Source organism: Sphingobacterium sp. IITKGP-BTPF85 (assembly GCF_001006065.1).
In the GTDB taxonomy this organism is placed as follows: domain Bacteria; phylum Bacteroidota; class Bacteroidia; order Sphingobacteriales; family Sphingobacteriaceae; genus Sphingobacterium; species Sphingobacterium anhuiense.
The window spans coordinates 1-83,746 of sequence record NZ_ASZT02000004.1 but is presented as its reverse complement, the minus strand read 5'-3'; the positions used below and the strand labels follow the sequence as shown (position 1 = coordinate 83,746).

Annotated in this window: 80 protein-coding genes and 7 pseudogenes; 53 read left to right on the top strand and 34 right to left on the bottom strand. The window is 35.0% G+C overall.

Going from position 1 to position 83,746, the window contains the following annotated elements; translation table 11 throughout:
- The 9 genes and pseudogenes from L950_RS01485 to L950_RS01450 all read left to right on the top strand — a co-directional run.
- Positions 1–653 (top strand): annotated as a pseudogene (locus L950_RS01485) (sigma 54-interacting transcriptional regulator); the annotation flags it as partial.
- A 945-nt stretch (positions 654–1,598) separates the two neighbouring features.
- Positions 1,599–1,958, top strand: a complete 360-nt coding sequence (locus L950_RS01480; protein WP_021191539.1) for a hypothetical protein — start codon at positions 1,599–1,601, stop codon at positions 1,956–1,958.
- A gap of 14 nt (positions 1,959–1,972) precedes the next feature.
- Positions 1,973–2,050, top strand: coding sequence for a K(+)-transporting ATPase subunit F (kdpF, locus tag L950_RS36990; protein WP_084825336.1), 78 nt, complete (start codon positions 1,973–1,975; stop codon positions 2,048–2,050).
- A 39-nt stretch (positions 2,051–2,089) separates the two neighbouring features.
- Positions 2,090–3,778 carry a potassium-transporting ATPase subunit KdpA gene (gene kdpA / locus L950_RS01475; protein ID WP_031289229.1) on the top strand — a complete coding sequence of 563 codons (1,689 nt, stop codon included), beginning with the start codon at positions 2,090–2,092 and terminating at the stop codon, positions 3,776–3,778.
- 78 nt (positions 3,779–3,856) lie between these two features.
- Positions 3,857–5,864, top strand: a pseudogene (kdpB, locus tag L950_RS01470) (potassium-transporting ATPase subunit KdpB).
- Positions 5,865–5,877: 13 nt separating this feature from the next.
- Positions 5,878–6,444: a K(+)-transporting ATPase subunit C gene (locus L950_RS01465; protein WP_031289228.1), complete on the top strand. Its 567-nt coding sequence runs from the start codon at positions 5,878–5,880 to the stop codon at positions 6,442–6,444.
- A gap of 196 nt (positions 6,445–6,640) precedes the next feature.
- Positions 6,641–7,696 carry a porin gene (locus L950_RS01460; RefSeq protein WP_156169480.1) on the top strand — a complete coding sequence of 352 codons (1,056 nt, stop codon included), beginning with the start codon at positions 6,641–6,643 and terminating at the stop codon, positions 7,694–7,696.
- 109 nt (positions 7,697–7,805) lie between these two features.
- Positions 7,806–8,925, top strand: a pseudogene (locus L950_RS01455) (sensor protein KdpD).
- Entirely contained in the window at positions 8,925–10,673 is a 1,749-nt protein-coding gene (locus L950_RS01450) for an ATP-binding protein (RefSeq protein WP_021191532.1), read from the top strand. Before L950_RS01455 ends, L950_RS01450 begins: the two are co-directional and overlap by 1 nt.
- 802 nt (positions 10,674–11,475) lie before the next feature.
- Here L950_RS01450 and L950_RS01445 read toward each other — a convergent pair.
- A pseudogene (locus L950_RS01445) lies at positions 11,476–12,617 on the bottom strand (pyridoxal phosphate-dependent aminotransferase).
- Positions 12,618–13,073: 456 nt separating this feature from the next.
- Here L950_RS01445 and L950_RS01440 point away from each other — a divergent pair.
- From L950_RS01440 to L950_RS01425, 4 genes and pseudogenes are all read left to right on the top strand, one after another.
- Positions 13,074–13,997 carry a cation diffusion facilitator family transporter gene (locus tag L950_RS01440; RefSeq protein ID WP_021191531.1) on the top strand — a complete coding sequence of 308 codons (924 nt, stop codon included), beginning with the start codon at positions 13,074–13,076 and terminating at the stop codon, positions 13,995–13,997.
- Between the two features lie 104 nt (positions 13,998–14,101).
- Entirely contained in the window at positions 14,102–15,892 is a 1,791-nt protein-coding gene (lepA, locus tag L950_RS01435; RefSeq protein ID WP_021191530.1) for a translation elongation factor 4, read from the top strand.
- Positions 15,893–15,920: 28 nt separating this feature from the next.
- A pseudogene (locus L950_RS01430) lies at positions 15,921–16,806 on the top strand (bifunctional 5,10-methylenetetrahydrofolate dehydrogenase/5,10-methenyltetrahydrofolate cyclohydrolase).
- Between the two features lie 49 nt (positions 16,807–16,855).
- Positions 16,856–17,344 (top strand): hypothetical protein, encoded by a 489-nt coding sequence (locus L950_RS01425; RefSeq protein ID WP_021191528.1) that lies wholly within the window; start codon positions 16,856–16,858, stop codon positions 17,342–17,344.
- Between the two features lie 69 nt (positions 17,345–17,413).
- Here L950_RS01425 and hisD read toward each other — a convergent pair whose 3' ends face one another.
- The gene (hisD, locus tag L950_RS01420) at positions 17,414–18,703 is read right to left on the bottom strand and encodes a histidinol dehydrogenase (protein WP_021191527.1); all 1,290 of its coding nucleotides are present in this window, start codon (positions 18,701–18,703) and stop codon (positions 17,414–17,416) included.
- 35 nt (positions 18,704–18,738) lie between these two features.
- Entirely contained in the window at positions 18,739–19,590 is an 852-nt protein-coding gene (gene hisG, locus L950_RS01415) for an ATP phosphoribosyltransferase (protein ID WP_021191526.1), read from the bottom strand.
- 477 nt (positions 19,591–20,067) lie between these two features.
- Between hisG and L950_RS01410 the strand changes: the two genes are divergently transcribed.
- From L950_RS01410 to L950_RS01395, 4 genes are all read left to right on the top strand, one after another.
- Entirely contained in the window at positions 20,068–21,357 is a 1,290-nt protein-coding gene (locus L950_RS01410) for a Gfo/Idh/MocA family protein (protein ID WP_021191525.1), read from the top strand.
- Positions 21,358–21,359: 2 nt separating this feature from the next.
- Positions 21,360–22,433 carry a Gfo/Idh/MocA family oxidoreductase gene (locus L950_RS01405; RefSeq protein WP_021191524.1) on the top strand — a complete coding sequence of 358 codons (1,074 nt, stop codon included), beginning with the start codon at positions 21,360–21,362 and terminating at the stop codon, positions 22,431–22,433.
- Positions 22,434–22,632: 199 nt separating this feature from the next.
- Positions 22,633–23,556: a hypothetical protein gene (locus tag L950_RS01400; protein ID WP_021191523.1), complete on the top strand. Its 924-nt coding sequence runs from the start codon at positions 22,633–22,635 to the stop codon at positions 23,554–23,556.
- 44 nt (positions 23,557–23,600) lie between these two features.
- On the top strand, positions 23,601–23,882 hold the full coding sequence (locus L950_RS01395; protein WP_031289227.1) for a hypothetical protein: 282 nt from the start codon (positions 23,601–23,603) through the stop codon (positions 23,880–23,882).
- Between the two features lie 77 nt (positions 23,883–23,959).
- On the opposite strand, the gene L950_RS01390 is transcribed toward L950_RS01395, so the two are convergent.
- A complete protein-coding gene (locus tag L950_RS01390) occupies positions 23,960–24,583 on the bottom strand; it encodes a 7-carboxy-7-deazaguanine synthase QueE (protein ID WP_021191521.1) in 624 nt (207 codons plus the stop codon).
- Positions 24,584–25,031: 448 nt separating this feature from the next.
- Here L950_RS01390 and thrS point away from each other — a divergent pair.
- The 11 genes and pseudogenes from thrS to L950_RS31500 all read left to right on the top strand — a co-directional run bounded on the left by thrS (position 25,032) and on the right by L950_RS31500 (position 38,302).
- Positions 25,032–26,954: pseudogene (gene thrS / locus L950_RS01385) on the top strand (threonine--tRNA ligase).
- Positions 26,955–26,966: 12 nt separating this feature from the next.
- Complete coding sequence (infC, locus tag L950_RS01380) at positions 26,967–27,530, top strand: translation initiation factor IF-3 (RefSeq protein ID WP_021191520.1); 564 nt, start codon at positions 26,967–26,969, stop codon at positions 27,528–27,530.
- Positions 27,531–27,570: 40 nt separating this feature from the next.
- Positions 27,571–27,771, top strand: coding sequence for a 50S ribosomal protein L35 (rpmI, locus tag L950_RS01375; RefSeq protein ID WP_021191519.1), 201 nt, complete (start codon positions 27,571–27,573; stop codon positions 27,769–27,771).
- A 97-nt stretch (positions 27,772–27,868) separates the two neighbouring features.
- Positions 27,869–28,213, top strand: a complete 345-nt coding sequence (gene rplT, locus L950_RS01370) for a 50S ribosomal protein L20 (RefSeq protein ID WP_021191518.1) — start codon at positions 27,869–27,871, stop codon at positions 28,211–28,213.
- 180 nt (positions 28,214–28,393) lie between these two features.
- Positions 28,394–29,812 (top strand): hypothetical protein, encoded by a 1,419-nt coding sequence (locus tag L950_RS01365; RefSeq protein ID WP_021191517.1) that lies wholly within the window; start codon positions 28,394–28,396, stop codon positions 29,810–29,812.
- A gap of 17 nt (positions 29,813–29,829) precedes the next feature.
- A complete protein-coding gene (locus L950_RS01360) occupies positions 29,830–30,678 on the top strand; it encodes a tetratricopeptide repeat protein (protein ID WP_021191516.1) in 849 nt (282 codons plus the stop codon).
- Between the two features lie 245 nt (positions 30,679–30,923).
- Entirely contained in the window at positions 30,924–31,082 is a 159-nt protein-coding gene (locus tag L950_RS36985) for a DUF3060 domain-containing protein (RefSeq protein ID WP_084825334.1), read from the top strand.
- A gap of 560 nt (positions 31,083–31,642) precedes the next feature.
- Positions 31,643–32,818 carry a Na+/H+ antiporter NhaA gene (nhaA, locus tag L950_RS01355; RefSeq protein WP_021191514.1) on the top strand — a complete coding sequence of 392 codons (1,176 nt, stop codon included), beginning with the start codon at positions 31,643–31,645 and terminating at the stop codon, positions 32,816–32,818.
- A 456-nt stretch (positions 32,819–33,274) separates the two neighbouring features.
- Complete coding sequence (locus L950_RS01350; protein WP_021191513.1) at positions 33,275–36,550, top strand: SusC/RagA family TonB-linked outer membrane protein; 3,276 nt, start codon at positions 33,275–33,277, stop codon at positions 36,548–36,550.
- Between the two features lie 22 nt (positions 36,551–36,572).
- Positions 36,573–37,259, top strand: coding sequence for a RagB/SusD family nutrient uptake outer membrane protein (locus tag L950_RS31505; RefSeq protein ID WP_231576758.1), 687 nt, complete (start codon positions 36,573–36,575; stop codon positions 37,257–37,259).
- 59 nt (positions 37,260–37,318) lie between these two features.
- A complete protein-coding gene (locus tag L950_RS31500; RefSeq protein WP_231576757.1) occupies positions 37,319–38,302 on the top strand; it encodes a RagB/SusD family nutrient uptake outer membrane protein in 984 nt (327 codons plus the stop codon).
- Between the two features lie 146 nt (positions 38,303–38,448).
- Here L950_RS31500 and L950_RS01340 read toward each other — a convergent pair whose 3' ends face one another.
- The 15 genes and pseudogenes from L950_RS01340 to mobA form a co-directional block, all read right to left on the bottom strand.
- Positions 38,449–39,474, bottom strand: a complete 1,026-nt coding sequence (locus tag L950_RS01340; RefSeq protein ID WP_021191512.1) for a threonine aldolase family protein — start codon at positions 39,472–39,474, stop codon at positions 38,449–38,451.
- Between the two features lie 188 nt (positions 39,475–39,662).
- Positions 39,663–40,160: a helix-turn-helix transcriptional regulator gene (locus L950_RS29190; protein WP_197086165.1), complete on the bottom strand. Its 498-nt coding sequence runs from the start codon at positions 40,158–40,160 to the stop codon at positions 39,663–39,665.
- A 5-nt stretch (positions 40,161–40,165) separates the two neighbouring features.
- Positions 40,166–40,564 carry a hypothetical protein gene (locus L950_RS29185; protein ID WP_197086164.1) on the bottom strand — a complete coding sequence of 133 codons (399 nt, stop codon included), beginning with the start codon at positions 40,562–40,564 and terminating at the stop codon, positions 40,166–40,168.
- Positions 40,543–40,902, bottom strand: a complete 360-nt coding sequence (locus tag L950_RS01330) for a metallophosphoesterase (RefSeq protein WP_031289225.1) — start codon at positions 40,900–40,902, stop codon at positions 40,543–40,545. Before L950_RS01330 ends, L950_RS29185 begins: the two co-directional genes overlap by 22 nt.
- Before the next feature lie 38 nt (positions 40,903–40,940).
- A complete protein-coding gene (locus L950_RS01325) occupies positions 40,941–41,114 on the bottom strand; it encodes a hypothetical protein (RefSeq protein ID WP_156169479.1) in 174 nt (57 codons plus the stop codon).
- Positions 41,101–42,150 carry an ATP-binding protein gene (locus L950_RS29180; RefSeq protein ID WP_197086163.1) on the bottom strand — a complete coding sequence of 350 codons (1,050 nt, stop codon included), beginning with the start codon at positions 42,148–42,150 and terminating at the stop codon, positions 41,101–41,103. Before L950_RS29180 ends, L950_RS01325 begins: the two co-directional genes overlap by 14 nt.
- Positions 42,151–42,161: 11 nt before the next feature.
- Complete coding sequence (locus L950_RS29175; protein WP_021191510.1) at positions 42,162–42,773, bottom strand: hypothetical protein; 612 nt, start codon at positions 42,771–42,773, stop codon at positions 42,162–42,164.
- A gap of 60 nt (positions 42,774–42,833) precedes the next feature.
- Positions 42,834–43,127 carry a cyclic-phosphate processing receiver domain-containing protein gene (locus tag L950_RS01310; RefSeq protein ID WP_021191509.1) on the bottom strand — a complete coding sequence of 98 codons (294 nt, stop codon included), beginning with the start codon at positions 43,125–43,127 and terminating at the stop codon, positions 42,834–42,836.
- Positions 43,108–44,196: a hypothetical protein gene (locus L950_RS01305; RefSeq protein WP_031289224.1), complete on the bottom strand. Its 1,089-nt coding sequence runs from the start codon at positions 44,194–44,196 to the stop codon at positions 43,108–43,110. The genes L950_RS01310 and L950_RS01305 overlap by 20 nt, the downstream gene beginning before the upstream one ends.
- On the bottom strand, positions 44,130–45,341 hold the full coding sequence (locus L950_RS25640; protein WP_052764280.1) for a DUF262 domain-containing protein: 1,212 nt from the start codon (positions 45,339–45,341) through the stop codon (positions 44,130–44,132). The genes L950_RS01305 and L950_RS25640 overlap by 67 nt, the downstream gene beginning before the upstream one ends.
- Complete coding sequence (locus tag L950_RS28325; protein ID WP_156169478.1) at positions 45,331–46,464, bottom strand: DUF1524 domain-containing protein; 1,134 nt, start codon at positions 46,462–46,464, stop codon at positions 45,331–45,333. The genes L950_RS25640 and L950_RS28325 overlap by 11 nt, the downstream gene beginning before the upstream one ends.
- 190 nt (positions 46,465–46,654) lie before the next feature.
- Positions 46,655–47,116 (bottom strand): DUF262 domain-containing protein, encoded by a 462-nt coding sequence (locus L950_RS28320; RefSeq protein ID WP_037527127.1) that lies wholly within the window; start codon positions 47,114–47,116, stop codon positions 46,655–46,657.
- Positions 47,113–47,604 (bottom strand): 3'-5' exonuclease, encoded by a 492-nt coding sequence (locus tag L950_RS01285; RefSeq protein WP_021191507.1) that lies wholly within the window; start codon positions 47,602–47,604, stop codon positions 47,113–47,115. The genes L950_RS28320 and L950_RS01285 overlap by 4 nt, the downstream gene beginning before the upstream one ends.
- A 388-nt stretch (positions 47,605–47,992) precedes the next feature.
- Positions 47,993–49,227: pseudogene (gene mobB / locus L950_RS01280) on the bottom strand (conjugal transfer protein MobB).
- A 34-nt stretch (positions 49,228–49,261) separates the two neighbouring features.
- Positions 49,262–49,696, bottom strand: a complete 435-nt coding sequence (mobA, locus tag L950_RS01275) for a conjugal transfer protein MobA (RefSeq protein ID WP_021191506.1) — start codon at positions 49,694–49,696, stop codon at positions 49,262–49,264.
- A gap of 539 nt (positions 49,697–50,235) precedes the next feature.
- Between mobA and L950_RS01270 the strand changes: the two genes are divergently transcribed.
- The 4 genes from L950_RS01270 (at position 50,236) to L950_RS34815 (ending at position 52,297) form a co-directional block, all read left to right on the top strand.
- Positions 50,236–50,730 carry a DUF3408 domain-containing protein gene (locus L950_RS01270; protein WP_031289222.1) on the top strand — a complete coding sequence of 165 codons (495 nt, stop codon included), beginning with the start codon at positions 50,236–50,238 and terminating at the stop codon, positions 50,728–50,730.
- 580 nt (positions 50,731–51,310) lie between these two features.
- Complete coding sequence (locus tag L950_RS01265; RefSeq protein WP_021191503.1) at positions 51,311–51,622, top strand: hypothetical protein; 312 nt, start codon at positions 51,311–51,313, stop codon at positions 51,620–51,622.
- The gene (locus L950_RS36160) at positions 51,564–52,019 is read left to right on the top strand and encodes a helix-turn-helix domain-containing protein (RefSeq protein ID WP_316930495.1); all 456 of its coding nucleotides are present in this window, start codon (positions 51,564–51,566) and stop codon (positions 52,017–52,019) included. Before L950_RS01265 ends, L950_RS36160 begins: the two co-directional genes overlap by 59 nt.
- Positions 52,016–52,297, top strand: coding sequence for a helix-turn-helix domain-containing protein (locus L950_RS34815; RefSeq protein ID WP_021191501.1), 282 nt, complete (start codon positions 52,016–52,018; stop codon positions 52,295–52,297). Before L950_RS36160 ends, L950_RS34815 begins: the two co-directional genes overlap by 4 nt.
- A gap of 107 nt (positions 52,298–52,404) precedes the next feature.
- Here L950_RS34815 and L950_RS01250 read toward each other — a convergent pair whose 3' ends face one another.
- Together L950_RS01250 and L950_RS01245 are read right to left on the bottom strand one after the other, a co-directional pair.
- The gene (locus L950_RS01250; protein ID WP_021191500.1) at positions 52,405–53,655 is read right to left on the bottom strand and encodes a site-specific integrase; all 1,251 of its coding nucleotides are present in this window, start codon (positions 53,653–53,655) and stop codon (positions 52,405–52,407) included.
- Positions 53,656–54,182: 527 nt separating this feature from the next.
- Positions 54,183–55,421 carry a DEAD/DEAH box helicase gene (locus tag L950_RS01245; RefSeq protein ID WP_046791957.1) on the bottom strand — a complete coding sequence of 413 codons (1,239 nt, stop codon included), beginning with the start codon at positions 55,419–55,421 and terminating at the stop codon, positions 54,183–54,185.
- Positions 55,422–55,663: 242 nt separating this feature from the next.
- Here L950_RS01245 and L950_RS01240 point away from each other — a divergent pair, with 242 nt between their 5' ends.
- The 6 genes from L950_RS01240 (at position 55,664) to L950_RS25625 (ending at position 64,181) form a co-directional block, all read left to right on the top strand.
- A complete protein-coding gene (locus tag L950_RS01240; protein WP_021191498.1) occupies positions 55,664–56,320 on the top strand; it encodes a 2'-5' RNA ligase family protein in 657 nt (218 codons plus the stop codon).
- A 296-nt stretch (positions 56,321–56,616) separates the two neighbouring features.
- The gene (locus L950_RS01235; RefSeq protein ID WP_316930494.1) at positions 56,617–58,287 is read left to right on the top strand and encodes an Nramp family divalent metal transporter; all 1,671 of its coding nucleotides are present in this window, start codon (positions 56,617–56,619) and stop codon (positions 58,285–58,287) included.
- 81 nt (positions 58,288–58,368) lie between these two features.
- On the top strand, positions 58,369–59,079 hold the full coding sequence (locus tag L950_RS01230; protein WP_031289219.1) for a hypothetical protein: 711 nt from the start codon (positions 58,369–58,371) through the stop codon (positions 59,077–59,079).
- Complete coding sequence (locus L950_RS25635) at positions 59,061–59,528, top strand: hypothetical protein (RefSeq protein ID WP_052764278.1); 468 nt, start codon at positions 59,061–59,063, stop codon at positions 59,526–59,528. Before L950_RS01230 ends, L950_RS25635 begins: the two co-directional genes overlap by 19 nt.
- 47 nt (positions 59,529–59,575) lie before the next feature.
- Positions 59,576–62,386, top strand: coding sequence for a DUF4011 domain-containing protein (locus L950_RS25630; RefSeq protein WP_231576756.1), 2,811 nt, complete (start codon positions 59,576–59,578; stop codon positions 62,384–62,386).
- 40 nt (positions 62,387–62,426) lie between these two features.
- Entirely contained in the window at positions 62,427–64,181 is a 1,755-nt protein-coding gene (locus L950_RS25625; protein WP_052764275.1) for an AAA domain-containing protein, read from the top strand.
- A 95-nt stretch (positions 64,182–64,276) separates the two neighbouring features.
- Here L950_RS25625 and L950_RS01220 read toward each other — a convergent pair whose 3' ends face one another.
- Positions 64,277–64,840, bottom strand: coding sequence for a porin family protein (locus L950_RS01220; protein ID WP_021191496.1), 564 nt, complete (start codon positions 64,838–64,840; stop codon positions 64,277–64,279).
- Positions 64,841–65,056: 216 nt separating this feature from the next.
- Between L950_RS01220 and L950_RS01215 the strand changes: the two genes are divergently transcribed.
- Genes L950_RS01215 through L950_RS01200 form a run of 5 tightly spaced genes read left to right on the top strand, consistent with a single transcriptional unit; the run spans position 65,057 to position 68,279 of the window.
- Positions 65,057–65,590 carry an RNA polymerase sigma-70 factor gene (locus tag L950_RS01215; protein ID WP_021191495.1) on the top strand — a complete coding sequence of 178 codons (534 nt, stop codon included), beginning with the start codon at positions 65,057–65,059 and terminating at the stop codon, positions 65,588–65,590.
- A complete protein-coding gene (locus tag L950_RS25620) occupies positions 65,587–66,447 on the top strand; it encodes a FecR family protein (RefSeq protein WP_021191494.1) in 861 nt (286 codons plus the stop codon). The genes L950_RS01215 and L950_RS25620 overlap by 4 nt, the downstream gene beginning before the upstream one ends.
- A complete protein-coding gene (locus L950_RS36980; protein ID WP_410528075.1) occupies positions 66,441–66,554 on the top strand; it encodes a hypothetical protein in 114 nt (37 codons plus the stop codon). The genes L950_RS25620 and L950_RS36980 overlap by 7 nt, the downstream gene beginning before the upstream one ends.
- A 2-nt stretch (positions 66,555–66,556) precedes the next feature.
- A complete protein-coding gene (locus tag L950_RS01205; RefSeq protein WP_021191493.1) occupies positions 66,557–67,315 on the top strand; it encodes a hypothetical protein in 759 nt (252 codons plus the stop codon).
- Entirely contained in the window at positions 67,287–68,279 is a 993-nt protein-coding gene (locus L950_RS01200; protein WP_156169476.1) for a hypothetical protein, read from the top strand. Before L950_RS01205 ends, L950_RS01200 begins: the two co-directional genes overlap by 29 nt.
- Before the next feature lie 318 nt (positions 68,280–68,597).
- On the opposite strand, the gene rplI is transcribed toward L950_RS01200, so the two are convergent.
- From rplI to L950_RS01165, 8 genes are all read right to left on the bottom strand, one after another.
- Positions 68,598–69,041, bottom strand: coding sequence for a 50S ribosomal protein L9 (rplI, locus tag L950_RS01195; protein WP_021191491.1), 444 nt, complete (start codon positions 69,039–69,041; stop codon positions 68,598–68,600).
- Positions 69,042–69,056: 15 nt separating this feature from the next.
- Positions 69,057–69,320 (bottom strand): 30S ribosomal protein S18, encoded by a 264-nt coding sequence (gene rpsR, locus L950_RS01190; protein ID WP_021191490.1) that lies wholly within the window; start codon positions 69,318–69,320, stop codon positions 69,057–69,059.
- The gene (rpsF, locus tag L950_RS01185) at positions 69,320–69,688 is read right to left on the bottom strand and encodes a 30S ribosomal protein S6 (protein WP_021191489.1); all 369 of its coding nucleotides are present in this window, start codon (positions 69,686–69,688) and stop codon (positions 69,320–69,322) included. Before rpsF ends, rpsR begins: the two co-directional genes overlap by 1 nt.
- 98 nt (positions 69,689–69,786) lie before the next feature.
- Positions 69,787–70,665, bottom strand: coding sequence for a 4-hydroxy-tetrahydrodipicolinate synthase (dapA, locus tag L950_RS01180; protein ID WP_021191488.1), 879 nt, complete (start codon positions 70,663–70,665; stop codon positions 69,787–69,789).
- Positions 70,666–70,694: 29 nt separating this feature from the next.
- On the bottom strand, positions 70,695–72,728 hold the full coding sequence (gene ligA / locus L950_RS01175; protein WP_031289217.1) for an NAD-dependent DNA ligase LigA: 2,034 nt from the start codon (positions 72,726–72,728) through the stop codon (positions 70,695–70,697).
- A 97-nt stretch (positions 72,729–72,825) separates the two neighbouring features.
- Complete coding sequence (locus L950_RS36155; RefSeq protein WP_316930493.1) at positions 72,826–73,254, bottom strand: hypothetical protein; 429 nt, start codon at positions 73,252–73,254, stop codon at positions 72,826–72,828.
- A complete protein-coding gene (locus L950_RS36150; protein WP_316930492.1) occupies positions 73,206–73,877 on the bottom strand; it encodes a glycosyltransferase family 2 protein in 672 nt (223 codons plus the stop codon). Before L950_RS36150 ends, L950_RS36155 begins: the two co-directional genes overlap by 49 nt.
- The gene (locus L950_RS01165) at positions 73,874–74,740 is read right to left on the bottom strand and encodes a lysophospholipid acyltransferase family protein (protein WP_021191486.1); all 867 of its coding nucleotides are present in this window, start codon (positions 74,738–74,740) and stop codon (positions 73,874–73,876) included. The genes L950_RS36150 and L950_RS01165 overlap by 4 nt, the downstream gene beginning before the upstream one ends.
- Positions 74,741–74,831: 91 nt before the next feature.
- Here L950_RS01165 and L950_RS01160 point away from each other — a divergent pair, with 91 nt between their 5' ends.
- Positions 74,832–75,443 carry a WbqC family protein gene (locus tag L950_RS01160; RefSeq protein WP_021191485.1) on the top strand — a complete coding sequence of 204 codons (612 nt, stop codon included), beginning with the start codon at positions 74,832–74,834 and terminating at the stop codon, positions 75,441–75,443.
- A 65-nt stretch (positions 75,444–75,508) separates the two neighbouring features.
- Positions 75,509–76,189: an outer membrane beta-barrel protein gene (locus L950_RS01155; RefSeq protein WP_031289216.1), complete on the top strand. Its 681-nt coding sequence runs from the start codon at positions 75,509–75,511 to the stop codon at positions 76,187–76,189.
- Positions 76,190–76,212: 23 nt separating this feature from the next.
- Here the strand turns inward: L950_RS01155 and ppk2 are convergent, their stop codons facing one another.
- Positions 76,213–77,022 (bottom strand): polyphosphate kinase 2, encoded by an 810-nt coding sequence (ppk2, locus tag L950_RS01150; RefSeq protein ID WP_021191483.1) that lies wholly within the window; start codon positions 77,020–77,022, stop codon positions 76,213–76,215.
- A 439-nt stretch (positions 77,023–77,461) separates the two neighbouring features.
- Here ppk2 and L950_RS01145 point away from each other — a divergent pair, with 439 nt between their 5' ends.
- From L950_RS01145 to L950_RS34805, 6 genes are all read left to right on the top strand, one after another.
- Positions 77,462–78,226, top strand: a complete 765-nt coding sequence (locus L950_RS01145) for a DUF3050 domain-containing protein (protein WP_021191482.1) — start codon at positions 77,462–77,464, stop codon at positions 78,224–78,226.
- Positions 78,227–78,322: 96 nt separating this feature from the next.
- Positions 78,323–79,258 (top strand): hypothetical protein, encoded by a 936-nt coding sequence (locus L950_RS01140; protein ID WP_021191481.1) that lies wholly within the window; start codon positions 78,323–78,325, stop codon positions 79,256–79,258.
- Between the two features lie 101 nt (positions 79,259–79,359).
- On the top strand, positions 79,360–79,794 hold the full coding sequence (locus L950_RS01135) for an FKBP-type peptidyl-prolyl cis-trans isomerase (RefSeq protein ID WP_021191480.1): 435 nt from the start codon (positions 79,360–79,362) through the stop codon (positions 79,792–79,794).
- A 233-nt stretch (positions 79,795–80,027) separates the two neighbouring features.
- Positions 80,028–80,393 (top strand): dihydroneopterin aldolase, encoded by a 366-nt coding sequence (gene folB, locus L950_RS01130; RefSeq protein WP_021191479.1) that lies wholly within the window; start codon positions 80,028–80,030, stop codon positions 80,391–80,393.
- 493 nt (positions 80,394–80,886) lie between these two features.
- Positions 80,887–81,291, top strand: coding sequence for a peptidylprolyl isomerase (locus L950_RS34810; RefSeq protein WP_021191477.1), 405 nt, complete (start codon positions 80,887–80,889; stop codon positions 81,289–81,291).
- A gap of 26 nt (positions 81,292–81,317) precedes the next feature.
- The gene (locus L950_RS34805; RefSeq protein ID WP_021191476.1) at positions 81,318–81,524 is read left to right on the top strand and encodes a peptidylprolyl isomerase; all 207 of its coding nucleotides are present in this window, start codon (positions 81,318–81,320) and stop codon (positions 81,522–81,524) included.
- A gap of 53 nt (positions 81,525–81,577) precedes the next feature.
- Here the strand turns inward: L950_RS34805 and L950_RS31490 are convergent, their stop codons facing one another.
- Both L950_RS31490 and L950_RS01115 read right to left on the bottom strand, forming a co-directional pair.
- A complete protein-coding gene (locus L950_RS31490) occupies positions 81,578–81,733 on the bottom strand; it encodes a hypothetical protein (protein WP_021191475.1) in 156 nt (51 codons plus the stop codon).
- A 14-nt stretch (positions 81,734–81,747) separates the two neighbouring features.
- Entirely contained in the window at positions 81,748–82,305 is a 558-nt protein-coding gene (locus L950_RS01115; RefSeq protein ID WP_231576755.1) for a metallophosphoesterase family protein, read from the bottom strand.
- Between the two features lie 207 nt (positions 82,306–82,512).
- Between L950_RS01115 and L950_RS31485 the strand changes: the two genes are divergently transcribed.
- Both L950_RS31485 and L950_RS31480 read left to right on the top strand, forming a co-directional pair.
- Entirely contained in the window at positions 82,513–82,917 is a 405-nt protein-coding gene (locus tag L950_RS31485) for a pirin family protein (RefSeq protein WP_231576754.1), read from the top strand.
- The gene (locus L950_RS31480; RefSeq protein WP_021191474.1) at positions 82,914–83,372 is read left to right on the top strand and encodes a pirin family protein; all 459 of its coding nucleotides are present in this window, start codon (positions 82,914–82,916) and stop codon (positions 83,370–83,372) included. Before L950_RS31485 ends, L950_RS31480 begins: the two co-directional genes overlap by 4 nt.
- Before the next feature lie 123 nt (positions 83,373–83,495).
- Here L950_RS31480 and L950_RS01105 read toward each other — a convergent pair.
- On the bottom strand, positions 83,496–83,746 hold a 251-nt coding region (locus tag L950_RS01105), incomplete at its 5' end, for an aminoglycoside 6-adenylyltransferase (RefSeq protein ID WP_031289213.1).

Below are 83,746 nucleotides of genomic sequence, written 5' to 3'. Positions count from 1 at the left end.
TTTTGAAGAGGCAAATAAAGGCACTATTTTTCTTGATGAAATCGGCGAAATGCCAGTGGAATTGCAAGCCAAAATTTTAAGGGTATTAGAAACTGGCGAATTTTAAAATTGGAGAAACAAAAGTAACACGTGTAGATGTTCGTATTATTGCAGCTACGAATCGTAATTTGGAAGAAGAAATAGCAAATGAACATTTCAGAAGTGACTTATTTTATCGTCTTTCGGTATTCAGTATTTATTTGCCAGCACTGCGTGAACGTAAGCAAGATATTCATTTATTGGCAAATCATTTTACACAAATCTTTTCTTTGCGTGCTAAGAGAAAAGAATTACAAATCTCGCCTGAATATATTACTGCATTGGAAAACCATCAATGGAAAGGAAATATTCGTGAACTTAAAAATTGCATAGAACGTAGTGTGATTTTATCAGATAATGATGTATTGTGTGTTGACACGCTTCCTTTTGCTAGTATAGCCGTTGATTCAGGTGTAAAAATGTTATCTGCCTTCTCCATGGCAAGTGTAGAAAAAGTGCATATTCAAAAAGTACTACACCATACTCAGGGAAACAAAGCAGAGGCTGCTCGTCTTTTGGAAATTGGTATTGCAACACTCTATCGTAAGATTGAAGAGTATAAATTAATACCATGAGCTAGAGGTTTCTGGTCTTACGGAGACTTCATGCTCTTTATTGTTATTTTCCCACCTGGAAGACTGTTTAGTTATTACTTTCATAATTATATTTCAAACTTTTGTTAACGAATTCCATACAGAGATGACTGTTTCCCCCGTAATCTCTTAATTGTTATTTAAACTGAACAAAACTATTATTCCTGCTCTTGCAATAAACAAACTGAAGATCCAATAGCATGTAATAGGGACTTTATTGATAAAAAGGTCGTACCAAATAGGTATTGTATCCACGGTGAGTCCACTATAAGTCCACAGTAAGTTCACCTTATATAGCACTCTCACCCTGCTAATACTAAGCTAGAACGCTGCTTACAGGTATACCCTATGTCAAGGTTGGTCCCTAGCAATACCCTAGAGCAGTGCAATACTTACGTATAAGAATCCCTTATAACCTTACAGCAGTTTACACGATATCTTTTGAAGAAAATCTTTCTATTATGATAAAGAGCCTATCAAAATGATAGGCTTTTTTGTTGGTAAATATCTCTGTTTTTAATATAATGAGTTGTTTTGTAGTGGTTTGCATGACTATTGGCAAAGTTGGACTAAAATTGGTATCCTCCATTTCCAAAAAGAATACTCATGTTAAATTCAAAATGGAAAAAAATCAGGCAGTACGACAGATACTGGAAATCCGGCATTACGCACGGATTATTGAAAATTGCTTTTGTCGCGATTGTGACTTTTGCACTTGTAAAATTTGTAGATCTTCTCAGCGCATAAATTATTAGATATGATAACAATAGTATTGACACTTGTCGGTATAATCTGTTTTGCATTATTTTTTAAATCAATTGACTTCTTTGATCAGATTTAATATGAGATCGAGATGCAAATAATTATACGATACACATGCAAATAGTATTGCTCGAGAGCTCATCAACAAATGAAAAAAGTAATAGAATGAAATCAAAAATGATAAGTACCCTAGAAGAATGGATACCAGAATCCAGTAACTGGATTTCGGCTAAAGAATTAGGCGATCATACAGTAGCTGATTATATCGTATTAGGGAAATTAGCAGAACAGTGTTTGAAAAAAATGAATTCGGGAAATGAATATGAGTATGCAGACGCCGAAGAAATTGCAAAAGTGGTGAATTTGATATATCAGGGAGGAAACCAATATACACGTAATGCGATCGAAAATGAATTTCTGACTAAGCTGTCCATAGAAGAAAGTCCAGCAAGTTTAAAAAAGCATCTGGCCATATTGCCAAAAGAATTGAGGAAGGAATACCTCAAAACGATAATGGAAAATTAAAATTATAGCAAACGATGATAGCATTACTCATAGTAGCAGTAGGCGTGTTTGCATACATCGTGTATGTATTACTAAAGCCCGAGCAGTTTTAACAATCAAACTGTGAATGAAATAATATTTAAAATTTAATTATGAATACAGAAATAATAGCCATAATCGTCATGTTTCTTGGTACGATCGCTTTAGCAATTCCTTTAGGGAAATATATTGCGAAAGTATTTGCTGGAAATAAGACAATCTTTGATCCCGTTTTCAATCCGATTCAAAGATTATTTTATAAACTAACAGGTATAAACCCAAAAGTTGAAATGAGTTGGAAGCAGCATATGGTTGCGATGCTCACGATCAATATGATTTGGTTTCTGGTGGGAATGCTGGTACTGATGATGCAAGGAAGATTACCTTTAAATCCAGATCAAAATCCAAGCATGACAGCAGATTTGGCATTCAACACGGTAATCTCTTTTGTTGTGAACTGTAATTTACAACATTACTCTGGTGAAACTGGGGTGAGTTATTTGGGACAATATTGGTTGATGTTTTTACAGTTTGTCAGTGCAGGTACAGGTATGGCTGCAGTAGTAACTCTTTTTAGAGCTTTTAGAGATAAAACAGCTACAGATTTAGGTAATTTTTATGAATATTTTATAAAATCCTGTACACGAATTCTGCTTCCATTATCCTTTATTGTAGCTATTATACTTGCTTTTCAAGGAACACCCATGACGTTTGAGGGTAAGGATACGATTGTAAGTCTGCAAGGTGATACCGTTGAAGTATCGCGAGGACCTGCCGCAGCGTTTGTTGCAATCAAACATATTGGAACAAATGGTGGTGGTTTTTTTGGAACCAATTCAGCTCACCCTTTTGAAAATCCGACCTATTTAAGCAATATGATCGAAATGGCCGCGCAGATGATCGTACCATTTGCCATGATATTTGCTTTCGGCTATTTTATTAAGAGGAGAAAATTGTCCTGGATGATGTTTGCCGTGATGACTGTAGGATTTTTGATGTTGGCAATTCCCAATATCAAGATGGAAATGGATGGTAACCCTGCTTTAACGAGTTTGGGAATTGATCAGTCATTAGGTGCAATGGAAGGAAAAGAAATCCGAATTGGAGCAGCAACATCTGGGTTCTGGAGTATTGTGACAACAGTGATTTCAACTGGATCTGTCAATTCCATGCACGATAGTTCAATGCCACTTTCCGGAATGAATGAATTATTAGCAATGATGATAAATAGTTTTTATGGAGGTGCAGGAGTTGGTATCCTTAACTTTTTCATCTTCATTATTCTTGCTGTATTTATCAGTGGCCTGATGGTGGGGCGCACACCCGAGTTTTTAGGAAAAAAAATAGAAGCTAGAGAAATGAAGATTGCGATGATTATTGCATTGATTCACCCATTTCTAATCTTAATCAGTGCAGGTTTAGCAACCGCATTTCCCGGACAAGGTGCATCAACACTAAACAATCCTGGTTTTCATGGTTTCAGTGAGATCTTATATGAATATACATCTTCATCGGCAAATAATGGAAGTGGATTCGAAGGTTTAGGTGATAATACACCTTGGTGGAATATCAGCACTGGTATCGTTTTGATCTTATCACGCTTCTTGCCGATTATCGGACCAGTAGCAATTGCAGGTTTGTTGGCTAAGAAAAAATTCATTCCTGAGGGCGAGGGAACTTTACAGACAGATACAGCAACTTTTGGGATTTTGGTATTTACAGTAATCATTATTGTAGCTGCATTATCATTTTTCCCAGCATTAGCGTTAGGTCCTATTGCTGAATATTTTTCTATGCGTTAATCTCATTTGAATAGTAACGGATCGCTGGGTAATGTATACAGACACGATCATTTACTTCATCAATATAAATAATTAAAAATGAATAAGAATCAATCATTATTTCAGAGTGATATGTTATTGCAGGCTTGCAAACAGTCTTTCGTGAAATTGAACCCCAAACTGATGTTTCGTAATCCCGTAATGTTTACGGTAGAGATCGGAACTTTTGTGATGCTAGTAGTCAGTTTATGGATATTGTCAGGAGAATCATCACAAGGTAGTTTTGGTTATAACTTCACCATATTTTTGATTTTATTGCTTACTCTGTTGTTTGCCAATTTTGCGGAAGCGATTGCTGAAGCTAGAGGAAAAGCACAAGCAGACAGTTTACGTAAAACAAGAGAGGAAACCCCTGCAAAATTAGCAAATGGAAGTATGATTTCTTCTTCACAACTTGTGAAAGGTGATATCTTTATATGTGAAGCAGGTGATATCATTCCTTCTGATGGAGAGATTGTTGCGGGCTTGGCAACGATAGACGAAAGCGCGATCACTGGAGAGTCGGCTCCTGTCATACGTGAAGCTGGAGGGGATAAAAGTAGTGTAACAGGCGGAACAAAAGTATTGTCCGATAAGATACATGTAAAGGTAACGACCGAACCAGGTGAAAGTTTTTTAGATAAAATGATCGCTTTGGTAGAAGGAGCAAGTCGTCAAAAAACACCAAATGAAATTGCATTGACCATTCTTTTAGCAGGTTTTACCTTGGTATTCATTATTGTTACTGTGACTTTAAAACCTTTTGCAGATTATGCCAATGCGCCCATCACAATTGTAGCTTTTATTTCACTATTTATCTGCTTAATACCCACTACGATTGGCGGATTATTATCCGCAATTGGTATCGCAGGAATGGATAGAGCGTTGCGGGCAAATGTCATTACTAAAAGCGGAAAAGCAGTAGAGACGGCTGGAGATATTGATGTCCTATTATTGGATAAAACTGGTACCATTACCATTGGTAACCGTAAAGCAACACATTTTTACCCAACGAAGGGCATAGCCGAAGAGCAACTGATTAAAGCTGCTGTATTAAGTTCAATGAGTGATGAAACTCCTGAAGGAAAATCAATCATTGAGTTGGCTGGTGTTAATCCGTTGGCATATCCAATCAATGCACCCGTTTTTATCAAATTCACGGCAGAGACAAGAAGTTCAGGGATCGATTTTGATCAGACTCGTATTCGTAAAGGTGCGACTGATGCGATCCGTAATATCGTTACGCAGGCCGGAAATGTATTTCCAGTAGATATAACCGATCAGGTTACTGAAATTTCTCAAAATGGAGGTACACCCTTAGTTGTTTGTGAAAACGAAATTGCTTTAGGCGTCATTGAATTGCAGGACGTTATTAAACCAGGGATTCAAGAGCGGTTCGAACGTTTACGGAAAATGGGTATCAAAACAGTTATGGTAACCGGCGATAATCCATTGACGGCAAAATATATTGCCGAAAAGGCCGGAGTCGATGATTTTATTGCTGAGCTAAGCCAGAGGATAAGATGAACTACATCAAAATGGAACAAGCTAATGGCCGTCTGGTTGCCATGATGGGAGATGGTACAAATGATGCTCCAGCACTGGCTCAGGCAGATGTTGGTGTTGCAATGAATAGTGGGACGCAAGCTGCTAAGGAAGCAGGCAACATGGTTGATTTGGATAATGATCCGACGAAATTGATCGAAGTTGTGGAGATCGGTAAACAATTATTGATGACTCGTGGCACACTTACTACTTTTAGTATTGCAAACGATGTGGCGAAATATTTTGCGATTATTCCTGCTTTATTCATTACGGCTATTCCAGCTTTGCAAGGATTAAATATTATGCAATTACATAGTCCAGAGAGTGCCATCTTATCTGCCGTGATATTCAATGCCCTAATTATTCCATTTTTAATTCCATTGGCTTTGAAAGGGGTGGCCTATAAACCCATAGGTGCAAGTGCACTGTTACGGCGTAATCTGCTCATTTTTGGAGTAGGGGGTATTTTGGTGCCATTTGTAGGCATCAATTGATTGATCTTATTGTATCCTTATTTATTTAAAAAAAACGAAATCATGAAAAAGCATATTTTACCAGCTATAAAGCTGACTTTTATCCTAATTGTTTTTTTTGCAGTCATCTATCCTTTTGCTGTATGGGCCATTGCTCAAGCAGCTCCAAATGAAGGTAAAGGTGAAATCATTACTTTTAAAGGTAGGACTTATTACAGCAATATTGGTCAGGCCTTTACAAATGATCACTATTTCTGGTCCCGTCCTTCTGCGGCTGGCTATAATGCAGCAGGATCTGCGGGAAGTAACAAAGGCCCTTCAAACCCGTCATATCTGGCAGAGGTAAAAGGTAGGATAGATACATTTTTGGTGCATAATCCCGCTATTACAAAAGCACAAATACCTGCTGATCTTATTACTGCAAGTGCGAGTGGCTTAGATCCTCACTTTTCAGTACAGGCAGCTCAGGTTCAGGTGAAACGTATTGCTAAGATCCGAAATATTGCAGAAGCAGACTTAATGACATTAATTCATGAGCATACCGAAAAACCATTAATCGGACTATTTGGTCCTGCGAAAATAAATGTATTAAAGTTGAATATTGCATTAGACCAATTATCTGCAAAATAATTTAATATGAAATATCCATGTCATACACATTCGAATAAATGTAATTCTGTCAAGAGTGATGTGTACGCAGTCTGGATATTTCATAGCATCCTTATACAATCAATTAACAAATGTGAAATCAAGCTGTAAAATCATCTGCTATGGATGTTAAGCATGATATACACGAATGCTCTATCAACAAAATGATAAAATTAAGATGAAAAAATATATCATCAGTTCCCTATTGTTATTAGGAACTATCCATATTTTGCAAGCACAAGAAAACGTTGAGATCAAAAATCCGTTAACGATTAGTGGCTATGTTGAAGTATACAGTCAGTACGATTTTTCTAACCCTAAAAATAATTCCCGACCAGGATATGTATACAGTCATCATCGTAATAATGAGGTTAATTTAAATCTTGGAATGATTAAATTAAATTATGAATCTGATAGAATCAGGACTAACCTGGCATTGGCGGCTGGTACTTATATGAATGCAAATTATGCTGCTGAACCAGTAACGTTGAAAAATATCTACGAAGCAAATGTCGGTATCAAGATTTCAGAAAAGCATAATTTATGGATTGATGCTGGTGTTTTGCCATCTCATATTGGATTTGAAAGCGCCATTAGTAAGGATTGCTATACCCTGACACGTAGTATAGGAGCGGATAACTCTCCTTATTTTGAAACAGGAGCTAAGATATCGTATACGACCGATGACGGTAAATGGATGATGAGCGGATTAGTTTTAAATGGCTGGCAAAGAATTCAGCGGATTGACGGAAACAGTACCCCCGCTTTTGGGCATCAGTTAACGTATAGGCCCACGGATAAAATAACTTTAAACAGCAGTTCGTTTATTGGTAATGATAAAGCCGATTCTGTTCGTCAGATGCGGTATTTTCATAATTTTTATGGACAGTTCCAACTGCATGATAAATTTACGGTTATAACAGGGTTTGATATTGGTGCTGAACAAAAAGAAAAAGGAAGCAGTCATTATAACACATGGTTTACTCCAGTTTTGATCGCTTCCTATAAACCTCATGATGATTTTGCTATAGCTTTACGAGGTGAATATTATCAAGATAAGAAAGGGATAATTATTAATACCGGAACTACAAATGGTTTTCAAACATTTGGTTATTCCTTTTCAGTAGATTATGTGGTTTTCTCAAATTTAGTATGGCGAACAGAGTTAAAGAGACTACAGAGTAAAGATGCTATTTTTGCTGATCGAATGATTCTTTGGAAAAAGATAATATGATTGGAATTACTTCTTTGGCATTACGTTTTTAATCAAATTATTATTTCTCTTGTTGTTTTATACTGGTTTATAAAATAACAAGAGAGCTAATAACATGATCTACACTTATATGGAAGAAAGAAAAGATGCGGAACATTTCTTAGGGCTGATAAAAAAATCTAGGAAAGGAAAATTTAAACTGTATATCGGTATGAGCGCTGGTGTAGGGAAGACTTATCGTATGCTACAAGAGGCACATATGCTTCTACATAGTGGGTAGATATTAAAATAGGTTATATTGAAACTCATAATAGAAAAGAAACACATGCATTATTGGATGGTATTCCGTTGATAACCAGACGTAAACTTTTTTATAAGGGAAAAGAGCTTGAAGAATTGGATGTTCAGGCGGTTATTAACATACATCCTGAAATTGTCATAATTGATGAACTTGCTCATAGTAATATTGAAGGAAGTGTCAATGCTAAGCGTTGGCAGGATGTTGTCGATATATTGGATGCAGGTATCAGTGTGATCAGCGCAGTCAATATTCAGCACATTGAAAGTCTGCATGATGAGATTAAGAATATAACAGGTGTTGATGTACAGGAACGTATACCCGATAGTGTGCTGGGATTGGCCGATGAGGTCGTTAATATTGATTTAACAGCTGAAGAGTTGATAAATAGATTGAAAGATGGTAAAATTTATGATGCTGCTAAGATAGAAATGGCATTAGCAAATTTTTTAATAGTGATCATATTTTGCAATTACGTGAACTGGCTTTAAAAGAAGTTGCTTCACAGGTGCAAAGGAAAGTTGAGACGGAGGTTATTCATCATAAATATATGAAGAAGGAGCAATTTCTAGCTTGTGTAAGTTCAAATGAGAAGACTGCTACGATCGTAATTCGTAAGACTGCAAGGTTAGCAAACTATTATAATAGTAAATGGTTTGTTCTCTATGTACAAACGCCTAAAGAAAGTGTTTCTAAAATAGCGCTGGATAAACAGCGACATTTGATTAATAATTTTAAATTAGCAACAGAATTGGGCGCCGAGATTATAAAGGTTAATCATAGCAAGATCGCTACAGCCATTATTGAGCAATGTGAAGCAAAACAGATAACGACAGTTTGTATAGGTAAGCCACATTTGGGATTAATCAAAATCATTTGGGCAACAAATACTTTTAATAAACTTCTGACGAAGCTTTCAAACGAAAAAATTGATCTTATAATTCTTTCATAATGCGTATAAAGACAAAATTAACTTTTGGTGTTGGGTCACTTTTTCTGATGATTGTACTATTGGTTGTGGTAAGTGGCTGGTATATCAATCAGTTGAAAAGGGATACCAATAATATTCTCGTTGCCAATTATAATACTTTGCAATATGCCCGCAATATGCTGTTGGCATTGGAAGAATATGATGTTGATCCAGTAGCGTTACATGATTTTAAGGAAAATCTAGAGAAACAAAAGCATAATGTTACTGAAATCGGAGAGGTGCAGGCTACAAAGATGGTCGAAAAACATTTCTATCAGTTTACTGAAAATAAAGCGGATGTTACGCTGCTTTCCAAAATAAGAAAAGACATTACTGAATTGATGCGTCTCAATATGGAAGCCATAGAACGTAAAAGTGATATTGCTTCTGTAACTGCAGAAAAAGCCATTGCTGTCATTTCCATTACCGGAACATTGTGTTTTCTGATTGCTTTTGTTCTGATCGTTAACCTGCCATCAAATATTGCAAATCCTATTAAAGAATTGACAGAAAGCATTAAGCAGATTGCAAATGAAAACTATAAAAAACGAATACATTATGATAAACGTAATGAATTTGGAGAGCTTGCAAATTCTTTTAATACAATGGCTGAAAAACTAGAAGAATATGCCGAAAGTAAATTGGATAAAATATTAAAAGGGAAAAAACGAATAGATACTCTTATTAATAACATGCATGATCCTGTAATTGGGATTGATGAACAGAAGGTGGTATTATTCGCGAATGAAGAAGCTTTGAAAATTTCTGGTTTACAAAATGAACAGCTAATTGGAAAGCAAATACAGGATGTAGCGGTGACAAATGATCTGATACGTGATTTTATCAAAGATATTTTTCAGGATCAGAAACAACGAGAAGCTACTCTTCTTAAGATTTATGCAAATGGTAAAGAAAGTTATTTTGAGAAGGAAATTGTCGATATCAATATTGTACCGACGGGAGAATTAGATTCTCAATTTATAGGACAGGTCATCATGTTGCGTAATATTACCCAGTTTAAAGAAATGGATTTCGCTAAAACGAATTTTATAGCAACCATATCGCATGAACTTAAAACACCGATTGCCTCCATAAAGATGGGGTTACAACTTTTAGAAAATAAACAAATTGGTGTACTCAATGAAGATCAAAATAATCTTGTTCAAAGTATCCGCGAGGATACCGGGAGGTTGTTGAAAATTACAGGTGAGCTTTTGAATATGACGCAGGTTGAAAGTGGGACCATTCAGTTAAATGTAGCACCGACCAATGTGAGCGAACTCATAGAATATGCTATACGGGCAACAAAAGCGATGGCAGAACAAAAACATATAGAATTGCAATTGCAAATGGAAAATAACCTACCAGATGTGCTCGCTGATAATGAAAAAACAGCCTGGGTATTGACCAACTTACTTTCAAATGCAGTACGTTATTCCTATGAAAATGCTATCATTGGGATCTCTATTGGATCTAGTGAGGATAAAGTGAAATTTGCAATTAAAGATGCTGGACAAGGTATAGAAGATCGGTATAAGGATAAAATATTTGAACGGTATTTTCGAATTCCGGGAACAAAAAAAGAAGGTACAGGTTTGGGTTTAAGTATCAGTAAAGAGTTTATCGAAGCACAGGGGGGGACTATAACTGTTGATAGTGAATATGGTTCAGGAAGTACTTTTTCTTTTACATTGAATCGTATTGATACCAATAATTTTAAAAAAAACTAGTGTCTGTAGCAAGACTTGAGATTGAGAAAATCTAATATATTTTTCATTCCATAATTTTCGCTTTGAGATTTGGAGTGGCCACAATAGGGTAAAGGTTCCTGTGTGCTTGGTAGTTGTAACAAGTGGTGTTGCGCATTCATTTTGCTTAAAGGTATGATAGCAATGCGCGATGGCGCATTGATTTATCACTCTGGTCAATGTATATACCAACTTAGCCGTTTGTCTTCGCGTTTTTGGTAAACCATTTTGCGTTGCAGCGGTGTAGTAATTCGCCATGTCCAATTGATTCATCACGCTGGCCAATGTATATTGAAATTTGGCCGTCTGTTTTTATTCTTACGGTAGTTCATTTTACGCTATTGCTTATTATTAACTCTGCATGGCTTATAGGTATTGCTACGTAACATGCTTTTAGAGAAATATTATTTTACTATTAAGTTAATTTAGTTTACTGGCGAGTAAAATTCTGATATTATTTAGCCTCTTGTTTAAATTAAAAAAGCTTCTCGTACAGAATAGATGCACTTAGGGAAAGTCTGATTTTTAGTTGAATTTATTGAACATCATATTGGGGAGCTTATTTTGTATTCGGAATTGACGTAAAACCCATACGACAGCTTTGATATGCCGTATGCCGAAATAAAATTAGCAGAAGGATTTATGAATACGGCATACCGCGACAAGATAAATCATATCCGTTCCCTTGCCATGTTACGTAGAAAATTGGGCTAATCTGAGTATATAACAAAAGAAGAGACTATCTTTAAAGAGAGCCTCTTCTTTTATTATGGGTTATAAAAGTTTATGCTAATTTGCCTAATGCTTCTTTGATACGTCTTAAAGCTTCTACTAAGCTTTCATCAGATGCAGCATATGACAGACGGATGTATTTGTCATTTCCAAATGAATCACCACCAACTGTTGCGACATGACCTACATTCAGTAGGTATAGAGCTAAGTCAGATGAATTGTTGATTACATTTCCATTCTCATCTTTTTTTCCAAAGAAAGAACTGATTTCTGGGAAGAAATAGAAAGCGCCTTCAGGTAAGTTTGTTTTAACTCCTGGAATTGCGGATAATAGATCATAAACCAGTTGACGACGACGAGCAAATGCCTCTTTCATTTTATTCACTGATGCTAATCCTTGCTCATAAGCAACGATTCCTGCACGTTGTGATATCGAACATGTTCCCGATGTCGTTTGTCCTTGTAATTTATCATTTGCAGCAGCGATCTCTTTATTACAAGCAATATAACCTAATCTCCAGCCGGTCATTGCAAATGCTTTGGAGAAACCGTTAATGATAATCACACGGTCTTTAATGCTATCAAATTGAGCGATAGATTCATGTTTGTCTACAAAATTGATATGTTCATAGATTTCATCTGATAAGATAAATACCTGTGGATGTTTTTCAAATACTTTTGCCAAAGCAGCTAACTCATCTTTACTATACACCGTACCTGTAGGGTTATTTGGTGATGAGAACATGAACAATTTAGTTTTAGGCGTGATAGCGGCCTCAAGTTGTTCAGGTGTAATTTTAAAGTTATTATCGATTTCAGTATTGATGAAAACCGATTTTCCTTCAGCTAAAACAACCATTTCTGAATAAGAAACCAGTATGGGGTGGGTATTACAACTTCATCACCAGGATTAACAAGTGTTAAAATAACATTTGATAAAGACTGTTTTGCACCTGTAGAAACTACGATTTGAGAGATGTCATAATCAAGATTATTTTCAATCTTCAATTTATTCACAATAGCCTGACGTAATTCTGGGTATCCCGGAACTGGCGAGTAACGTGTCCAATTTTCGTCTAAAGCTACCTTAGCAGCTTCTTTAACGTGTTCAGGAGTATTGAAATCTGGTTCGCCAACACTTAAGCTGATAACATTAACGCCTTTTGAGGCTAATTCGCGACCAAGCTTAGTCATTTTAAGCGTAGCCGACTCGGATAAGTTGTTTATCCTATCTGATAAATATGATTGTGTGCTCATGGTAAGACAAAGATATTATTTAGAATGCAAATAATACTTTAATTTCTTGAAAAAAGACAAACGATTGCTTCTTTTTTACTGAAAATATGTAAAATTATTAAGATTTTGATTGCTTTAGAATAACATCTATTCTAATCTTTCATCTCCTATATTACCGATGTTACTATGTTAGAAATATACGATAAATTTTATAATGATATTTCTGCTTAGCATTGATCACCATTTCATTTTATCAGATTGCATTGATGTAAAAGAGTATGCTAAAAGATTAGTAGTTTCAAACTAAAAAGGAAATCGTAGCGTTATATGACTACCTTTGTCGCGAAAATAAAGTAATATTATGTCTAAGCAAAAAAGATTAGTTCTGCTATCCTTTTGACAGGGCTGGGATTGATGATCATCAAATTTGTCGCGTATTTCCTTACTGCTTCCAATGCTATTTTCACCGATGCTGCGGAAAGTATTGTCAATGTCATTGCCTCAAGTTTTGCTTTCTATAGTATTTATTTAGCCGCTCAACCTAAAGATAACAATCATCCGTATGGCCATGGAAAAGTTGAATTCTTTTCTGTTTTCTTGGAAGGGGGACTTATTTTTATAGCCGGATCAATCATATTAGTAAAAGGATTTTATAATATCTTTTTCCCATCTACATTATCAAATTTGGAAGAAGGGATCGGTTTAGTTTCTGTTACGGCCCTGATTAATTTTATAATTGGATTCTACATCATGAAAAGAGGGCGAGCATTGGGTTCTCTTACATTGGAAGCCGACGGTAAACATCTACAAGTTGATGCCTATAGTACAATAGGCCTAGTAGTCGGTCTTATTCTTATGAAATTAACAGGCTTAAAGTGGATCGATATTGCTATTTCTTTTGTCTTGGGCACTTTTATTTTATATAATGGGTATAAATTGTTACGTCAGTCAGTGGGTGGACTTATGGATGAGTCAGATGTAGATCTTGTAAAAGAAGTCGTTCAAGTTTTGCAGGAAAACCGTCATACAGATTGGATTGATATACACAATCTGCGTGTCCAACGATATGGCAATGAATTGCATGTAGATTGTCACTTGACACTTCCGAATTATTATTCTTTAATTAAAGTACACGATGAAATCTCGATTTTAGATAAAATAGTTAATACCAAAATGTCTGTTGAAACCGAGTTTTTTATTCACGCAGATCCATGCCTCCCTGAATGTTGCAGCTACTGTCAGGTAAAAGACTGTCCGATAAGATCGCAAGAGTTTACAGTTGAGATTGAATGGCAAGTCGAAAACGTCACAGCAAATCGAAAACATTTTTTATCTTAATCGATAAATCATGAAATTATGTGCATAAATAGGGGAGAGCTTAGCCTAAATGTCTGTCAAAAAAAGTATCTTTGCTTTTTAGAAACGATTTTTAAAAATCCTATATGAAGCACATACGTAATTTCTGTATCATCGCACACATTGATCACGGTAAAAGTACATTAGCCGATCGATTATTGGAGTACACTAACACCATTACACAACGTGAAGCGCAGGCACAATTACTAGATAATATGGATTTGGAACGTGAACGTGGTATTACCATAAAGAGTCACGCGATCCAGATGAACTATATACAAGACGGTCAAGAGTATATTTTAAATTTAATTGATACTCCTGGACACGTCGATTTTTCTTATGAAGTATCACGTTCCATTGCTGCCTGTGAAGGAGCCTTGTTAATTGTAGATGCTTCTCAAGGTATACAAGCACAAACAATCTCGAATCTTTATTTAGCATTAGAACATGATTTAGAGATTATTCCAATTTTAAATAAGATGGATCTTCCTGGTGCTATGCCAGAGGAAGTGAAAGACCAGATCATTGATTTAATTGGTGGTAACCGTGAAGATATTATTCCAGCATCTGGTAAAACAGGTCTTGGTATCCCTGATATCTTAAGAGCCATTGTAGCGCGGGTTCCTGCACCACTAGGTGATCCAACAGCTCCTTTACAGGCTTTGATTTTCGATTCAGTTTATAACTCTTTCCGTGGTATCATGGCCTATTTCAAAGTTGAAAATGGTGAGATCCGTAAAGGTGATAAAGTGAAATTTGTTGCTACAGGAAAGGAATATTCTGCGGATGAGATCGGAACTTTGAAATTAAATCAAGTTGCTAAAGATGTCGTTAGAACAGGTGATGTTGGATACATCATCTCCGGGATTAAGGAAGCACGTGAAGTAAAAGTTGGCGATACGATCACTCATAAGGAAAGACCTTGTGATGGTGCTATTCAAGGATTTGAAGAAGTAAAACCAATGGTTTTTGCCGGAATATATCCTGTTGATACAGAAGATTACGAAGAGTTACGTGAATCTATGCACCGTTTGCAATTGAATGACGCATCTTTAGTGTTTGAACCAGAGTCTTCAGCAGCGCTAGGTTTTGGATTCCGTTGTGGATTCTTAGGAATGCTTCATATGGAGATTATCCAAGAGCGTCTTGAGCGTGAGTTTGATATGACTGTTATCACCACTGTTCCCAACGTATCTTACAAAGCGTATTTAACAAAAGATAATGAAGAAGTTCAGGTTCATAACCCATCCGATTTACCAGATCCGAGTAAATTAGATGCTATTGAGGAACCTTATATTAAAGCAAATATCATTACTAAATCTGATTTCGTAGGACCGATTATGTCTTTATGTATCCAAAAACGTGGTGCAATCATTAATCAGTCATATTTAACTTCAGACCGTGTTGAATTGGTATTTGAGATGCCAATGGGTGAAATTGTATTTGATTTTTATGATAAGTTAAAAACGATTTCCAAGGGCTATGCTTCTTTTGATTATACACAGATAGGTTACCGTCAATCGGATTTGGTCCGTTTGGATATCCGTTTAAATGATGAACCTGTAGATGCATTGTCATCTCTGATTCACAGAAGTAATGCATATGACTTTGGTAAGAAAATTTGTGAAAAATTAAAAGAATTACTACCTCGCCAACAGTTTGAAATTCGTATCCAAGCATCTATTGGAATGAAAATTATTGCCCGTGAGACAATTTCTGCTTTACGTAAAGATGTAACAGCAAAATGTTATGGCGGTGATATTTCTCGTAAGCGTAAGCTTTTGGAAAAGCAGAAAAAAGGTAAAAAACGAATGCGTCAAGTAGGTAACGTTGAAATACCGCAATCGGCATTTATGGCTGTACTGAAATTAGATTAGAAACTTAAAAAATCCTATTCCTATAAAAATGAATTTATTAGACGGTAAACTCGTATCAGCTAAAATCAAAGAAGATATCAAAAAAGATACAGCTGATTTACAGCGCAAGCTGGACGTAAACCTCATTTAGTGGCTATCCTAGTTGGAAACGACGGAGGTAGTGAAACTTATGTGGCGAGTAAAATGCGTAATTGTGAATTGGTAGGTTTTGAATCTACTAATATTCGTTACGATGTTGATGTGACTGAAGAACAATTGATCGCGAAAATTCAAGAAATAAATGCGGATGCAAATATTGACGGTTTGATCGTGCAGTTACCACTTCCAAAGCATATCGATCCCGATAAAATAACTGAAGCAATAGATTACCGAAAAGATGTAGATGGTTTTCATCCCATCAATTGGGCAGAATGCAACGAAATCTTCCTTGCTTTATCCCAGCAACACCTTATGGTATTATGTTGATGCTGGATCATTATAAAATTGAAACTGCAGGTAAACATGCAGTGGTGGTAGGTAGAAGTAATATCGTTGGTTCACCAATGAGTATTCTTTTAGCACGAAACTCTAATCCAGGTAACTGCACAGTTACCTTAACACATAGTCGTACAAAAGACCTTAAAACAGAAGTTTTACGTGCGGATATTATTGTTGCTGCAATTGGGAAGAAAAACTTTGTTACTGCAGATATGGTGAAGGATGGCGCAGTTGTAATTGATGTAGGTATTAATAGAGAAGACTCAACAGAAACAAAATCTGGCTTTAAATTATATGGAGATGTAGATTTTGAGCAAGTCGCTCCTAAAGCTTCATGGATAACTCCTGTACCTGGAGGAGTGGGCTTGATGACGATTGTAGGATTACTTAAGAATACACTAGAAGCGGCAAAAGGCACAATTTATCCTAAAGCATAATTGGCATAAATATTGTTTGGTTAAATCTGTTAACCAAAAAATATACGAAATGAAAAAAGTTGCATTTTTAGCATTATTCGCAGGAGTTTCATTAACTTTTGCGGCTTGTAATAACACGCCAAAAGAAGATAAAAATAGTGATGGAGAAGTCACAGTCGGAGAAAAGTTAGATAATTCTCTTGATAGTTTAGATAAACATGCAGACGTTGCTGCAGCTGATGCGAAAGCTAAATATGAGCAAGCTCAAAAAGATCTAGATGCTGCAATAGCAAAAGGAGATAAGAAAGCTGAAGAAGCTGCACGTAAAACGGTAGATGAGACAAAAACTGCTTGGGAAAAAATTACTGCAGGTACTGCTAAAGTAGCGGGAGATGTTGAAGAAGGCGTTAAGGATGCCGCCCATGCAACTGGTCATGCTATCGATAAAGCTGCTGACGCAACAGCTAAAGCTGGAAAATCTGCAGTTGAAGGTACTAAAGATGCAGCTAAAGCTGTAGGTGACAAAGCCAAAAAAGTTGGTGAAGCATTGAAAAACTAAATCGAAATAAGATTTTAATAAAAAAGCCTTTCAGAAATTCTGAAAGGCTTTTCTTTTGATTTGAAATTTTTAATTTTCCTTTCGAATGGTAACAGCATTCTTATGTGCATGAAGTCCCTCTAATTCTGCTAAGATCTCCACAGTAGAACCAATATTAAGTAGTCCTTCCGGACTTATATGTTGGAAAGTAATCTTTTTTACAAATGAATCTACAGATACACCTGAATAGGATCTTGCATATCCTGATGTGGGTAAAGTATGGTTTGTTCCAGAAGCATAATCTCCCGCACTTTCAGGCGTTAAGTGTCCTAAAAAGACAGAACCTGCATTTAAAATAAGACGAACAAGACGTTCCCATTGATCGGTTTCTAGGATCAGATGTTCTGGTGCATAATAATTACTAAACGCCAGTGCCTCATTTAAATCAGTTGCTAACACCGCATAGGAGTTCTCGATTGCTTTGCTTGCTAATTCAAAACGGGGTAAAATAGCAAGTTGCTTTTCTAATTCAAGATTTACAGCTTCAATAATATCTTTGGAAGTTGCTACCAGTACAGCCTGACTGTCCGCACCATGTTCAGCTTGAGCTAATAGATCTGCAGCTACATAAGCAGGTGTGGCAGTTTCATCAGCAATTACTAAAACTTCAGATGGACCAGCAGGCATGTCGATACTTACATTGGCCATACCTTGAACAATGCTTTTTGCTTTTGTCACAAATTGATTGCCAGGTCCAAATATTTTATCAACTTTAGGGATCGTTTCCGATCCAAAAGCCATTGCCGCTATAGCTTGAGCACCACCGACAAGGTAAATGCGTTCGATTTTTAATAATTTGAGACAATAGGCTACGAAACCGTTTATTTTTCCACTTTTTTGGGGAGGAGAACAAACGATGATTTCTTTACATCCCGCAATTCGCGCCGGTACACCTAACATTAATAGTGTACTTGGTAGAACAGCGGAGCCTCCCGGTATATAAAGACCGACTTTTTCAATAGGACGGTTCTCCCGCCAGCATTTTACACCTATCGTGGTCTCTACAACTCGCTCACGCTTTACTTGTGAAGAGTGGAATTTATGAATATTCTGGAACGCAATTTCTAAAGCCCTTTGTTGTTCGCGATTAATCGTTGATGCCAGTGCGTCAATATCGTTAGCATCAAGGTAAAGTTTTTCTAATTCAACTTTGTCAAATTGTTGTGCATAGCTAATCAAAGCTTTATCACCATTTTGACGAACTTCTTGTATAATATCTAAGACAGTATCTTGGATAGCATGCGAAGGATCAGTATTACGCGTTGTTAATTCCTGTAATTCAATGGGATTTAACTGAGCATATTCAAAAGTTTTAAGCATGATGAATTTTATTTTAAGCGCAGTGCGCTTATTAACTACATAATAATTTTTTCGATCGGCATGACCACAATTCCTTGGGCACCTGCAGACTTTAGCTTGTTGATCTTACCCCAGAAATCATCTTCTGAAATAACGGTATGAACGGCAACCCAACCTTCTTCTGCTAAAGGAACAACAGTCGGTGATTTTACACCATGTAAAAGACCTGTTATAGTAGGTAAATTAACTTTCTCAACATTCAGAACAACGTACTTAGTTTCTTTTGCCATTAACACCGACTGGATTCGCTGTAAAAGTTCTGCTAAGATTTCGTTATCCTCCAATCCTGGACGACCGATAAGAATTGCTTCAGACTTACGGACATCGGCAAACTGTTTTAATCCATTATTTTTAAGGGTTCCGCCCGTAGAGACAATATCACATATAGCGTCACTCAACCCTAAGCCAGGTGCAATTTCAACAGATCCTGATATCATCTGAATATCTGCCTCGATGCGGTATTCATCTAAAAATTTCTTTAAAATAACAGGATAAGAAGTTGCAATAGATTTTCCATTAAGATCTCTTAAATCTTTAATATCACTATCTTTTTGAACAGCTAGTTTTAAAGTACATTTTCCAAAACCGAGACGTTGTAGATAATTAACTTCAGATTCAGTTTCATCAATGACATTTTCACCAACTATTCCGAGATCAGCAATTCCTTGCTCTACATATCCTGGAATATCATCATCACGAAGGAAAAGAATTTCAAGAGGGAAATTGGAAACGGTTGTTATTAAAGAACTTTTATAATTTTCGAAGTCGAGACCACAGTTTTTAAGTAATTGAACTGATTTTTCGTTTAATCTACCCGATTTTTGGATAGCAATTTTAAGATTTTTCAAAGCTTTATAATGTTAGCTGTAAATTATTAATAAATAGAAATCAAACACAAGGGAAAAAATGCTTCACGTAGAAACACACTTATTACATATCGCCGCAATGGCGATGATGCATATGAAAGTGATGTCCGTGAGCAAAAATCATGTTTGTATTAATAATGTGTCAAAAATAGTATTTTGTTAATAGAAATCAAATTTAAATAGCTATTAATTGATAAAAATAAAATAGAGATAGCGTAAATATGACATTTCTGCATTGAAATTAAACATTTTTTACCTTACTAAAATATTTAATATGCGATAGAAATTACGTTAGAGTATGCTTCAAGCTTCTTTTTGCGTGATGTTGTTATGATGCACAACATTATTACATTTGGAAGCTATTTATACTTTTTTAGTATAAATTTAATATTAATTTTAAATTCTCGATGTCTGTAAGAAGAATAGGGACTTGTACAATCGAAAATAATAAGCTAAAATATGAATTTAGAAAATCTAAATCGCCGTTCTTTTCTAAAGAAAACAAATACCGTAGTTCTGGGGACTGCTCTGGCTGCATCAAGCCTTAATTTGTATGCAAACAGTGCTCCAAAGAAAATTAAGATCGGACTTGTAGGCTGTGGCGGTAGGGGGACAGGGGCCGCTTCTCAAGCTTTGCGCGCAGATCCAAATGTCGTCATTACCGCTGTTGCAGATATCTTCCAAGATCAAGTAGACCTATGTTTAGATTCATTAAGACAGATATCAAATGATCAAGTAAAGGTCGATAGCAAAAACATCTTTTTAGGATTTTTAGGATTTCAAAAATTGATGAATACCGATGTGGATGTGGTTTTACTTTGTTCTCCACCAAACTTTAGACCAGATCATTTGGAAGAGGCCGTCAAAAAAGGAAAGCACATCTTTTGCGAAAAACCTGTTGCAGTAGATATTCCAAACTTGAAAAGAGTTTTTGAAAGCGTAAAGATTGCTAAAGAAAAGAATCTCTGTTTGGTAAGTGGTTTCTGTTTTCGGTATGCAACACCAAACCGTGAAATCTTTCAAAGGATAAAACAAGGTGATATTGGTGATATACAATCTGTTTCTACTTTTAGATTTGGAGGAGAGTTAAGTCATAAGGAAAGACAGGCCGGTTGGTCAGATTTAGAGTATCAGTTACGTAATTGGTTCTATTTCCAAAGATATTCTGGCGATCTAATTGTCGAGCAAGCTATACATAGTGTTGATATGATGTCTTGGGCATTAGGAGATATTGTTCCTAAGACTATTATTGCAACTGGAGGAAGACAGTCCCGAGAGTTGGATAAATTCGGCAACGTTTATGATCATATGTCTATTGAATTTGATTATGGAAATGGATTAAAGGCCTTTCATTCTTGTCGTCAACAAAATGGAACTGATTCCCGAAATTCAGTGGACGTCATAGGAAAGAACGGTCGTGCAAACTTAAATATTCCTTCAAACTTCGAGATTTATGGTGACAAAGCGTGGAAGTTTACTGGACGGAACAATAATATGTATCAAACCCAGCATGATGAACTTTTCGCAGCCATCCGTGATAAAAAAGTGATTAACGATGGACCACACCTTGCGAATAGTACCCTACTTGCAATTTGGTCTCGAACGGCCGCTTATACGGGGAAAGCGATTACGTATGATCAGATTATGCAATCGACAGAAGTTTTAGGCCCTACTTCATTAGAATATGATTGGAAAATGCAAGCTGATAATCGCGGGATTCCTCAGCCGGGAAAAACACCATTTGTTTAGGTATGGACGTAGGAATTAAGATATTAGTAGTCGGGTGTGGTAACATGGGAGCCTCTCATGCCCGCGCCTATCATGACTTACCGGGTTTTGAAATTGTTGGGCTGGTATCCAGGGGAGAAAGTAAAAGTAGATTGAATAAATCGCTTCAGGCAGCTTATCCTGAATTTGATGATTTTGAAGAGGCGTTACTGCAAACAAAACCAAATGCAGTCTGTATTTCAACCTATCCCGATACGCATGAAAATTATGCAATCAGATCTTTTGAGGCAGGAGCACATGTTTTTCTTGAAAAACCTTTAGCAGATACAGTACTAGGCGCTCAAAATGTTATCGATGCAGCAATAAAGTATAATAAAAAATTGGTGGTAGGATATATTTTACGATATCACCCTTCATGGAAAAAGTTTATCGCAATTAGCCGTAAGATGGGAACACCTTTGGTCATGCGTATGAATCTCAATCAGCAGAGTCATGGTTATATGTGGGATGTACACCGCAATTTAATGAATAGTTTAAGTCCAATAGTAGATTGTGGTGTTCATTATATTGATGTGATGTGTCAAATGACAGACGCTAAGCCTGTTCGAGTTTCCGCTATCGGAGCTCGATTGACAAATGATATACCCGAAACGAATTATAATTATGGACAGCTTCAGTTACATTTTGATGATGGTTCTGTAGGATGGTATGAAGCAGGATGGGGACCTATGGTCAGTCAAACTGCTTTTTTTGTTAAAGATGTGTTTGGCCCTAAAGGGGCGGTATCTATTGTGCCAAATCATGCTGTCAGAGAAGGAGTGTCGGATTCGGTGGAAGCACATACCAAAACAGAATCAATTCGTGTACATCATGCTGATATTGATGTAAATAATGAATTTTTAAAAGCGGATGAATGGATTCATTTAGAAGACGAACCTACACATCAAGATCTTTGTAACAGAGAACAGTTGTTTTTTCAAAAAGCAATTGTAGAGGATTTGGATTTAAAGAAGCAATCGGAAGATGCTTTGAATAGTTTACGTATTGCTTTTGCATGTGACCAAGCTGTGAAAACCAAAAGTATAATAACGTTGTAAAGAACTTTTAATAGAGAAATAATGGTTTTAGGTATGTTATTTTGTAATAAGGCAATTAGCAGAACAGCATATGTAAACCATCGTTCACTATTTTATTTAAAACAATAAAATGTGGAGAAATAAAGTAAATTAATTTTAATTGTGAAAGATAGATCGTTTTGGTCTATCTTTTGTTGTTTAGGAGCTATATTTGTAATGTATGAAAAAATTGGTTCATGTTGTATTTCTTACTATACTGTTATCCCATTCTGCTACAGCTCAGGATAACCTATGGCAGATGAAATTGAGTTTTAAAGGACAGATCGCTGTGGAAGAATTAGAAAAGTCTGTGCCTGAATTTGCGTTAGATTTCTATGAGCCATTTTTAAAAGGAGGAACCACTGCTCAAGAGGTTACGATTTTTACCTCACCTACGAAGATTAAATCAGTTGATAATCTAGGGCACGTTCTGATTGCAGATCGAACTAAAAAACAGGAATATTCATTTACAAAAGGTGATGATCTACTTTCACAGGATGTGCTGTCTTCAGATTATCCCTTATTGAAGAATCCGACTGATCCAAAAGATGCTTATCTTATCTTGGAAAACGGGTCCGAAAAAGAAACCATCAACGGTGTTTCCTGTATAAAAGCATTGTTGAAAGTTGTGGACCCTTATTTAGGTGAAGTTGCAATGACAATTTGGTATGCTCCGGATCTACCGAGTTATTATCTAAGTAGTTTGCCCTTTTTGATTAATGTACCAGGAGCAGTTCTGAAATTAAATGATCAGGTGCATAATTCTTTAGGTTTTGAAGTCTCAGCTTTGACTAAGCTAAGTGACTTAAAGGAATTTGAATTACCTCATGAGGTTAAAATTGTTAAGCTTTCAGAAAATGAAGGTAGTAACTTGGATGATGCAAGTGTTTTTCAAGATGCATTTGAACTTAAAGCACCTTTAAAATGGTTTTCACAGCAGAATGCCGCATATGGTGATGAACATTTGTTTGGGGTTAAAAAAGCGGATGGAACAATTGTGGAGCCTGCAAATTTTTATTCAATCGATGTATTGAATAAACAAAGAGCAATAGTTTCTGATAGTAGTAGTTTGTTTTGGATTATTGATGATGAAGCAAAAAAATAAATCATGTAGGTTTTGAAGTGCTTTATGCTGTTAATGATGAGAACATGGTGTATGCAATAGAAGATCGATATGGTATCATTAATGCTTCAGGAGTGTCACTTATTGGAGGTTTAAGCAATATCAGCAACTTTGTAGGATCATATTTGCTATTTTCTGAAAACAATAAGCAAGGTTTATTGGATTTTAATGGGAAGATTGTTCTGAAACCTACTTTAGATTTTATTGATACTGATGAGCAAGGTAATATTCTGGTTAAGGATTTGAAGATTAGTTCCGAAGTACAACAATATTCACTTCCAGATTTTCATGAGAAGTACTTGAAATAGAGTCGAAAAAATATTCATTCAAAAATAAAGGCGATCATTGATCGCCTTTATGCTTTATTATTAATCCCAAATTTAGATTAAGGGATGTTCAAATATTTATGTGTCTGAAGTGAGATATTCCATTTAGGATTATCTTTGACATGATCAATGATCAGTGGGGTCATTTCAGGATATTTGGACCATTCAGGTTGCAAATATAATTTACAGTCGTTGTTTACTAATTTAGAATGTTCTTCAGCCCATTCAAAATCACTTTTATTAAAAACAATGACTTTTAATTCACCGGCAGCTTCTAAAACATCTTTTCTTGGAGCTTTAAATTTCTTTGGAGAAAGACAGATCCAATCCCATTCGCCACTTAGTGGATAGGCACCAGATGTCTCTATAAAAGTTTGAATTCCAGCTGCGTGAAGACCTCTTGTTAAGTAATCCAAATTGTAGATTAAAGGTTCTCCTCCAGTGATGACAACTGTCTTTGCAGGATATTTTTTTGCATTTTCAATAATCTGATCAGCAGAAGTAAGCGGGTGTAAAGTGGCATCCCAGCTTTCTTTAACATCACACCAGTGACACCCCACATCACATCCTCCCAATCGAATAAAATATGCAGCTTTTCCTGTGTGAAATCCCTCTCCCTGAATTGTATAGAACTCTTCCATCAACGGAAGTAAAGTGCCGTCTTCTGGAACTTGATGTGACATAGTAATGAATTTAAGATTGCAAAAATAATAAAAAAGATTGTGATATCGGGATTGTTTTCAATTCATTACTTTTAGATTAGATAGTCAAATTACTTGACGATCTTATTTGTCGCAGACAGGATTCTATATATCCCCATGTTTATAATTAACGAATTTTTATCATAAACTGTTAGTTCAGCATTTTTATGATGAATATTCCTATGTTACGTTTGCATTATGTTGTGCTATCTTCCAATTGAAGGGTAGAACTAAAATGTGTCGATCAATGATGGGAGTGCAATAAAGACTTAAAAGTGCAATTATGGATTATTTTCAGTATATTTGATGGATAATAGGTCTAGGAATAGATTTAATTTATTAAGCCTTATTGATAATTAACAATTTAGTATGTTGTGTGTCTGTAAGGTATTGTTTTATAAATAATTACTAAAAATAATCATATTTGTTGATGATTAAAATTACATTACCTGATGGTTCCGTTCGTGAGTACGAAAAAGGAACATCAGCTGCTCAAGTAGCATTGTCAATCTCGGAAGGTTTAGCTAGAAATGTGTTAGCCGCCGAAGTGAATGGAGAGATTTGGGACTCATCTCGTCCTATTGAAGAAGATTCTGCAGTAAGTTGTTGACCTGGAATGATACAAATGGTAAATCTACCTTTGGCATTCTTCTGCGCATCTATTAGCAGAGGCATTAGAAGATCTTTACCCAGGTATCAAGTTTGGTATAGGTCCCGCTATTGAGACGGGTTTCTATTATGACGTTGATTTTGGAGATCGTGAATTCTCATCTGATGATTTTAAGCAGATTGAAGATAAGATGCTAGAACTAGCAAAACGTAAAGAAATTTTCGAACGTAAAGCTGTTTCTAAAGCTGATGCTATTGCATATTTTACTGAAAAAGGAGACGAATATAAATTAGATCTGATTAAAGATCTGGAAGATGGAAAGATTACATTCTATACACAGGGAGAATTTACCGATCTATGTCGTGGACCACATATTCCTAATACGGGATTTATCAAAGCGATCAAATTAACAAATGTTGCCGGTGCATACTGGAGAGGTGATGAGTCTCGTAAACAATTGACTCGTATTTATGGGGTAACGTTTCCAAAAGCTTCTGAATTAACAGAATATTTGAAGTTCATTGAAGAAGCAAAAAAGCGTGATCATCGTAAATTAGGTAAGGAATTAGAGTTGTTTGCTTTTTCAGAGAAAGTAGGAGCAGGATTACCATTGTGGTTGCCGAAAGGAGCAGCTTTGCGTCAAAAATTACAAGATTTTTTACAAAGAGCTCAGTTAAAATCAGGTTATGAACCTGTGATGACACCTCATATCGGTAATAAACAATTGTACGTAACTTCTGGGCACTATGATAAATATGGCGAAGATTCATTCCAGCGATAAGAACTCCAGTTGAAGACGAAGAGTTTTTCTTGAAGCCGATGAACTGTCCACATCACTGTGAGATTTATAAAACAAAGCCACGCTCTTATAAAGATCTTCCTGTACGTTTTGCAGAATTTGGTACGGTTTACCGCTACGAGCAATCTGGAGAATTACATGGTTTGACACGTGTAAGAGGGTTTACACAAGATGATGCACATTTATTCTGTCGCCCAGATCAGGTGAAGGAAGAATTTAAAAAAGTGATTGACTTGGTGTTGTATGTTTTTAAAGCATTAGGTTTTGAAGAGTATACTGCACAGATTTCATTAAGAGATCCAGAAAATCGCACCAAATATATTGGTACCGATGAAAATTGGGCTCTTGCAGAAAGTGCAATTATCGAGGCCGCTGCAGAAAAAGAATTATCGACTGTCGTCGAATATGGCGAGGCAGCTTTCTATGGACCTAAATTGGATTTCATGGTGAAGGATGCTTTGGGACGTAGATGGCAGCTAGGTACTATTCAAGTGGATTATAATTTACCTGAGCGCTTCGAACTGGAGTATACAGGTTCTGATAATGCAAAGCATAGACCAGTGATGATTCATAGAGCACCATTTGGTTCTATGGAGCGTTTTATTGCTGTATTGATCGAACACTGTGCTGGAGAATTTCCATTATGGCTTGCCCCAGAACAATTTATCGTCTTACCAGTGTCAGAAAAATATGAAGAATATGCGAAAAACCTTTTAGAATCGCTAAATAATTCCGATATTCGCGGACTGATAGACTTGCGTGATGAAAAAGTGGGTCGCAAAATCAGAGATGCAGAGGTGAAAAAACTGCCTTATATGTTGATTGTAGGGGAGAAAGAGGCTGAGAGTGGCACGATTTCTGTGCGTAAACATGGTTCAGTAGACATGGGATCCATGACTGCTGACGAATTTAGAGAAGTATTAATTAAAGAAATAACCGTTTAAATATTTAAACATTTGGCATTAAAAAGACCAGGTGGTCCTAGACCACCAATGAGGAAGAAAGAACCAGATCACCGCATTAATGAACTAATCCGTGTGCCTGAGGTACGTTTGGTAGGTGACAATGTGGAAACAGGAGTATATCCTACACGTAAAGCTTTAGAGCTTGCAGATGAATTGGAACTTGATTTAGTTGAGATTTCGCCAAATGCTGTTCCGCCGGTTTGTAAAATTATCGACTACAGTAAATTTGTTTACGAGCAAAAGAAGAAACAAAAAGAAATCAAAGCTAATGCAAAACAAACTGTTATTAAGGAAATCCGTTTCGGACCTAATACCAGTGAACATGATTTTGACTTCAAATTGAAACATGCGATCAAATTTCTTGAAAGCGGTGAAAAAGTTCGTGCTTACGTACACTTTAAAGGCCGTGCAATTGTACACAAAGAACAAGGAGAGATCCTGTTATTGCGTTTTGCACAAGCGTTAGAAGAAGTAGGTAAAGTAGAATTATTACCGAAATTAGAAGGAAAACGTATGTTTTTAACTTTGGCGCCTAAATTGGTAGCTAAAAAATAATAAAAAAATTCTAACAGATTGATATAAAATTTAAAGTATTATGCCAAAAGTAAAAACCAATTCCAGCGCTAAAAAACGTTTTAAGCTTACTGGAACAGGTAAAATCGCAAGAAAAAACGCTTTCAAAAGCCACATCTTGACAAAAAAGAGCACAAAACGTAAACGTAACTTAACAACAACAAGTTATGTATCTGATGGCGATATGGGCAACGTTAAACGTATGCTTGCTATCGGTAAATAAGTTTTATTCGATTTAATTAATAATAATTTTTTAACCGGGTACAGGGTTGTAAGATCATTGAGAAACATGACGCCTTTTACCAAATAATTTTAAAAATATGCCACGTTCGGTTAACGCAGTTGCTTCGAGAAGAAGACGTAAAAAAATCCTTAAATTAGCGAAAGGCTATTATGGATCACGTAGCAAAGTATATACTATTGCTAAAAATACAGTAGAAAAAGGTTTACAGTACGCTTACCGCGACCGTAAAACCAAAAAACGCGAGTTTAGAGCTTTATGGATTCAACGTATTAACGCTGGAGCCCGTCAACAAGGATTATCTTATTCAGTGTTGATTGGTAAATTAAATGCTAAAAATATTGGTTTAAACCGTAAGGTTTTAGCTGATTTAGCTTTAAACAACCCAGATGCTTTCAAAGCAGTTATTGACGCAGTAAAATAGAGTTTTAACCCTGAGTCAATTTGTTAGATATTGGAAAGGAACCCATCAGGGTTCCTTTTTTGTTGTTACAAACTTTCGATTATTTATCGTTTTAATAATGAGCTCTTTTAAGCTTTATTTTTTTTAACTGTTTTGAAGTTTGGAATATATTTTTATTTTTATATAAAAGAGCCGTAGTTTATGAAGTTTCAAGATTTAGTTAATTTGTATGAAGAAGGAAGATATGAGGATTGTTTGTCCGAATTAGAAGTTTTTCTGGTACTGAATCCTCAAGATATTCCCACACTAATTTTAAAAGCTACTGTACTTAAAGAACTTGATTTTCAAAATTCAGAAGAAGATAGTAAGGAATTATTATTAGAAGATTTTCAGGAAGTTATTACAATTTATAAATCTATTCTTGAAATAGAGCCCAATAATGAGGCCGCTCTTTTTGGTTTGTTGGAAACAACACGATTCTTTTATAAAGATCTAGATTACGATGAGTATGCATCGTATATAGATAGGTTGAGTATTCATGAAGATGAACTGGAGAACGTATGCCGTTTTAAAGCTGATTTAAATTATTTGCATGAAAAGTTTAATGAATCTATAGGTAATATCAATGAATTATTATCTATTTATGAAGTGCTATACGCCCATGATCGTATTAGTAAATGTGCTTTGCTAACAGAGAGTTTACTCTTTAAAGCAATGATACTCCGTGAAAATTTAGATCAACATCAACAAGCCTTAGCTGAATTTAAAAAATACAAACATGATATTCTTTCCAATAATGTATTGCTTTACCTAGATATAGGACAGCTTGCAATGGATTATCATGATTATGACATGATCGGTTGGGCCGGTACTAAGGCTGTGTTGTATGGAAATGAAGATCCTGAACTTGACGCAGAGATATTTAAGTTTTATGAACAGGTAATAGATCAATTAAATGGTGGCTTAGAAAACAAGCAATGTATTTACTTTGCAATTATGGTCCAACGTAATTTTCGTGAAGAACTGGGATTGGACTTATCCGATCCTCTCATCGAAGCAAAACGTTATATAGATCTTAATCCAGATTGGTTTGTACCCTATCACTTTGCGGGAACTTATATTCTTGAAGGTGGTAACTATGAAGAAGCTTTACCCTATCTGGTAAAAGCTGTCGAATTAGGTGGTTTTTCAGTTACTATATACCGTTATATACTCACTTATTACGAAGTTCATAAACAATTGCCCGTCGTATTAAATTGGCCGGAAGATGGACCTATCGACTATTTTAATTCCGGTTGCGAATTTTCGGAATTCGAAAATTCAATTGGCTCACCAATACTCGATATGGCCTTATTGAATTATCGCTTACAGTTTTTTGAAAGAGCATACCTCGCATTTAAAGCTTATTTCCACGAAAATAAATTTGAAGCGAATTACTTCATTAACCATCAGCTCATGTCCATGTGCTGTAATAATTATGCATTAGCGCTGAGCAGTAAACGAAAATACGATGAAGTGATTGAGATCTGTAAAGAAGGACTGACGTATAGTAGATTCTGGGAGCTGTATAATACCATGCAGATGCCTATTTTGAAAAAAATGAATTTGAAGATGCACTAATCAATTATCATGAATTATTGGATGATAGTTTTAAAGAATTTGATTTACCAAACTACCTTCGAATTTCAGCTTATGTAACGAAATGCGAATTTAAGCTCGGGTATATTAAGGAAGCTGAAGAGCGTTTAAAAACAATTTCTCGGGAATATGATGAATTGATTCAATCTTCAGAATATGCTGAATACGATGAGGAAGATTTATTTGTTACGCGTCAGGCCTATATGGAAATTCAAAATGCTCGTTTTGATTTAATCAATCATCGTGGAGATTCTGAAACGTTAAAAGATTGGCAGAAAGAGCTGGAAAGTAAACCTGATGATGCTTCAAATTGGTACATGTTAATGCAAAACTATTTCCAATTGGAACAATATGAACAATGTATTGCTTGTGCTAATAACTATGAAGCGACAAAACCCATACAGGAGATGGCATTAATAGATTATCGCAAGTTACATTATCTCAGAGGGAAGTCATACTTTTTAACTGCAAACTATACAGCAGCATTGCAGGATTTATTGGTGGCGTATAGCTCTACAAAAGCAACTTTGGAAGAAGAGGAATCACATGGTGATTTTCATTTAATACTGCTTCATTTAATCCGTACTTATTTTCATTTAAATGACTGGAACAATGTCATTCGAATTGCTCAAGAGTCTGACGAAATGTATAAAAGTCAGAATTGGGAAGAAGATGATGATTGGTGCGAAATGTTGTTGATGTCTGCCGAAGCATCATTTGAATTGAATGATACAGAAAGCGGTAAACAAAAAATACAAAATATTCTAAAGTTTTTTCCGAAGCATGAAAAGGCATTAGAGAAAAAGAAAGAATGGAGCTCCGGTTGGTTTAGCTGGTTGAAAAAATAAAAACTATATAGGCTTACTATTTGTTATGTTCAGGTAAATACAAATTTCTGGTAAGAAAAATATTTATTCGGTATAGCAGCTGTTGTATTAGTCGCGACAAGTGTAACTTACGCTTCGATTTACTATACATCTGTTCATCAGGTTAAAGGAAAAGAGATTGTGATAGAAGGTAAGGGGAACAAGCGTACAATAAAAGTCACCATGCATTATATTGTCAAAATTGAAGGTATGGATAACACAGTACAATTGAAGGATCTTTTGTAAAACTGGAGGTAGAGGGCGCAAATAATTCAGTGAGTTTAAATAACGTAACAAAAGTTAGTATAGAAGGTATGGGGAATAAGATCAATGCAAATAATGTTGATATTGTGAATGTCAAGGGTACTCAAAACCATGTACATTAAAAGTCCTCAAAGAATAAAACAAGAAAAACAGACACAGAAATAGAAGGTGTTGATAATATGGTCATGAAAATTAAATAAACATTTTAATCTTCTTTTGGTATCTAATGAAAAGGACTTATTATTTGATTGGTCCTTTTTATTTTGAGGCTAAAACAAAAAAAAACACGCTGTAAGCGTGCGACAAAATTGTTAAAAATGCAGGTTAATCTTCACCTGATAATAAATCATCTCCATCAAATGTAAACTCGATTACATCGGTGTAACTTTCTAATGTTTGAACTTCAAAATCTTTAATCATCTCTTTGTTTTTTATTTAGTATAAAGATAAGTTTAGTTTTTAATCTCTGGGTAAATTATGTGTGAAGTTTATGTTAAGTATCTTGTATGATTTATTTTGTTAACATTGAAACTCTTTTTTTCTCTATTGGAGCATGAATATTGGGTCGAAATCTGCATTCTTTTAAAAGAAAAACTTATCTTAGTAGAATTACATATTTAGGATCCATTTTCATTTTGGAGCCTATGTTTTTCCTTATTGATCACTAAATGAAACAGTCTTCATGTCAAAATTAATCAATTTAAAAATTTTCAAACAGTTTCTGCAGTCTAGTAACATAGGTGGTATTCTGTTATTTCTCTGTGTTATTCTTTCCTTGATAGTTGCCAATACTCCATTAGCAGATTCATTCAGTAAGTTATTAAATACAACTGTAGGCTTTGAAACAGACCATATTCAATTAAACTATTCAGTATTGCTTTGGATTAACGATGGTTTGATGGCCATATTTTTTCTTTTGGTTGGTTTAGAGATTAAGCGTGAATTGGTTGAAGGAGAATTATCTTCCCCAAAGAAAGCATTGTTGCCCATATTAGCTGCTGTGGGGGGAGCCATTTTACCAGCCCTTATTTATTTGTTTATTAATAAAGGATTACCAACTGAGCATGGTTGGGGCATCCCTATGGCTACAGATATTGCTTTCGCTTTAGCAGTGATTACTTTATTGGGCAATCGGGTCCCAACAAGTCTAAAGATCTTTTTAGCCGCATTAGCAATTGTAGATGATTTGTTGGCTATTTTGGTTATCGCATTGTTTTATAGCGGTGATCTGCACTATAATTATTTGTTCATTGCTTTAGGTATTTTTGCTTTCTTATTATTACTTAACTTTTTTGGTGTTAAGAAAATATGGGCATATTTGATACCGGGTATATTCATTTGGTATTTTATTCACCACTCTGGTATACATGCTACGATAGCAGGGGTCTTGGTGGCACTAACGTTACCGACAAATACCACAGACGATGAGTCACCACTTGAGAAATTGGAACACATACTAACTTCTCCTGTAAACTTTATCATCATCCCTTTATTTGCAATCGCAAATACCAATATTACTATTCATAGCGAAATGGTTCACGGATTGACCACTGCTTTGGGCATTGGAATTATAGGTGGTTTAGTTGTCGGAAAATCTGTTGGAATATTAGGTATATCTTTCATTGCGACGAAATTAAAGTTATGTACGTTGCCGGAAGGTGCAAATTGGAAGCACATTTTTGGAGTAGGTTTACTTGGTGGTATAGGATTTACGATGTCTATCTTTGTATCTATATTAGCTTTTACTGATCCTATGTTAATTGAAGAAGCAAAATTTGCTGTACTGATTGGTTCTTTATTTTCTGGAGCAATCGGTTATTTATTTTTAGCTAGTATTGGCAATAAGAAGATCGCATAATCAAATAAGATTATCTTGATATAAAGCAGTCCTAATTTTTAGGACTGCTTTTTTATGTTTTAAACTTTTCAATCGATTGAACTTCTCTCAACAATAATTATCATTTAGTATTATATAGAATAAAAATGACTTTGATCACTATTTTGAGATAAAGCTTTTTTATTTAGAATTAATGCACAAGGTAGTTCAATCATTTAAATTCATTCTTTAAACTAATGGGTATTAAGTTGAATTGTCTTTTTTTGTTACATGATGTACTTGTTACAATAAGCCTTTATATTTTTATTCGTTAATTATCAAACTGTTATGGTAATGTTAAAAACATTTTTCGTGAATAATTATGAAAAATCAATCGATTGCGTACATTAGGTAACAACTAAACATATGGTGCTAGGGGAGATCCTTTCAATAGGGTTTAGCACTGATTAAATTACCAAATTAAACCTTTTTCACATTATGAGAAAACTATTACAGTTTCTTAATGAGGATCTTATTGATCATAAAAAATCGATAAAATACTCCCTTTGGGCGTCTACAGCGCTCGTATTAATTAGCCATCAGTCATTGGGTAACCCGATGTTAAAATTTGCTGATGCCTCAAGTTATGTGGTCAATGCATCGGTCACGCAAACTCCTATTCGAGGGAAAGTTCAGGATGCTGCGACCAAAGAACCAATCGCCGGGGCAACAGTCAGAGTTGTGGGAAAAACTTTAGCAACCTCTTCCGATGCGGAAGGTAACTTTCAGATTAATGCAGCCTTAAATGATGTTTTAGAAATTACTTATGTTGGCTTTTCAAAGCAATCCGTGAATGTGACTTCAACATCGCTACCACTTGTTGTTGGGATGCAAGGACAAAGTGGTGACCTTGATGAAGTGGTTGTTACTGGTTATAGTACGCAACGTAAGAAAGATCTAACTGGATCTGTTTCAGTTGTGGATGTTAATCAGCTAAAAAGTACACCGGCAGCAAGTGCTGTAGAATCTTTACAGGGACGTGCTACAGGCGTTCAGGTTGTAACAGATGGTGCTCCTGGTGCAACTCCTCAGATAAAAATTCGTGGATATAGTACAATCAATAACAATGAACCATTGTATGTGATCGATGGTGTACCCTACGAAGGGAAGTTAAGTTGGCTGAATCAAAACGATATTGAAAGCTTACAAGTATTAAAGGATGCTTCTGCCGCCTCCATTTATGGTTCACGCGCAAATAATGGGGTTATTATCGTAACTACCAAATCAGGTAAAACTGGTAAACCTCAAATTAATTTTGATAGTTATTATGGTATACAATCTCCTAATAAGAGTCGTTTTCCAAAAATGCTGAGTCCGCAACAAATTTTAGATATTAATAATGGCCTGAGCAAAGGGAATGAAGTTTTACCGGAATATCTGCTCGCTGGGGCTAAAATAGGAACTTCAATCACGCCTGCTGATGTTGATATGTCTAAATACAATTATGCTGACAATAAAGAAGAGTTTTACCAAATTACGAAAGCCAATAAAGCAGGAACCAATTGGTTTGATGCATTGTCTAGAAATGCGCCCACACAATCTTATCAATTAAGTGCTACAGGTGGAGGTGAAAATGCTTCTTATGCAGTTTCTGGAGGTTATTTAGGGCAAGAGGGGACAATTATCCATACTGGATTTGAACGTTTTAATGTGCGGTCAAACACCAATTTCTCAGCTTTTAATAAAAGGTTGCGTTTTGGTGAAAATATGCAATACAGTATGACCAAGGGACATGGTATAGGAGTAAATACAAATACAGCAGGTGATTATATAGGTGAAGGAAGTGCTTTAGGTTTTGCTTACCGGATTAAAAATATTATTCCTGTCTATGACGAAGGAGGTAATTTTGCCGGATCTAAAGGTGGTTGGGGAAATGGAGAAAGTCCTGTTGCTATTGCTTATCGTGCAAAAGACGATGTGAACAAAAGTAATTTGTTTTTTGGAAATGCATTTGGGGAATATGATATAATCAAAGGCTTGACGTTTAAAACGAGCTTTGGTATCAAATATGAAAACTATTATTCGACAGATTATACTTATCCAAATCTAGAGTTTCAAGAAGGTAGTGCCAATAATGGTGTTACAGAAACGTCTGGTTATAATACCGAATGGACTTGGACTAATACATTAAATTACAAGGCTAATTTTAATGATATTCATAAATTAAATGTTTTATTGGGTACGGAGGCTATTGATAATACATATCGTCAGGTTCAGGGTAGAGGAAATGACTTTTTTATTAGTGATAACACCGATTTCTTTTATGTGAGTGCGGCAGCTAAAAAATCTGGTGAAAGCGAAGGTGCTTTTGGCTCCTTATTTTCCATTTTTGGAAAGGTAGATTATTCACTGATGGATCGCTATATTTTTAGTGCTACAGTTCGACGTGATGGATCTTCTAACTTTGGTTCGAATAATAAATATGGTACTTTCCCAGGAGTAAGTGCTGCCTGGCGCCTTTCGGAGGAAAATTTTATGAAAAGCGCTACCTGGTTAAGTGATCTAAAGATTAGAGCGGGTTATGGTATTACAGGAAATCAACGTATACCATCTTTCCAATATCTAAAAAGATATCAGCTTTCGCAAAATTCATCTTCTTATCCGATAAACAGTGCATTGGTGAGCGGGATGTGGATTAGTGATTACCAAAATGAGAATGTAAAATGGGAGCAGGTGAAATCATTGAATATCGGTTTAGATTTTTCAATATTAAATGGCAAATTTGACGGATCATTTGATTGGTATAATAAAAAGACTTCCGATATGCTCTTTGCGTTACCTCTTCCAGCAACTGCGGCAGGTAGGGGTGCATCACCTTATTTGAATATTGGTGATATGCAGAATCAGGGAATTGAACTTTCGGTCAATTACCATCATCAGCAGAAAGATCCAGACAAATTTAATTTTGATTTAGGAGTGAATTTTTCTAGAAATAAAAATGAAATCTTGTCCTTAGCCCCTGGAGTGGATGAAGTGATTTACGGTGCATTTAGAAGTATGGAAACTTCTGTTATGAAGACTGGTCAACCTTTTGGTGCATTCTATGGATATCAAGTAGCTGGAATTTATCAAAATGCAAGCGAATTGGCTAATTTACCTTCTTATGATAAGGCACGGGTTGGAGGTTTTAGATATCAAGACTTAAATGATGATGGTAAAATTGATGCAAATGATAGAACGGTGATCGGAAGTCCTCATCCTGATTTCACCTATTCTATTAATTTTAATGCCAATTACAAAAATTTTGATATGATGATGTATTTCTACGGATCTCAGGGAAATCAAAATTATGAAGCGACTCGTTATTTTACGGATATGGGTGTATTTGACGGACAAAAAAGTGTTCGTGTACTGGATGCGTGGTCAGAAAAAAATACTTCAGGCACAGTTCCGAAGCAAGAACTACCAGGCTATGCTTTTGTAGATATCGAATCAGCGTCATCAACTTATTATATTCAAGATGCAAGCTTTTTTAAAATGAAAAATCTGCAAGTCGGTTATAACTTCAAAACGGAGAAATTATTTGGTGCAGACACGGGAATTAAAAAATTGCGTGCTTATCTGGGTGTGACCAATTTGTTTACCATAACTAAATATGAAGGATTAGATCCGGAGATTACAGCAACACCTTCAAAATATCCAGCACTGGGTGTAGATTTCGGAGTGTATCCACAATCTAGACAATATATGTTGGGCGTGAGTTTAGGATTTTAATTTAATTTTTAAAGTGAGTAAAATGAAAAATATAAAGATATTAATTGGTATTGCTGGGTTAGCAATAGTGGGGATAAATGGTTGCGGTAAAGGTTTTCTGGAGAAAAACCCTCAGGGTCAACTCATCGAAGAGCAGGTCAGTATTAAGAAAGGTGTGGAGTCATCATTAATAGGTGCTTATGCAATTCTCAATGGAAATGTAAACGGTACCTGGGGCAACTATGCATCGGCTCCTAGCCAATGGGTGTTTGGAGAAATGATATCGGATAATGCCCACAAAGGCTCTACTCCAACCGATCAGCCGAATATGAATAGTTTAGTAAACTTTGCTCCATTTTCATCAAATGACAATTTGAGTACGATGTGGCAGGTGTATTATGAAGGTGTTCTTAGAGTTAATAGTACCTTAAAGCTACTGGCTCAGGATCAAGCAGCAGGTAAAACTGTTCCTGCTGAGCGTGCTAAACAAATTGAAGGAGAAGCGAAAATGTTGCGCGCCCATTATTATTTTCTGCTTTGGCGTGTATTCAAAAATATTCCCATTATTGATGAAAATGTATCGATAGAGGACGCGAAAACGATTAAAAATGATCAAGATATTTTACCTTTAATCGAAAGTGACCTTAAAACTGCTGTTGCAAACTTACCTACAACCAAAATTAATAGTGAGGCTGGACGTATGGATCAATTTGCTGCAAATCCTATTTAGGAAAGTTTTACCTCTATCAGAAAAAATATAAAGAAGCTCTTGATTTATTTAAAGATGTTTTGGCAGGAAGAGATATTACTGCTATGCCATTCCAAGATAATTATGATGTATTGAAAGAAAATGGTCCTGAAGCGATCATGGTAGCTAAACATGTCATTAATCCAGATGGTTCGGGAGACAATGGTAATGTTGGTGATATGTTAGGTGGTTTAAATGGCGGACCTGTTGGTTGTTGTGGATTTTATCAGCCCAGTATTGATTTAGTCAATGCTTATAAAGTTGATGCCGATGGTCTTCCTTTATTAGATGGTTCTTATCGTACTAATCCATATATTTCAGATTTGACATTGACAGGCGCAGCTCTCGATAATTATAAAGTTAACATTAATTTACGTTTTGATCCACGATTAGATTATACCGTTGGTAGAAGAGATGTTAGTTATTTGGATTATGGAATTTTTCCTGGAGATCCTTGGTTAAGATCTGATAAAGGAGCCCGCCCCCATGCGGGACCATTTTCAGGACTGAAAACAATGATTCCCAAAGCACTCTTTTCGGGTCATACCTCAAATGATGGAGCTTATTTGACTGATTTAGATGTTAACATTATCAGATTGGCAGATGTTATCTTAATGGCTGCTGAATGTGAGGTCGAATTGAACAATTTATCTGAAGCTTTAAAGTATGTTAATTTCGTCCGCTTAAGAGCTGCAAAATTACCCGCAAAAACGACTTCCGATGGTTCTCCAGCAGCAGTATATGTTGTAAAGCCATATCCTACTTTTCCTTCGCAGGATTACGCACGTAACGCAGTTCGTTTTGAGCGTCGCTTAGAATTGGCAATGGAAGGGCATAGGTTTTATGATTTGGTAAGATGGGGAACTGCGAAACAGGTAATTGAGAGCTATTCTGCATTTGAAGGTGGATTTTTGCCCACATTTAAAGGTATTACATTTACACCCAACAAGAATGAAATTTTCCCGATTCCGCAAGTTGAAATCAATGCAAGTATGGGGAACCTAAAACAAAATACAGGTTTCTAGTAATAATAAAAAACAAATACACAATAAAGGGTTCTTCACGTAATGAAGAACCCTTTATTATTCGCAGTTAGACTGTCCTGAAATTATCGCATTCTATTGTAAGAGTTTGAGAAATCATATGATTACACGAAATGTTTTAAACGCAATTAAAGTCGTTTTAGGTCTGTGATAAATGCATCAACATATTGTTCATCTGTCGCCCATGAAGTTATCAATCTAATGGCAGCATGATCTTCATCTATTTCCTTCCAAACAAAGAATAAATAATGTTCATTAAGTTTTTTAATGGTATCTTTTGGTAAAATTGGAAAGATTTGATTTGTTGTAGAATTTGTTAAAAAAGAAAAACCTTTAGATCTAACAGTAGTTGCTATTTTCATAGCCATTTTGTTGGCATGATCTGCCAATTCGAAATATAGATCTTCCTTAAATAATTCAAAGAACTGAATAGCAAGTACACGTCCCTTAGCTAACATTGCACCTCTTTGTTTCAGTACGTATTCAAAATCTTCAGCTAGATGAGGGGCTCTAAAAATAACAGCTTCTCCTAATAATGCTCCATTTTTCGTTCCACCGATATAGAATACATCTGTTAACCTTGCAACATCAGCTAGTGTCAGATCATTGTCTTGAGCCATTAAAGCATGTCCCAATCGAGCACCGTCAAGAAATAGCAATAGATTATTTGCAAGGCAACATGCCGCCAAATCTTCTAATTCTTCTTTGAGATATATCGTGCCGATTTCAGTTGAGTTAGAAATATAAACCATCCTAGGTTTTACTACATGCGGTTTTAGCGCATATTCTTGCAATGCTTTTTCAATAGCAGCTGGATTTAGTTTGCCATCAGTTGTTTCTACAGTAATAACTTTATGACCGGTAGCCTCGATAGCTCCTGTTTCATTGGCTGCAATATGTCCGGTTTTAGCACTGATGACTGCTTCATGTGGACGCAAGAGAAAGGAAATAACAATAAGATTGGTTTGCGTACCTCCAGAAAGAAAATGTATCGTAGCAAGTGGATTGTTAATCTTCTTTTTCAAGATTTCTTTTGCTTGGGTAGCATATTCATCATCCCCGTAGCCAAGTTGCTGTACGAGATTTGTTTCTATTAATCTATTTAGAATATTTGGGTGTGCACCCTCTGAATAGTCATTTTTGAAATTGTACATTTTTTTATTTTAAAGTTTTCGGGAAAAAGCCGTATCGGTTGAATACTAAGCTTTTATAGAGATAATCAAAGAAGTCAGGTAACGATTTGGTAACGGTGCTTATTGCTTTATTTTTCAACGTGTTTCCGTTAGCTTAAAGCAAATATACAAAATTTTAATTTTTCGTTATCAATATATTTATGCAGTTTCTACTCTTCATATATACTTTGAATATTTCTAACAGTTGATTTTAAATCATCAATCAAGCTTTGAGGTTTAAGTACTTCAAGGTTTTCTCCAAAGGATAAAAGTTCCATAAAGAAATCGTGTGTAATGAATAGTTTGAGCTGTATTCTTAATTCATGTTCATTGTCTATCAAAATTTGTTGAGAATCGTGTAACGGTAATGATTTGATATATTTCCCTTGGAATGCATTGAAAGAAAGAATTACATCTTCTGGCTTATGACCGTTCGGACTGATAATACCAAAGCAGTATCTATAATGTTCATTTACATCAAAATCCTGTGGAAAGTTGAATTTCTTATTCAAAATTTCTAAATCTGTTAAACGGTCAAGGGCAAAACTCTTTATCTTATCATCACCTAAATCTTTTGATAAGACATACCATCTGTTTTTGAATTCTTTCAGAGCATATGGTTCTACTATGCGTTCAGTTAACTCATCTTCCCAATATTTTTGATACACAAATTTTATTTGAATCTGATTTTAATAGCATGAAGTACTCCATACAGATGTTCAGTACCTTGAGGTTTCCGTTTTTCAAAATGAATATGCTTAGAAAGCCTATCTGTTAAATTCAAAGCATTAAAGGTGTCGAAAGCTTCTAATATCCTTTCATTTGCTTCTGGTTGTTCATCAAAATCTATGTAATAGACTTTTTTAGAAAAGTCAAACAAAATATCGATATTGTATAAAGAACGAATATCGTCTCTATCTCGTTGAAATGTACGCTTTGAAATATTGAAATTGTAAGCTTGAATTTCTGATTCCAAGGCAAGATATTCTTCAATTTCAGCAAATGTTGCAGGTCGTTTTCTTAATTTTTTTATGATGATATTATACCTTGCTATTGATTCTCTTTTTGACATAACTTATGATAAATAGATGCGTTAATATACTGAATGTTTTTGTATTTTGTTTTTCCATAGTTGGAATGATTGTGACCAAATATGTGGTATTTTGGTGCCAACTGAAATATAAAATTACTAATTTCTTCACTGCCAAATCCATTGTCTAGAATACCGTAAGGAGGATAATGTGACGCAATGATGTCAATTTTATTTTTCGTTTCAATACCATTATAAAAAGGGAAAGCACTGATTCCCATTATGTTTATTTCACTTATTACTATCGCTTCGTCATTTAACCAAATAATGTCTTTAGGAATCAATCTTTTACCCCATTCTGGTTCTAGCTCGAAAGGCAAATCATGATTTCCGTGAATAAATATTTTATGTGGTATTTCTAATTGAGCGTACCATTTAAAAAATCCAAAACTTCATCCATATCTCCTGCATTACAAATATCTCCACAATGAATTACAATCTGAATGTTTTTAGGAATATCGATTAAACGATGTTTGCCATGCGTATCTGATAACAATAAAATGTTTTGGCTTTTAATTTTAATCGTGTGCATAGCCAAATCCAATTTTAGTTGTTTTTGTTATTATGGATTCCTCGCTACAAAATGAATGTATTTCTTCAAAGTTGGTCATTGTTCCGTGAACGATTTCCTGTATTTCACTTTTACGAATAATATTATCTATCTGTCCACCTGAAAAGTCAAATTTATCTGCGAGTATTTGACAACTCTTTTCATCTAAATGTGATAATTTTGATTTCCATATTTTAGCTCTTACCTTTTTTGTGGGTTTCTTGAACGGTACTTTAAATAAAAATCTTCGTTCAAAAGCAGTGTCCAAATTATTAGCTAAGTTGGTAGTTGCCATTAAAATACCTTCAAAGTTTTCAAGCTCTTCCAGTATAATATTTTGAATAGCATTTTCAGTTTGAGCCACATTGGAATTACTGTTTTCTATCCTTTTAGAAATAATGGCATCAGCTTCATTGAAAAGTAAAATAGGTGTTAGTTTAGATTCTTTTGCATAAGCTCTGTAATCTGTGAAAATACGTTTAATGATTTTTTCACTTTCGCCAAACCACATGGATTTTGACTGACTGATTTCCACTTTCATTATTTCTCTGTCTGTAGCTTTTGCCAATTGTTTTACAATTTCGGTTTTTCCTGTTCCAGGTGCGCCATGTAACAAAACTGCAATTCCTTTGGGTAAACCTTTATTTGTTAGTCTTGTCTGTGTTTCATTAAACTTGTCTTCTTGAAGTAAATTTTGAAGTGTTTCTAATTGATTCATCTCGCCCCTATCAAAAACCAATTCACGATAAACAATTTCCGAGGGAATAATGATATTATCTTTTCTCTTTTTGTTTAGAAAAAGTTTAATGTCACAATCATTCAGAAGTTGAAGAGAAGTGTCCGTCAATCTCATTTCTGTATCATTGAAAAATTGAGCTTCTATAATTTCAACCAAATTATTGTTAATAAGGATATGATTGCCAGATAACAATTTTTGTACTTCATTTACTCTCTCTGATGGACTATCATAAATACCCTCCAAAGCTCTTCCTATATCTGTAGATTCGTTTCCTGACACTGTTTTCCATATCAAGTACAAAAAAGATAAGTGTCTTCTGTGCTTAAACTGAATTGTTTTACTTTTTCTATCAATGGAAAATGAGTGTTGTGTACAATCAATTTTTCAACTTCCCGAAATAATTCAAAGGTTGAAATTTTATCATCGTCTCGTTGGTCACCCAATTTGTATAATTGTTCTAACAAATCTATTATGCCATTTATCCTTTTTTTATTGATTTTGGGAAAAGGTTTGTTTTCCAAAATGGCTTCTGTGATTTTTTCGTGAATAACAAATTGGTCATTAGCTCCTGCTAATTTCACACGGTGTCTCGATTTCTTTTTTTCAAAAATCCCAACTTTATTTAAATACTCGAAATCATCGCTGTATTCCAAAATTTTCATTGGATTACAATCAAAATATTCTATCAAATCGTTCAAATCGACAGTATCTCCTTTGTAGTTTAAAGCAAAAACCATTGCAATAAAAAAGGTTTGATTATCCGATGTTTTGAAATATTGGGAAAGTGTATCTAGTTCGGATTTGATGCTTTCAAAAAATGAATTTTCAAGCTTACAATTTTTTGATTGTTCGTACACTTTCCCAATGCTTTCCAGAATTTGTTTCTTTGTGATACTTTCCATAAACCTATCTTTTTTGACAAAGGTATATCCAGAGTAAGACAAAGTGTGTCGTGGTTTATATTAGCCTTTTATATTCTTTTTAAAATTCTGTAGTAATGATAATATATTTTCTTTACCAACAGGATTCTGACTATGTACATCAAATTTGGGCAATCGAAAATTATTATCTAAACAATAATTTACTAACCATTTAGCACAATCATACCCACTCTCTTCGAGTCCTAAATCGTGGTCAAAAGAAATGAAATCAGGCAGTCCACTATCAGTAATGTAAGTTACAAACTCCGTATAAGAACGAACTCCTATGTGTCCTTCTGGGATTGGTCTCAAATCATCAAGATAAAGTTTTTTCATTGAGTTTGTCTTCGGTGTTTAGCTCTATAATATAGTCAAATACAGAATTTCTATTTTCAAATTCTTGTTTATTATACCAATCGTTGTTTTGTGTACAAACATATTTACTGGAGTTACAATCAAATGCAATTTGATTGTAGTTCAATTCAAAAAACTTCCAATCATTAACCGAACGTTGCGGATAATATGAAATATCAGTTAATCTATTTTGAGTTTTTAATTCGATAAATAAAGAATAAGAATAATATTCATTGTGATAGCCACTTGTAGTTGTTGAACCTAGCAGAAGTATGTCAAATTCACTATCCCATCTTATTAGCTTTTGATTTCCACAAGCGGAAATCATTTCAAATTGTTTTATGAAATAATATCTCCAGTCATTTTTATCAGAAAATTCATCAACTATTTTTTGTAAATCGATAGTAAGATTTAAAACAGATACTTTATCAACAAGCTGTTTTAAATATGCTCGTTTTTCGTTATTATCTCTTAGGAGCCTCTTCCAACTAATATCACGTTCATTATCGATTATAAAGCTGTGATTTCTTCCTTTACTCAACAAATAATCCCCTATGGCTAACAAGGCTCTTTCAAAAAGAAAGTTTTCAAAATTATTCAATCCTGTTGTTCCAAATATTGCTTTTGATTTTTCTGCATATTCCTTAAAACTATTCAGGTTAGGCTCATCATTTATCTGACACCAATGCAATAAAAATCCGATTTGTCCATTGAAATATTTATGATTTTCAATTTCAATAATTGTATTTTTCCAATCCTCATTTTGTGTAATAAGTTTCGCTTTTAGTTTTTCTTCTATAATTTGCTCACTAATGAAACCCGAAAGCGAATTAATTTGTATTTCTGCGAAGTGATCAACGATTGAATTTCTATATTGCAACAATTCGTTTATAGAACGTAGAGCATTTGCAAACTCATTAGCATTATTGAATAAATAGGGTCTGCTACCTTCTACCAGATTACGAACAACACGCAACCAACTTTTCAATTTTTCAATTTCAATATTTTTTTCCGATGCCAAATATTGATAATAAGCAAAAGCAATAACCAAATCAGGATATGATAAGTCATTTTAATTGTACCATTAAAAATTTCTTGCTCATTCACATAAGTGGTTTCTGAAATAAATGTATTCAATCCATCTTTATCAGACAATTTATTTAAAGTAGCTTTCAATGTTGTAAAATACTCCTCATCAAAACAACCTAACTCCAAATATTGATTGAATGAAATTGTATCGCTTCCTCTCAATAAATCAACGTTGGCTCTGAAATTATTACTTTTGATATCTGCTTTAAGCGTATAATTAATTACTGCCTTTGTTCTGAAAAAATTCAGAAGCTGTTCGTCAAAAATGTTTTCGGTTTTATCACGATAATTCCAAAACAAATCTGTCCAAAGAGTATCTATTTGATGTGAAAATGTCTCTGTTGGCTCAACGTAATTTTCCCAATCATTTTGTTTGATGTATTGTTCAAACTTTGCTTTGAAGTTTTCAAAATCAGTAAGAGGTTTACCTCTTGCGTTCATTTTGATATACAAATCATCGGAAAGTCCGAAGTTTTGTAATTCTATGTAATGAAAACTAATATTGTTGAGCTTGTCCCAAACTTCCGTTTTGTCTTGAAACGTTTGCTGAATAGCATCTAACATTCTAAGCATTGATTTTATTGTCGGGTCTCTTTTCCAAGAAAGGAAAAACCAAGAGCTGTCAATAATTGTCTTGGATAGTTCGTTATTCTTTGGTTTTATTTTTTCTTTATCGTGATAATCTGTTTCTAACAAATTATCAAAATCAATTCCTTTATTGATTAAATCGTTGCAAAATTCACGTGAGCTGGTACGTGTTTCGTAAGTGAATTTTGTCAAGAGTTTTTTCAATTCATCGTCTAACTTATTTTCTTTGGTAGCAACGAACCAATGCAACAAAAACAAAGTTGTTAATCGCTGTTGCCCGTCAAGAGGTTGCAAAGTTGTATTACCCTCTTTATCCTTTTTAACACTTCCGTAAACAAAATCTAACTCTAATTTTTTACCATCAACAACTTCAAGCAAAGCATTCAAAAAATTAGTTCTTATATCTGCTTTTCCCTCTCTGCCTTGAGCGTAATCACGCTGTATAATAGGAATTTCAATTTTATGCATACTAATTAACTCACGAAAAGTTAATTTTTCTGATGTTGGATTATTGTTCATTTTCAGTTAATTCGGTTTGAGGTAAATATTCAGTAATTACTTCTTGTATCTTTTTAAAATATGATGTTCTGTCGTTTTCATTCCATACTTCAATATCTTTTACGTTGGTGGAATAATATTTCATAAAAACATTCTTTGTACAAATTGGAATAAAAGTTCCTTCAATTTCTCTTTCGATTATCTTTTTCCTCTTTTCTTTAAATGAATCGTTTTTATAAGAACGATTTGTTCCCCTGTCCAACAGACAAAGATTTTGCAAGCTATTATCTTCTTCGCCTAAAACATAATCGATAATGTATTCAAACTCATTTTCGTCAATGGTTTTGCCTGATTGTATGATTTGTTCAATTTGATTATTTCTGTCTTTATCTTGATGATTTTCTGTTTTAACAAAGTTGTTTCTCAGCCAATCAGCTTGATTTTCCTTTTTCACTTTCACTTCTGTTGCAATAGCGTGAATATGTTCAACGTCCCAAAACTCTTTTTTATAACGGTCAAAAGGAAAACGATTAGTTTCGTTTTCATTATTGAGCATTGTTTGAATGTTGTGCAGTAATAAAATTTCAGGTACATATCCTCCGTTATATTCTACTTCTTCAAAATTCACTTTTCTAAATTTGGATTGTATTTCTTGGTTTATCCAATTTGCAAATTCTGTTTTTGACCTTTCTTTTTTTTCGTTAAGAATATTTTTAATGTTTGTTCTAGTTGCAATCAGACAGCCGATTTTATGATACAATTCTCTGTCATTGAACCATTCTTCAAGTGTTTGAAAATATTTTTTAATATCCTGCCAATTATCGTTTATTTCGTTTTCTGATTTGATCTTAAATTTTTCAGCAAAAAAACGGAAAGTAGAATACTCATCATTACCAAATATTTCAACAATTGTTTGATGAGTTTTTCTTCTCTCATCAATTTGTTCTTTTGTCTTTATTCCCAAGCGTTTTCTTTCTTCCATCTCTTTATCCTCTGCTTGTGCTACTTCATACATTAAATTGAAAATAAACTCAATTCTTGTTGCTAAGTTGTTTTCATTTTTGTTGATGAAATACCAAAATGAATCGCCCTGTAGAGCATATTCAATTCTGTCCCATTCTGATGCAATTTCTAATTGTTTCAAACGCAGTTTCTCTGTGTCTGCATTTGTAAAATTGGAACTGTTCAAAAACAAAGCCTTTATCAATTCCGCATTTGTTAGTGGAATTTTCCGCTGTTTATTCTTGTGAAAATATCAATTGAATCTTCGGTTTTTGAAGTTTCGTACCAAATAACCTTTGTAAAATCATTAAATTTCAATTCAAATGATTTTTCTACTTTTTTTCTTTGAACCAACTCTTAATAGTTTGATAAGCAATTGATATGTGGAAATAGTCAATATTTGAATTGTCCTTTTCTATCTTTCCCAACTCATTTTTTAAGTAGTTTGCAGAACCTTCTCGTGTTTCATATTCTAACTCAAACAGTTTAACTCTTCCTTCTTCTGTATATCTTTGGTTCAAATAATACAAGATTAGATAAATTGTAGTTAATCTTTGTTGTCCGTCAATTACATCCCATTCATTTTCATCTTTTTGTTTTACTACTATTGGCTGTAAACAATACCAAGTTTTTTCATCAGAATTAGCAATTTCTTTTGGTGAAAATTCATTAATGTCATTCAACAAATCTGTTACTTGTTGTTCTGTCCAACGATAACCTCTCTGATAAGACGGGATATGGAAATTACATTTCAGCAATTCGCTGATTGTTTTTATTGATATGTTGTTGTTCATTTTTCAATATTGTTTATACTTTGCAAATGTATCAAAAACAATTCAGCACAAGCTTTAGCATCGCTTAAAGCGTCATGATGATTTAATGAAATTTTGTGGTGCATACATAATGAAGCTAAATTTTGTCTAAAAATGCGATACGTACAATGTTTTTCATATTTGGGATTTTCCATGCCATAATATTCCAATGTTTTTTCTAAAACTGGAAAATCAAAGGACAAGCCATTGTGGGCTACAACGGCTTGTCCTTTGATATAAGGTTCTAATCTGTGCCAGACTTTGTCGAAAGTGAGAGCTTCTTTTGTCATGTCTGGAGTAATGCCATGAATATCAATAAATCTCCCCCAATAATAGTTATCAGGCGGTTGTACTAATAAGTTAATTTCATCAGTGATAATACCATTATTGACACGAACAAGTCCAACCTGACAAATACTCCAACGATAACCTTGTGCAGTTTCAAAGTCTATTGCGGTAAAACATTCCATTTACAAAGAAGGTGCATGTTTTCCTTTGTGTGAGCCATTTGGGTGTCTCATACACGAACCACTTGTTAAGCTTGAAAGAGATGAATACTTTGTCCCGCAATGTTTACAGACATACTGCGATTTTTCGCTTCCCTCATATAGTTTGTGTTTTCCTTTATGAGAGCCATTAGGATGTCGCATACACGAACCACTTGTTAGACTTGATACGCTGGAATACTTTGTTCCGCAATACTCACAATAATAATTTGCCATAATCTGTAATATTTTATATTATGCCTACTCTCAAAGTTTTCAGCTTTCCTTATTTTACATAGCAAAAATACTTAAAGAGTAAGCCAATCCGTGTCACACTCTAAATTATAAAAAAATAGCACTAAGAATCTGTATATTATCTTCTATGTTTTGGAGGTTTTTTCTTCTTCATCCGATTAGCAAACTGTTCTTCTTCGTAATCCTCGCCTTGTGCATCGGATAACAGGCTAAACAATCCCAAATCGGTATTAGGCGAATGTTCCTGTGAGAGAAACTCAAAAAGGTTTTTTGTCGGTAGGTTGTCTATTTCATTTGCTTTAGAAACATGGTTATCTTGTATCTTCAATTCGGGTTTGTTTCCGTTGTTCCACCAATCGTTGAATACGTTTGCCGACAAGTTTCTGTCTAATTGTGAGCCCTTCCAAACGCTACGGCTTTCGTGGTCAATAAAGGTCATACCGTAAATTCGTCCTTCACTATTACGTCTTACAACTGTATTAATACCCTGCTCGGTCAACTGCTTTTTAAAATCTGTTTTGTTGCTTGTGGTATGTATGGCAAGCTCCACCGTATTTTTCAGAACAGACCTTACAGGCGTGGTTTTCATTTTCTCTTTGGACTGCTCAAAGTGTTTTTGCAATTGTGTAACGCCTGCATCTTTCCCGAAAAGCGATGCTTTGAACGGGTTACTTACTTTGTTCCTGTTTTCGTCCAATGCAACATACACCAATCCGTTTACGGTCTGACCGTTCCGCTCGCCTTTGACTTCTTCCACTGTGATGTTGAAAAGTGATAGTAAAGCATTGTAACTACCCATAGTAGAAAAGTTATAATACTTTGGTAGATGCCGTACTACCGAAGCAATCTGACTTTTTATGTCGCCATTTTTATGATTTACAGGCTTGAAAACTTTATTGGCTTGTTTCTGCTCTTGTTCAGTTGCCTTTTTCATATTATATTTCTGTTCCAAATCCCGACAGATTGCCATTGAGCGTGGATGGTCGTAATCATCAGGTATTTTCTTTCCGTCAATAGCTACACAAGTCGAAACAATGTGTATATGCGTTCGGTCAATATCCGTATGCTTGAAAACAATATAGGCTGATTGCCGTAACCCATACGTTCCATATATAACTGTGCCATTTCGGTAAACTGTTCATCGCTGACCTTATCCGCAGGATCTGGGTTCAGCGATATATGCCGAACCGTCTTTTCCGTTTTGATGTTTGCCGACAGGTACGGCTCAAAACACTTATTAAAATAGGCTACAGAATAACTGCCGTCCACCGTATCGGGTATCTTGTTCAGTAATAAAACCGCTCCGTTTTCATTGTCCACTTTCTGTTGATTATACAAAATCGCTCCGTACATATTGCTTCCTTTTCCGATTTTTGCAATCATATTTTTATTCTTTTTTCACATAATTTGCTTCAAATTCCTGTGTCAAACGGATGATTTCCTTAGTGAATTTTACCAATTCTATGGTTTCTTTTTCCAATTTAAAAAGGTACGTTCCTGCTTTTTTCTCTGAAAAATTGCGGTACAATATCTTCACAATCTGATTGTAATTTGTTCCGATCGCTCGAAACTGACTAAAAAATCGGGTCAGTTTTTCGTGATATTCTATTGCATCCATATCAATTTTTACGGTCTTTACCGTCTTCTGAAAGATACAAGCTGTAATAAAATGGGCGATTACTTTCATTTCTGATTGGTCAAAAAGTGCAAGAAACTTTGCATTATCTTCTGCATTTAGGTTAATGGAATACCGATTGACGGCAGGGTCATTCTTTGGTTTTCTTCCTGTTTTTCTAATCTGTTTTCTGTTTTTCTCTTCCATAATAATCCATTTTTAATTTTTAATAAACGTGCGACTTCGGAGCCGTTTCCAGCCCCCTGCAAGGGCAAGTGCTTTTGAGATGCCGAAATTTATTTCGAGTACCTCAAAAGATAACTTGCTCTGAACAGGTGTTCAGAAAAATCCGTTTTGCAAACGGATTGTAGTTAGCAGGGAAAACCCATAGCTTCCATTACAAATTTCGGTAAGACTATTTGAATAACAGTTATTTACAATCACGACAATGAACGCCAAATGCTACCTTTGAGTGCCACATCAACATAGACTGGAATTGCTTTCGCTTCCTTTGTATATGGTTAGCTGGCTGGTTGGTTATAACCTTAACTATGTAGCCAATCAGCATAAATCCCGACAGCAAATCTGCGTGATTGAATGCAAACGAATTACAGATTTTTGAGTTAATGAATTAACCAATTAAGGGTATGCAGGTGCATAGGTAGTTACATAAATACAACAGTATATACAGCTGATTGCTTAGTTAACCAAACAGCTAATTGGATATAATATTAAAAATGAGAGATATGATACACGAAGAAAACAAAAATCAGCAACCCGAAAAAGAGGATTTCTCTATTGAAAATTTCCTAACTGATGAAAAGAAACAATCTTTCACGGAACAACAGGCAGTAACATATCGGGAAGATTTTGTCAAACCCAAAGTAGATGAGGAAGCTATTATGCGTGTAATGGCAGGCGAAGAACCTTCGGAAACTGAAACGGAAAACACAAAAACACCTGAGAGTAATACAAGAAGGATGACTTACAAGCCAAAGAAGCTGACCAAAGTGGACTACTGCGGACGGTTCTTCAAAATTCCCACGACAACGGCAAGCAGGGGGAAATCAGTGTATGTACGGCAGGAACACCACGAGACATTTAACAGACTTACAAACATTATGGGCATCGACAAACTGACGATTTATGCGTATCTGGACAACATTATCGAATACCACTTTCAGGAGTTCGGGGAATTGATTAGCGAAATCTATAACGAGAAACACAAACCGCTGTTTTGATTATGGTGTTTTGTCAGGTGCGATGCGTTGCTCCCTCTTAAAATTACTTTTCAAAAGAAAAAAACAGAAAAAAAAGAAAGCCATTTTAACAAGGCGGACAGGCGAAAAAACCAAAAGGAAACGGAATAAGTCCCGAAGGGTGGCAGGGCAAACACAACCACTCGGCGAAGCCACCATATTTGCCCTGCCATTATGCCGTAAGCTTTTGGTTGGGTGGTGCGGTGGCTGTCCGCCTTATCTTTGCTACCTTTTTTATTGTTTTTTAATCAATTCCAATCAAAAAAAGGGTACAAAAAACACGTAAGGGCTAAGGATAGGTGTTTTTTGTATGCTTTCCTTTATCCGTACAAAACTCTTTAAATGTATGAAGGCTTTGCAAGGAAAATTTAAAGTGTTTTGAGGATTACTTTCTATTCATATTGTGCCAACATAAGCCAAATACTGCCACATAATGCCAATTGAAAAAAATACATTCCCTTGTGTTCTATATTGGGCTGAAATTTGAACCTATGGCACAAAAAGTAATACCTGACAAAGAGCAGAAAGAGAAAGAACAAATCAGAAAAAAGAACATAGTCCTTTGATACAAGTTGATAAGCAGAGCGACCCGATTTCTAATTTCATCGCTAATTTCAAACGCCAGTTCAGGGAAGCAAAAGGCTTAATAGATTGGAACAGGCTATTTGGCGGTAAACGTGCTGAACAGTCAGAGCAATCTGTCCAGCCTGAAAGTTTAATTGGTACGACAAAAACAGTTATGCGTTCAGATTTTAAAAACGATGAAAAAAATCAGACTGTACAGAAAAACAAAAAGCCTGCCTTGAAGACTGACAATGCAATCAAACCACAACAGGCTCGTCCGAAAAACAATAAACCAAAATTGGGATTGTAATACAGTATTTGGCATCTGTGCGCCAAATACCGCCATTGGATGCAACATTAGAATGACCTATGTAAATAGCTTTTATTTTAGAGGTTTAAATGATGCAGATATGGAAATAACAGTTTTAGACATTCGGATTTTAAAAGCATTGCATAGGGAAGTTAAGGAAGTTTCCAATTTGATAGCGGAAATGACTGCACCCTACAAAGCATTGCAACAGGCAACAAAATGGCTCGACCAACAGGAAGCCTGCCAACTGCTGAACATCAGCAAAAGAACTTTGCAGACATACAGGGCAAAAGGTATTCTTGGGGCAACGCAAATCAATCGGAAGACGTATTTCAGATTATCCGAAGTGGAATTACTTATGCAGGGAGAGCGACCATTAAAAAAGCAAAAGAAATGAAACAGATTGGAAATTCAAACGAAGATATGCTTGCCTTGCTCGAAGCTGTGGTAGGCATCAAAAATGAACTGTTATATATCAGAGAATATTTCCACCCATTACTAAAAGGGGAAATCTATCTGTCAGGCGAACAGGTTTGCGAGATGTTACACATCAGTAAACGGACATTGCAACAGTACAGGGATGACGGACTGATACCTTTTATCAAGCTCGAACGGAAAATCTTGTTTCGTGAAAGCGATATTGTAAAAGTATTGGAAGATAACTACCAACGTTAGCCCATTAAATGAATGCTTTGAAACTGTAACCCGTATCGGTCAATTAAAGAAACAGCCCACTGCTTAAAGCGGTGGGCTGTGTTGTTTTAAAAAATTGTGACATAATGTTATAGGCTTGAAACAAAGGACTCCTCCATACCCTTAAATTTATGCGATACCTTTTGCATATCCTTACCAACTTTCTCGTTGAGTATCTTAGCATAAATCTGAGTAGTGGCAATATTCTTATGCCCTAACATTTTGCTCAAACTCTCCAACGGAACACCCTCGCTTAAAAATAGCGTAGCAAACGTATGACGTGCCAAATGAAAGGTTACTTTCTTTTCTACAAGGCAGTCAATCAGTTGAGATATTCTCTTTAAGCTGTCATTACAAATCGTATTTGATGGTACAGGAAATACCTTTCCGTCCTTTGACAATCCTGCATATTTTTCAATAATCATTTTTGGAATATCTAAGAGCATTACGTTTGATGATGTAGCTGTTTTCTTTCTTCGCACAATAATCCACCTGTTACCGTCAAAAAAATCTTGGATATTGCTATTTTTAAGTCCTTTCATATCTGAATAGGAAAGACCTGTAAAACAACTGAAAACAAACAGGTCTTTAACTAATTCGTCTTTCTTTTTATCGCAGTTGAACGTTACGAGCTGTTCCAGCTCGTTCCGCAACAGGTAACCACGGTCTTTATCCTTTTTGGTATTCTTGTATTCGCTGAACGGATTAAAAGCAAGATACTTTCTGCTCATTGCCAATCGGCAAAGCGTAGTAAATCCAATCATATACAGCCAAATGGTGTTGTGTGTTAAACTTTGGTCGTCACGCAGATAGTAATCAAAGTCCTGCACAAAATCAGGTGTAAGGTCGTTAAAGGACACATCGGAATAGCCGTATTTTGTAAGTGCAAAATTTCGAAGATGTTTCAAAAGTATTTTGTATTTACTGCGTGTGCCATTTACCCGAAGTCCACTATTAACCTTTTTCTCATAGTCGGATAGGAACTGTTCATAGAATTTGAAAAAGGTCAGTTCTCCGCTTTCCATCCCAAGAACGGCATTTTTAAGTTTAGCACTGTTTACAGCCCCCTCATTCTTCAGGATTTTGGAATAGCATTCCTCAATACCCGAACGAATTTTGTCAAGTTTCCTGTTTGTGTCTTGTGCTTCTCGGCTTTTACCTAAAACCCTGCCGTACTTCAAATCCCAATTTGTTGCGGAAATATCCAGCTTTGTACTGAATGCAGACTGTTTGCCGTTTACGGTAATCCTGCACATAACCGTAACCTTTCCGTTTTTCTTTGGGGCATTCTTTTTAAGGTAGAATAATACCTTAAATGTTGATTTTTTTGTCGTTTCCATACTCACAATTCTTAATGATAAAATTAAACCTATGTGAGCTACGGAACAATATGAAAAACTATGCATAAAGCTGAAATACAGCATTTTAAAACGATTATTTCTAATATTTAAAAGTAACGTTTTAGTAACCTTACTTTTGCCAAACCTCGCTTTTTCCTGCTTTTTACCTCATTACCAAAAAATCATAAAACGGCTGTAAAGCCTTAACTTACAACCGTTTTGCCTGTTATTAATCTTTGATGTATTTTTACTGAAACTTTATTTTAAATATAACGAAGATAGAAGATTTTGGATTGCGAATCAGTTCCTTCTTATTTATTACTTACAGATCTGCTTAAATGGATTTGTAAAGATAAAATATAATTGACGAATTTATACATGTTTTGATTCGCTTTGGAAGATCAAAAGTTTGCAAGATTAATTGAACTAACATTTGTACAACTGTTCCAAGATTGTATTCCACTGTAAAGCAAAAAATCACGGAATAATAGTTCCGTGATTTTTTGTTGCTTTTTTACATTGGTTATTTAACCTTTTTTCTTTTTCATGGTCATTTTTGCTTTTTTACCAGCACCATAATTATATGTTTTGCTATTACTTTCTTTCTTTTGATGGTAAGCTGCACCACGTGTTCCATCATTATCATCATCAATTAATGAGGTATTTCCCTTTTTTGCACTGTAAATTGATAATTTTTCTGGTAAATCAAGAACTTCCATTTTTTGACCTATTGTATGCTCCATCTTTTTTATTTCAGGCAACTCCAAATCTGTTGCAAAAGTAAATGACAATTGCTCTTCTGCATTTGATTTAATGATTCGTTGTATAAGCGTATCGTTATTCTCGGGGATTTCAAAATGAAAAATATACGGTATTCCTGACACATCTAATACTTCAGTTCCTTCATTGGCTACGATTAATATCCGATGAGCATCCTCTTGTTTAAATAATTCGATATCAGAAATACTTTTATCTTCAAAAAATAAGGGGTTAAATATAACGATCTCATCGTTATATTTACGGTGTAAGCTTTTCCCTAATTTTTGTGCAGTAAGTTTACTATTAACGAAAATGATCACTTTATCAAAAACTTCGTTGTCCAGCATTAAGCTGTTGAGAAGATTGATTTTTGTTGTGAAATTTGGAACCTGATATAGAAACATATCATGTACATTAAGTTTTTCCGCAGCAAGTTCTTCTACTTCGATCAGGGCTGGAGAAACCATAAAACCATCAATCATCTGGTGTAATTTTTCATGCTCCACTGTGCTAAAAACAAGATGTTGACACTTTTTAGCACTCTGAACAAGTTCTTTCACCGGAGTTATCATGCCATTTTTAATTACCTCTTCTGCATCATCGATAATTATGGTATGTATTAAATTAAGATTTAAGCCCAATTTAAGGTAGACAGCTCTTGCTCTATTTGGAGTAGAAACAACGATTTCAACACCAGCGACAAGTTTTTCAATTTCTTGCTCCATACTACCTCCAGCACGTAATCCAATAATACTAAGGTCTTTATTTTTACTGATCAAATAAAATTGATCAACAATAGCCTGAACACATTCTTGATCAGGAGCCAAAATCAAAACTTTTGGAGCATCAGGAACGTTGAATTTAAGTCCAGAAAGTACACTCAGGATATAAGTTGTCGTTTTACCTGAACCGTCAGGACCTATAGCGATAATATCTTGGCCACCTAATATCCGAGACATAGATTTCACTTGTATTTCCTTGGGTGTTAAATAACCCAAACTTTCCATGGATTTTTGTAACCGCTTGCTTAATTTTAATTTATCGAAAGACACTTTATTGTCGTATTTAATGAATAATGGACAAAGTTACTTAAAAAATAATTGCTAATAGACCATTACAAAGCTTTATGGCATTTTACTAAAACCATAAATTGCAATAAGAAATTGAGATCAGCATTGCATGATGATTATAGTTCTTAATCCATTACATCTTATGAAACCATGCGTTAATGTAAGATTGATCTCAGTAAATGTTGAAAGTTTTTCTTTTTGTTTTATTATCACTATATTTAAAGGAAAGCGAATCATTAGAGAAAGGAATGGAAATGGTCACAGAATTAGAAAAATATTCATTGGTATTTCAACCCTGTGAAAAGGGTATTCAGATGGTAAAATCTATCAAAGAAAGTTTAAAGAACAAGATTGGATGGTTTTCGAGTTGTCATTCATTAGCGCATATTACCATATGTGAATATTTAGCCAATGGTAATGATCTATCAAAGATAAAGAAACAAGTCACAGAGATTCTTAAATATGAAAATTCGCAATATGTGTATTTTGATGATTATAGTGCCTTTCCAAAAAATGGTGCTTTTTTCATTGCTCCAGCATTAAAATCTAGACAGTTTTTGAAAAATAAAATGCAGGCCATAACCAGTATCGATTTTGATACGAAAATGTTTAAAAGTACTGAACCTCATTTGACAGTTGGGCGTAAGTTGGATCAGGATAAGCTTGCTGTAGCTTTTGAAAATTTCAAAGCAATAGATTTAGATTTTTTTTGTTCTAGTATTTTCTTGCGAAGATTTAATCCCATTAGAAAACAATATGATACAATAGAAGAATTTAAATTTGGCAATCTTCCTAAACCTCCTAAAGAGGAGGGACAGTTGTCTTTTGATTTCTAATAAAAGGATAAAAATGTAGTTTTTCGTTTTAGGATTTATATCTTTATTTCCGCAAGATAGATGGCATATTAACGACATAGCAATCCTAATGAGTAAAGATCCTTACCAGCATGAAAAATCTCTTTCAGATGTGCACGAAAGTGTTGAAATCAGTAAGGGGAAATCAAAAATAAAAAAATCCTCAGTTTTTTTGGACCGGCCTATTTAATTAGTGTAGGTTATATGGATCCTGGGAATTGGGCTACAGATTTAGCCGGGGGAAGTCAGTTTGGCTATGCCTATTATGGGTTTTATTGATGAGTAACATCATGGCTTTACTCTTGCAGAGTCTTTGTACCCGTTTAGGAATAGTGAGACGAAAAGATCTCGCACAGTGCAATCGGGAGACATACCCAAGGCGCATGAATTTTGTACTATATATCTTAGCAGAAATTGCAATCGCGGCCTGTGATCTCGCTGAAGTATTGGGAATGGCGATCGGATTAAACTTACTTTTTGGAATAGATATCCTTTGGGGCGTATTAATCAGTTTTGCAGATACATTTTTGATTATGTATCTACAGAAATTAGGAATGCGAAAGATGGAACTTTTCATTATTGGTCTAATTACGATGATTGGTATGTGCTTTATGGTAGAGATGTTTTTAGTTCAGCCTGATTTCGGTGAAGTAATGACCGGCTTTATTCCAAGCTTACCCAATAGCGCTGCACTTTATATTGCAATAGGAATTATCGGAGCTACTGTAATGCCCCATAATTTGTATTTACATTCAGCCTTGGTACAAACGCGAAAAATAGACAGAGATGACCATTCCATAAGTAAAGCACTCAAATATAATTTTTTTGATAGTGCAATAGCTTTAAATCTAGCCTTTCTGGTTAATGCCGCTATTCTTATCCTCGCATCAGCCGCCTTTCATAAAAATGGTATGCATGATGTAGCAGATCTGGAAGATGCATATCACTTATTAGGGAAGACACTAGGAACAGATCTGGCACCTAAATTATTTGCAATAGCGCTAATACTGGCAGGTCAAAGTTCTACTGTTACAGGTACTTTGGCAGGGCAGATTGTAATGGAGGGATATTTGAGACTAAGGATCAGTCCCACCCTTCGCAGAATTATAACCCGATTATTAGCAATAATACCAGCAGTATTGGTCATATTAATTGCTGGAGAATCTCAAGTTGGCTCTTTATTAATTTTTAGCCAAGTTATATTAAGTATGCAGTTGGCATTTGCAGTTATTCCATTAATTCATTTTGTAAGTGATAAGGAAAAGATGGGAAATTTCGTTATTAAGCCTTATATGCAAATATTGGCATGGCTTATAGCTATTATCATCGCCGTACTTAATATCAAACTGGTATATGAGGAAATCTCAACATGGATTATTAAATATGATGTACTATGGTTAACTGTTTTATTAATTCTTGGGGCCGCAGGTATGATCGTTTTGTTGATTATGACCTTTATTTATCCTATACTTCATAAAAATAGAGCAATTGTATTGGATGTCCATCCCCCATTTGAAGATTTAAAGTTTGATGAACCCATATCGTTCAATAAAGTTGTACTTGCTTTGGACTACTCAACTTCAGATACAAAAGCAGTACAGTACGCCCTTTCTATAGCTAATACGAATTCTCACTTTATCTTGGTGCATATTGTTGAAAGTGCAGGCGTGAAATATACGGGAGAAAGTACGTATGACTTAGAGTCTAGACAAGATCTGGAAAGATTAGAGAAGTATGCACATTTCTTTTCCGATAGAGCCTATCAAGTTAATTTTGAACTGGGTTATAATAATCGGGTTGCTTCTATTGCGAAGATATGTGAACAATATGAAGCTGACCTGTTAATTGTTGGTAGCCATGGCCATACGGGAGTTAAGGATTTTGTTTTCGGAGAAACTGTAAATAAATTGCGACATGCAGTGAAAATACCCGTTTTTATTGCTCAATAACCTGAAATGATAATTATTTAAGATAAAAGATACTAAACTGTTAACGATCTTTTTTATATTAGAGAATAAGATAAAATGCGAATGGATAATATGAAACAGGTTTATATAGAAAGAGATGTAGCAGAATTTCTAAATCTTTCTATGTATCAAAATCAGATTACTTTTTTGAGCAATTTGATGCTCTCTTCTAAGAGCGATCAAATTTTAGAAAAAATCCGACTTGAAATTGATTCTGAGGGAGCGTGGATGGAACCTTTTTCTTATGAATTAGCCTATCTACCCGTTGGATTATCTGTTAAGATACCCACGGATAAAATTATTGTTAAGCCAATTTATTTCCTTCAATTAAGCGAGGTCGAAAGAAGTACTTTTCAAATTAGAGTTTATCAGGACGAAAATTTATTAATAGAAGAAGTAGTATCTATAGCGTTGCAACCCTTATCATTTTTTGGAGGTTTTAATACTCTTCCAGAATTATTAGCATCTTATATTACACCTAATCATCCTTACATTTATGCGGTTAAAAATAAGGCGATTGCCTATCTAGAACAGCAAAATTTGCCTGTTAAATTTGAGGGCTACCAAGCTACAGACCCATCGCGGATTCTTGAAATGATGCGGGCGATATACCATGCTTTGCAAGCGCAAGAAATAGTATACAGCGCATTACCGCCTAGTTTTGAAGAGAATGGACAACGGCTGAGAATGGTTGATGTTATTGCAAAAAACGTTTTGGTAATTGTATTGATATTAGTTTACTCTACGCAGCATGTTTGGAGGCGATTGATTTGAATCCAATAATAATAGTTACTAAAGGACATGCTTTCGTAGGATGTTGGCTTCATCAAGATCGATTTGCGCAGATTATTAACGAAGATAAAACCGCTATTACTAAACGTTTTGCTAAAGGAATAAGTGAAATTGTTGTTGTTGAGTCAACAAGTGTTTGTAAAGGAGCTAGTATTAACTTTAATCAGGCAATTGATCTTGCGGAAGCGAGCCTGATAGAAAGGAATGATTTCTTACTTTCCATCGACATAAAGCGTGCGCGTGCCAGCGGTATCAAACCTCTTCCATTAAAGATAGATGATTCTTTCGATCTCGAGCATGAGTTTATACGAAATCAAGTAGATTTGAAGATGCAAGAAGAAACGATTGAGGTAGGAAAAATTTATGAAGAATTTGAGGGAAATGGTAATAAATCCATCAGTAAGCAGAAGTCTGGGAAAGAAAGCTGTTAGACCTGTCATTGCGCAACAATCTTCTTAATTTGCGTATGACAAAAAATATGTTACAGATTATGGATGTAAATATTCATGACCTGGAAGACCTGTTAGTTGATGGTAAAAGTTTCTCGATCAGTGCTAGTGCAGATGCTCCCATACTGAAGCAGTACAATATCTTGAATCCTTCATTACATCCTTCATCGGCAGCATATCAATTGGCAAAAGAAGAATTAGCACATAACCGTTTATTATCTTATTATCATGCTGATGATTTAGATACAATTCTGACTCATATATCCCGAAATGCCAAATTATCGATAGAAGAGAACGGCTCCAGTACTTTATTCTTGGCTATAGGACTGTTACAGTGGCGGGATAAAAAAACGCTTGCCCAAGTTCGATCTGCTCCAATTATATTAATTCCGGTTGAGCTGACGCGACGCTCTATCAACAGTAAATTTGTCCTCAGAAGCCGCGAAGAAGAGGCGATGATCAATATTACCTTATTAGAGTTTCTTCGTCAAGAACACGGTTTGGATCTCCGGGATCTCGAAGAGCTTCCTAAAGATGGAAAAGGAATCGATGTTGCACAATTGATCGCACAGATGCGACGAGCAATCATGGGACTTAAGGGATGGGATATTGTAGATCAGGTGATTTTGGGTAATTTCTCTTTTAACAAATTAATTCTTTGGAATGATATTGCGCACCAATCTGAAGAAATTGCAAAAAGTAGCATTGTTCGTAGCCTTATCGATGGCCAGTTGCGATTAGATATTGGAAAAGAGGAAGTTCCATTAGATTTTGATAATATAAACCCATCTGCTTTAGCGTTGCCTATAGCAACAGATGTATCCCAATTAGAAGCAATTTTCACTTCTAATCAGAATCAAAGTTTTGTTTTACATGGTCCTCCTGGGACAGGTAAATCCCAGACGATTACTAACATTATTGCAAATGCACTTTATCAGGGCAAAAAAGTATTGTTTGTTGCTGCGAAGAAAGCCGCATTAGATGTTGTATATAAGCGATTGGCAGCAATAGGTCTATCCAATTTCTGTTTGGAACTACACTCCAATAAAGCAAAAAAATCAGATCTACTGTCACAGCTTGCAGAAACTTTGGAACAGCCGCAGTTGAAGGGTAATTTTAATTTTCAAGATGAGGCCAATCATTTAATAAATGCTAAAAAAGAGTTACAGATTTATATTAGCCAATTGCATAAACAGCAACCTATTGGCTGGAGTTTGTACGATAGTATTACAGCATTAACAACTTTAGAATCTTATCAGTTCGCTAAAATCGATCTCCCTAAAACATTTTTTGATTCTTTGACAAATGAGAAATGGCGAACATGGAAAGATCTGGTAATCGATTTAAATTCTGTTTCAAAGATTATCGCTAATCCTATTCAGAATCCGTTCAAAGGTATTGCTCTTGTGCAATACTCAAGTGCTATCCAACAGGAAGTTGTATCCTCTGCTGTAGAATTAAATCATACTCTGTTGGAGTATGGGCAATTGCTACGTCAGTTCATATCAAATTTTGATATGCCGATTCAGAACTTATCTTGGTCAGATTTATATTTATTCGATCAGCTTATTAAGTCCTTAACGGAACTTCCTGAGACGGATTTATCGCTTTGGAAGATGCTATTAAGCAAATCGCAAGAAGAGCGATTACAGAAATGGATCTCTCATTTTGAAATATATCAGAGCAGACGTCAGGTTTTATTAAATCATGCTCACAAAAGCGTGCTCGATGCTAATTTGACAGCATTAGAATCTTTATGGAATGAGGCAAAACAAACTTGGTTTTTACCAAAATGGTTTAAAAAAAGAAAAGTAAAGAAAGGTTTGTCAGCTTTTAGTACCATACCTTTACATGAAGATGAAACCTTCGATCAGTTTTTTGCTTATGTCAATGCCTTTCAACAAATAAGAGCAGTAGTTGAGTCTAAAGAGTATGAGGCAATCCACCAAGGCTTAGGCAGCTCTTACCTGCAAGAAGATACTAATTTAAAACTTGTGCAGGAGCAAATTGAGACACTGAAAATAATTAATGGACAATTAATAGCATTAAGTAATGTTACCGTAACTGATATTGTACAAAAGTGGATTGAAAAGTCGAAAACAAAAACATCCCAATTGATCCCAAATCAAGAATATACTTTACAAAGTTTAACAAAGGTATGGGGTACACTACTTATTAAGAGTAATGATTTTCAAACTTTAACGCAATTAGATATTCGGTCTTATCCTGTTCAGGTCGATTGGCTGACTGATATCGAAGGTAAAATTTCTGGTATTATTGATCAGATTGATTATTTAAAGAATTGGACAAATTATTCGAAAACAAAAGAAAAAGCCATATCATTAGATTTAAACTGGTTTATTGAATTGTATGAAAAAGATGATCTTAAACAAGAACATCTTTTGGAACATTTTGATTATATCATTCATTACAATCTGGCCAATCAAGTGATCGCTTCGCATGAAGCACTTAATATGTTTAATGTTCGATTATTTGAAGATAAGATCGAAAAGTATAAACAAATTGCAAATTCTTTCACTGAATTGACTAGAAAGGAATTATTGTTACGACTTAATGAACGGTTGCCAAATAATACTATTGAAGCTCTTCAAGGATCTGAAATAGCAATTTTACAGCGTGCTATTAAAAATCGGGGACGTGGTGTAAGCATTCGAAAGCTATTCGATCAAATTCCAGCATTACTGCCTCGTTTAGCTCCGTGTATGCTTATGAGTCCAATTTCAGTGGCTCAATATTTTGAGGTAAATCCGGACCAGTTTGATTTATTAATTTTCGATGAAGCTTCTCAATTACCACTTGTGAAGCTGTCAGTTCTTTAGCTCGATCTAACACGCGGTTATAGTAGGTGACCCAAAACAGATGCCTCCAACATCATTCTTCATGACGAATAAAGTAGATGAGGAAAATATGGAAATTGAGGACCTTGAAAGTATTTTAGATGACTGTCTTTCTTTATCATTTCCTTCAAAATATTTGTTACGTCATTATCGAAGTAAACACGAAAGTCTTATTGCTTTTAGTAATGCACATTATTACGACAATAAATTATTAACATTTCCATCAGCAGATGATCTAAATAGTCGTGTCACGTACCAGCATGTATCAGGTCATTATGACAAGGGTAAAACCCGACAGAATAAATTCGAAGCACAGGCCATCGTTGAAGATGTCGCAAGACGGTTTCAGAATGAAAAAACTCGAAAACAGAGTGTCGGTATTGTCACCTTTAGTCAAGTGCAACAGAATCTTATAGAAGATAAGCTAAACGAGTTGTATCGACTTGATTCGGAGCTGGAAGCATGGGCTACGGAAAGTGATGAACCTATTTTTATTAAAAACCTAGAAAATGTTCAAGGTGATGAACGAGATGTGATTTTGTTTTCAATTGGATATGGACCAGATGAAAATGGTCAAGTGAGTATGAATTTTGGACCGTTGAATAGGGAAGGTGGTTGGAGAAGGCTGAATGTTGCGGTAACTCGGGCTCGAGAGGAAATGAAAGTTTTTGCAACACTTCGATCTGATCAGATAAACTTAAATCGTACAGCTTCAGAAGGAGTCGCGGGTTTGAAAAATTTTCTGACTTTTGCCGAAAAAGGACACCTTGTACTAGATGCTAGCCAAATAACCACGACAGATAATCATGCTAATTTAACCCAAAATATCGCAAATAGATTACGTGCCGAAGGATTAATCGTCAATGTCAATATAGGAACATCTGACTATAGAGTTGATTTAGGTATTGTTCATCCCGAACATCCGAAACGCTATATTTTATCGATTTTATTAGATGGACTTAATTATTTTCAAGCGGAAACTACCAACGACCGCGAACTGGTATTACCAAAAATGTTGGAAAGTTTAGGTTGGAATATTTTTAGAATCTGGACATTGGATTGGATTGAGAATGCTGACCTTATAGTTGAATCTATTTTGGAAAAAGTTAATGCATTGCTATTAAAAACAGAAGAGCATGACCATATTGTAGCTAACGTCACAGAAAGTATTCATCAGAATGGATATCATATTGAAGAAATTGATTATTCTCCTATAATTTCTAAACAGATCCCTTATGAGAGCACTCATTTGCCAAAAGCATTTGCTATCGGAGCAGAGGGCTTAGAAGATCTTGGGAATAGGGCATTGATCCATAGACAGATGGAGTTGCTTATTCATCATGAATCACCCATAAGTAAGTCTTTTTTATATAAGCGTATTATGGAACATTGGGAAGCCAAACCTAGTGTTAAAATCGAGCGAATTCTATCTGAAATAATAGTAGATGTTCCTTCGCAAGTAACCAAACACCGTCAACCATTTTATTGGAAGGAACAAAGTGTGGTTGATATCAACTATTATCGGTCAAATGCTGGAATAGGAAGAAATTCAGAAGATATAGCCCCAGAGGAAATTATAGTAGCATTGCAAGAAGCCGTCGAACAGAATTTAAGTATCGTTGAAGATGATTTAGTCCGATACTTGGCTCGTCAATTTGATTTTCAGAAAATGGGTAAGCAAATTGAATTTTCGATGCGTTATGCGATTGGCATAGCTGTCGAAAAACAACTTGTAACACAGGAAGAAGGCCGTATAAAGATGATCGATAATAAATAGTTTTTTTAAATCATTGTTAAATTGTAATGATCAGTTTTACAAAAAAACGAGCGTTATTCTTTAGGATAACGCTCGTGATTTGAAAATTATTTTAATTAAAATTTGTAGCCTACCATGATGCCTACCGTTTTGTTTTTAGCATCAAGAGTTTTATCAATACTGCTAAATCCATGACTGTAATAGGCATCTAATGTCAATTTGCTAATATCAAGACCTAATCCAATTCGACCATCAAAAGAAAACTTTTTATAATCAGTAGTTGCTGTTGATTTAACGGTTTTAATGTCATAATTCAATTGTGGTCCCAACATAGCACGTAAATTAAAATCGCCATCATTGATCAACTTATATCCTATCTGAAGCGGTAAATTTATCTGATAGAATTTTGGTGTTTTCTCATTTTTGTCAAAAGTATATTCTTTACGTAACAAGCTCACTCCTAAACCCGGTTGAAAGAATAATTCATTTCCAATACGGGCAAACCCAGCGACAGAAACACCCACTTTCCCATTATTATCTTTGACGGATTTGTTACCAAAAGATGTCATGTTATAATTGCTTCCAACTTGAAGTCCATAAGTAACTTCTTGTGCTTTTGCTGCGGTGGACAATCCTAATAATGTCAATCCCATAAGGGCAGTTTTTAATGTTGTTTTCATTTTTCTAAACGTATTTGTATGTGTATTGATTAATTATTCGTCTTTCCTTTATGACAACATAACATCACGATACCCTTGAAAAAAAATAAAATATTATCGTTTTATATATTTTAAATTTGAATCAATAAAAAGAAATGAAATTAGTGTAAGGGTATAGGCCAGTTCAGTTGTCATAAATAAAAGTAGATTGTTTCATGAATCCGGAAAATTCAATCAATGTCAGAAAATAAAGAAAAGAAATTTGAGCAACTGTTTCGTTTGTACTATAAGGAATTGCACCGTTCTGCATTTCGTTATTTGAGAGATAGTGAGAGTGCTGAAGAGATCGTACAGCAAGTATTCTTGCGTCTATGGGAGAAAAATTGGGAGGAAGAAGTACATACATCTTTAAAAGCTTACTTATATCGTGCTATCTATAATGAAAGTATGAATTTCTTAAAAAAAGAGCAGAGAAAGATGAAATATCAATCTTATCAGCAAAGTAGGCAAGAAGTTGTTCCTGCTGTCGATCAAAGTGCAAAAGATCTTGATCAAAAACTACAAGTAGCACTAGCTAAGCTACCTGAAAAGAGTCGTACTGTTTTTGAGCTGAGCCGTTTTCAAGAGATGAAATATAAAGATATTGCTCAGACATTGGATCTTTCCATTAAAACTGTTGAAGGACATATGACCAAAGCGTTGCGACACTTACGTCTTGAGCTGATGGATTATTTAACTGTAATTATTTTTTATATCATTTATATATTATGAATAAGGAATTGCTAGAAAAATACATCATTGGAGAAACCAATGAAGAAGAAAATATTAGAATCAAAAACTGGTTGGAACAAGATATTAGGAATAGAACTGAATATTTAAAAATAAAAGATATGTGGGACCGTTTACCTAAACCACTTGAAGCACCAGAGGTAGATGTCGATCGAGCTTGGGAAAATTTTAAATTCGCTAAAGAAAATAGAGTTGCTGGAGTAATAGAAGTTGCTGAGAATAAAACAGTAACGATAAAATGGAACTGGTGGGCAGCGGCTGGAGTGCTGGTCATCTGTTCATTAGGGTTTTATTTATTTAATAATAGTTATAAGCAAGAAAAAAATCTTTTTAGTGCTACCGCTGTCCTCTCAGATTCACTGCCAGATGGTTCTCGAGTTACACTCAATAAGAACTCAGAAATTGTTTATTCCCGAACATGGATGAGTAAACAGAGAAACGTAAAATTAGAGAAAGGAGAGGTGTTTTTTGATGTGTTTAAAGACAAAGAACATCCTTTTGTGATTAAATCAGGTAAGAGCCAGATTACTGTTTTGGGCACGAGTTTTAATGTGCGTCGTTATGAAGGAGCTACCGAAGTAATTGTAGCAACAGGTTTGGTCAAAGTTTCATACAGCAATAAGGAGGTTTACTTGCATCCTAAAGAAATGATTACGATCCAAGATAATGATACCACTAAAGTATCAGTCAAAAAGATGCCAGACTTGTTTTATACATACTATGTAGATCGTGAGTTTGTCTTTGAAAATACCAAGTTAGAGCGTGTCGTAGAACTATTAATTAAGGCGTATGATCAAAAATTGTTATTGATCTCGAAGCAGATAAAAAGCTTTTGTTAACGGCAACATTTCAACAAAATAGTCTAAATCAAATTTTACAGGTCATATCGGACACATTTAAATGTAAGGTTATTATTAAAGATTCAATTATTCATATAACTAGATAATCATGTTTTTGGTAAAATTTATCAATCATATCACTAAGATTCCACTTTTAAAAAAGTTTAGTTACCTATTCATATTTTTAGTTTTGTTTAGCTTTTCAAAAGCGGATGCACAGCAACAGTTAGCGACCCAGATTCAAATACCTGCTTATTCGAATATGACAGTAGGTCAAATTTTTCAGGTGCTGAATGAAAAGCATGGTACTTTGTTTTCTTTTAATAGCAATATACTGCAGACGGATAGTGTGATTCAAGTATCGGCATATAAGGGATCACTATATGGTTTTTTGGATCATACGTTAGGAAAGGAATATAGTTTTAAGGAAATTGGCAAGCATATTATTATACAATATACGCCACAACGTATGGCAGTAGACGTTGAAGTGCAGTCGCAGGATAAAAATAAAGTTGTTATCACGGGCTATATCAAAAATATTCGAACCAACAAACCTATTTCTGACGCTAGTATTTTTGATCGCGATGCACTACTTTCTACTTTAACCGATAAAAATGGTTATTTCGAACTTGATGTTAAGAAAAAAATTAGTTTGATTGCTGTTAATGTAAGTAAAGCAATGTTTCGTGATACAAGTGTTTTAGTGATTTTTCCCATCGATACAGAAGTTGGCAATAAAAAAAGAAGTATGGTTACTTTACCGGATATGAGCAAGACAATGGTTTTTATCGATCTTTTTTGGACGAGTATTTTTATCACCGGCGCAAAGTATTCAAAATATGAACCTTGGCGGACTTTTCCTATATAGTCCATATCAGATATCGATGACTCCGGGATTAAGTTCACATGGTTTTATCCGCTCACAGATTGTTAATAAATTTTCAATAAATATCCTAGGAGGTTCTACTGCGGGGGTAAAAGGTTTAGAAATTGGTGGAGTTTTTAATCTCAATCAATATGACATGGAAGGAGTACAGTTAGTAGGAGGGTTCAATGTCGTGGGAGGCGATGTAAATGGTGTGCAGGTAGCAGGAATATCGAATCAAGTATTTGGTGATGTCAAAGGGGTGCAGTTAACGGGAGGACTAAATAAGGCCGATACGGTGAAAGGAGTTCAAATTTCTGGAATTGGCAATATGATGAAAGAAGGGACAGGAGCGACACAACTAGCAGGTGGATTTAATCAAAGTAAAGGTACTGTCAGCAATCAAGTTGCAGGTATAGCCAACATTGGCAATAAAGTAAAAGGTATTCAGCTCGCTGGGTTAGTTAATATTGCAGATAGCAGCGACTATGCAATTGGCTTATTAAATTTAATTAAAAATGGTGAGAAGAGTATTTCTGTTGCTATTGATCAAGATGCATATTTAGGTGTGCAATTCCGATCTGGTGGTCGTGTTCTTTACAGCATTTTAGGAGCGCATGTATCATTGAAAGATGATAACACTGCCCGTTATGCTTTTGAAGCAGGTTTAGGAGCGATTTTTTTACACGGCAGCAGATTTATGCTACGAGCTGAGATATCCAGCCGAAATCAGTTTACAGATAAGTTTAAATTATTATCCAATAACCATTCTAGTTTTAGATTGATTCCGGAGTTACGTCTAAATAAAAAACTATCCGTATTTGTAGCCCCTAGCTTTAATTACGTGAGTAAAGAAGATGATGCAGTTACACAGGTTGGGAAAACCTTATGGAAGGTTTGGGGACGAGATAAAAACAGAAATTCATTGTTTGGTGGTGGAGCAGTAGGTCTTATGTTAAAATTGTAATCCCGATATTATGAATTTTATAGCTGAGCTTTGTGCATGAACTCATTTTATTGAAATCCTTTTATATAGATTTCATCATAAGGATGAATGAAAAAGAGCGGTATTATAAAATAACATAGCAATTTCATATTGAACTGAAATACGGAAAACTCATCTAGGGAATATTCATAATATAAAAGAAGGTAATCATATTATTTATGATTACCCTCTTTTATTCCACTAGATAGACAGACTGCTTCAATATAAGCGCGATATACGTCATAAAAAAAGGAGATAATCGAAATTATCTCCTTTTCTATATGTTAAACTGAATAAGAATTACTCAGCAATTACTTCGAAAGGAACTTGAACTTTCACTTCTTTGTGTAAGTTTAAGTTTGCTAAGTATTCACCAATTTCTTTAGGTTCTACTTCGAAAGTAATACGACGACGGTCAACATCAAAACCTTTAGCTTTCAAAGCATCAGCAATTTGAATGCTGTTTACTTTACCGAAGATTTTACCAGTTTCACCAGCTTTAGCACCGATTGATAACTTAATAGTTTCCAACTTAGTAGCTAATTCAGTAGCGTCTTTCTTAATTTTATCTTGTTTGAACTGAGCTTGTTTAATGTTTTCAGCTAAAACTTTCTTTGCTGATACAGTCGCTTGAATAGCAAATCCTTGAGGGATTAAATAATTACGACCGTAACCTGGCTTTACATTTACGATATCATTTTGCTCACCTAAGCCTTTGATATCTTGTTTTAAAATAACTTCCATGTTCTCTAGTCCTCCTTATTTTAATGAATCAGCTAAGTAAGGTAACAAGCCGATGTGACGAGCACGTTTAACCGCTTGAGCTACTTTACGTTGGAATTTCAATGACGTACCAGTTAAACGACGAGGTAAAATTTTACCTTGATCATTCACAAATTTCATCAAGAAGTTAGCATCTTTATAATCGATGTATTTGATACCATTCTTTTTGAAACGGCAATACTTTTTACGATTGTCCTCTACTTTAGGGGCAGTTACGTATTGGATATTTTCGTTAGCCATTAGTTTGATCCCTCCTCAGTTTTAGTTTCCGCTTTTTTGTTGAATGCACCGCTACGTTTTTTCTCGCTATAAGCTTTAGCATGTTTGTCTAAAGCAATAGTTAAGAAACGCATTACACGCTCATCACGTTTGTATTCAACCTCTAATTTATTGATTAATTCTCCTGGAGCCTTGAATTCAGTTAAGTGATAAAACCCAGTTGTTTTTTTCTGGATTGGATACGCTAATTTTTTCAAACCCCAATTGTCTTCAGCGACAATTTCGGCTCCGCCTTCTGCTAAGATGTTTTTGAATTTTGCGATTACTTCTTTCGCAGCATCTTCAGAAAGCAACGGGGTAAGAACGATTACAGATTCGTACTGTTGCATTTTGTTAAATAATTATGTTTATTAATTTTTCTCCGTACTTACGGAAGTGCAAAGATAATTAATAGATTTTAAATATACAATGATTATAGTATGGTATTTTATTTTAGTTTGTGCATTTCTGCTTTAATAGCAGTCTGAATGTTTGCTGATACCGGTATTAAAGGTAGGCGTACATAATCTTGACCGATACCCTTTTCTTGTAGGATATATTTAACCCCACAAGGATTTCCTTCAACAAAACAAAGATCTGTTATTTCAAGCAACGCATTGTGGATTGTTCTAGCTTCAGTAAAACTACCTGCAGTACATAATGCAGCTAATTTTGAAACTTGAGCTGGATATGCATTTCCAACAACAGAAATGATTCCCACTGCACCTAAAGCCATCATAGGTAAGGTTGCAGGATCATCACCCGAAATCAGTAAGAAATCAGCTGGTTTATCTCTTAAGATCTCGTTAAACTGAGCAAAGTTGCCAGAAGCTTCTTTTGTTGCAACGATATTCTTAAAATCTTTTGCTAAGCGTATTGTCGTGGCAGGAGTCATGTTGCTTCCTGTACGTCCTGGTACATTATATAAAATAATAGGTAAGGGAGAAGCCTCAGCTATTGCTTTATAGTGCTGATATATTCCTTCCTGTACTGGTTTATTATAATAAGGAGATACGGATAGTATAGCACAGAATCCTGTAGGATCAAAATTTTTGATCTGCTCTACAATCTCTGCCGTATTATTTCCTCCGATACCCGCAACCAATGGTACGCGAGCATTCACCTGTTTGACAGTGAAATCCCAGATACTCTTTCGTTCGTCTTTCGTTAATGTTGCTACTTCACCAGTAGTACCTAAAGAGACTAAATAATTCATACCTGAGTCAATTTGATAGTCAATTAGCTGTGCTAAAGAATCAAAATCAACTGTTCCATCTGCGTTGAAAGGTGTAACTAATGCTACACCAGCTCCATGAAGCTCGTTCATTGTGTTGTTTGTAAAGATTAATATTTAATTTATATACTTGTTGTATCTGCGATCAAAGCTAATAATTCATCTTCAGTGATCATCTTGATGTTTAGTTTTTCTGCTTTTGCTAATTTTGAAGGCCCCATTTTATCTCCCGCTACCAGGTAGCTTAATTTTGCTGAAATACTGGAAACCATTTTACCCCCATTACTTTCAATAAGTGCAGTTAATTCCTCTCTCGAATGATTTGTAAATACACCCGATATCAGAAATGTTTGGCCAGTTAATGCATTACTGTCCAAAATTACTTCTTTCTCTTCAATTTCAAACTGTAAACCGTAAGATTTTAGTTTTGCTATTAACTCTTCGTGGGCCGGTACATGTAAGTATTCATGTATACTTTCCGCAATACGGATTCCGATATCTTGCACAGTAGCTATTTCTTCAACAGAAGCAGCCTTAATCGCATCGATTGTTTTGAAATGTTGTGCTAGTTTTTTAGCAATTGTTTCGCCAACATGTCGAATCCCTAATGCAAAGAGTAATTTTTCGAATGGCTTTTCTTTGGACTTTTCAATTCCCTTCAACATATTGTCGATAGATTTTTGTCCAAAACGCTCCAATTGCTGTAATTGGTCCTGATGATCTTTTAATCCATAGATATCAACAACATTCTTAAGAATCCCTTTCCTATAGAAAGTTTCTATAGTTTCATCGCCTAATCCTTCTATATCCATCATTTTACGGCCAATGAAGTGTTGCATTTTTCCTATAATCTGAGGCGGGCATCCATCTTCATTTGGACAATAATGAACGGCTTCGCCTTCCTGACGAATCAGTTCGGTATTGCATTCAGGGCAATGTGTCGGATATGCATAAGGTTTGGCAGATGACAATCTTTTATCTACATTAACTGCAAGTATTTTCGGAATGATTTCACCACCTTTTTCTACGAAAACAGTATCTCCCTTATGAAGATCAAGTCTTGCTATTTCATTCGCATTGTGTAAAGAAGCTCGTTTTACAGTTGTGCCTGCTAAACTAACAGGTTTTAAATTGGCAACAGGAGTAACTGCTCCAGTACGTCCGACTTGGTAACTGATGGATTCGAGTTGGGTTTCAACACGTTCAGCCTTGAATTTATAAGAAATAGCCCAACGTGGATTCTTTGCTGTAAATCCCAGTTCCTCTTGTGCGCCATAATCATTTACTTTAATGACAATACCGTCGATTTCATAACTCAGGTCATGTCTTTTATCATCCCAGTAATCGATGAAGGAGAAAACATCATCTAGCGTCTGGCATTTTTGAGTGTGTTCACAAACGTGAAATCCCCATTCTTTGACAGCTTCTAGACTTTCCCAATGATTATGGAATAATTTGTTTCTGTTTTCACAGTATAAAAAGTACAAGAAACAATCTAATGGTCTTTTGGCTACTTCAGCCGAGTCCTGCAATTTGATCGTTCCTGCGGCAAAATTACGTGGGTTAGCATAAGTTTGTTCTTCATTCTCTTCTCTTTCAGAATTCAGGCGTAAAAAAGCATTTTTATGCATAAAGATTTCACCTCTTATTTCAAATTCTTCAGGATAATTTCCCTTTTTTAGATGAATAGGGATGCTTCTTATTGTTTTGATATTATTGGTCACCACATCGCCCTGTGTTCCATCTCCGCGCGTGACCGCTTTTACCAGTTTACCATTCTGGTAAGTAAGGCTGATGGACAGACCATCAAATTTTAATTCACAGATGTATTCAAAGTTATCGCCGATTATTTTACGTACCCGTTGATCAAAATCACGAAGATCGTCTTGATTATAAGTATTACCTAATGATAACATTGGCCAGCGATGTCTAACGGTCTCAAATTTTGTCGTTACATCACCACCAACACGTTGTGTAGGCGAGTTGGGATCTGCGAATTCAGGGTATTGTGCTTCTAAGGCTTCCAATTCTTTCATTTTCAGATCAAAATCATAATCTGAAATAAGGCTTTGAGCCAACACATAATATTGATAATTATAATGGTTTAGCTCTTGCGTTAGTGAAGTTATTTTTTGTTCAATATCCATGGATGACATGTTGCGAATTTACAAATAAAAAGTACGTTTGATCAATTTGTAAACATAAATTAATGAAAAATGCAGCTATTAATGAGAGCTGCATTTTTATGCGTTTTTACATCTTCTTAGTAAAACGTTTAAAAAAGTTCTCTTGATCCAGATCAGAAAACTTTTGCTTCTTATCTAGGTAGAAATCAGTAATTATTGATTTCTTATATTGTCCAGTCTTATTTTCTGTTGGTATATGGTTTTTTCTCTTTTTAGCGTTTTTGAAAATATGCAGGAAGAAAGCCTGATGTGCTCTGCTAACAGCCCAAGCATCTTTAAACTTGCGATCAAGGATAAATTTCAATAAGGCTGCAAAATCAAACCAGAAACGAATAAATATAACTGTAAATAACTGCCCTATAGGAAGATTTTTTTGCAACATAAACAAATTGTTCCTAAAGTTTAAATAAGTCTTTTGTGGGTTACTGGCATTTAATGTTCCGCCTCCTACATGATAAACAGTAGAGTCGGGGCAATAACCGATACGATATCCCATTTTTTTAAGCGCCAGCAAAGATCTATTTCTTCCATATGGGCGAAAAAATCTTCATCTAATCCTTCCGCTTCTTTCCAAGCCCAGCTTTTGATAAATAGTGAGGCTCCTGAAGCCCAAAATATTTCTCTTTCATCATCATATTGGCCAAGATCATATTCTACCTTGTCCATAATACGTCCACAGCAGAATGGGAAACCATACCGATCGAGGTATCCACCTGCGGCGCCGGCATGTTCAAATTTTGCTTTATTATGGAAAGCAAGTATCTTCGGTTGTGCAGCAACAAGATGTGTATCCCTTTCGAGCATTTCGATGACAGGTTCTATCCAATTTGGTGTAACCTCGACATCAGAATTAAGCAATACAAAATAGTCTGCTTCCACACGCGAAAGGATATGATTATAACCACCCGCAAAACCGTAGTTTTCGGTGTTCTCTAAGATGGTAATTTTAGGATATGAAGCACGTACAAATGATAAAGAGTCATCTGTAGAAGCATTGTCTCCAATTACAAATTCTATATTAGGGTAACTGCTGTTGTATACAGAAGGTAAAAATTTTTCTAAGAAAAATCTCCCGTTCCAATTTAAAATAACAACTGCTACTTTAGGATAATTTTTCATTTTCTACGTTTTCTTTTCCATCTTCTGTGTGTCCAAAGCCAATATTGTGGCTCTTCACGGATTATTTTTTCCGTAAAAGCATTATGGATATGGGTGATTTCCTTGTCGGTGTAAGAAGATGGATCTTCAATTAATGTTGTAAATTTACAAAAATAATATCCTCTTTTTTCTTTTCTTCCGATGTGGCAAAAAACAACAGGACCATTTGTCATTTTAGAAATTCGTTCAACACCGGTATAAACAAGCGTTTCTTGATTTAGGAACTGCAAAAAATAGTCAGCATCAGAATATAGTGGAGCTTGATCTGCTACAAAAACGCTGACACTTGGTTTTCCTCTTAATTTGGCCAGATGTCGCACGATCTGTTTCATAGGAACCATAATTGCACCGAATCGAGAACGAACCTGATTGTAAACATTATCTATGGTTTTATTATTAAGAGGCTTGTATACAATGAGGGTAGGAGCTTCAGTAATTGCTCCCAGACGATGGATGCCATATTCCCAATTGGCATAATGTGCGGTGACGGCAATAACTGTTCTATTTTGGTTCAGGTGCCTGGTTAATTCATCTTCATCAACTAGTGTGATTCTTTTTTTTACCTCGGCAAGACTGATGTTTTTGAACTTTAAACATTCTAAAATCATATCAGGGAAAAAACGATAAAATTTCTTCGCTATTTTAATGATCTCTTCGTCACTTTTTTCAGGAAAAGAATTTCTAAGGTTATCGAATACGACATTTTTGCGATATCTTATGATATAATAGAATATATAGTATAACACATCGGATATCATATAAATGAACCAAAATGGCATCAAAGCGAAAAGGTATAGAAGTGCTGCTAATGCTTTTTGTTTCATGTAAACGTGATAACTATTGTAAATCTTACCTGCAAATATCCCTAATTTAAGTTATTTTTGCAGTAGATAAAGTAAAATACAACGATTTTTTATGTCAACTCATTTATTATTAACGACTTGCTACTTACCTCCGGTTTCTTATTTTCATTGTATCCAACAAAATGCGTTACCTGTATTGATTGAGAAGTATGATAATTTCCAAAAGCAAACTTATCGTTCTAGAACACGTATTGCAACTGCAAATGGTATACAGGAATTGATTGTACCCATACAGCATAGTAAAAAGGAACGTTCACCGATGTCGGAAAAGCGCATTTCCTATGAGTTTGACTGGCAACGATTACATTGGTTGAGTCTTCAAGCCGCATATCGCAATTCTGCTTATTTTGAATATTATGAGGATGATTTCGCTCAGTTTTACAATAAGAAGTTTGATTTTCTATTTGACTTCAATATTGCGCAGCTTGAGCTCTTGTTAAAATCATTAAAATTAAAGCGTGAATTGTCTTTTACAGATGAATATTTTAGGTCGGTTCCCGATGCGCTGGATTTTAGAGACCGTATCCATCCCAAGAAAGAAAGTCTCTTATTAAACCCGAAACCTTATTACCAAGTGTTTGAGGAGAAAAATGGATTTTATTCAGATTTGAGCATTGTGGATTTATTGTTTAGTCAGGGACCACAGTCAAAAAATTATTTTTAATATAATTGATCATATATAAAACTTTTAGAGTCTATTATTGTAATACAATAATAGATTCGTTTTTTATGAAGAGTATTTTAACAACTGTATTTTGTTTGTTCTTGTGTTGCTCTGTTTTTGCCCAGTCGGGTGTAGATACACTTCATTACCGCAAAGTGTATTATTTTGGTGGAACAGGAATGGGCTTTCCGTTAGGTAAGACAAAAGATGTTCTGTCTCCAAAGTTTTCAGGAAGTTTAGGTTTGGATATTTCATTGAAAAATCCAAAGTATTATCTATATCCAGCTTTATATACATTATCGTTTGATTACAAGCAAAAGATTCAGGACAATCAGTATCCTTATAAGATAGAGGATGCTAATGCTAATTTTTACATGTTCTCCCTAGCTGGGGGGATTCGTAAACAGCTAAAGAAATTAAATGCCTATGCTTATGCAGGTCCTGGTGTTGGATTCTTGACAGAACCAAGAGTGAAGGTCGATGCTGTCAACAGTATCGCTAAAATTGAAAATCAGAAAAAATTCTCTTTTTCAGGCAAACTCGGGGTTGGTGCTGATTATCGATTTAATGGTTTTTTCCTGGGTTTGGAAATCGGTTATTTACATTCATTTAATAAAATACAGGACACTCCAATCAATATTATGACTGTTATGGTTGGGCTTAAGTCGGATATAACAAGACTGGGTGATAAAGTAATTAAAGTAATAGGAGTAGAAGGTTCAATTAGCGGAAAAGAGACGAAATAACGCACTCTTTTCCGATTTCGAATTTAATTATGGATTTTAACAAAATCTTCTGTTTTTTCTCTCTTTTGATTTGCAATCTGATTAATGATGATTTTGAACGCTTCAAGACGGGCTTTTTTCTTGTTATCCGTTTCAATTTCTATCCACGGTGATAATTTGGTGCCGGTAGTTTTAAATAATGTCTTGATATAACTGGTATAATCACTCCATTTTTCTTGCGCCTGTTGGTCAAGAGGACCAATTTTCCATTGTTTTAAAACGTCTGTACTCCTTTCTTCCAGTCGCTTCGCCTGCTCTTCTTTAGATATACTTAAAAAGAATTTAATGATGATAACTCCATCCTGTATTAAAAGTTCTTCTACTTCATTAACTTGTTTTAAAAATAGCGTGTGTTGTTCTGGAGTACAGAAACCAAAAACTGGTTCAACAACAGCCCGGTTATACCAGCTTCTGTCAAAGAACACAATTTCCCCTGCATTGGGCAGCTGTTTGAAATAGCGTTGAAAATACCATTGAGTTGATTCTTCTGCAGTTGGTTTAGGGAGGCTGACTACCCTTAATTTTTTAGGATTTAAATATTCTACCAATCTTTCTATAGCACCACCTTTACCAGCAGCATCTCTACCTTCAAAAATAACCAAAACACGTTTATTGTCTGATATGACTTTATTTTGAATCGCCGTTAGCTCAATTTGCAGCTCATGTAATTCCTTCTCGTATTCATATGTCTCTAAAAACTTTTTTTCCTTGATTACTTTCTTATCAATCAAGTACTGAAAAACCTCCTTATTGTTTAAAATATTTACAAAGTCTTCTAAATTGAAATCTGCCATATCGATTGTGTTTTAATTGAATTACTCTTGTACAACAATAAATATACCTTAGAAGTTTAATATTCACTGGAATTTGCATTATTTTTTTGAGAGATAATAAAAACATCCATGCTATCGTTATATATACATCAACTCTAATAATGGTATATTTAGGGAGGACAGCAGTTATTAACAAATATTAATTTTGATAATAATTATAAAAAAAATAAAACGAAGCACAATAATTTAATAAGTCGGTCGTTTTAATTACAAATACTTTTCATAAAATAGGTTAATATATGGCTAACGATAAGCTTGAGGTTCCCCACTTCAAGCTTTTCTATTTTTTTAGCCGGACCTAAACAAGCATAGGTGATCATATGTAAATAAGACGTCAATTTTTTTTAAAACAGAAGAGTTTTCATTTTGAGAACCTATTTTTGCTTTCAAATCATAAGATATGGAATACATCAATAATGTTAATGCCTTCATTGCTACCGAGCGAAATCAATTACTTGCACACCCACTTTATTATAAAATAAAAACTATTGAAGATCTTCAAGTGTTTATGCAAGGGCATATATATGCTGTGTGGGATTTTATGTCGTTATTGAAAGCATTACAGCAGAAATTAACCTGTACAACAACGCCATGGTATCCTTCAAAATTTCCGAATACCAGATATTTAATTAATGAAATTGTTGTTGCCGAGGAATCTGATGAATATATAGATGGTCGTAGATTGAGCCATTTTGAAATGTATCTGGATGCTTTAGATACACTGAGGGGGGACAGTAGTGAAGTTAATAATTTTCTAAAAGATGTTTATGAAGGTGGTGATATTTTAAAAGTTATTGCCGAAAGTACTTTGCACCCGAACATAAAAGAATTTTTAATATTTACTTTTGATGTTATTGTAAATGGAACAGCTCATGAAATCGCAGCTGCGTTTACTTTCGGAAGAGAAGATTTGATACCGGATATGTTTTCTTCTATTTTAAAAGAGATCCAGCTAAATTTTCCAAATTCAAATTTGGAAAAGCTGCTTTATTATTTTGAAAGACATATTGAATTAGATGCAGATGAACATGGTCCCCTGGCAATGAAGATGATTATGGAGCTTTGTGAGGCTGATCCTGTAAAGTGGAAGCAAGTGGAACAGGTTTCAAAAATTGCTCTACAAAAGCGGATTAAATTATGGGATGCTATTGACCAGATGCTGTAAACAAAAATGATTTAATGAAGTTTAATCGTAGGGTTATTGTAATTTAATATGGGCATTCTATATTTGTCATTGAAAATAGACTAGTTGTAAGCATATATGTTTTTTCAATATCTACATGAGTTATGGAAATCTTTGATACGAAGGAAAGTCCGTGTTTTTATACATGAACAAGAATATGAATTGTCCGATGATAGATCGGGCAATTTTTCTATTATAACTTATAATATTGCAGGTTTACCCCAAGTTATTTCTGCAGCCAAAACAAATCGATCTACTAGTATCGCGACTATAGGTATGCTATGTAATGACTTTGACATTGTGCATATTCAAGAAGATTTTAATTACAATACCTACTTATACCAAGGTGGTAATTCTCACCCTTACCGTACCATCAGTATGGGTTTAGCTATTTTTGGGGATGGCCTGGATAGTTTGTCCCGATATCCGATAACCAATTTTAAGCGAATTGAATGGCAGAATAGGACGGGATCAGATCGTTTAACACCAAAAGGCTTTAGTCATTGTACTGTGCATTTAGGCTTAGGTGTTGAGGTTGATTTTTATAATATTCATGCTAACTCTCAGGATCATCCGCGTGCAGCAAAGGCTAGACGGGCTAATTATCTGCAGTTGGCTACTTACATCAATAAGTTTTCGGTAGGAAAGGCAATCATAGTTGCCGGTGATTTTAATTCTCACTTCTCATTCTCTGAAGACAACTTGGTGGAGTTTATGGATAAGACAAAGCTGGAAGATTGCTGGATCACCTTGCAACGTGATCACGTGATTCCAATTATTGACCCCTTGTTTTTATGTGTTGATATTATGGATATTAATAATGAATCAGAATCGATCGATAAAGTCATGTTCAGAAGTAATGATAAGCTGACGTTAATTCCAAAAGTTTATGAAGTAGAGAAAGAAAAGTTTTTCGATCAGTATGGCGAACCTTTGTCCGACCATTGGCCTATTTCAGTTGTTTTCGACTGGAAATTGAATGATGAGGTAGAGATTGATATCTTTCCTAAGTAAAATAATTCCTTACAACAGAGGGGAAATCAATAATTTTGTTTCGCATGAGATGCAGTTATTATTATAGATAAAACAAAATTATCTATGTTTGAAAAAAAAATATGGCTAACGCGACAGGATATTTAAAAAAGTTACGCTTAGAGGCAAAAAAAAATTTGGTAGAAGGTGAAGCATTTCTTAAAGAAAATGCATTGCGTGATACTGTGGTCAGCCTGCCTTCTGGTTTGCAGTATGAGGTAATAGAAGAGGGCAATGGTAAGAGTCCTAAACTAACCGATAGTGTAAAATGTTTTTATGAAGGACGCCTTATCAATGGAACTGTTTTTGACTCAACCGCCAAGAAGAAGAAACCTGTATCTTTTCCAGTGAATGAAGTGATAGCTGGATGGACAGAAGCACTGCAGCTCATGAAAGAAGGCAGTAAATGGCGTTTGTATATACCATCTTCGCTCGGATATGGAGAATTAAGTGTTTCGAAAGAAATTAGCGGAAATGCTACACTAATTTTTGAAGTAGAGGTTGTGTCTGTTCATTAAATTTTTCTGTCTCAATAAGAGAATAAACTCTCATATGTCATCGCGCATTCAGGTTTGTTAAGAAATGTAAGTTTACAAGGGGGACGTTTGTGAGTGGATATGAGTTTTAGAAATTCGCCATTCTAAAATATGTATACCCTCTTGGATGATAGTCTGCATAATTGGACTTTCTATGTGACAGGAAATTGAACTCATATTCTGTTTTATTCAGAATAAAAATATAGGTTTGTAGGATGAAGATAGTACAAACCGTTTTTTTGGAAGATGTTCGCGTATTTGCTCCGATTGGATTTTATGTAGAAGAGCAACTATTAGGTAATGAATTTCTGGTAAACGTTTCCGTAAAGTTTGATGCAGGTATTGATGACCACGAGAATTTAGATAAGACCGTGAATTATGAGATTTTGTATCAGATCATCCATCGGGTCATGAAACCCAAAAGGAAGTTATTAGAATCTGCTGCTCATGAAATACTAAAGGCTATACATGATCATTTTTCATTTGCAAAAACAATAGATGTTTCTATAAAAAAAATGAATCCTCCCTTTGGTGGAGATGCTGCGCATTCTAAAGTTGCTGTTCAATACTCTTGCATTTAGTAGTAAGCAAGATTGATAAAAATTGATAGTTTGAGCTCTCTTTTCATCGGTATATAAACTAATTTGTATACCATTAAATAAACAATCAAGATTATCATTATTATCATATCTAAGACAAAGTCACCGAGGCTTTGTCTTTTTTCTGAAATTTTTAAGACGGATCCAATTGTCTCCCTTTGCTTTGCTTCAAATTTTATGTATACAGCAATGACCAAATTCTTCCTTATAATAAAATAAATTTTTAAAACCTTTTCTATTTGTTATAAAAAATCTCCAACTCTTTTATTGATCATCGTTTATCTGAGAAAAGTTGTAGCTGGAATAGACTAGTGATGTATTCGTTCGAAAATAGAAAGACCAGTTAATTTTCCTGCCTTGAAAGGATAGGGGGGGAGGTTCAAATTATCATACCTATTCATGTTTTTTTGAACAATTATAACTTCTGCTTTACTATTTATTAAAAAATGAATTACCTTCATTTAAATTTTAGCATATGAAAAATATCATCCTTTCTCTTTTATGTTTATTTTTTGCAACGGTTGTCAAAAGTCAGACGCACCAGTTGCTCTTTAAGACAGCGTATGGCAATATTAAAGTTGTCTTATATGACTATACACCAGCTCATCGGGATTTAATTTTAAATGCAATCAAGACTCAGGTGTACAAAGACGCTTTATTCAATCGTATTATTTCAGATTTTGTAGTGCAGGGGGGAGAGCATGATATTGATATTGAGAAGCGTGAATCTGCGGATCCGGCCAGAGAAAAACCTCGTCTAGCGGCTGAGTTTGATCCAAGAGCATTTCATAAAGTTGGAGCATTGGGGGCAGGAAGGGATGGAAATGCGGAGAAGGTCTCTTTCCTTAATCAGATCTATTTTGTCGTAGGAAAAAAATAATAGCAAAAGAGCTTGATGATCTGGAAGTGAAGAAAAAAATAAAATATACTCCTGAGCAAAGAGCAACATATTTAAAAATTGGAGGACAGCCCCGTTTAGATCATGATTTTACCGTCTTTGGAGAAATATATGAAGGACTGGATGTCATTCTAAAGATCAGTAAAGTAAAAACAGACAGTCAGGATTACCCAGTACAGCCCGTTCATTTTGAGTTGTCAGAGATTAAGAATTAAACTATTAAATGTTGAAGAAAAGAGAGATACATCTTTTCTTGTTTAACGGCTGTTTATTCAGAGAGTAGAAAGTCCGCATAAAAATCAGGTATATCACTAGCTTTTATTTCATGAGCCACCGCAATAATATCAAATGGAACCTGTATGATTTCGACATGTATTCGGTCTTCATGAAGTTCGACTAAAAGGTAAGTTGCATCTTTGCACATCTTTTTTGATCTTCCTACGGAACCTGTGTTGATTGCCCATTTTTGCCTATATCCTTGATGAAAGGGAGATGCGTATGACCCATAACGACTATGTCAGCTTGTGTTTTAAAGAAGATATCTTCAAAAGTACTGTTGGGTTCTGATGCATAAAGATATGCTTCATTGCTTTCTAGACTTCCATGAATCAATTGAACTTTCCAGTGCTTATGTTTCACCTTAAAGTCCAACTGCATTAAGTAAGGAAGCTGCCCCAAGAATAATTTATTTTCTTGTGTGATAGTTTCCTGACTGTGTTTAATGGCAACTATACGGTTCGCAGTTTCTTCAGCATCATGTTTTTCTAATGGGACGATGGGTAGATCGAATGCTATACGTTCATCGTGATTCCCCATTAAGCAGGGGATTTTTTCATTTTTGATCAGTTCAATCACTTCATTACCCCAGGGAGCAAAGTCCACAAGATCACCTAAGCAATATTTATAATAAATGTTTTTTGATTGAATATCTGCTAGTACTGCATTCAGTGCAGGAAGGTTTCCGTGTATATCACTAAAAATGGCAATCTGAATCATGATCTAATTTTAAAACAAAATTAGATTATTGTCAGGGTTGTGTATGGTGTTTTTTACCGTTTTAATAGTGTTTTTAACTTGGTCTTTAATGTCATCCAATTAAAATCAATATAAAGTGTACAAAATTAAGCTAGATTTTTCTTATCCTACATCAATTAATTTGAGGCTTTCTTCCGCTAACTTTGTGGTATACAAAAGGAAAAGAATATGAAAAATGTAGAAATTATTGCAAAACCGCAAGCAGCTCACTTTGTTGGAGATGGATTTCGAGTACATAATTTAATACCAAGTATTGCTTCCGCTAGTAGGATGAGTCCATTTATTATGCTGGATTATAACTCAACTTACCATTTTCCACCAAGTGAAATTCCAAAAGGAGTGGGAGTACATCCACATCGTGGATTTGAAACCGTAACCATTGCCTATAAAGGTCGTGTAGAGCACGGAGATAGTTCTGGTGGCGGCGGAGTTATTAAAGAAGGTGATGTTCAATGGATGACTGCTGCATCTGGTATATTGCATAAGGAATTTCATGAAACAGAATGGAGTAAAACCGGAGGAGACTTTCAGATGGTACAGTTGTGGTCAATTTACCTGCAAAAGATAAGATGAGTACACCAAAATATCAAGCTATTGCAAATAACGAGCAAACTAAAGTGAAACTTGATCAAGGAGAGATTGAAGTGATTGCAGGAGAGTATCAGGGAAATAAAGGGCCTGCGTCAACTTTTACACCCATGCATGTTATGAATGCAAAATTGGAAGCTGGAGGAAAAGCATCCTTTTCTTTTCCGGCACATTATAATACTGCCATGATTGTCATTGAAGGAAATGTGCTAATAAATGGTAAAGATCATGCTCCTACAGACCATTTTGTTCTGTTTGGCAATGAAGGAGAGGAATTTAATGTTCAGGCGTTAGATCATGCGGTAGTATTGATTATGAGCGGTGAGCCTATTTTAGAGCCTATTGTAAGTCACGGACCATTCGTAATGAATACTAGAGCAGAAATCAATCAGGCATTTGAAGATTTTCAAACAGGTAAGTTCGGATATCTGGCTGATTAAGATAAAAGAGACTTACATCAATATAAAGAGAGCTCCAGAAGTTAAATACTTTTGGGGCTTTTGTTACAAAGTTAATGACCCTATTCTTTAAAATGGCATAGTGCGATTATTTTCTAAAAGGTACTATTGCGAATTTCTTATCTTCAAAATGTAGTTGTAACTGTTATTAGCTTCATCTACATTGATTCTATATTCAAAATGTAGTGCTAGGTCTTTTTGCAGATCTTTAAAAAGAGTCATCATCTTTACTAGTGCTAGCCAATTATTATCAATAGACGTATCCGCATATGTTTGCAATATGCTTTGGTACAATTTCGGATCAAGGTGTTTTTCTGCAAATCTTCCCGATTTACCAAATGCAACCTGAAATTTTT

Coding starts and splice junctions, on each gene's coding strand:
- L950_RS01480 (WP_021191539.1), top strand. CDS start 1,599: ATGAAATCAAAAATGATAAGTACCCTAGAAGAATGGATACCAGAATCC.
- kdpF (WP_084825336.1), top strand. CDS start 1,973: ATGATAGCATTACTCATAGTAGCAGTAGGCGTGTTTGCATACATCGTG.
- kdpA (WP_031289229.1), top strand. CDS start 2,090: ATGAATACAGAAATAATAGCCATAATCGTCATGTTTCTTGGTACGATC.
- L950_RS01465 (WP_031289228.1), top strand. CDS start 5,878: ATGAAAAAGCATATTTTACCAGCTATAAAGCTGACTTTTATCCTAATT.
- L950_RS01460 (WP_156169480.1), top strand. CDS start 6,641: ATGAAAAAATATATCATCAGTTCCCTATTGTTATTAGGAACTATCCAT.
- L950_RS01450 (WP_021191532.1), top strand. CDS start 8,925: ATGCGTATAAAGACAAAATTAACTTTTGGTGTTGGGTCACTTTTTCTG.
- L950_RS01440 (WP_021191531.1), top strand. CDS start 13,074: ATGATCATCAAATTTGTCGCGTATTTCCTTACTGCTTCCAATGCTATT.
- lepA (WP_021191530.1), top strand. CDS start 14,102: ATGAAGCACATACGTAATTTCTGTATCATCGCACACATTGATCACGGT.
- L950_RS01425 (WP_021191528.1), top strand. CDS start 16,856: ATGAAAAAAGTTGCATTTTTAGCATTATTCGCAGGAGTTTCATTAACT.
- hisD (WP_021191527.1), bottom strand. CDS start 18,703: ATGCTTAAAACTTTTGAATATGCTCAGTTAAATCCCATTGAATTACAG.
- L950_RS01410 (WP_021191525.1), top strand. CDS start 20,068: ATGAATTTAGAAAATCTAAATCGCCGTTCTTTTCTAAAGAAAACAAAT.
- L950_RS01405 (WP_021191524.1), top strand. CDS start 21,360: ATGGACGTAGGAATTAAGATATTAGTAGTCGGGTGTGGTAACATGGGA.
- L950_RS01400 (WP_021191523.1), top strand. CDS start 22,633: ATGAAAAAATTGGTTCATGTTGTATTTCTTACTATACTGTTATCCCAT.
- L950_RS01395 (WP_031289227.1), top strand. CDS start 23,601: ATGGTGTATGCAATAGAAGATCGATATGGTATCATTAATGCTTCAGGA.
- L950_RS01390 (WP_021191521.1), bottom strand. CDS start 24,583: ATGTCACATCAAGTTCCAGAAGACGGCACTTTACTTCCGTTGATGGAA.
- rpmI (WP_021191519.1), top strand. CDS start 27,571: ATGCCAAAAGTAAAAACCAATTCCAGCGCTAAAAAACGTTTTAAGCTT.
- rplT (WP_021191518.1), top strand. CDS start 27,869: ATGCCACGTTCGGTTAACGCAGTTGCTTCGAGAAGAAGACGTAAAAAA.
- L950_RS01365 (WP_021191517.1), top strand. CDS start 28,394: ATGAAGTTTCAAGATTTAGTTAATTTGTATGAAGAAGGAAGATATGAG.
- nhaA (WP_021191514.1), top strand. CDS start 31,643: ATGTCAAAATTAATCAATTTAAAAATTTTCAAACAGTTTCTGCAGTCT.
- L950_RS01350 (WP_021191513.1), top strand. CDS start 33,275: ATGAGAAAACTATTACAGTTTCTTAATGAGGATCTTATTGATCATAAA.
- L950_RS31505 (WP_231576758.1), top strand. CDS start 36,573: ATGAAAAATATAAAGATATTAATTGGTATTGCTGGGTTAGCAATAGTG.
- L950_RS01340 (WP_021191512.1), bottom strand. CDS start 39,474: ATGTACAATTTCAAAAATGACTATTCAGAGGGTGCACACCCAAATATT.
- L950_RS29185 (WP_197086164.1), bottom strand. CDS start 40,564: ATGTCAAAAAGAGAATCAATAGCAAGGTATAATATCATCATAAAAAAA.
- L950_RS01325 (WP_156169479.1), bottom strand. CDS start 41,114: ATGCACACGATTAAAATTAAAAGCCAAAACATTTTATTGTTATCAGAT.
- L950_RS29175 (WP_021191510.1), bottom strand. CDS start 42,773: ATGGAAAGTATCACAAAGAAACAAATTCTGGAAAGCATTGGGAAAGTG.
- L950_RS01310 (WP_021191509.1), bottom strand. CDS start 43,127: ATGAAAAAACTTTATCTTGATGATTTGAGACCAATCCCAGAAGGACAC.
- L950_RS25640 (WP_052764280.1), bottom strand. CDS start 45,341: ATGAACAATAATCCAACATCAGAAAAATTAACTTTTCGTGAGTTAATT.
- L950_RS28320 (WP_037527127.1), bottom strand. CDS start 47,116: ATGAACAACAACATATCAATAAAAACAATCAGCGAATTGCTGAAATGT.
- L950_RS01285 (WP_021191507.1), bottom strand. CDS start 47,604: ATGGAATGTTTTACCGCAATAGACTTTGAAACTGCACAAGGTTATCGT.
- mobA (WP_021191506.1), bottom strand. CDS start 49,696: ATGGAAGAGAAAAACAGAAAACAGATTAGAAAAACAGGAAGAAAACCA.
- L950_RS01270 (WP_031289222.1), top strand. CDS start 50,236: ATGATACACGAAGAAAACAAAAATCAGCAACCCGAAAAAGAGGATTTC.
- L950_RS36160 (WP_316930495.1), top strand. CDS start 51,564: ATGCAATCAAACCACAACAGGCTCGTCCGAAAAACAATAAACCAAAAT.
- L950_RS34815 (WP_021191501.1), top strand. CDS start 52,016: ATGAAACAGATTGGAAATTCAAACGAAGATATGCTTGCCTTGCTCGAA.
- L950_RS01250 (WP_021191500.1), bottom strand. CDS start 53,655: ATGGAAACGACAAAAAAATCAACATTTAAGGTATTATTCTACCTTAAA.
- L950_RS01245 (WP_046791957.1), bottom strand. CDS start 55,421: ATGGAAAGTTTGGGTTATTTAACACCCAAGGAAATACAAGTGAAATCT.
- L950_RS01240 (WP_021191498.1), top strand. CDS start 55,664: ATGTTGAAAGTTTTTCTTTTTGTTTTATTATCACTATATTTAAAGGAA.
- L950_RS01235 (WP_316930494.1), top strand. CDS start 56,617: ATGAGTAACATCATGGCTTTACTCTTGCAGAGTCTTTGTACCCGTTTA.
- L950_RS01230 (WP_031289219.1), top strand. CDS start 58,369: ATGGATAATATGAAACAGGTTTATATAGAAAGAGATGTAGCAGAATTT.
- L950_RS25630 (WP_231576756.1), top strand. CDS start 59,576: ATGTTACAGATTATGGATGTAAATATTCATGACCTGGAAGACCTGTTA.
- L950_RS25625 (WP_052764275.1), top strand. CDS start 62,427: ATGCCTCCAACATCATTCTTCATGACGAATAAAGTAGATGAGGAAAAT.
- L950_RS01220 (WP_021191496.1), bottom strand. CDS start 64,840: ATGAAAACAACATTAAAAACTGCCCTTATGGGATTGACATTATTAGGA.
- L950_RS01215 (WP_021191495.1), top strand. CDS start 65,057: ATGTCAGAAAATAAAGAAAAGAAATTTGAGCAACTGTTTCGTTTGTAC.
- L950_RS25620 (WP_021191494.1), top strand. CDS start 65,587: ATGAATAAGGAATTGCTAGAAAAATACATCATTGGAGAAACCAATGAA.
- L950_RS01205 (WP_021191493.1), top strand. CDS start 66,557: ATGTTTTTGGTAAAATTTATCAATCATATCACTAAGATTCCACTTTTA.
- L950_RS01200 (WP_156169476.1), top strand. CDS start 67,287: ATGAACCTTGGCGGACTTTTCCTATATAGTCCATATCAGATATCGATG.
- rplI (WP_021191491.1), bottom strand. CDS start 69,041: ATGGAAGTTATTTTAAAACAAGATATCAAAGGCTTAGGTGAGCAAAAT.
- rpsR (WP_021191490.1), bottom strand. CDS start 69,320: ATGGCTAACGAAAATATCCAATACGTAACTGCCCCTAAAGTAGAGGAC.
- rpsF (WP_021191489.1), bottom strand. CDS start 69,688: ATGCAACAGTACGAATCTGTAATCGTTCTTACCCCGTTGCTTTCTGAA.
- dapA (WP_021191488.1), bottom strand. CDS start 70,665: ATGAACGAGCTTCATGGAGCTGGTGTAGCATTAGTTACACCTTTCAAC.
- ligA (WP_031289217.1), bottom strand. CDS start 72,728: ATGTCATCCATGGATATTGAACAAAAAATAACTTCACTAACGCAAGAG.
- L950_RS36155 (WP_316930493.1), bottom strand. CDS start 73,254: ATGGGATATCGTATCGGTTATTGCCCCGACTCTACTGTTTATCATGTA.
- L950_RS36150 (WP_316930492.1), bottom strand. CDS start 73,877: ATGAAAAATTATCCTAAAGTAGCAGTTGTTATTTTAAATTGGAACGGG.
- L950_RS01165 (WP_021191486.1), bottom strand. CDS start 74,740: ATGAAACAAAAAGCATTAGCAGCACTTCTATACCTTTTCGCTTTGATG.
- L950_RS01160 (WP_021191485.1), top strand. CDS start 74,832: ATGTCAACTCATTTATTATTAACGACTTGCTACTTACCTCCGGTTTCT.
- L950_RS01155 (WP_031289216.1), top strand. CDS start 75,509: ATGAAGAGTATTTTAACAACTGTATTTTGTTTGTTCTTGTGTTGCTCT.
- ppk2 (WP_021191483.1), bottom strand. CDS start 77,022: ATGGCAGATTTCAATTTAGAAGACTTTGTAAATATTTTAAACAATAAG.
- L950_RS01145 (WP_021191482.1), top strand. CDS start 77,462: ATGGAATACATCAATAATGTTAATGCCTTCATTGCTACCGAGCGAAAT.
- L950_RS01140 (WP_021191481.1), top strand. CDS start 78,323: ATGTTTTTTCAATATCTACATGAGTTATGGAAATCTTTGATACGAAGG.
- L950_RS01135 (WP_021191480.1), top strand. CDS start 79,360: ATGGCTAACGCGACAGGATATTTAAAAAAGTTACGCTTAGAGGCAAAA.
- folB (WP_021191479.1), top strand. CDS start 80,028: ATGAAGATAGTACAAACCGTTTTTTTGGAAGATGTTCGCGTATTTGCT.
- L950_RS34810 (WP_021191477.1), top strand. CDS start 80,887: ATGAAAAATATCATCCTTTCTCTTTTATGTTTATTTTTTGCAACGGTT.
- L950_RS31490 (WP_021191475.1), bottom strand. CDS start 81,733: ATGTGCAAAGATGCAACTTACCTTTTAGTCGAACTTCATGAAGACCGA.
- L950_RS01115 (WP_231576755.1), bottom strand. CDS start 82,305: ATGATTCAGATTGCCATTTTTAGTGATATACACGGAAACCTTCCTGCA.
- L950_RS31485 (WP_231576754.1), top strand. CDS start 82,513: ATGAAAAATGTAGAAATTATTGCAAAACCGCAAGCAGCTCACTTTGTT.
- L950_RS31480 (WP_021191474.1), top strand. CDS start 82,914: ATGAGTACACCAAAATATCAAGCTATTGCAAATAACGAGCAAACTAAA.